This is a genomic window from Clostridium sp. UBA4548 (assembly GCF_002387895.1).
Taxonomy (GTDB): Bacteria; Bacillota; Clostridia; order Clostridiales; family Clostridiaceae; genus Clostridium_J.
In genome coordinates, this window is sequence record NZ_DGLI01000026.1 from 1 (window position 1) to 82491 (window position 82491).

The window sequence follows — 82491 nt, forward strand, 5'->3', positions numbered from 1 at the left end:
AGACTTATTTACACACTCTAAAAAAATGTGCTAACTTAACTTTTAAGTTAGCACATTTTATCTTTATCTAAATTTCTACTTATTCTATAAATTTCTTACTATATAAGACACCTACTCTATAAGTATTCCTACTTTAGGAAGGTCGGATAGCTTTTCTTCTATCCCACTATAACCTCTTAACTGTGGAGTTAAATCTTCTCCAGCAGCGAGTCCAAGGTCCATTGCTTTTCTCCATCTTGGATTATTGCTTACATCATATACAATGCCCTTAATGGCTACATAAGCAGGACTCCCCATAATACCGTCAAACTGAGCTAGCTCATTTAAGTTAAACTTTCTAGGTTGCCTAGTATAATTTTGCTCATACTCTTCATAATAGCGATGGTCGTGTTCTGCAGCATCTGCATCAGCTTTAGTTTTATGAACTGTACCACGTGGGTGTTGTGGTGGTGCATAAATAGAGTATAGTTTAATTGGTTTCTTTCCTGTATTAATCAAGTTGTGCCATGTACCAGCTGGTATAATGAAGGCAAAGTCATCACAAACCTTTGCTCTAAAATCTAGGCAATTTTTTCTTTCACCCATCATAACAAGACCTTCACCTTCTTCAATACGTATAAATTGATCAAGGTGAGGATGAATTTCTAAACCAATTTCCCCTCCAACAGGGATACTCATTAAAGTAAGTTGTAAATGCTTTCCTGTCCATAAAGCTGTACGGAAATTTTTATTTTCCTTAGTAGCCTCTTCAATGTTAATTACAAAAGGCTGTGGTCCATAATCTTTTAGCTTCATTTCCATGCAATCTGAGTTATTCATATGCTTTTTATTGTGGTGTTGGTAAGGCTTCATGTCGTACATATCATCCATTAAGTCTAAATCATACTTTGAATCTTCCTCACAATATGAGCAAGGATATTTTTTGTTAGAATTAGGCATATTGTTACTCCTTTTATAATGTTCTACCACCATAATATGATTAATGTTTACAAAAGGTGCTTTCATTCATAGAGCACAATAGCCCTTCTTTCCTATAACTAATTTAATGTATTCATTATTTAATATCTTTATTAGTTTCACTTAATTCAATCTTATTTAGAACAACCCTAGCTCTTTTAATGAGATTATAATCTGCTCTTTCCACTTCAAATTCACTATTAGAAGTATTCATTCTATTAATACACTCTCTGTATTCCATTTTACTTCCCACATTTACCTTCCCTGATAAATGAAAATTAGTGCAACCTGTTAATTTATATATTTCTTCTAAATTATTATCATTTACTCCACAGCCAGGCATTATAGTTATATAATATCCAAAGCTTTTTTGAAGCTGTCCAATATAACTTGCTCCTTCAAGAGCATTTTTTCTTTGACCTGAAGTTAAAATTCTGCATATTCCCATTTCAATAAGTTTTGGAATGTCCTCTATTGGGTCTTTCGCATCATCAAATGCTCTATGAAGTACTACTTTAAGAGGGTGAGCAATTTTTACAAGTTCCTTCATTCTCACTATATCTATCTTTCCATCACTTAATAATATACCAGTAACTATGCCCTGAAATCCCAATTCCTTTGCAAGGATAATGTCACTTTTCATAGTTTCAAATTCATTATCATCATATAGAAAGTCTCCAGAGCGAGGACGTATCATTACAAAAACTTCTATGTCCTTTAATTCTTTTGCCTTTTTCATTAATCCATAGCTTGGTGTCAGTCCTCCTATATTTAAAGCAGAACATAATTCTATTCGGTCTGCTCCTGCCTTCTTCGCTGTTATCATGGATGTATAGGAATCCACACACACTTCTAATATCATAACCTTATCCTTCCTTTGCTACGAGGTTATCTAAAGCATTATATTTAAAGTCATCATCTAATGGGAATATTGGTCTTTTCACCAATTTATAATCTAGAGTTTTTAAATCTTCATTTGTACTCCCCTTTGTAAGTGCCATTATGCTGCGCTTTGCAACCACCTCATGCTGATGAGTAAGATAACCAAGCTTACATACTACTATTTCTGCCTCCTTTGGATCTACGCCTAAGTCTGTAAACATCTCAGGTACTATATAGCCAACATGAGCTTCTGCAAGAACTATATCCACTCCCTGACTATTAAATAGTGCTAAGTCCCCTTTTATCATTCCTTCTCTAGACCAATCTTTAATATAAGCTTTTACTAATCCCTTTGCTGTTATAGGTGATGTAGTAATAGTATCAAACTTTGCACCAAAGGTAAGTGTTATTTCTTTTCCAACTTTTCCTTCACACTCTTTTGTAGCTATAGGATCATATATTCCACCATATATAACTGGTCTTCTTAAATTATTTGTTCTCTCATCCGCCATTATTAGCTTTAAAAAGTCTGTACAGTCTGAAGAGGAACCAGCCGTTGGGTTATCCCCAGAATCAGAAAGGTAAATAGGTAGCTTTCCTTCCTTAACAGCTTCAAAAGTTACATCTAAAGCTTCCTTTTCATTATAGGTCTCAGTATGGAAATGAAAATCGTATTTTTTTGCCCAAATTAGCTGTGCTAATCTAACTGCCTCTCTTTCTGCCAACTTAAGGTCATCATTTGCTACTACGTAAACAGCAATAGAGCTATCCTCATTATCTGCCCAAGGGAACCCCATCAAATAGGAAGCAGCCATTATACCTTCCTTTTCTTCACACTGTCTAAGTTCATTAATTAGTTCTACCATGGGTTCCACAGAAGTTTGTGATTGTTCCCCAGCAATTAAAATTGGCACCTTTACCCAAGCTGACTTAGGCTTTGCGTTGTTTTCAAGAATCTCTATGGTCATCTTTGCAGCATGCTCACCAGTTTCAAAGCAATCTGTATGTGGAGCACATTTATAACCAACAAAACCATCACAATTGTTGTGCATTCTTTCAGTCATAGTGGTGTGCATATCCAGGGAAGAAATAATAGGAATACTTGGAAACATTCTTCTTAAGTCTTCCAAAAGATATCCTTCTGCCTCACCTTGTTTATCAACTCTCATAGATCCATGTAATGCTAAGGTTATTGCATCTATTGGTGCTTTTTCCTGTGCAACTTTAGCTCTTTCTATTATTTCCTCCTTAACTTTCATATAAAAGTCATAATCAACTTCACCATTAGGAACAGCTCTGGCAAATACCGTAGGAATTACTTCATAACCAGCTTCTTGTAAAGTCTTTATAACTCCAGTTGTAGAATCATTATCCCATAGATTATTAAAAATATCCTCTCCATGTATAACTTTAAAATCTTTTTCACCTGCTATTATAGGATTAAAAGAATTAGATTCATGGTGCATTCCTGCAATTAAAACTCTTTTCATTAGATTTCCTCCTTATATTTTTATGTTAACACTGACAATTAACTGTAGTGAAAGATTATTTGCTATTGCAATTTTTTCTCTTTCAAAACCTAAGCCTTGTTTTGTATTATTTTATCTAAAATAAGTTTCAAATCCATTATTTATAATTTCTGAACCCCTTGGTACTTGAACTACTATTAAACACATATTGAGAAAGTCAACACTTGACCCCATGGCATTCATCAAACATAGAAATAATGTGAACCAGTTCAGCCATCCTAAAATACTAAGAATAAAAGGTAGTATAATTGATAATATAATAAATGGCATAATAGATATAATTAAATATCTTTCCTTTTTAATTTTTTCTGTAGTATAAACAAAACCTACAAAACCATTGATCCCCCAGTACACTTTATCTGAAGTAAAAGCCTTGGGAATAAAGCTAGCATGAAGGAATTCATGTATTGTCATAAATATAAAAAACATAACAACATATAGTAAAGTATCCAAATTTACTGTAAAAGTAATGTTTAAGTCATTCTTAATATTGAAAAACTCCTTTAAAGGAGGATATAAATAATAAGCAATAACTGCAAAAATAACTCCATTTATAATCATAAAAGGTACTGATAGCAAAATTGTTAAACCTAAATTAGAAGGTTCCTTTAGTTTAGTCCATCCATCTGCAACTAATTTAGCACTTACTTCTTTGTCAGCAGTAGGTATTTTTCTTATATATTTCATTATTGAAAATCCTTTCTTCAAATGTACATAATATCTACTAAGAATTTCTTATGAAATTCTTATATTCCATAAACTATAAAATTTAAGTAGCTTTATCTTATTCATACTTGTCCCATTACTCATTAGTCTGATTCATAAGAGTAATTCTTTTTTTAATTATTTATGTAATATATTTAAGTATATCTCTTAAATCATCCGTATCTACAGAATGCATTGCATTCTCACGAACCTTTGAAGAGCTATTTATAGCAATAGATTTTCCGCAGTAGTGAAACATTGGAATATCTGTTGAGCCATCCCCTACAGCAACACATTCCTCTGGACTTATGCTATTCTTCTCACAATAATCTTTTAAACACTGAATTTTTTCTTCAGCTCCTATGTAATTCACTATGTTTCCAGTGAATTCTCCATGAACCACTTGGTAGTCACTACCATAATAGTCATCGAATCCCCAAATATCGCATACAACTTTAGCCACTTGCTTTGGACCCACTGTAATAACAATGCATTTTATATTCTCTTCATGTAATTTGTTAACTACACTTTTTATATTTTTTAAAGGTTTTGCAATATCTAAAAAGCATTGGCCAATTTTATTCTCCTTAAGACCTAAAAGCAATTCTACTCTTAGGTAATCTGCTTCTTTGTAGTTAATTAATCCCTTTTCTTCTTTCTCTTGTATTAAAGAATGTTCTTTTTCTTTTCCATTTAAAATACATGGCAACATAACGGAATGAATCTCTCGAATTAAGGTATCATCCAAATCAAAACACACAAGCTTAGTATTTTTCATTCATATTCACCTACATTTATAATTTTATTTTATCAACTTTTGTTTTTAAGCCTACCTATTACAATTTATGACTCTTATAATACTGTGTAAGTTAGCTTTCTATAAATTGCATCTATCTTCTTACAGAATCATTGCTATAGTGAAATAAAGTCATGCCTTAATTTCTGCATGAAAGCTAACTTAGTTCCTTAAGACTTTTTCGTCACTAATAAAATATATTTTCATCTTGGAAGTCTAAATATTATAGCTATTTACTTCTTAGTAAATCCAAAAAACTTATAGCTTCCATCTTCACCTTCTACAAGTTCATAAGGCTTAGTTTGTGCAAACCATTTCTTGGCAAATTTATTTTTTCCTGCAGGATATAGTAAGTAATGTACCTCTCCATTAAAACGCACAAATTCCAGTCCTTCCTCCCCTAACTCTAAAGCTATTTTGTCTTTGTAATATACACCTTCGTATTTAGAAAGCTCTTCTCTATCTACTTTAACTTCTGTAATCCTTCTTGGTTCCTCAGTTTCTCCTGTAAAAATAATTTCAGCAATAGCATTACCAATGTGATAATTGTTTCCACATTCTGAATTAGACAATATCACAATACAGATATCCTCATCATAGAAGTCTTGTCTATATGTCATAACCCCTAAATGATCCCCTCCATGATAGAATCTTGTCCTCCCATACATCTTATCCTTGGTTAACCCATAGCAATAGCCTTCTTTATTTTCAGTTAAGAAGCGGTTATAGGTGTTATGGGATAAATATAATCTATCTTTAAGGCAGTAATACCACTTGCACAAATCTTCAAAATTAGATACTACAGCTCCTGCCCCAATGCTGAATTTTTCATTATAATACTGGCATCTTACTACTTCATTTCTATCCATCTGATATGGGAAGGCCTTATTTTTTATAATAACATGTCCATCATCAAGCACTGTGTTTTTCATTTCAAGAGGCTCAAAGATATATTTTTTTAAAGCATCACCAAAATTCATACCAACAAGGTTTTCTATTATCCATGCTAGCATGTTGTAATTAGCGTTATTATATTCAAATTTACTTCCTGGCTGAAAACTTAGGGGTCTCTTAATAAATTCATCGAAAAACTCTTGACGATTAAAAGTATTTCTATCATAGCATTGGAAAAAGTCATCTTCCCAATTATAAAATTGGTGAAGTCCTGAAGTATGTGATAATAAATGATGAGCTGTAATGTTGCTATCAATGTGTAATTCTTTAGGCAAGTGTAAGTTTATAGACTTATCTATATCTATTTTTTTCTGGTCATACAATAACATAATTAAAAACGCTGTAAACTGCTTAGATATTGATCCCAAGGTATAGCATGTATCTATACTATTTGGAATATTGTATTCATGACATGCCATTCCAGAAGATTTATTAAACATAACCTCCCCTTTATTCAAAACAGCTATAGTGCCTGAAAATGGCCAAATCTCTAAATATTTATTTATATAACTTTCTATAGTTCTTAGCTTCACAACTATTAACTCCTTTGTTAATACTCTTCATATAAGTACTGTATTTACCAACCTATTGGAAACTTCACATCTACCAACATACGTAAGTGTCAACTGCTCAGCCTAGGAAAATTACTTTGGCAGCAAACCTATATAAATCTACGTCTTATAAACTAAACCTAAATAGCCTGCTACAACTTTAAAAATATAAATGTTTCTAAGTTATCCCCCATATGTTAATAAAACTTTTTCAGTATCTATTTTCTTTTTGTTAATTTCATATAGGTTTTCTCACCTTTTTTCCAGATGTTTAAATTAGCTAATCTCTCCCCATTATCTCCATGGTCAGGATTATTAAAAGCATCTTGAAGGTTTTCACAAGGCAGTTTATTACAGTGTCCACAGTGGTTAAATCCCTTTTCAATAGAGCATTTTGCTATTTCACATTGTCCCCAAAACATTTTCCCCTGACTTTGCTGGCAACCTGGACAGTTTGTACCTTCTCTCCACTCACAATCCCCGCAATAAGCTCCACACATAGCAATCATATTTTTATCCATATATATCCCCACTTTCTTTTATATCTATTTTAACTCAATAAAATGTGAAATTTCAGAAACCTTTATATATGTATTCCACTAAGTATATTAATTTCCTCCAATCACATGAGAAAAACTCAATGAATAATATTAAATAAAATTGCACCCCTAACCTTTACAAAGATTAGGGGTGCAATTAATTATTCTAAGTTTATAAAAATTCATATCAAAAACTTATGGATCATATCTTTTTGAATATCGCTTCTGCATTTTCTTTTTTAAGCTATCAAGGACCTAAAAGAGCAATTATCTTTTATAATCATGCTTAACTCGTTTAATTGTTCCCCATTCCTTCTTTTTTTTCTTGTATCCAATAAATGAAGTTACTCGAACAAAAGAAATAACATATCGGAAAAATAAACTCTCTAATAAGCAAATAAACACTGCCTTCAAGGTATCAGAAAGTGTTATTTTTAAATTCTGTGTATATATTCTTTGGAAAAATGCTGTTATTGTTAAAATAGCTCCATATAATGAATAAAGTAAAAAGAACTTTATCATAAAAGGAATATTTAGTATTCCAAAATTCCATGCAATAACTATAGCTACTATACCAAATACCTCTATGGCAGGAGCTAAAAGCTCAAATAGTAAGTAATACATATAGGATACAAAACTCACTAATCCAAACCTTAAGTTAGCAAAAACTCTATAATACTTCGTCATGCTTTGAAATAATCCAAGATACCAACGTCGACGCTGCTTCATCAAATCTTTTAGTGAACCTGGAGTTTGGCTCCAACATATTGCATTAGGTTCGTAACGAAGTGAGTATTTAATATTGTTATTGCGGCAAAATACATGAAGCTTCACAGCTAGTTCCATATCTTCTCCTAAAGTGTTGCTATCATATCCACCAGCTGCCACGACAATATCTTTTTTAAATAATCCAAAGGCACCTGAAATGATTAAATTTCCATTAAACTGATCCATAAGAATTCTTGATGCTAAAAAGGATCTATCATATTCAACAACTTGCATACAAGTAATGAGATTTAGCGGAAGGTGATAACCTTTAACCTCACCACCTACCATTTCTACGCACTGTGCAACACGTATAAGTCCCCCTACAGCCACAATAGAATCATCTTCCAGTACCGGTTGTACAATTTTTTCCAGTGAGTCCTTTTGTAAAAGAGAATCTGCATCAATTCCAAGAAAATATGGAAAGCGAGAAGCATTTATGCCCATATTTAATGCATCGCCTTTTCCTCCATTTAACTTACTAATCAAAGTAAGCTTTATGTTCCCTACCATAGCTTCATAAACCGCCTTATGAGGTTCACATTCCAAACGTCTATGGATAGGTCTACTCACAGGCTTTAGCTGAAATGCTTCAATTAACTTCTTTGCAGTATTATCCTTTGAACCATCATCTACCACAATTATTTCATAAAGCCTATAGTTTAACTCTAATAAAGATTTTATACTATCCACAATAGTAACTTCCTCATTATATGCAGCTACAAGTATGGAAACAGGCACATAATAATTATGCCTTAACTCATTACGAAACTTAATCATCCTATCTCTTTGATAAAGCTGTAAGGCCCCAACAGTTACAGATAAGAAAAGGTATGAAGCATAGGTTAGAAGATAAACTAAATAGAACCATCCTACCCCTTCCATAAATTTATCGACAAAACTTATCATTGCGCCTCACCCACCTTTCGTTGCTCTATCATATAACTAAGAATTTCCTTGGCATAACGATCTTTGCCTTCTAGAATATCCTGCAACCTTTCAATATCAACCTTTAGATTTACCAATGAGAGAGCCGCATTATATCTAAGATACCAATTTCTATGATTCAAGGCTCTCTTTAAAGTCTCAATAGTTTCTTCACTAGGATATTTATCTAAAATAGCTGCTGCTACAATCTTTATATTTTCATCTACTTCTTTTTCATCATTCAAGTAGGCTATTAACAAAGGCTCAACAGGCTTATAAATGTATCTACGGTAGTACCTCATGATTGCTAGTTTGATATCAAGACTTACATCCTCTGATTGGAGAACTGAAAAGAATCTTGTTTTAAAATTACTTGAATAAGCTGTAATAAACTGTATCACTGATACCATAATATTATCATCCCATTTTTGAAAGTAATTCCATAACCGCTCTGCAAGGTCATATTTATCGCCAGCAAAAGTCAGCAATCCATCTGAAAGTAACTTCCTATGGTGAAACCATTGCCTATCATTCATAATTTGCAAACTGTTCTCTATGGCTTGAGAATTTCCTAAAGAATACAAAGCATTTAAAACATTTTCACGACAGTACACTGTGGAGTTATCCATATAAGATATAAGTATTTCCATAAGAGGGCTATATTCCTTGTCCTTCTGAGGAGGATTTTTGAAAATGAAGTATGCAAAGAAAGCTCGACTCATACTTTCTTTCCTTGCATATTTATAAGCTAATTCTTGGATAACCAAATAGTTTTCTTGTATATATTTCTCCAACTTAACTCCTGTATCTCTCAAACTATCTAGTGCACGAACATAAAAAATTAATTCATTCACATTATTTAATTTCTTATTCAGTAACTTCTTATGGCTTTCTTCTATAACTCTTCCTAAATTTAAATTATGAATCTGTCTCCTGATCTCCTTTTTCCATCCATTAACCTTTTTATTATATTTCTTTTTTCCCCTTTTAGAGTAGGCTATGTAGATAATATTATAAATCAACAAAACACAGCAGACAAAAAGGTAACTGTAGATAACCTTATCTATACTAAAATTCATATTTTGTCCTCCAGCTTTCCTTTAAAATAAAGTAGGACTTTTTTAACTGCTGGTAATAGGTTGCCTTGCTTCTCCATGGTTTTAGTTTCATCTCAGTCATAGATATTGGAGTTTCTTCTAATAGTTCTCTAACACCAATATACATACTTGAAACTTTTAAACCTTCAACACCAAAATTCTCGTAATAATCATCATGAACTTCCATGTCAGCAGGGTTATAAAAGTTTAAGAGTTGCCAAGGAATTCTAATCTCCACAAAACCTGTTCCATAGCAGAAATCTGCTAAAGAGTTATAATTACTACTGTTAGGATTTCCATTTCCATTAACCAGCCTTCCAGTTTCATAGGTTTCAAAGAGTCTTTGAGTCATAATTTCCTCATCAGTCATACCTTTTGACACTAACGTTTTATTCTTACAAATCATAGAAATAGGCACAAATTCACTGGAGTCTTTTGCTGGGAAATTTACAAAAGGATCTTCTCCTTTAATCTGAGTTAAATAATTTTCTCTTAAAGACTCATATCTTGACTGTACTAACAAGCGACTATCATTAACTCCATTAATACAAAGGAGAAAATCTGCTTCCCTTTCAAAGTTAAGCTTAGGATTTTCACTTCTTGTGCTACCACTTTTAGGTGTAGTATCAATAGGAAAATAAAGTGAAGTCTGTTCATTCATATCTTTTTTCTCAGCTAAAATATAAAGGAAACTCTCATCATGTCTAGCAGATAAAGTAACCTCTTCTCTACTTAATATCTTATCCTTATCCTCCCACTCAGAAGAATCCCCATCTATATAGGTGGTTTCTTCCGGTGTACCAGTATGAAAAGACATCAATCCATATCCTTGTCCATTAGTCTGAAGGTCATGCCATCGATAAGACTCTTTTACATTTACTGCATAGGAAGTATTCCAGGTACGTCTTTCCCATACATCCTGCCATGTACTAACTACTGCACCACTACAACCTGAATTTACAATATCACTGTAAGTTGAAACCAAAGCGTTTCCCTGTTCCTCTTCTGTAAGAGGTCCACTTATATCATCAGTTCCTCTAGAGGAAGAAAACCCATAACTAGCAATAACTACAGGCATAGAATGATAGCTAGCTAGCAGCTGAGTATAGCCCTCATAATAAAATTCCTTATTTAAAGTTGGAAGTATACCTGAGAGTTTAGCTTTCTGCTCTTCAGAAAAGTATTCTTGAAAACCTGGGCAGAATTCATATAATCTATAAGAAGCAAAAAAACCACTAATAACTTCATCACTTGAAAGTATATTTTCTGCATCTAAATAATTATATTTTCCAAGCTGCTTTCCATAAAACTCCTCATAAACAAATGGATCGTTCTGAGGGTCATTAATAAAGGATATTAGCCTTTGTTTTTTATACTTTTTACTCTCATAAGAAAGCATATCATCCATAATTTTTGCCAACATTGCCTCAAATACTGTGGCATCTTCATCTGTACGGAAATACTTTCCCTGATAAAAATTTTCTTGAGTTCCATTGTGATTTGTATAAGCCATGGTGCCTGGATTCCAGTAACTCCCAATGACATATCCTAGCACCCAAGGTGATATGTTCTTTCGATAGTTTCCGCTTCCCTTCATCTTATTTATAGAAATGCTTTTTCTCCCATGAATTATATCCACCACATCTTTAGAATCCTCCCTCAAGGTTTCATAAAAATCACTACTATAGGCATCCTTTCCAGAATTATTGGCATAATCTGATACCTGAATTCCTTGTAGCAAATAAAGTGGCACTTCTCTTTTGCTATTATATTCATAAAAAGCATTATAAAAAGTATCGTTATAAATTGTATTTATACGAATAACATTAGCTCCCATTTCTTGTATCTGCGTAAACCACTTCATCCAAGTATCTTTATCAACAGCATAATCCGTGGCATGGTAGCTAGGTATATTGCTTTCCAGATCCACACCCTTAACCAAAAACTCTTTATCTTCCCCATTTTGATTTTTAATGTAAATCTTTTTGTTTTCAGTTCTCCACTGAGTTGTTACTGGCCTATCTGGATGGAAATCAATATAAAAACCACCGTAATACACCGCATAGCGCAGTCCCAGCACAGAAAGAACAAGCATAACAGCGGTAATTATAAATTTTCTCATTTGGCCCTCTCCTTCATTATTTCACTAAATCATTTATATTTTTAGATTCATGAGAGTATTGATAAAGGGTATCTATATGCTCATCAAGCCAATTCCCTCTGGCTACAAGAAAGTTCTTTAGTTGTTTTACTGACTGCTCATAGCTAGTATAATTTCTCTCTACTGGTGTTAAATAATTCATATGATTATAATTAGATAAATCAAATACATATCCCCAAACCTTATAGTTCCTGTCAACAGAACTCCCTAGCCACTGATTAGTTTCATCAATATAATTAAGAAGATAAGCTTCACTAAGAACTTCCTTGCGTAATTCCTTGTATCTTTTAATAACTGCAGTAACAAACTTTTCATCCTTAATTAATGCATTAAACAAGGGTGAATTTATCATGGTAAATCCTGCTTCATTCCAGGCATTTTCCATGTAATTATCTCCTCCATTGTTAAAGTCCCACACACAAGGTTTTAGTTTTCCCCTTACATCCTTATAGTAAAAAGTAGAATAATGCCCAGCATCCACGTTTCGGAATAATTCATTAATCACAAAATACTCAGCAAAACTATTTAAGTCTATATATTTTGTATACCCCTTTTTTTCATCAGTTAAATCATAAGAGTATAACACCTTTTCCATTTTGCTAATATCTTTCTCTATATATTTCTTACGCTCCTCAGTAATCAAATTGATTCCTGGATACCTAACATCTAGTGCCGCAATGCCACTACGATAGGTGTAATAAGCATAATTATCTAGTTCCTTATTACCTTTTCCTTCTCTATCCCAAAGTACAATATAGCTTGTCAAAGTACTATTTTTATCCGGTTTTTTTATATTGATTCGTCCTTCACCTCTACTTACACTTTCCATGAGTAGATAAAGGCCCTGATATTTTCCATCTAAAAACATCTCACAGTATCTGACATTTGGAGCATAATCCATGATTTCTCCTGAAATATTCAAAGCAACATAATTACGCATAAGGGTTCTATCAAGAAATGGCCCATTTAGCACCCATTCATCATGTGGTTCCATTCCTGCAATCCCTTTCTTATTCTCCGTACCATCCTCCAAAACAAGGTGAATAGAATAAGATTTCTTATCAAAAAATCTAGATGAATTTCCCCGGTAACTTATTTCTGCTAAAGAAGATAATGTAGGTTTATCAGTAATATTATTAACACCCTTTTGCTGGTCTATAACAGAAAAGGAAGCTGTAATCCTTGGTAATTCATCTGCTGCAGTCTCATATCCCACAGTTTCACCATTTTCTACAATAGGTGTGCCAGGGACCTTTTGTCCCCCAGTGCTTATACTAACAATTGGAAGGTGTGTTTTAAATTCTTCACTTTCTTCATCATTAGCTGCTTGCCATTGCTTTTCACGATGCTGATGAACTCTAATGGATTTATTTTCAACATTTAATTGGTATAACCCAACGCAAATTCCTATAATAAATACTATAGTAATCGTATATATCAATTTGCTCTTCATTATTTTTACCCACTTATTTCATCATTTTGTGTAATTATATTTACATACTCCACACCGCCGAGGGCATATAGTTTTTGAGTTATTCCTTCGCTTTTTTTATAAGAAAGATTATAAGTGCTACGAGACATTTCAAATATAAATTCTACTGCTTGCTCAGTTGTATTCTTAACTCTTAACAAAGGTTTTTTGTTAAAATACTCAAAAACTATTCCTTCAATATCAGTTTCTTTGCTTCTACTTGCACGAACAATTAGTAAGATTCTATTTTCATTTTTTACTCTTCCCATTAAAAGTAATACCACAAAAACTACAACGGTACCTATTCCCGCAACTAGATAATCTCCAACCCCACAACATATACCAACGATGATAGCCCAAAAGATATAGGTGGCATCTCTAGAATCCTTAACTGCTGTTCTAAAACGAACAATAGATAATGCACCCACCATACCAAGGGAAAGGGCAACGTTATTTCCTATAACCGTCATAACTGTTGCAGTTAAAATAGTTAATGTCATTAGAGAAACATTGAACTTTCGACTATATGCAGTACCTACGTGGGTAAACCAGTAGGAAATATAAATAGCTATTGAAATTAAGGCTGATGAGATAATATGTAATAAAATCGACTGAGTACTTAAGGTACCACTTTGTTCTAAAACATTTAGTAATAATTCTTTCATAAAAACTTATCCCTTCCCATATTAAAATAGGTAATGCTTACTGACGGATCTTCCTAGAGAATATTTACTTACAGAAACTTCACTAGTATCACATTCATTAAGCATATCCTTGATATACGCAAATAAAAACCCATTAAATTTTACTTCTAATACACCTAGATAAGGATCTAAAATACTATTTTCCACAAGAGTATCTGAAAAAATATCAAAGGAACTTTCTGTGCCAATAATATGATGATCAAAGGTCACTCTTATATCATTAGCATTTGCAATAAAAGCTTTTCTTTTATAGGTTACAACGGTCTTAGGTCTATAACAAAACATATTCATTAGTGAAAAGCATTCCGCAGCAAAAGGTTCTTTATACTTTAAAAGTACAGAATAATTTCCTTGAATCATTCTTTGGGCATCTTCCTTGTTCAATCGTAAAGAACGTTTTTTTTGCAGTGCCCCCTGTTTCTGCTTCATTTCTAATAAAGCAAAATTAGCTTTAGGATCATATATTCTTAATCGAATCTTTCGTCGAAGCTCCACGCCCTCTTCCTTTTCATGATAATCTTTATCATCCAAGGTATCAAAATATAAGGATCTTATCATATAACCATCCTCCTGACTATGGCTGTCCACTTGAAGGATTTTGCTTAAATTATGGCTATATTGATAAAATTGAGAAAGCGAGATTAAAAACTTCTTTTCCTGCCTTAATACTTCATTCATTTCCTATAATCTCCTTTAATGCTGCATAATCATGAAAAGCTATAGAAATGTTTCTTCCATTAAATGACTTCTTCAGCTCAATGAAATTTTCTTCTACTGAATTTAAGCCTTCCTCATAGTATGTGTTTTTATCTATCAAACCATGTTTGCCTGGAGCTTGCATTTCATATATATTGATAAGCTCTTTACCATACTTATTAGTCAATACCGCTTCATTTTCAATATGCTTTTGCTCTTTCCCCTGATAATAATTCATAACCGCTAAGCTATCACAACTAGATTTTATTAACTCCTCAACTTGCTTCGAAAATCCTAAATCATCATAAAAATAAGGAATGCAAGCAATGACTTCTAGCCCATTTTCATGTGCCTTTTCATAGGTTTTCTTCATATTTGCTACAAGTCCATTCATAATTTTTTCCCGTGATTGCTTATCCCATTCATCTAACAGGTAAGGCTCTACATCAAATAACACACCCTTTATTCCTTTACTCTTCCCTAGTGACCTATTAATATTAACTACTTTTTCCACTTCACTAAGCATAGTTTCTCCACTTTCTTCTAATGCCCATTGTGGAGCCCCTGTAAGGAGATATACACTATTTTTTTTATCAGTAGCTTCCCTCACAAAATTCAAAATATCCTTCTCCTGTAAATCTTCTGAAAAACTTTGATAAATTGTGTTAAGCTTCAAATCTTTCATTGTTTCATAAAGCTGAGCACGGCCTTCTAATACTTCAGAATCCTTCCAAGAAAATAACCCTCTTGCTTCCTGTGAAGTTTTATTTAAACTGCATCCGCTAAAAAAAGATCCTACAGTGAAAAAAACTATTATAAATAATAAACTTTTTATTTTAAACTTCATTAAACCAATCCTACCTTTATGATACTTTTTAATACAATGTTTTATGGTAACTATAGGAAACTAGAGTTAAAACTTAACTTATCCATCAATCCTACCCTGGTTCCTATAGGGGTTTATGACGCTGAATAAGTTAAAACTCTATCATGAAACCCTATAGAAAAGTACATCTTAATCCTTATCATTGCACTTTGTAATACTACATGTTACTACATGATACGACTAATTAATACAAATTTCTATTGTAAATTATACTCCATATTTTTATAATACTCAACTACCTTTTCCTTATTTTCAAATTTTTATAAAATATGTATTATATTTACAAACTTCTATGATAACCATTGCCCTAGTAAGTATATTTAACATATCTACTAATCTACTTTTATAAAAAAATTATGCTGAAATTTACAGGTTTTTATACACAAAACCAATTTATGCATTACTCCTACTTTGTTTACCTTAAGACCTTTTGACGGTGAATAAAATAAATTTTCATCATGAAATTCTATAATTCATAAATGCCCTAAACAATAGGAAAACCATAGATATATAGAGAAATAGTTCTTCTACTATCCATGGCTTACTAATATTAAATTAATAAATATTATTTTTTTGGGTAACCCCTTATTATTTTACTTCATTAATCTGCATACTCTTCCCTTAATATAGAATAATATTTGCAATCCACTAAAGAACCATCCTTGATCTTGTGTATTTGCCTTAAAGTACCTTCGTATTTTAACCCACACTTTTCAATAACCCTGCCAGAAGCTGTATTATCCACATGATGACGACCAGTTATGCGATTAAAGCCTACTTCTTTAAAGGCAAATTTAATGAGAGCTGAAAAAGCTTCAGTGATTAACCCTTTATTCCAATAAGCTCTACCTATGCAATAACCTATTTCACAACTTTCAATATTATTATCTACATTCATAAGTGCAATAGAACCAACTACACTGTTATTTTCCTTTACTTCAATTGCCCAGTTATAATTTTCTTCACTACTATACTTATCAATCCACATTTCAAGAAGTTTTTTACTTACTCCAATATCACTGTGAGTTGGCCAAGATAGGTATTTTGTAACCTCATCATCTGATGCCCAGTTATTAAACATATCCTTAGCATCCTCTTCTTTAAACCTTCTTAATATAAGTCTTTCAGTTTCTATGGTTTTTGTTCCTATATGATGCAACATTGTGCCCCCCTAAAACTTCATTATATATTCCTCAATATGAATTTTTTATATTTACTATATTTTTATTAGTTTTTCATGTATTTATAGAAATTCCTAGTAACATTAAGTTGTGATAGGTATGCATTTTCTAAATATATAATATTTCCATAGTGAATCTTTATCTAATAGAATCTCTTTTTCAAAGTCAAATTTTTTAGAGGAATATAACTTTAATTCCTCTAGGGTATGAAAGTAAAAATCTCTATCATATTCCTCACCTTCAATAGTTGTGTAACTTGATTTTTCACTTTTTCCTATGCCATCTTTAACCGCTACAAATAAAAATCCATCATCATTTATAACCTTATAAACTTCCTCGAATGCCTTTGAAAGCTTATGATCTGGAAGGTGTATTAACCCAGCTATTACAGCACAGCCATGAAATTTACCAACATAGGAATAATCATTTAACATATCTTCAACAACAAATTTAATATGTGGATTTAGCTTTTTTGCAATTTTAATACTTTCTTCGCAAAAATCAAGTCCAATAACTTCAGCACCAAGGTTTTCTAATCTCATACTTTCATACCCTGCTCCACAGCACAAATCTAAAACCCTTGGATTTTGTGGCAAGTAGTTAATAAATTCCATTAGATATGGAACCATGGATTCATCTTTATACCATTTATTAGCCCATTCTGAAGCAGTTTTATTATAAAAATCTTTTGTACCCTTCATATAGAATCCCCCCAATACTATGTTAATTTTTACCTTAAAGCAAGAAAACTAATTAGAATTGCAGTGGAAATAATAATGCATATAGTTGCAATACACATTTGAATTATTTTATTTCGAACTAATGCTTTATCAGTAAAATTAATGATAATTCCATATAAAGATAAATACCACCACATAGAACCTAAACATATAGGTATTAAATAAATAAACACACCTACCCCCCCCCTTAATAATTATCCACCCATGTTTTGCAATTCTAAAATTTTCATTTTATTCTTTATAAAGCTTTGCATTTCCTAGCAACACTACCTCATCACCCTTTACAATTATGGCACTTTCAGGTTCTGTGGTGTATACTCTTTTTCCTTTTTCAGCCATATATCTTTCAATGCTTTTATTTTGAGAATCTGTATTTTTATAATGAACTTCCACAGCAAAATCCTTAGCATAACTCAAACCTTTTTCATAAACAAACTCTGGATAATCATCATCTGGTGAAATGTAGTAATCCTCACACTGCATCATAGTACCAGCACTCCACCCCATCTTAATTCCAGGATGATTTTCAAGGGTTTCAATTAAATTAAATTCTTCCAACCTTCTCATTGTTTTCTCTGGAAAGCCACCAGTAAAAAAGATTATATGGCTTTCATTGATTTTTTCCTTTGCACCATGGCTATCATCTGTAAAATAATTAATCAATGTTATATTGTCATCACTAATACCATAGGCATGGAAAGGAGTAGTCATTTTAAAGAATTCTTCCCCATTAATTTTGTTGTAAAGTGATTCCCATTGCTCTGCATCCTTTATCCAATCTTCATGAAAAGCAAAAGGAATTATGCAAATTTTGTGTTCTGATTTAATTATATTTTTAAAAGTTTCATAAGCCCAAGGCTGATGAAAATCTAGCTTATCTAATAAAATATTCATTGTATTCACCCCTTAATATAAGCACAAATTATTCTCTAGCCTTGGTTCCCTGATGGAAAAACAATTGCCATGTTCCATCAATAAGCTTCCATATAGAACTTCTCCTTGAAGTTACCCGAGTACTTGTATTAAAGGTTTCAAAGTTAAGTAAAACTACATCTTGCGCTAAACTCTTTACTATAAAGTTCTTTGGAATTATCTCAACTTCCTCCTTATCTGGTAAACTACCCAAGACTTCCTGCTTATTACAGACATGCCCTGAAGTACAATACTCAATAAATTCATCTGCTATCAGTTTATCTAGTTCTTCTACGGATTTTCTTACCCTAGGATCTAAAAGTCTTTTTTCAAGGTATATAATCTTCTCTGAGAGAGTTTGAAGCCCCATAAATAACACCCCTTTTTAAGCAAAAGCCACTAATAAATAGTGACTTTAAATTTTTCTATTTCTTACTCAATATGCTGTTCTTCTATTCTAATTACCTCTACCTGTGGATACCTTTCTTTAAGCAGTTTTCCTAGAGTTTCAAGTCCAAAGATTTCAGTAAAAGTATGACTTCCTACAACCAAGTTTATCTTTGCATATCTAGCATACTCCACAGTATACAATAATTTTTCTCCTGTAAAATAAACATCACAGCCTTCATCTACACAGGTCTTAATATCTATAGCTGAAAACCCAGCTCCTGTAACAACTCCAATTTTCTTAATCAACTTATCACTGTTTTTCCAACTACCTACAGGTTCTTCTAGTAACTCTTCTATTTGTTTTACTAATTCCTCAAAGGTAATAGGCTTGTCTAATATTCCTATTCTTCCACAATACATGCCCTCATCATTAGAAAACTTATCAGTAACTTTAAAGCCAAGTTTATTTAATATAGAGACATTATTACCAAACTCAGCATCATCTAGTGGTAAATGAATATAAAAATGAGTAATTTGATTATCTCTTAAAATCTTTAGGCAATCTTCCTTCATTCCCTCCATCCATGTCCAAGCATCATGGTGAGTTATAAGTAGATTTATACCATTTTTAACTGCTTCTTCTGCTGTTTCAATAGTTAAATTAGTGCAATAACCTACTTTAGTAATAGGTTCGCTTCCTATGTTGGTAAAGCCGTACTCATCTTTTCCCTCAACAATATCAAGCTTCTCTTTTGTAAAAGTATCTATTATAAACTTTTCAAATTCCTTAACTAACATACTCTCATCCCCCATTCTACTTTTAAAGCTCTATCCAATATCTTTGAGTTATTTTATCCCCTTCAACAACCTCATTCTCTAGCACTCCACCATTTTTCATTATGGTTCTCGCTGAACCTAAATTATCTTTATCGCAGGTAATTAAAGCCTTATTAATTCCTAGTTCTTTTGCCTTAGATAGTGCAAGTGACAACATCAACGATGCATAGCCTTTTTTTCTTTCACTAGGTCTTATGCCATAACCAATATGCCCTCCATAATTAAGTAAATAGTCATTTAAATAATGTCTAATATTTATAGCACCTAAAATTCTCTTATTATCTTCAACCAAGAATAAAGTATGAGCTGGAACGAAACCATCAGGACAGGTCTCTTCAAATTTATAGTTATTTTCTAGCCAAGTTTTATAATCCATATCTAGTAATCTAGCTGCATAGGGTACAATATTCTCCTTAGCTTCATCCCATTCTCTAATAAAATCATAATGCATTTCTTCCATTTCTAAAGTAGGTCTTAATAATTCTATCTTCATATAATTCATCCCCTTTATAAATATTTTTCCTCTCTTAGTCTCTTCCTTTTTTACTTCATAAATCAAGTTAAATAACTTTTGTTCCCATGTGATTACACAAAATAAACATTTTTTCTAAACACTTTACTTCTTATATCTTAAGCATGAAAAACCTATCTCTGTGATTTTCATAAGGACTATTAAATCTCAATCTTCATCCCATCATAAGCAAATTTAATATTCTCATACTGTTTTTCTAGCCCCAAATAGTCGTCATAGGACTTGCCCCAATCCTCTCCTAGGTGAGTCATAATAACTTTTTTAATGTTATACTTCTGCTTTAATTCTTCTATTTCCTCCATTGTAAATAATTCTTCTCTAAGCAAATTGTCCTTTTTAAGTATGAATCCATCCTTAAGCGTTTCTCCAATAACTGTGTCTCCAATTATCATCACATCTGCATTTTCAAAAATGCTGTGTTCTAGGAAGGGCTTCACATCACATGGGGCATAAATAACCTTATTTCCATTTTGTTCAAAGATAAATACTGTAGCTGAGGTAGCTTTAATAAAAGTAATTTTTATATCCTTTATAGTAATGCTTTCTTCCACCACCTGTCTTTTTATTAAGTTTCTAGCCTTTTCATAGTAATCTAAGAAAGATCCATACTTAAAACCAATGGTGTTTATATCCTCCATTACATGTTTCATAGCTAGTACCTTTATTGGATCTGTGCATTCTCTTCCCTCTGAAATCTCTAGCCAATTTATGCGAAGCTGTTCAAAAACTCTCATTCCTAGAGTGTGGTCGGGATCTATATGGCTAAATAGCACTGTATCTATTTGCTTCACGTCACTATAATTAAGAGCATGAACAATATCCTCTGGGGTATCCACAACCAGCTTTAAATCTTCTAGGTATAAACTGCACCCAAATCTTGAATAAGGCTGCCCTTTTTCCCTTGCTTCTTTACATATATCACATTGACAAAGTGGTTTAGGTAGTGCAACACAGCCACCACTTCCTAGTATTGTAAACTTCATCTTTCTGTCCTCCAAACTGTAATAAAAATTAGACCTATATCTTTCTTTTCTGTTTCAAAAGCCATTGATAAAGCTCTGGTTCTTCATATGCTAATGTGCAAACTTCATGTCCACTATTTTTATAAACTCAATATTAATTTAGGAATTAAATTCTCCCTACTTTCATGAAATTTTTTAGTATCTTCATCGCTTCTTCCTACTAAGTGATTTTCTGTTGCTGAGTTATCCGAAACACATAAGATAGCAATTCCATCTTTGTTTATTATCTCCATACAGCGGTAAAATGCTGCCGTTTCCATTTCTATTGCTTCACTACCAAGTTCACGTATTTTATTTAAGTGCAGATACTCACAGAATATAGAATCTGTGCAATATACTATTTTCTCCTTCAATTCAACACCTATATTCTTAGCAATGTTCATTGCATTTTCTTTCACTTGTTCTTTTGGATATACAAACCTTTGAAAGTTGTTTGAATCTATATTTTCTTGTAAATATAGTGATGCCCCATCTCCAGCAATTGATTTTGATGGAGTAATAATATCCCCTAACCTCATATCTTCTTTTAAAGCTCCAACAGCTCTTACAAAAATAATTTTATTACATTTTGCATTTCCCAGAGTTAAGCAGCAATCAACTATTGTAGGTGCACCTGCTGAAGTTTGTATATAACCATATTTCTTGTTATCTACTTCTAAAACATATCCATTGTAATATGGTCCTTCTTTAACCAATTCAATTTTCACATTGTTATTCTTGAATATCTTTTCTGGCTTCCAAGATGGTGCTAAAATAATAGCTTCATACTCTTCATTCTCATCCAATCCATATATGTTGTTTAAAAAATCAGTACAACCACTATACTTTTCCATATTTAACTTAAGCTTATTATATAAATCCATTTTTATCCCCCTTAGTCCAATGACTTTGTTTAGCACTTCTTTAATTCGTATATTAACATCTTGGAATTTTCATCAGCAATTACGCTAAAATCATATGCTCCGTATACATTTTTTATTTCCAATCCAACTGAAGTAAATAATTTCCTTGCTTGATCATTAAATAAATATCCAAGTTTAAAATCATCTTCAATTTTATTAATCAAGTCTTCATCATGAAAAATCTTATAAATATACTTCATTGATATAACTTGCTCCTTCGCATCATGATCTTTTTGAATAGAGTATTTCTTAATTGTATACCCTAATTCTTCATCAAAGTATTCAAAATCAAGCCTTTCACTACTTACATTTAACTTATCTGGGTTAGGATTAAACTGATCTATAATTACTATACAGTCCTCACTCATATGCTTTTTAACACATTCTAAACATGCAATTCTCTGTTCTTCAGATATTAGAGAAAGAATTGCAAGTCCTGGGAAAATGATTAGGTCAAATTTTTGATTCAAATTAAAATCAGTCATATCTCCCTTTATAAGCTGTACATTGTTTTTATAGTTTAAATCTGTAGCTTTTAATTTTTCTTGTAGAATATCTAGCATTGATTTAGATAAATCTAGTCCAACTATACTTTCACATTTTGATGCTAAAGGTATTGTTACTCTCCCTGTTCCACACCCAATTTCTAAAACCTTAGTAAGCTTATTAACATATTTTTCATAGAAGTTCAAATCTATATCATATTTTTTTATTTCATTTCCCTTATCATAAAATCTTGCAGTATTTGAATAAATATTTTCTTTACTCATGTTTATCCCCATCTTTCTCCTATTAATATATCTTTATGAACTCACTCAAAGGTTAAAAACTTCATTTAACCTTTGAGTATAGTAGATTATCAAAATAAATCCCATTAAACTCCGTAATTTTTCTTAACAAGCCTTCTTTTTGAAATCCAGATTTTATAGCAACCTTTTCACTTGCCTTGTTTCTTGGATCCATACGAATTTCAAGCCTAATTAAACCAAGCTCCTCGAAAGCTATTTTTTCTAGCTCTTTTACTGCTTTAGAAGCAATTCCTTTATTAAAAAGCTTTCTATCTATAAAATAACCTATCTCCCCGATATGCGAACTTTCTTGAAATATTCTTATATTACAGCCTCCAGCAACCTCATTGTTATATATAATTGAGTAATTATATTCTAAGTTATTTTCTCTCTTATACTCTCTCCTTTTAATCCATTCTCTCTCCAAGTCAACGCTTTCAGGAATGGTAGCATGATAGTATTCAAATTTACCTTCTGTTAAGATTCTAAAATATGATTCTGCATCTTCTGTTATTGGATAACGTAATTCAATCATAAACCTCTCCCCATATGTTAAGTTTATTTTAATCTCCATTGTTTAAAATTCACACCTATTGAAAATATCCTAAAGTAACTACTTAAATTCTCATAGTTATATTAATACCTATAACTATAGATTATTTCATCCTTAACTTCTGGCTCCTCAGCTCCTATACTCCTGTATAGTGCACAGGCTGCTTCGTTACTTATATTTGTTGGAATCCATATTTTTATTACTTCCTGTAGCTTTCCATCTTCAATAATTTTTTCAATTATCCTTTTAGCAATTCCCATTTTTCTATAACACTTCAAGGTTCCTATTTCATACAAACAAATCATGTTTTTTGTAGTATCAAGTCGTCTTTGAACATAAGCTATAGCATAAGCTACTGGCTTATCATCTACTGTTGCAACATAAAACCAATTATCACTACTACTTAAAAACTTTTCTATAGCAGCTTCACTAAAAGAACATAAGTCTTCTTCACCTTTTACATTGCTAATTGCATCTTTAATATAACTTATTTCATCTATTCCGCATTTAAAAATCTTTTCAATCATTTTTCCCTCCCCAAAGCCATAAATAATTATTTTTAAAAACCATCAGCTAGCTTTTCTTCTACAATAAATCTAGTCGGCCAAAACTCATATAAACTAATGCTTTCAATATATCCTGAGAAAGAAGAAAAGTTTTGTGCTACTATGGGTATCGCCTTTTGTATAACCTCTGGTTTATCAATAATTATGGTAGCGTGAGGTGCCCAGTTTAAATCATTTGCATAACTACTATTAAAGTTTTCTTGTAAATTCAATAGCTCATGAGAAACTGACGGCGCGGCAAATAGCACTTCCATTCCAAATAAACCAATATGGTTAAGAGATACCTGTATCTTTGATGTATTACTGGCGACTTTCTTTAATAGCTCCTTTAATACATTTTCCTTTTCTAACTCAAAAGTTCCTAGAGTGATATGATAAGGTAGGTTAGGAGTTTGATTCCCTACAAAACCTGCTTCCAAAAGCTCCTTATATATCCTGCCTAATTTTTCTTCAGTTTCTTTATCAAACTGTGCCATTACACATAAAAACTTGTCTCTCATTGTCTTTTCCCTCTTTTCTATATATCTATTAAATTGGCATTAGTTGTTTAACAAGAAACTTATATAATGGCTTTTTCATATCTGTATTCAACTAATTTTTTACCTATAGTTATTTCCTTAACTGTCCCATCATGTTTAAAGCCAACTTTTTCATAGAATTTTCTTGCATTTATGTTTTCTTCAAGAACCCATAAAATAACTTTGCTAAAATTCCTTTTGCTTAATTCATTTATTCCCCAGTTAATTAATTCAGAACCAATCCCCATATTCCAATATTCTGGAAGTAAATATATACCCCATATTTCCCCACAAGTATCAGTTTTATCTGCATCTCTGCATTTTCCTATACATATAAGTCCAACTGCATCATTATCCTTAAATATAATCGCATCTTCTTCCCAGTTCTCTGTTAGTGCCTTTTCAAAGTATGCTTGTCTCTTTTCGACGGTAATATTCTTTAATATTTCATCTGGTACTATACCTTTGTATGCTACTTTCCATGACTTTGAATGAATTTCTCCCAAGGTTCTAGCATCCTTTATATTAGCGTAGCGAATTCTAAGCATAATATCTTCCCCTAATAAACTTATATTATTTATTTTGATTTCTTATAATTTCCTCAAGAGTGTTTACTCTTTCCTTTAAATCTTCAATTTCTTTTGTTAGGTTGAGTATCCTTCTAAGAAATCTACATAGCTCTAAAAATATAATTAATATTATTACTAATTGAATTCCAATAACTATACCTTCCACAATTATCCTCCCATATAACTTAACTTTTAGTTAAGTACTAAAATGTTGTAACTAGGAAGAAAGATTATAATACTATTACCTTATCAAAACACATCATTATTATTTTAGATGCAAAATTTCATGTTTTTTAAGAATATACTATTATTGATGTGCTATGATATATCTTAGTTCCTTAACTTCTTTGCCTCCCATGTTTGTTATTCTGAAAGTGTTATCATATTTGAAGCCTATTTTGTCATAGAAATTTCTGGCTCTTATATTTTCTTCTAATACCCAAAGTTCTATAGTAGTTAATCCTTCTTTCAGTATTTCGTTGATTCCCCACTCTATTAGTTCTTTAGAAATGCCGCTTCCCCAAAACTTGGGAAGCAAATAAACTCTCCAAATCTCTATACATGATTTTTCACTATTATCATCTCTAGGTTTTCCAAAAGATATTAGCCCTGCTGGTTCACTTTCATCAAAAGCAATAATAGTCTTAGGAGAACCCTCTGATAATTCACTAATAAACCTTTCTGTTCTTCTTTCAACAGAAAAAACGTCACTTAAAATATGGTCAGGAATAATATCTTTAAATCCTGCTTGTGCTGATTCAGAAAGAATTCTGCCCAAAGTAGCCGAATCATCTAAATTTGTATATCGGATTAATGTGCTCATGAAAATCCCCTCCCTCTGAACTTAATATTTCCTACTGTAAGGTAACCTACAGTTATCCTTAGAAATTACTATTATATCTAGGTTAATATAGTAGTTCTTGTGATAATTCGGCATATAACAAAATTATGAAGTAAAACTACATCAGATTATGCTCTTTACAGGAGTTAGAGGACCTTATACATTGATGTATAGCTTGATGCCCGAAATCCAAGATTCTCATATAATGGTTTTCCTTTTTCAGTCGCATTTAAATCAACTGCTGCAACGCCTAATAGCTTTGCTTCTGATAAAAGTTCAGTCATAACTTTCGTCGCAATTCCCCTTCCCCTATGTTGTGGGTATGTAAAAACATTGTATACCGTACCAACAAGATATGATGAAAACGCTATTATCGGAGGTCTTTCCACGATTGACATAAATGCAGTTGCTAATACTTCATTTTCATTTTCGGCAATGATAGCAATAAATCCCTTGTTAAGGTGTTGAGTAAAATATTCTTCTAACTTCGTTCTAATATCTTGCACTTCTTCCGAAGAATACACACCTTTTTCTGCAAACAGGTATTCCATACGAATCTTTATGAGGAGGTCAATATCCTCTTTAACAATTTTTCTTACTTTCACGTTTTTCACCACCTTATATTTATAATCTTCAATTCGCCCTTTTTTACGATTGTAGCTTACTTTATACTCTTTAATTTAGCTAATTACTCTCTTAATCTTTTATTTTCGTCTCTAAATTCTTCCCTCTCCCCATGTTGTTCCTTCAGAAATTATGTGGTATATTTCTTTAGCACAAATAATAGCTACATGTACCTCTAAATTAGGACCACATAATCCTGTAGCAGCAGATGTAACTAAAATGAATGATAGTTTATCAGTAAAAGTTTTAAACTTAGAAAGCTCATTTAAATATTCTAAAGCTTTCCCTTTTACAAATTACTGAGGTTTTGATTTACCTTCATTCATTTTTATACCCTCATATCTATTTTCAATTAACTTTAAAATTGCTTTGTTAACAGCTTAAGAGTATTATAAGGTAATCTATACTATTTCAAATTGAAGTCCATTATCTTTTCAAATACCATATCTTGGTTTGGAACCATATAAGAAACTCTATGACAAATAAATGAACCATGTATTGGATTTTTATTTAATTCTTCAGTTAAAGCTAATGTATCATCTTTACTTATAAATTCAGCAATTGTCATATGTGCTTTAAAAGGCCACTTTCTACTGTAAAACTCAATACTTTTAACACTTTCAATAATTTTATATAATTCTTCAAACTTTTCTTGTTCCTTAATCTCTAAAACCACACCATTTGCAACTGGAAGAAAGTTTATAAAGGGTCCATACTGGACTTTAAACTTATTAAAGTCTGCTAATTTCATTTTAATTTCATTTATTCCTTCAATTGTTAAGGGATTTTTAAGCGGCATTGTTAAGCTTATGTGAGCACAACATCCCTCTGCTGAAAAGCTATCATACTTTTGCCTTAATTGATTTACCATAGATAGGAGTGGCTCTGGTGGAATAAATAAAATAACTCCATATTTATATTCCCTTTCCCATTCATGCTCCCATAATTCCTCGTTAGCATATTGAGTTATTGCTTTCATACACTATCCCCTCCCAATTCAATGTAATAATTCTTAATTCCCTGATATTTCTCTCAATCTTCACCTAAAGTATTAACTTACTTGTCAACACTATCTTTGACAAAAACAGAAAGGATGCCCAGCAGGATCAATCATAACTGTCCAGTCATCTGAAAACTGAACAGATGCTACAGTAGCGCCACAGTTGATAGCGTGTTGGATAGCTTTTTTTATGTCTGATACAACAAAATCGAAATGAATACTTTTCTGCTGCTCATCAGAATTATCCGGCCAAACAGGAGGTTTATAGTCAGCTTCTTCTTGGAATATCAAGAAAGGAGTTATTCCTGTTTTGCTTACAGATATCCATTCTGGATCATCGTTATGCTTTTGCCACCCCAATAGCTTTGCATAGAAGTCAGCTAATGCGTTTGCATTTTGACAGTCAATTACTACCGAGAATATCCTAATGCTTAACTCTTTATCACTTTTTATTTCACTCATAATTTATCTTTAGTGAGAGAGTGTATAATAAGTACCAAACCTCACTAAAACTCACCTCTTTTCTATATCTAGTGCACATTCCTAGACACAGATTGATTTTATTTTCATTATACATAGACTACATATAATCTATGTGGTCTATGATTTATTGCTTGTGTATAACCTATTATTAACTATGTGTGTAATTCGTCATATGAGAATATTAACTGGTAACTTTATCCTATTTATATCTTTCTTGCTAATATTCCTGCTGTATGATGATAATGAGGTTTACCATGTCCATCATCTATAATATTTTCTTCAAAGTATTTAATTGTCTCCCAATCTTTAAACAGCATTCCTAATTCATTGTCCTTAAAACCAGTTACCCAGGTATCTATACTATCTGAATAATACGTATCCTCATTTCTTATTTCTGCAAGTTCATGTTGACGATTAAATGCATTATCGTGAATTGTGAATACTGTAATATACATATATCCACCATCTTGTACGTTATTTTTTAGTCTTTGAATAACCTGAATTGATGCTGCTTTATCTAAAAAGTTAAGTGCACCACCTGTAGAAAGAACTAAATCATATTTATTACTATCATAATAGTCAAATACTGAAATAACCTCTGTCTCAATGTTCAATCCAATACTTTCAGCATTTTTATTCAAAAGTTTTAAACCTTCTCTTGATATATCTATAGCCTTCACTCTTATTCCTTCTCTAGCAAGAAATATTGAATGTCTTCCATTACCTGCCCCCGCATCAAGACTTGTTTCGATTGGATATTTATTTACTATATTTGCAATTATTTCATCTGGTTTCTCTAAATACCCGTCAGTGTCTGAATAAATTTTATTCCAAACATTCATTTTAATATCACTCATAAATATCCCCTTCCAATTCAATGTAATACCTCTTAATTCTCAGTAACCTGCTATTTTAAAAACCTATACCACATTCTCACCATTTTCATATTTAAAATAAGTCCCATAAATGTCCATGTTATCATCTACAATTTTAATAAATGAATTATCATATAATCCATATATAGTTGTATATTGTGATGCTTCATAAACTTCTTTCATATGCTCTTCACTGGCAGAATCTAAGTGGGGTTCAACATTAATGTCTACAATTCCAATACCCTCATAAATAGCTAGTTCTGGAATGTTATCATTTATATCTCTTGCTAGCACTACTCTTTTAGCCATATTTATTGAACCAGCACTCATTCCAATAGTAATCCCTTCCCTTTTCTGCAAAGTAGGAATTAGATTGTATTCTTTCATGTGTTCAATTTGCTTTAATGTATTTCCACCTGAAAGCCAAATCACCTCAGCATTTTCTACATATTCAAGAGCTTTTTCTTTAGAAGTTCTATAGTCTATGGTGTTAACTTCATTGAAAGTAATACCATTTTCTCTAAACATGTTCAAAAACACCTGCCTATACTTATCAGTTTTTAAGTGTTCACCAAAGTCTGATGCAATAAATAACATAGATCCATTGTTATGATAATGTTCTTTTATACAATTAATAAAATCCTCAGGAAATCCATTTGGAAATCCACTAGATAAAATCGATACTCTCACTTCTCATTCCCCCTCATACTCTATAAGCCCTTATGATTGGTTAGATAGCTTTCTAATAAGCCCTTCCGCTACTTCAATTGAGTTTAGTGCTGCTAATTCCACATTACTTTTAAAGGACTCCGAACCATTTTCATCAGCATTATCTGACATAGAGCGAATAACTATAAAGGGGATTTTATTAACATAGCAGCTGTGAGCTACACTAGCACTTTCCATATCCACACATAAAGGGTTAAATCTTTCTATTAAATCTTCTCTTTCATTATGTGTAATAAAGGCTTCTCCAGTAATTATCCTTCCAATGTAGCATTTATTTTGAGGTTCTAATTCTTTGCTAACTTCTTTACATAATCCTAATAAATTTGCATCAGGTCTAAAATATATATCCTCCATCCAAGGATGGTACTCTGTTAAAATTCCACCTTTTACATCATGGTAAGCTATTTCATTTGAAATGACGGTATCTCCAATCTTAAGATTTTTATTTAAGGCACCAGCAACTCCAGTTAAAATAACCTGAGTAGCTCTAAAGCTATCAATTAAAATCTGTGTTGCAATAGCAGCATTTACTTTACAAACTCCACATAATACTGCTACTACTTCAACACCTTCATAAGTTCCTGAGTAAAACTTTAACATAGCCTTTTCACAAAGCTTTTTATCTTTAATTTTATCTATAAAAGGCTGTATTTCTTTTTCTGTAGGTCCAATTATTCCTATTCTCATTTTTCTCCCCCATGTATTAACTCCTATGCAATATAAACTTTTGGTAAGGATAGTTTCTATCTATAAGTAACTCATCCTCCACAAATCCAAATTTCTTATATAGTGCTCTTGGAGCCATTCCCTTCACTTTTTTAAAGTTTATTTATAATTAAGTTTCCTGACTCATATTTTTTAAGTCCTTTATAAAAGGCGGTATAAGCAATGATTATCCACATAACTGCTACGGCTAACACAGATAATAGCATTGGTAAACTAAAGTTGTTTATAATTCTAGCTGGCATATATACCATGAAAGCTGCTGGTATTAAGGTGTATAAAACATACCTAAGTCCACCTTTGAATATGCCTTCTGGATATATGGTAAAGCTTATTAGAAATTCAGTGGTAAGCTGTGCAATGCCTTCGGTGTTACCACTATAAAAACTTAAGGCATGTATGGTTACTAAAACTGAAGCAAAGATTAATGCACCTGTAATTATAAAGAGTAAAAATAACCCAAAGGCTTTAATATCAAAGCCCTTAATAAAGAAAAACAAAATAACTCCGTATAAGGTGTCTCCCCAAGCTGAAACAATAGTCTTCGAACAAAGAATATTTATTAAAGGATCCTTAGGTTGTAATAAATAGGTGTCTAACTCCCCATTTAAAATCATTCTAGTTATTTGATTTACATTTCCAAAAGTTATGAAGCAAAGTCCAAAACTTGCTGAAGATATTGCCCATAGCATCATTGCATCTGTAAAGCCATAACCCCCTATAGTATTTACATTGTTAAATAGTATCCACCAGAAAAATATGAAAGCAGAATTATTTAATGCCATTCCAAAGCACTGCATTAAAAAGCTCACCCTATACTCCATCACTGCGGATAAATTGAATTTAAAATAAAAACCCATGAGCTTTAAGCTCTTTTTAACCTCCATTAACATTTAAGTTCTTTGCCCCCTTTCTGTATAAAATCATAGCTAGTAAGAAAAATCCTATTAAATAAATTATTTGTATACCAAAACCCTTGTAAAATGCACTAAAGGAAAAGTCTACTGCAAGTTTTCCTGGCACATAAGTTACATAGGCAAAAGGTAAATACTGTGATATATTCTTAAGCCAATTAGGAAAAAGCTCTATTGGCATTAACATTCCGCCTAAGGTAAAAATAAGCTTGGAATAAATCCAAAAGAAAGCACTATTTTCTTCAAACCAAAAGGATGTTAGTGCTAGGGATATATAAATAAAGAAATTTATAAAGCAACCTACCATTAAGGATAGAAATATAAAAGGTAAGTGTGCAAAGTTGAACCCTTGCAAAGTTCCTACATAAATTAATCCTACCAAAATTCCTATAATTCCATTGGTCAAAAGCTTTACTCCTACTTCTCCAAGAAAATAAGAAAAACAATATAATACATAGTTATAGGGTTTATTTAAAAGGTAAGCTATATTACCACTCTTAACATCCTCATTTACTTGAAGGTGTACTTCTGTTCTTGAAAGAGTTATAAGTTCTGTAACAACTAAATACCAAATCATTTGATTTAAGGTAAGTCCTCCAACTAAAGCTCCCTTTTCACTGTAAATGGCTTTCCAAAGCATTAGGTATATAAACATAATAAAGATGAAAAATATATTCTTACCTAAGAAGTTTCAAAAATATACTAGGCTGTTTGCCATGGTGATTTTTGAAATTTGACCATATTTACGAATTAATTGCATAGTTCTCACCGCCCTTTTTTTGTGTGTAAATTAGTGAGATTACCTCCTCTAAGGGTGCTTCTGATATGGTGATATCATTAACCTTTCCACATTTTATAAGTGTTGTTAATACCTCATCTATATCCTGTTTTGTGGTATCAACTTGTACCTTTACTGCATTCCCTTTATGCTTTATTATATTTAAATTTGAATCCTGTAAATTTACTGAATCACTGTACTTAATGTGGATTTCCTTTTTATTTAGATAATCATACTTAAGACTTTTTATAGTTTCGTTTAACACCACTTCTCCATGATTTATTATGATAGCTCTTTTACATAGCTGCTCAATATCTCCAGCATCATGGGAAGTTAAGAAAATTGTAGTTTTCTCCTCTTTATTTAACTGTAAAATAAGCTCTCTAATTTTTTGCTTAACCACAACGTCTAATCCAATGGTTGGCTCATCCAAGAAGATTATTTCTGGTTCATGTAAAATTGAAGCTGCAATTTCACAGCGAATTCTTTGTCCTAAGGATAGTTTTCTAACAGGTACATCCATTAAATCTCCTATTTCAAAAACTTCCTTAAGCATTTCAATTCTCTTTTTAAGCTTCTCCTTATCCATTTCATAAATATTTCCCAGTAAATTAAAACTGTCTAGTGGAGGTAAGTGAAACCAAAGTTGTGATTTCTGACCAAATACTGTACCTATTTTATAGGACAATTCTCTTCTATCTTTAGCTGGATTTAATCCTAGAACCTCAATATTTCCTGAGGATGGATATAAAATCCCAGTCATCATTTTAATTGTTGTTGACTTTCCTGCTCCATTTGGTCCAATAAAAGCTAATATTTCTCCCTTTTCTACTTGAAAGGAAATATCCTTTACAGCTTTCACTTCCTTATAGGAAGGTGCAAACATTGATTTTATGCTTCCACTTAGCCCTGGTTCTTTTGTTTTTACCTTAAAAGTTTTGCATAGATTATTTACCTTGATGATGCTCATAAAAGCGCCCCCCTTTTTTAATTTGAATATTAATAATTAAGACTTTGTTTGTACATGAAATCTTTTAATAATTAATATCTTATTGCAATAAATTGTGCACTGATTTAATTGCAACTTTCATGATTACTATTTAGTCTTAAAAATTTGTAAAAAAATAAAGCCTAAAGTACAAATCTCATAAGTTGAGACTCGTCCTTTAGGCTTTTTTCCTAAAAGTGTAGATAAAATCCTGCATCGCTCGGACCAGACATGTTTCCATCGGAACCCTAGATGCACTCTCGTAGTAAGTTAATTATAGTATATTTAGAAACATTTGTAAATATAGTTTTTATAAAATTCTAAATAGTTATATATATTAAACACTTTTCTCATAGTTTTTAATTATATAACTCTATCTCTTTCATTCCTAATGATTATTAAAACCTGAGATATATAAGTAAAATTGAAATATTATCTTAAAGTTCGATGTGCATCTTAGTAGGTCTAAATTGCAACTTACTCCCCAGATTATTTACATAGCTTATTTATAGGTTTATATTAGTATTAAGATATGAGATTGAAAAAAATGGATTATAAATAAGATAGATGTTAATTTTTGAAACTTATATTTTTTTAAGATCATAAAAAAACTATTTATGTCTAGGCTCATATCTTATGATAGTCTTATAAAGATAAAACTACTCATATTTAAGTTTTGTGATGAAATGCAAGCTATAAGGCTTACTTTAAAGAATTGCTTAGCTTAAAAATTGTATTTATAAGACTATTTGCTTTTTAAAAATTTGTAACAAATAATAAAAGAAACTTTTTAGGAGGTGGTACTTTGAAAATAATCATTGATAGTTCTCCAGAAAATAAAGAAATAGAAATAATGATTAAGTGCACAGAAGTTAATGAAGAGATACAAAAAATTATTTCACTACTTAAGCAAAATGATGAGAAAATCATTGGTATTTTTAATGGTACTTCCTACCTCATTGAACCAAATGATATATATTACTTTGAAACTGTAGATAAAAAGACTTTTATTTACACAGAAGCACAAGTTTTAGAGACTCATTTAAGACTTTATGAAATAGAGGAAAAACTATCAAAGTTAGATTTCTTTAGAGCCAGTAAATCTACCATAATAAACACTTCTAAAATTAAAAAGCTTGCACCTAGATTTAATGGTAGGCTAGAGGCTCTACTGGAAAATGATGAAAAGCTTATTATTTCAAGACAGTATGTGCCAGTAATTAAGGAAATCTTAGGGATGTAAAGGAGTGATTGTATGAAAAAATCCATGAAATTGCTAATGCAATTTAAGTTTGTATGGGGACTTTTCTATGCTGCAGCTATTATAATTTATACTATTGTAAATATGCTCCTAGGGAACTCCTCTATGGAATTCATAGTGGTATGGCAATTGATGATTTTAACTATTGTGCTAGTGCTGATTCAGTATTTAATTTTCGGTGAATTCACTTTAAATAATGTTTCTATGAAGGGAAAGTTCCTAATTCATTTTATACTCTGCTATGCAATAATACTATTGTTTTTAAATATGTTTCAGTGGATAAATGTACAAAACATCTCTTCCTTAGGACTTTACACTGGAGGCTACACACTTTTTTACCTTGGAATACTTAATTCACTTCACATATATTATAAACTAACAGGAGAAGAGCTGAATAGTAAGCTTGCAATGTATAAACAAAGTAAAAATTTAAAAAAATAAGATATTTTTAACTAAAGCTATACTTTAATGTACAGATTACCAAAGTGCAAATGCATTTTATCATAACCATAAAGCCATAAGGGAACCAAGGTAGGCTCTATGTAAAAGTTAAGTCTTGGCTTTAGTTCTCAAAAAATATAGTAATAATGAAAATAATCATAGTTCTCATAGTATGGAGGGATTATTATGAATGTTATAGAAATTAAAAATTTAACTAAAACCTACGGAAAAAGCCGTGGTATAGATGGAGTTACCCTATCTATAAAACAGGGTGAAATTTACGGATTTATTGGTCCTAATGGAGCTGGTAAGTCGACCACTATAAAGGTGCTTTTAAACCTAATCTTTCCTAATAGTGGAGAAGCTAAAATCTTTGGCTTAGACTGTGTTACGAATACAACTAAAATTAAAGAAGATTTAGGCTATGTACCAAGTGAGGTTAGATATTATGATGATGTAAAGGTTGGGGAAATAATTAACTATGCCAAAACCTTTAAGAAAAACATTGATGAAGAATATGTGGATCACTTAATTAAAACCTTTGATGTGGATTTAAATAAAAAGATTTTTGAATTATCCCTAGGAAATAAAAAGAAAGTAGCACTAATTCAAGCTTTTATCCATAAGCCTAAACTTTTAATTTTAGACGAGCCTACTAACGGACTTGATCCATTAATTCAACAAAAGCTATTCACTGAGCTGATAGACCTTAAAAATTCAGGTTCAACTATTTTCTTATCTAGTCACAACTTAACGGAAGTAGAAGAGTTTTGTGACAGGGTAGCCATAATAAAAGAGGGTAAAATCATTGAAGTTAAAAATATTGAAGAGTTTGCAAATAAAAAGGTTAAAAGAATCACCCTAAAGCTTTCTCAAAATCTTTCTGAAGAAGTTAAAACTCTAGGTGGAGAAATTCTTGAATTTAAAGATAATGTAATGGTCTTTAATTACAATGGGAACATTACTAAGCTTCTTTCCCTTTTAGTTAAATATCCTGTGGAAGATCTAATCATTGAGGAAAAGAAACTTTCAGAAGTATTTATGGCTTATTATGAAATGGAGGGGAAATAAATGAATATGTTTAAAATGGACCTAAAAAGAGGCTTAAAACCTTTAGCCATATGGAGCATTGTTTGTGTTCTACTAATTATCTTGTTTATGTCCATGTTCCCTTCAATGAAAGATAGTGGCATGCAAGAGCTTGTTAACACTAAAATGGATGCCATGCCTAAAGCCCTTCTTGAAGCTTTTAACTTAGAGAATATGCCTGATTTTTCAAAGCTTAACGAGTATTTTGCTTATGTATTTCAATATATAGTAATTGCTGGTTCTATCTATGGTGGTATTTTAGGCTCTAAAGCCTTAATCAAGGAAGAAAGCGAAGGAACAATTGAATTTCTTTACGCTCAACCCGTGAGTAGAACTAAAATTGTTACTATGAAAATCTTATCTTCTGTGGTTATATTCTATTTATTTGTAATGGTAATGGCTCTTGCTTCAATAGGAATTTCTCTACTTGTGAAACCAGAGGATTTAAAAGTAATAGATTTAGTAATGGATATGAAGCTTTTATTTGGTGGTTTCTTCTTAATAGGTTTAGTATTTATGTCTATAGGTTTTTTAATATCAGTGGTAATAAATAACTTAAGACTAGCAATGCCAATATCTACTGGAATATTTTTTACTACTTATCTACTTGGAACCTTCTCTGGTATGATAGGTAACTTAGAATTCTTAAAATACTTTTCTCCATTCCACTATGCAGTGCCATCGGAGTTGCTTAAAAACGGTTTTCAAACTTCAAATATAGCAATATCTATAGTTATTATAATAGTAACTATTGCTTCAACTTACTTTATTTATAGAAAAAAAGACTTTATAATTTAACACAACTTTTATAAACTCAAGTCTATGGACTTCAATATGTGACAATCTAAAACTGCATCCAAAGTTGTTAGCTATATGCAGTTTATTGCTATTTTGATATGGAATTTAAAGCCCTATAAGTTTTAGTTACTTATAGGGCCTTTTATATTATTATTTTTTTATTTTTTCATTACATTATAATTAGCTTGAAAACTTGTAGGAATTAGCTCCACATATCCTTTGTTAGTTCTTCGATTTCTTTTATTCTTTTTTCCGTTTCCTTTTGATTTATATTATATGTGTTGCCTTGCTTTTCAATTATATCCCCTTCATGAGGCTTTCCAACAATAAGGTTTCTTGCAATATTATGCATGTTTCCTTCTTGATCTTCGCAAACTGCAAAGTTACCTTCAAATCTATCTATTATAAACTTCATAATATCCTCCTTTTAACTTACACATTTGTCACAAGGATCTGATTTTGGGTTAGAAGAAAATGCTCCTTCATTTATGGTCTTACTCCTTGATAAAGTTGAACAGTTTTTATCATAGTGATAGGATTTGCCATTTGGTGTCCAATACACTATTCTATTTGAACTTGATGATACTGAAGCAGGAGTAGTTATACTGCTCTCCGCCTTTGAGCTTGGTGCTGTGTCTGAGGTACTTTGTTGCTGGCTGCTAGCCACTGCACTATCTTCCTTTTCTTCATAAGAGCTCTTATCACTTGAACCAGTTGAATTTCCAAAACCATTGTAAGTTCCTGGCTTAGTATTAAACGTTACTGCATTCCCATCACTAGTTGCAACTATAGTGCCACTCTCATCAGTTCTATATACTGGTATACCTTTGCCTTTTAACCTATCTAAAATATTTTGCTTTGGATGTCCGTAGGAGTTATCTTTTCCTACAGAAATCACAGCATACTTAGGATTTATTTTGTTTAAAAATTCTGAAGTTGTAGAACTATTACTTCCATGGTGCCCAATCTTTAAAACTGTAGAAGACACATCAAAGCCCTTAGCTATTATTTCCTTTTCAGGCACATCTTCTGCATCTCCTGTTAAAAGAAAAGAAGTATTTCCAAAGGCTATTTTAACCACTATTGAGTAATTATTTAAATCCTCATAGCTTGAGCCATTTGGGGATAAAATTGTTACAGTTGCGTCTCCTAATTTAAAGCTTTCTCCTGGCTTAGGAGCTGTAAAACTTAGCCCCTTGTTTTTTGCCGCATTAACAACATCTGTAAAGGTTTTAGTATTTGAAGTTACCTTTGGCATATATAACTTTCCAACCTTGAAGGAGTTTATAACGTAATCCAGTCCTCCAATATGATCCTCATGAGGATGAGTTCCAATTAAAAAATCAACATTTTTTATTCCTTGCTTTTGTAAATAATCCTTAACTAGGTTTCCATCGTCATTATTTCCTGCATCTACAACCAAAACCTTATCGCCTTGTTGAATTAATATGGAGTCCGCTTGCCCTACATCAATAAAGTGGACCTTTAGCTCACCCTTTACTGCTGTACTTCCATTTGCTGAAGCTGGGTTGGTTACACTATTACTATCACCTTCAGGTGCATTGTTTTCATTTTTACTATCTCCCTGAGTTTGTACGGCATCTCCTGTTTTATTCTTTGTTGTTCCACCATTAGCACACCCACTAAAGCCAAATAATGCGATAATTAAAAAGGCAATAAGAGTAATACTACTTATGTTTTCTCTTAACTTATTCATCTAAAATCCCTCCTACATTTATTATTTCTACAACCTATGGTTCTATCCTTTAGGTAATTTTTTGAAAATCTTGCTATATTAAAAATCATAATAATTATTCTAGGAGGTAAGGAACATAATATCTTACTTAGCCCATATCCCTCTCCACAATCATAAATACGTTACTACCTATTAAAGGTGCTAAAAGTATAACAAAAACCAGGTATGGTTGTCCACACCTGGCCCAAAAGAATCTATCTAACTATCATGCACCTTAAAAATTATAGGAAAGTGCATATATAACCGCCTATAATAACTACTATATTTTTATAAACACATGTCCTATAAATATACTAACTTTTTCTTTTCTAAACTTCTACCACCAACATCCGCAACCCAAGCCACCGAATAAGAAGAATAATAAGAAAAGTAAACCTAAGTCTTCAAATCCTGTGTTACAATTATTACCACATTGTGGGCTCACTCCTGAATATCCTGGATTGTAATTATTGAAACTAGCAGTATTAAATCCTTCATTACTACTGAATCTTCTTAGTAATTCTCTTCCTTCTGGAGAGCTTAGCAGATTTTTCAAAGCTTGTGCTTCTGTCATTCTAATCACCCCTAATAAATTTTAAGTAAAAGCGGTCATTAAAACAAAGCAACATTACTTTATTTCATAGTAACCAACCTTTACTTAAGTAAAGATAATACTGCCTAATATTATACTATGTAGCTTGTACACTTTTGTTAATAAAATATAAGAATGTTTCACAGGAAACATATGGAAATTATTCCATATAAATCAACCACATTTTATTTTTTCATTAGAAACCATTAGTAAAATTTTGGTATAATAATTATATATGTACTTAAAGTTTAACTTTAACTTATGTGCAAGTCTAACTTGCTTCTCTTTAAGATTCTAGTGATAAATACATAAACTAGCCCTTAATTAAGGGAATCATGCCTTTTCGTAATTACGAATTAATTTAGTACTATTTCAACTTGTACATTAAAATTTTATGTTAATATGCTGGAAATTTATATTTAGAAAGGAGTCTATAATGAAGTATAATTTCGATTCTTTTATAAACAGAAGGGGTACTAACTCTTTAAAGTGGGATTATATTAATTCTATATTTAATAAGGAAGATTTAATTCCCCTTTGGGTAGCAGATATGGATTTTAAGTGCGCTGAACCTATAACAAAAGCCATTGAAGAAAGGGTAAAGCATGGTATTTTTGGATACACTGGAAAACCAGAATCCTATTATAATTCAATAATTAGCTGGATGAAAAAAAGACATGGTTGGGAGATAAAAAAACCTTGGATTTCTCATAGTCCTGGTATTGTGCCTGCAATAAATATGTGTGTGCTTGCATATTCAAATCCTGGTGATAGAATTTTAGTTCAATGCCCAGTTTATTATCCTTTCTTTTCTGCCATTGAAAATCATGGAAGAGTATTGGTAAATAGCTCTCTAAAATTAGTTAACGAGAAGTATTACATGGACTTTAAAGATCTTGAAGACAAATTTAAAACTGGAATTAAACTTATGATTTTATGCAATCCTCATAACCCGGTTGGTAGAGTATGGTCTCTAGAAGAACTTAAACTTTTAGGAGATTTGTGTGTAAAATATGATGTCACTATTATTTCTGATGAAATACACTCAGACTTAATTTACCCTTTTTACAAGCACATTTCAATTGCATCAATTTCAGAAGAATTGGCGCTTAAAACTGTTACTTGTACAGCTCCTAGTAAAACCTTTAATATAGCTGGCCTTGCTACCGCTACTCTAATAATTCCAAATCAGGAGCTATTAAATAAATATAATACAGTGCTTAATAATCTCGGAATATCTATGTGTAATACTTTTGGAGTAACAGCCCTTGAGGCTGCTTATACCTATGGTGAAGATTGGCTTGAAGAGCTACTCATTTATCTACAAGGCAACATGAGCTTTTTAGACCACTTTCTTAAAACGCGCATTCCAAAAATCAAATTGATTCCTCCTGAGGGAACCTATCTTGCATGGCTAGATTGCAGAGATTTGAATCTTAATGATGAAGAACTTAAGAACTTTATGATTAGTAAGGCTGGGGTTGGATTAAATAATGGACTTGAATTTGGGTGTGGTGGCGAAGGCTTTCAAAGAATGAATGTGGCTTGTTCTAGAAGAATTTTAGAGAAAGCTTTAATTAAAATAGAACAAGCAGTAAATAATATGGATTAATACGTTTACATTTACGCCTTCTAGTGTCTTATAAAATGTTAGTCAATCTAAATTAACCATATTTAAATAGAGTATATTATAGATGCACAGGAGTATGTTTCTCCTTTGCATCTTATTTTTAATCTATTAAAAGCACACTCTTTAAAAACTTCCTCCTCTCTTTATTAATGTCTCAACCACTCTTTCTAGATTTAATAATCCATAGCCCAAATAGTCATCTCTACCTTTTTCACCTAAATCTGTAGATGTACTTTTAAGAATTTCTTCTATTTCTTCTGGCTGAAGTTTAGGATTAATCCCCTTCATTAACCCTACAGCAGCTGAAACCATAGGTGCAGAGTAGGATGTGCCACTATCTACAACCCTTTCACTATCTCCACTAAAAACTAAAAGTTTATCTCCTGGAGCAACCAGGTCAAGTTCCCTTCCAAAGGCTGAACCACCTTTTTCTCCCCAAAGTGCTCTATTATTGTTTATATCTGTTGAACCCACTGCTATAACATTTTTTAGCTTAGCACTATAATTAGTAATTTCCTTATTGTCATTGCCTGCTACAGTTACAAAGGTTATGCCATAAGAAGCTGCTCTATTAATAGCTGCCTCCAGTTCTCTTTTAAGCTTTTTTACTTCTTCATTATCTTCATGTTTAAAAGTTATAACACTGCTAAAATTAATTGCTGCTATGTTTAACTTTTCCTCTAAAACATAATGGTCAATTATATCATTAATGGCATAAGTTAGCCTTGTTACATCAGATTCTCCACTAGCCTCAGATATTTTGTATTGTATAGTCATTATGGGTTGAGACAAGCTATATGCTTCATTATTATTAATTCCCAAATCATAAATTATCTCATCACAAACAAACTGAACTTCTGTACCATGATTAATTCCTACCTGGTAGCTAGTCCACGGATTTTTATGATACTCTCCCCAAGCGGGTACACATCTAGTACCATACACATATTTTCCTTCATTTTGCCTTTTATATTTATAATCAATGCCTGAATCTAATATGACAATATAAGAGCTTTCAAGCTTCCTATTCTTTAATAACTTAGCAGCCTGAGCAGTCTTTATTTTATTCTTATAATACAAATTATCCCTTAAGGAACTTGTTTTATAGCCAGACATAGTAGCTGTAACCATCATAGCAATTATAAGCAACATTAGCTTTTTATTTATAACACCACCCAATTGCAAACCCCTTTCAAAATGAACTTTAATCAAATATACTTTACTTTTATTAAGTATCTTTGACATTTCTAAGAATTCCTAAACGAATTTGTCTTAGTCTTTTAGAGTAAGTTTTATGTTACCAAGTCTTCTGTAAGTGATGAAAGACATACTTCTGTAAAAGTCAAAATATCCATTTACTTACCAATACTAAGTATATTATTTCATATGGGGAAAAATTATAGATTAGCTTTTTTCTTTTATTTTTAAAGTTAAAATCCTCCCTAGAAATCTTCTTGGTTTTCCCATAAGTTCTTATAAACCTATAGAATTAACCTAAAAAACTTTCTAGATTTATACTGCATAACAGTTTCTTTGAAGCATTCATAAGCATAGTATATAAGTACAGTATGTTTTGGGAGGTTTTTATTGTTGGCAACAAGCAATAAGAATAATTTATCTAAATGCTCTAGTTTTTCAACATCTTCAAATACTGATATAAACTACAAGGAAAAATTCAATTGTAATTTAGATTGTAAGCGGATAGATGTTAGTGGTACATGGATTACTGGTTGGAAAGGAGCTCCAGTTAAAATGTACTTGTTACAAGAAGGTAATTTGGTTACTGGTACTTATGAGTTCAATAATGGAAAAGTATTAGGAGTTTTAAATGGCAATATTTTAGAAGGGGCTTGGGTTGAGCTGGATAGTGTAGGCAATTTTCGCTTTGCCTTCTTTGATAATGGTATTCGCTTTGAAGGCAATTGGGGTTATGGTAAAGATGCAACAGGAGGAGGAATTTGGTACGGTAGGAAAATTCAAGAGGAAGCCTTTGATATAACAGGAGTTTGGGATAGTAATTATAGCAGAATGTATCTTGAACAAAGAGATAATACAGTTGTAGGGAAATATGATAAAAATAATGGACGTATGGAAGGGGTTTTAGAAGGTAATATTTTAACTGGCAATTGGTTCGAAAGTAGGTTCAAAATTGGCTCCTTTGACACCGCTGGGAGATTTAGGCTTACTTTCAACACTCTCAATACCTTTACTGGAAGTCGAGGGTCTAAGGATAGCATAAATAATGAAGGTCCTTGGACAGGAAAAAAGATAGGTACTTTAAGTTCCTTTGCCAGTGAAGAAATCACTATAGATACTACTGGAACTTGGAATACAAACTTTAATACAATGTACCTGAGGCAAACAGGCTTCAACGTCAGTGGAGAGTTTGAATTTAATAATGGAAAACTACTAGGTGTTATTTACGGAGATACAATGACAGGAAACTGGTACCAAGATATTGACAATGATGGTATCTATAATATCATTGGCACTTTTATATTTGTTTTCTCTAGGGACAATACTTCCTTCAAAGGAACTTGGGGATATGGTGAAAGCCCTTCTGATGGTGGTCTATGGAATGGTGTTAGAGTAGCTTAAGTGTAGTAAATATTTAGTGTCTTTTAAAAGTTACCTATTTTATAAAAAGCTACCCAATTTCTATGATGAAAAAACATGTCAAGCTCTGAAACCCGCATAAATACTGTATATTCTTATCTTTATATAAATTCATAAAGATTTATTCCTGTATTCATAACCCTTTATAGTTTCTATTTTTCACTAAAAAGACCTTTAGCCAGAGGCTTAAGGTCTTTCTACTAATATATTAACTATTATCTAATTTAATTTTAATACATTTCTTGGCTTAAAAACTTCCTGTTCTATTGCCACTTACTTTTGTAAGTAAGCCTTTGCAGCCTCTATAAATTCTTCTTGTGTATCTTTTACAACAAAATCATCTCCGAAGAAACCATAAGCTTTATCTTTATATCTCCAGCATTCAGCTATACATGTAGTTTTTAATTCACTTGCTGGAATAACCTTTTTAAGTTCCTCTATATTTACATTAGAACATCTTTCGCATATGTAAATCATTGTTTTCTTCCCTTCCTTTTTAAAATTCAACCTTATTATATCACAAAAATAAAGTTGAATTTAATGGTCTAAAGATATATTTCACAAGCAATTCTCTTTCCTGTAGCTGTTTTAAAATTGTTCTCAATTGCTACCTTTAGCTTTTCTTTATCACTTCTTACAGGTCTTGTTTCTAAATTCACTAAAAGATCTGCTTCCCACTGAATTTGAAAATCAACACCATCTATTTTTGAAAATGTGTGATGGTTTCCAACTACATAAGAAATTCTATCTATTTTTTCTTTTGGGTATCCTATTGTCTCTAGAATTTCCTTTGAAACTCTAGCTCCTTCTTTTTCTTGATAAGGCGCCGCATCAGAGCCATGAATTTTAACTGCATCAATTGCTCCAATATCATGAAGTATAGCAATCATTGCTATTTGCTCTCTTTCTTCCTGTGGAACCTGTTCACCCTCCATGATTTCCTCTGCATATTTAAGCACATTTAAAGTGTGTTCAATCCACCAAGTATTTTCTTTAAATACTTCCTTCATTGCTTTAATTGCTCTTTCTATAAACATCTTACTTCTCCTTGATTTATTATTAATTTATTTTTTATTTAAATCTACATACCAATCAATTAAGGATCTAGCAATACTAATAGAATTGGGTACTTGAGGCATATTGTCAGCTGAAAACCAATAAGCTTCAGCAATTTCATTTTTATCTATATTTATTTCACCACCATCATATTCTGCAGTAAAGCCCACCATTAAAGAGTTCGGGAAAGGCCAAGGTTGACTTCCAAAATATTTTATATTTTTAACCTTAATACCAACTTCCTCCATAACTTCTCTAGCAACACATTGCTCTAAGGTTTCTCCTGGCTCAACAAAACCTGCAAGGACACTGTAAAATGGGAAATTAGATTTCGCATTTCTAGCGAGAAGAAGTTTATCACCCTTAGTCACAGCCATAATTACAGCAGGTGATAGCCTTGGGTAATTTATAAGTTTACACTTAGGGCAAGCTTTTCCAAATTCATTAGGAAGCTTATAGGTTTCCCCGCCACATTGTCCACAAAATTGATGTGTTTTATCCCAAGTCATAATTTGAATTGCACGACCTATAAACATGAAAAATTCCTCATCTACTAAATTAAATAGCTGCCTTAACCCTCTAAACTCCATACCTTCAGGAGCCAAAGCCTCACTTAATAGTTCTGCTGAGTAATACTGGTTATCATATCTTTCACCTAAGTCTTGTACTCTTACAGGAGTTAAATTTAATTCCTGTAAATCCTCAACTTGAGGAATAATAGCTTTATCATTTTCTATTTTTACTAATAAGTCGTTGCCACGAAAGGCAAACCAAAATATGGGCTTTTTATTTAATAATGAACCGTCCATCATTTTATTCCCTTCTTTCATTTATCCTAAGTAATTTATTACTTACATTATACTACTATCTAACATAATTAATAATATATCTAAATTCCTAAAATAAAAATTTACTTGTAAAAAAAACTTACCATTATATAATTAAATTAATATTTGTAATACTTTTCCTACGTAAGTTTCTTTTAATTTAAGAAATGCTAGAACATACTAATCCTTATGATTTTACACCAAATACGCTTTAAGTATAGTACTTTAATATCTTTGCATATAAATCTTACAGTATCACATATATATAATTATTAAATAAACAAGGGGGTCTTTTTATGGTTAGTACTATGTCTATAGCTAACATGGTAATTTCTTTAATTGCAACTTTAGCTGTTGTGGTTATAAGTTTTATCTACTTTTACAAGAAAGAAAAAATTACTATTAAACCCGTACTTATAGGAGCTGGAACTTTTATTTTATTTTCTCAGGTACTAGAGAAAATACTTCACTTTATTGTAATTAATAATAAAGTTTTTACTAACCCTTTAGCTTTTGCTATTTATGGAGCCTTGGCTGCTGGTGTTTTTGAGGAGTGTGGAAGATTTATTGCCTTTAAAACCTTGTTAAAAAATAAGCATCAATGGAAGGATGGAATTGCTTTTGGAATTGGCCAAGGTGGGATTGAAGCTATTCTTGTTGGAGTTTTATCTACTATTAATTATTTAGTAATATCTAGCCTTATAAATGCAGGAACCTTTGAACAAACTCTCGGTACTACCGTACCTGCAGGATCTCTAGCACAACTAAAAGGTGTTTTAACTGGCCCTTCTTCTATGTTTTTAGCTATCGGTATAGAAAGAATTTTTGCTTTTGCAATGCAAATTGGTCTTACCATGGTAGTGCTATACGGAGTTAGGCATAAAAAGAACCTCTACCTACTCCTTGCTATACTCCTTCATGCACTTATGGATGTTCCCGCTGCACTTTATCAAACTGGTTTCTTTAGAAATGTTTGGCTAGCAGAATTAACATTCTTTGGTTTTGCAATAATTGCAGTACTTTATATTAGAAAATCAAAAAAATCCTTTGGTGATTAAGGTAGGCTTCCATGATAGAAGTTTAGTTTAATTATTACCATAAAATTTTAAGATAACTAAGATAAGAGCAATGGATAAGTAAGTGGGAACTTTGGTTTCCTATATAAAATAAGTTCTTATGTTGACATTTATATGACAATCATTAAAAAAGCTAAAGCACTACTGTTATACCAATAATACTTTAGCTTTTTTTAATATTTTATAATATAGTATATTACATATAACCAACCGAAAATCCCATGGACAATTGCCCAAAATATAGATTTCCAAGTAGTAAAGGATATTACCATGGCAAGACATGTACCGAAGCTTATGCCATTCTTAACTATTTCTTTTTTCTTTCCCATATTAACCCCCATTTAAAATTGCTTTAATTTTATGTATGAAATTTTTAGTTACTCAGTTAATAAGGTTACTTCTACAATTTCTGGTTTATTGAATAACCTTTGAGGGAATAAACTGTTTCCAAGTCCCCTACTTACTATCATTGTAGTATCATCTAATACATATTTTCCATTAGTGTACTTAGGAAACATTCCTTGACCTGGAGCTATTACTCCTCCAATGAAAGGAAGTCTCATCTGTCCACCATGAGCATGGCCTGAGAATACAAGGTCTAATTTATAGCTGCTATATTCTGATATATATTCAGGTTTATGAGCTAATAGAATTTTAAACTTACTTTCCTCAAGATTTTCCATTGAAGCTTCAACTGCTTCCTTCAAAGGTTTTTGAAGGGGGTCATCTATACCAAGAATATAAATTTCCTCTCCATTTTTAGTAAGGCTATCACTTTCATTTCTAAGAACTTTAACCCCTATTTCTCTTAAACCCTTTTCCAAGGCTGAGAATTTCCTTGTTCTTATCTCATGGTTCCCATTAACATAATATACTGGTCCAATTTTAACTAACTCCTTCATAAAATCTAAGCTTATTTCCTCATTATATCTTCTGCTATCTATTAAATCTCCTGTAAACACAATTACATCTGGGCTTAAACCTTTAACTTTTTCTGCTACCTTATGACCAAAATTAAAAAAACTTTTATTGTGAAAATCAGATAAGTGAACAATTTTATAACCTTGAAAATTTTTAGGTAGCTTTTTCGATTGTACACTAATTTTACTTATGGAAATAAAATTGTTTTCACTATGCAAAAATATAATCAAAAGAACCAATAAAAGAACTATTTTCACTTTCTTTCTCCTCATAACTATGACCTCATACATTCTTATACTAAATATCTATCTGTATACCATTAAATTAAAGATGATTACTTGATTATACCATAAATTGCATTTAATTGAACAACTATCATCTATTACTTATCTAAACGTAATACAAGTACTCCTAATTTATTTTAAAGATGCTTAAATCACTTTGAAACTTTATATAGTTTGAAACTTGTTAGTGCAATAATATTTTTGTATTTATTTAAACTAATAAAATATAAGTTTTCCATATAAAAAAATAGCACTTTCCAGCGCTATTTTCTCATAACAGAAACCTTCCAACTAGGATCAATTTCTGCTAAGGCTACTTGATTTTTATAGTCATCAATTCCTTGCTTTTGCAATTCTCTCTCTAGCCATTGTTTATTTTTATTTATATGCTTAATATTACTATATAAAATATTACCATCCATGATTAAAGGTAAAGTTATCCCCTGCTCAGTGGGTTTAACATTTATATCTTTAAGCTTTACATTATTATTTTCTGCCCATGGAAATACAGATAGATTCCCTTGCGGTTCTATAATTGCAGTATGTACATCACTTGTTTTGTCATATCCTTGCTGACGTAGTAAACCTTCTAGCTGATTTAGACTTAATCCCATGAATTTTAAATTTTTCATAATTATTTCACCCCTACTTATAATTAAAGTAGGAGTGTGCTCAAAAACATGATTAAATTTATTAACTAGTGCTAACTTATTAATTAAAAACATCAATAAAATAAGCAATCCTCCACCGTATACTGACTTAATGACAACCTTATCAACCAACGGCTCAGCTGCAACATTTGCTAAAATCATTATTCCTGCAATTTCATAGGCTGTCATTTGTGCTATTGCTTTTTTTGTTAAGGATCTTGCACATAAAAAGGTAAAGAAGAAGACTATAATTACTCTTAAGGAATATATTATAAGATTGTCCATTGAAGTCCCCCCTAGTCTTAGTTTTAAGCTATCATCTATGGTGCAGAAAATCCATCTAAAACCCAGTCTAAAGATTCCTTTAATGCACCAATATACTCTAAAGCGGTCTCCTGTTCATAATCAACGGATATATATAGTTGACCTAAGGTATTTTGAAAGGTAGACATGGCTTCTGTAGCATTATTTGTTCTTATAATTACTTTATTATTTTCATAGATGTTCTTAAGTTCTTTAGTGCTTTTCTTTGCTTCAGCCCAATTTTTATTATTAATACTTTTCTCAATATTATTTAAACATGAATTAAATTCGTGTTTAGGTAGCATTTTTTCAAATAATATCCACATTATAAGAAAGCAAAAAACCCAAGTTAACATAATCTTATATCTCATCTCAATATTTTTAAACAATATTATACCACCTGCCTAGTTTCCCAATTGATCCCAATGTTCATAGGCCTCATAAAGTCCGTCTATTGCTAAAGCCTTATTGTTGGATTTGATTGCTCCCTTCAATCTCGCCAAACATACATTTAGTTGATTTATTTCATCTCTTTCAGAGCTAAACTGAGTCCTATTTATTAGTTTATCCCAAGTTTCTTGAAGCTCCTCACTATGGAGTTTAGCTTCTTCCCATCTATCATTATTAATATCCTCCTCTACAATGGCTACAAGCTCAGTGAAGTTTTTATTATGAACCTTTGTGGTTTTTAAATAATTTCCACTTAGCATAACTGCTAGGAAAAGGACTATAGTTACAATTGGTATACCTATAACTAAAAACTTTCTCATATTGTCCTCCTTAATAAGGGCCTTCATAATCACCTATATCTTTAATGTTCTTTAGTTCATCTTTATATTTGTCAATGTAAAAAACTCCATTATCATCTAGTGTAGCAAGAAACACTTCTGAGGGCTTCTTTACATTATATTTTTTAAGTTCTTTCATTAACCATCTTTCATCTTTTCCTAATTCTTTTAAGTTTTGATGAAAAATTACTCCATTATATATTAATTCTGTGCTTATAGCTGCTTGCTGAACCTTCTTTTTCATATCCTTTGGAGTAATTGGCTGATATTCTGACTTTTTAAGCACCGACAATTGACCATTAGGCTCAATAATTGCATACTCAACTTGATTCAAATCGAAAACATCTTTGTTTCGTAACATTTGTAGCAGATCAGCTGATCTGAACTTCATTTTGCTTAGCGCACCTTCCATTATCTTGCCATTCATAATAACAATTGTTGGTTCACCATCTATATATTTTCCTACATAAATCCACTTATTTGTTATTATTTCCATAAGATAGCCAAGAGCTGCCCAGGTAATTAATCCAACCCAATGTGGCCACGCTCTGCTGGATAGGTCTGTAGTTAAAGTAGCCGCAATAGAACCAATGGTTATACCTAATATATAATCAAAGAAATCCAATTGACTAATTTGTTGCTTTCCAAGTACTCTTGCAAAAATTAATAATGTAAAGAATCCTATAACTCCTCTTACTAGTACTACTAACCCCTCATTCACACCATTACCTCCTATGCTAATTATTGTGTTCTCAACTGTATTTCAATAAACTTCTATCTCTCATGTTATGATTTACTTATCTAGGATAATTATACTTATTTATTTAAAGCTATTGCTTAATGCTATTCCAGTATATTACAATTATTATGTATTATATTTCATCTATGATCTAATAAAAAAGGATGTGGAATTTTTAATGAGTGAATCTGAAAAGTTCTTTAAAAAGTGGAATAAGTATAGACAGCATGGAAAGGTAAAATACATCCTCTTATTTGGAGTTCTAATAGATACTTTATACTTTTTATTATTCGTTACCTTAATATTTCCTATGTTGAAGTATAACTTTAATTTTCACCGTTATTCTTGGTTTAGCTTTATAAAAAATGTTGGTATAGGAATTACTGTTGGCCCTATTATAGGTTTTATTACAGGATATACTCAGTGGAATGCAAATGAGCACAGGTATGCTACTATGATGGAGCATGAAGATAGGCTATAAGGTAGCTTAAACTCTATAATCCTAACTAAGAACTTTTACTAAGTCATGTTTTCACCTCAATAAATAAAAGTAAAGGAGCTAATACACAGCTTATATCTATGTACTAGCTCCTTATAATTTATTCTTTTTATTTCACTTATATCATATAAGTATAACTTCTAACTATTATTTAAAGAGGTGTTAAAATTCCTTCTAAGTTCTTTAAAATAAAGCAAAATTATTCGTTATATAATGATTATTATAGCTCATGTTTTTCTGGAACTATTTCAATCCAATAACCGTCTGGATCCATTATGAAGTATATTCCCATGGCCTTATTTTCAAAGCAAATGCAACCCATTTCTTTATGTTTTTCATAAGCTGACTCAAAGTCTTCTGTAACTACAGCCAAATGGAATTCAGCTTCCCCTAGGTTGTATGGTTCTTTTCTATCTTTAAGCCAAGTTAACTCTAGAGTAAAACCTGTAGTTTTATCTCCCATATAAACAAGAGTAAAACTGCCATCTGGTGCATTATATCTTCTTGCTTCCACAAAGCCTAGTGCTTCTTCATAGAATTTCATACTTTTTTCAAGGTTTAAAACATTAAAGTTAAAATGATTAAAGGTAAATTTCATTCCAATTTCCGCCCTTCTAAATAAATTTCTATGTATAGTATACACTATATAAGAATTAATAGTAAAATATAACAAGGAAAAGTTAATAAAGATTCTTCACTAAATCAAGGTTCCATGAAAATATAGAAATAAGCTAATTTTCACCTTGCTAAACTAAAGCCTGTAAATTTCTAAGTTAAGGAGGTAAAAAAATGAGTACTATTAAAGCTAAAATTCATTATATTTACCATAGTGGATTTGCCCTTGAAATCCAAAATAGTTTTTTAATCTTTGATTACTATAAACACCCAAACCTTGATGAAGGTTTAAAAACTGAGGATATTTTAACCCCTGAAAACCTTAAGTCTAAAAAGAAGGTGTTTGTTTTCTCATCTCACAGTCATGGAGATCATTTTAACCCAGAAATTTTGACCTGGGAACAGTATAATGATAACACAGAATATATCTTAAGTAGTGATATTGAAATAAGTAACTTGAAACCAAATTACACTATAATTTCAGAAGGTGAAGAAAAATTTATTAAGGATATTTGGGTAAAAGCTTATGGTTCAACGGATATAGGCATTTCCTTTCTTGTTAAGGTAGATGACTTAACTATTTTCCATTCAGGTGACCTTAATTGGTGGCACTGGAAGGAAGATTCCTTAGAGGAGAGAACTTTAGCTGAAAAATCTTTTAAAGAAAATATAGAAATATTAAAATCACAAGTAAGTAACATTGATATAGCCTTTTTCCCTGTGGATTCAAGACTTGAAGAATTTTATTACCTTGGTGGAGAATACTTTTTAAAGGAACTTCACCCTAAGCTATTTATTCCAATGCATTTTGGCGATGATTTTTCAGTGACTAAAACCTTTGCAGAGAAATTTAAAATCCCTAATACTACCTGTGTAGAAATAAATCATGTCTTCCAGGAAATCTTGTTTTAGTAATTATCGTGAAAAGGTTTATCAGTTCTATTTTAAAAATAGCCTAATCTAAGTTATTTTACTAAAGTAGCAGCAATCTACTTAGGTCTAACAACTTTGGAGGCGGATTTGCACTGCTCCTAAAAGAATTCCCGTAGACTGTTCAACTGCCACTTATAAAGGTTAGCAGACTTAAAGTTTCCAGAATGTCGTTAAGTTACTACCTTAAATAGGTTATTTAAAACACAAAAATTCCCAGGGAAAAATCCCCTGGGAATTTTAATTAATAACACTAATTTAAGAACCTTTAAACTCTATAGGTCTTTCCTTAGAATTTTATCTCTAATTTATAATTCTTTTAAATTAAGAGCAGAAGCAATTTTGTCCTTTTCAAAACCAACAAATTCTTCTTCATTTATAATTATTACAGGTACTGACATGTAACCTTTTTTCATTAGAGCTTTTCTAGCTTCCATATCCTTAGAAATATTGTGTTCAATATATTCTACATTCTGCTCCTTAAAAAATGCCTTAGCTTCATGGCAATATCCACAAGAATCACTGCTATAAATTTCAACCTTTTTCATAATTTTACCACCTTTCGTAATCCATCTTATATATAATTCTCTTAAATTTAGGGTTCTATATAGAAAAACCATTTTGACCATTAAAACATTACTTCCAAAAATGATTTCTCCAAGGAAATAGGTAAGCTCACTGTAATATAAATATCTAAGCTATCCTTATAGTGAACAAACTTTCATTCTATAACCCTATATATTCTCCAATGTATTTAACATTTCTTTAAGTTTATCCTTTAAAAGTATTGCTTCTTCAGCTGAAAGTCCTGTGGAACAAAATAATTTAGCGGGTATTTCCACTGCTTTATCTTTCATCTTAACTCCAGCTTCTGTTAGCCTTACGTAAACATTACGTTCATCCTGTTTATCCCTAACTCTTACAACTAACTCCATAGCCTCTAGCTTTTTTAACAGAGGGGTAAGGGTTCCAGAATCAAGATGAAGTTTTGTTCCTAGTTCTTTAACTGTAACATCATCCTTTTCCCACAACACTAATAAGGTTATATACTGAGTGTAAGTTAATCCTAATTCATCCAAGAATGGCTTATAACGCTTTGTAACCTCTTTTGAGCAAGCATATAAGGCAAAACAGAGTTGATTATCTAACTTTAATAGTTCGTAGTTCATAATTATAATAATGCTTCAATATGTGGTTTTATATCCATTGGTTCTGTTGTTGGTTCAAATCTTTCCACTATATTGCCTTCCTGATCTATTAAAAATTTAGTAAAGTTCCATTTTATGGAGTTTCCTATTAAATAATCTGGAAAACTCTCTTGAAGGAAGCTGTTAAGAATTTTTCCTGATGGATGAGATAAGTCAAAGCCTTTAAAAGTTGTGTTTTCAGTTAAATATTTAAACAGTGGATGAGCACTTTTTCCTCTTACATCAACTTTCTCAAATAGTGGAAAAGATACCCCATAGTTAAGTTGGCAGAAACTTTGAACTTCACTATTATTTCCTGGTTCTTGCTCAGCAAATTGGTTACATGGGAAACCTAATATTTCAACGCCTTTATCTTTATATTCTAAATAAAGTTTTTGTAAATCACCGTATTGAGGAGTAAAGCCACACTTGCTTGCTGTATTTACAATAAGTAATACCTTTCCTTTATACTCTTCTAGAGATACCTCTTCTCCATAGATATTGTTTAATTTAAAATCATAAATATTCATTGTTAATCCTCCTTAAAATTCTCAGCATTTTATCTTATTCATTTAAAAATCAATTTATTCATTTTGTTAGTATGAAATTCAATTTTTGTAAATTCTAATATATAAAATTAAATTGTATGCAACTAATCTTTATATTATTATAATACTCCTCCTAATCTATTTAGTCAATAGCTTAAAAGTAATTTTTTCTAATAATTTGTTAATTTAATTAAATTGATGAATATATATAATTTTGAGCTTGTTTACTTACTTTAAAGAGAATGTAAAATAGAATTCCATGTATTTATGCAGTATCTTTATTACATTCTATATAGATAAAAGAAAAAGAAGGGTATTTTCCCCTTCTCTAAATATTGTCTTACTACCTATTTCTTTTATAGCTACATAATGTAATCTAAGTCTTCATCACTTAAACTAACTATTAAAACTACTTATAAAATAAATTATTTTACAAAACTAGTATTTTTGACACCACTAACTTCTTTTTAAGTAGTATTCTAGTATATTCTTAACCTTAGGAACTACTAAATGGCTTCCCCCTCTTGACTTCACATCTTCAATCACCATAGAAACAACTATCTTAGGGTCATCTAAATTTAAAGCCACAAACAATCCATTTTCTTTTCCTTCTTTATCTTCAGCACTCTTTTTAAATTCTGCAGTACCAGTTTTCCCTCCAATTGTAATTCCCTCAATATATCCCTCATGTCCTGTTCCTTCAGGGTCTGCTACTACAGCTTTTATTCCTTCAACTAGTGGACTTATGTTTTCAGTGGAAATTGCATTAGCTTTCCAAACCTTAGCCGTATGTCCTTGGGTAATATCCAAGGCAGGAGCCAAAAGGTTTCCCTCATTTACTAAAGAAGAATAAGCAAGTGCTAAGTGTAGTGGAGTCATGAGGACTTCTCCTTGACCATAACCTGTATCCCCTAAAAGTATATCCTTTGAAATCTTATTTTCATTAGCAACTTGTGTATTTTCCATTGGATATTCAAAAGGTAGCTCCTCACCTATACCAAAGGACATTGCTCCCTTTGCAAAATCTTCTTTTCCTATATTTAATGCTGCCATTCCAAAATATATATTATCTGAATACTTAAAAGCATCTTTTAAATTGACTGGTTTTCCTGGATCCTTAACCCTGGTGATCTTATAATTTCCCCACGAATTACTAGGCTGCCACTGATTCCCCTGAATGTTTACTCCCTCTTCTGGTTTTATAACCCCCTTATTAAGACCTATAGCCCCAGTTATTAATTTAAAGGTAGAGCCTGGAGAGTAAGAATTATTAAATTTATTATCAAATTCATCTACAGGAGTTGCTTCCCAAGCTGCCTTCTGAGTATCAGTGGTATAAGTTGAAAATACATTAGAATCATAGGAAGGTGAACTCACCATAGCAAGGACTTCTCCTGTTTTAGGATGAGCTGCAACAGCTGCTCCTGATTCTTTGTTCATTTCTTCATAAATCTTCTTTTGCAATTGTAGGTCTATAGACACCTTAATATTTTCTCCATCCTTAGGATCTTTTTTTCCTACTTCAATAACTTCTTTCTTTTCGGAGGTTCCTCTTTCTATATAAATTCGACCTCCTGCTTCTCCCTTAAGTCGTTTTTCATATACTTGCTCTAATCCCTTTTTACCAATTAGACTATACTCATTATAGCCTTGATCCTTTACTTTTTCTAATTCCTCTGCAGTAATGGCTCCAACATATCCAATCAATGCTCCACAGGCTTCCTCACCTGGGTAAACTCTTCCCATTTCTTCATTTACTTTCACTCCATTAATTTGTAAAAGGTAATCTACCTTTTCCTTTTCTTTTGAAGCTACCTTTACTATGGGTACAAAGTAGTCTGGATTAGTATTGCCCTTTAGTTTTCCTTCAATTACTTCAGGTTTTATATCAAGCAGCTTAGCCATTTGAATAATTTTATTTTCTTTATCTTCCTCGAAAAGTCTTGGATGAATCCCTACTGAATTAATCTTTGAATTTACAGCAAGTCCAGTTCCACTTCTATCATAAATTTCCCCTCTGTTAGGATGAAAAACTTCAGCTCTTACCTTGTCTCCTGGCTCCATATAAGGAAATATAAGTCTTTCGTTCCATACTACCTTCCAAGTATTTTTCTTTTCTACTTTTTCCTTTGCAAGTGTTACTTCATATCCTGGTATTTCCACCGTCCCTGCTAAAGTGTTCATTTTAATAGAAAAAGGTATCTTTACACTTTCTTCTTTAGTTTGCTTTAAATCTTCCATCTTAGTTGCAGTAATGTTAATGTCCTTAGCTTCTATTCCTTCATAGATATTAGTATATCTTTTTATAAAATCCTCTTCAGTAATTGCAGCTCTTGAACTTTGTGAAACCATGGTATACATAGCTTTAAAATCCTTATTCTGCCAACTTGCTTTATAGGCCTCAAAAGCATCCTGAGGATTCTCTTTTTTACCGCAGGCAGTTAATAGCACTACAAAACTTAAAATTATTGTAGTAGTAGCAAAGGATTTAAATCCTTTAAAAGGGAAAAAACTTCTCTCTTCTTTATTGTTTTTGTTTTCATATATTTTTGATAGAGCTTTCCCCTTTAAAGGAACCTCATTCTTACGTCTATTAGCTTTTATAAAATTTTCAAGATAGTCCTTCTCTAATAATTTCCCTAAAGGCTTATCCATAAATTGCACACCTCTCTTTAATTCTTTAATTCTTTAATTGTTTAATTGATATATTTATGATTATATCATATTTGTAATTATATTCAAAATATTCTCAACATAAACAAAGCTGCTAACAATACGCTGTTAGCAGCTTCTAAAGGTTTGAGGAGGTAGTTACTCTTAAGTTATATCACTTATAAAATCTTGATTATAATCCAGATTCTTAAGTGGTTCTTCTTGCTATCTTAACTGTTTTTCGTAAGTCGTAGTTATGCTTCTCTCTTGAAAGTTATATGATTTTAAATAACACACTGTTTTCTAAATAGATGTGAATAAATAAATCTTTCTCTAAATTATGAAGCTTGTCATATACAAGTTTGAAAGTGGTGCATGCTCCTTCTGGAGCTTTGAAATCTCTTGTGATTTGCTCCATTTCCTTAAGGATATCCCCTGCGGCATCATGCTCCTCTTCTGTTTCCTTTATGAACTTTTCAATACCTTCCTTATACTTTTCATCTTTTGTGCTTTCATAAGCTTTGATAAGTGGGAATAAATTTTCTTCCTCTTTCACTAAATGCTCTTCAAGCTCAGTTTTAAGAGCACCAAATAATCTATGAACTTTTAGTAACTCTTCAGCATGGTGGCTAAAGTGAACCTTTAAAACTTTAAATAATAGAGCATCAATTTCTCTTAACTCTTTTTTAGTGAAATCATGATGTGTTTGCTCAATGTGTCTCATGAGCACTGTTGGCTTTTCCTTTCTCCAATCTCTATACTCAGCATTAGATTTTATAAATTTGTCATATTCCTCATTTAACTTTTCCACAATCACATCGGAATTTAAACCTTTTTCTTTTAGTGCTGCTCCTAAAGTGTCATGTCCTCCACAGCAGTAATCTATTTTTAACTCGTTGAATATTTCACTTGAACCTGGAAAAATTGAAACTACTTCACCTAATTTTTGATTTATATTAATTATTCTTTCCATTATTATTCCTCCTATTTTTTACTGTAATTTTTTTATTTTTATTTTTACAACTAATAGTTTCTTGCTTTTTAGTATTTGTGTTTTCCTATGACTTTATTTTATATTTTTTTAGAAATATAAAATATGATTTGAATCACATTTTAAAAATAAGTAGGAAAATAAAAACTGCATGTCTTCACATAACTTTTAAAAAACTACAATTACTTATAATTCTTCACTTATATTTTAGAACCTGCTATCTACAAGAGTTTATTTAAACCTCTATAAATTAAGATAAGTTAAATTTCCTATAATAAAAAAGCCACTAAAAAAACTTCCTTAGCACAATTTGTACTAGTGTTATTTTTCTTAGTAGCTAACTATACTTTTTAACTTATGTTTTTCACTAACTTATAGCCTTAAGCTTTAGATTATAATTTTATAATGTCATGGCTACATCAAAGAAACCATGTAGGAGTATACACGGAGATAATGATTTAGTCTTAAAATACAATTTTCCAAACATATATCCTACCATAGCCTGTGCAGCTGTAGCTATTAAAAAAGTCCAAGTTACTGTGCCAGAGCTTATTATAGGGCTCACTACATGACTTATCCCAAATATTATAGCTTGTATAACATTACACTTTTCATCAGTTAATCGTAACCCCTTTAGCCCAGATATTAAGAAACCTCTATAAAGAATTTCCTCATAAAAACCTGGGTAACATGAATTAACAATTGTATTTATAATAAAACCTATAACAAACTTTCCATTAGCCATATTTTCAAAATGAATAGTTCTATTTGTAATTCCTACAATGTTAGTTACTATTTTAAAGGTTACATATAAAATAATAACAAATATAATGGATTTAAGTGTTAACTTCCAATTATAATCACTAATTCTTATTTTAAAGAAGTAGCAAATGAAAATTGATAAGGTCAACACTAATGCTGCAATGAAAAAATGCAAAATATTAACTTCATTTCCAGAGTAATTGTTAATTCTAAATATGTTAGTCATTATGACAACGCAAATCAGAAAAATAAATTCTAAAATACCAAATAGAATCAGAGCCCTTTTGTTCACATATATAGTTCTTCTTTCATCACCCCTAATAGGAAATAAATATACTATCCCAATTGTAACGGCTATAGCACCAGTCATAAGTAATGGATAAATTAATGGGCTTTTATAATAAGAATTGATATTATACCTACTATAAAAATATAGGCATAAAAATCCCACTGTTAGAACTCCTAAATCCCACACTAGGGTACTTAAATTCTTTTTATTTAAATATCTCATAAAATCCTCCCAAATTCTTATCAACTACATATACACTAACTCTTTTATAGCTTTAATTACCTCATCTGGTCTAGTTTCATTTATACAGTGATTACTGTCTTTAACTATTCTAAAGTCACATTTATCGGATAATTCCCTTAATCCATGAGACAAATTTTGTGAAAGTCTCTCAATTTTTACTGCTTCTACTTTTGGTATTCCTTCAGCTACCATTTCACTGACAGAGTATTGCGGATCTTCAACTAACACTATTAACGGACATTTTGGAAAAGCTCCAGCCATCTTTATATTTGCTACATTATATTTTAAGTCAAGTATTTCCGAAAGTTGTGCTTCATATATTTCAGGTCTTACATAAAATTCTAAAATTTCCTTTTGAATCTCTATAGGAAGACTAAGCTGACTCGAAGATAGTTCCGGCTTTATCTCTTTCATCAATTGTTCTCTAGTATACTTAGAGTACTTTTTCCATAAATCAATATACACTTCATCTGAGGTAGTTTCATTGGATATGGGAGTATCCAATTCATCAAACTGATTCCCTCTATTCATTGATGCAGATTCTACTAGCAATATACTTTCTACATAATCTGGATACAACCTTGCAAAATGCTGAACACACAAACCACCATAAGAATGACCTACTAATATAACCTTTTCTTTGATTCCATGTGTGAGTAGTAAGTTATATAAATCTTTAGAGGCTATAAGCGTACTACTTCCTTCATCGCCAATTTGGCTATTTCCAACTCCGGATCTGTGAATTGCAATAATTTTTGCATGTTGTGATATTTCTTCTATAATACTTAACCAGTGATAAATGCTTCCTCCCATTCCTGGCATAATAACAACATTCCTTTTTCCACTACCAGCGATTAAACATTCTAATTTTTTCTCTCCCACATCTATTAATTTAAACATCTTTTATACCCCTTAATAAAATTTAAAATCTTGTCCACTTTCAACTCTAAATACACTAGCTATTACACCCTATCCCCTTGCTAATAGGATGCAAAAGGGACATCTAGTTCTTTAAATGTTTTCATTATCTTCAAGATAATTTATGAAACTTTATAATCTCCAAATACACTATCTAAAGTAAAAAGTTCTTCTGAATAAATCTTGCTACTCCATCTTCTTCGTTACTATATGTAATATGGGTAGCTACCTGTCGCACTTCCTCAATGGCATTTGAAACAGCTACTCCATAGCCACAAGTTTTTATCATTCCTATGTCGTTATGATCGTCACCAAAAGCTGCAATCTGACTTAAATCAATATTTAGATGTTCTGCTAGCTTAATTATGGCATAGTCTTTAGTAGCATCTTTATGAGCAAACCTACACAAGTTTTCACCAGTATAAGTAAGAAAGCTACACTCTGAGTACTTAGCTGCTAACTCTAGCGCAGATTTCTTATTATAAGCTTCTACTGTAATTTTAAAGGTTGAATTATTTAGTGGTTTTTCAAAGTTGTTATATGCAACATTATTATAGCTTCCACCACTTTCTAATAACTCTCTACTGTTGGAGTAATTACCCGTTTCTGTTACCACAGATACATATTCAAAGTCTGCATGCTGTACACATTCTTTTATTAGCTCATCAGAGGTTGAAGGTGACAACATAGATTTGTAAATTATATCTTCATTATGCCTTGCTAGTGCTCCTCCATTTGTTATAACTATGTCTGGTTTAATTATATCTATGTATCTTTTAGCTGCCCTATCTGAACGTGCAGTTGCAATTGCAATACTAATTCCTTGTTCTTTACACTTTTTTAGGGTTTCTAAAGTAAAATCAGATATACTTTTATCCCCTTTTAGCAAGGTTTGATCTAAGTCTGTTATAATTAATTTCACTTTTTTATCCATATTCTCCTCCTAAGTAAAATTGAAGAAATTCCATCCTTGGTTGTTGCACTTTTTTCTAATTATTACTTTTTCTTCAATATATAATCTATATAACCAGATGTGTATTCCATATCATCAATAGTTCTTTTTACTAATCTCTTTTCCTTATAGATAATATTAAATCCTTTAAGGTATTTCTCTACCTCAGCTTCTTTATAATGACTATATAAAACCTCTTCCCCTTCTTCATTGTGCATAAATTCCCCCTGTCTGATTTCAACTCCCTTACCAAAAGAGTCACATTCCTCACTTAAAAAGTTCACATAGCACAACCCACCAGGTTTTAGCACTCTTAAAAACTCTTCTAAAGCAATACTAAATTCGTCTTTACTCATGTGAACAGAAGTATTATAGGAGAATAAAAAGCTAAAAAACTCAGCTTCGAAAGGAATTTTTGTCATATCTCCCTTTATAATATTTAAATCTATTTTATTAGTCTTACAAAAAACTTCAGCCTTTTTCAGCTGTGAATGGGACGCTTCAATACCATAAGTTTTATAATTAAACTCATAAAAAAGTGATAAGGGCGGATTACTTCCACCAGCACCACAATCAAGAACTATTTTTTCATGAGGACTTGAGTTACAGTACTTTAAAAAATTATATAGTGGAAAGGCGTTTATAAGCTTATGCATAATTACATTCTCCTTACACAATATCCTTTTGAAGTATAGCCATTATAATTCCATCTTCAAGCTTACCTTTAATTAAATCTCTTTCTCTTACAACACCTTCTTTTGTGAAATTTAATTTCTCAAGTACCTTTACTGAGGCATCATTTCCTGGTGTAATAAAAGCTTCAATTCGATTTAAATTCATTTCACTTAGTCCGAATTTAACTACTGCCCCAACAGCTTCTGTGGCATATCCTTTATTCCATTGATCTTGAGCTAAGTCATATCCAATTTCAGCCCTACGAGCTCCATCATCAAAATCACCTAAACAACATATGCCTACTAGCTCCTTTGTATCTTTTAACTCTATTCCCCAAGTTATCTCTTCTTCAGCTTCAAATTCTTCTTTATATCTTTTTATAAATTTCACTGCATCCTCTTCAGATTCTATAGGGCTAAACCAATCATATTTTGCAACCTCTGGGTCACTAAATACTTTGTAGATTCCTTCTACATCATTTTCATTGACTTCTCTTAAAATTAGTCTATTAGTCTTAATTTCATTTATTGTTTCAATCATTTTTACTTCTCCCTTTTAAACCATACAATACTTTGTAATACTCTTTTAAAATTATTGCTACTAACTTTTTTGCTAATTAGCTTTTACATAAAACCTGGGCTACTATTAGCGATAATTAAGGCATCTTCAAGAAATAAATAATTCAGTATTCTCGCCTATTTTGAGTTATACTACGTCAATAGGTTCCTTATCTAACTCAAAATATCCTTCACATCTTTGACTTGTTATTTACTTTTAGATGCCTAAAGCAAAAAGTTCTCCTGTATAAACCTTGCCACTCCATCTTCTTCATTGCTATAAGTAATGTGGGTAGCAACCTGTCTTACTTCTTCAATTGCATTTGAAACTGCTACTCCATAGCCACAAGTTTTCAGCATATCTATGTCGTTATAATCATCTCCAAAAGCTGCAATCTGGCTTAAATCAATATTTAAATGTTCTGCTAGCTTGCTTATGGCGTAATCTTTGGTTGCATTTTTGTGAGCAAATCTACACCATGGTTCCCCACTATAAGCAAGAAAACTGCACTCAGAATACTTAGTTGCTAATTCAAGGGCTGCCTTATTATTAAAAGCTTCAACTGTTATTTTAAAGGTTTCACAATCTAATGATTCTTCATAAGTATTATATATAGCATGATCGTAATCCACACCATTTTTTAATAAGTTTGGGCTATTGGAGAAATAGCCCATTTCCGTTTCTACAGTTACTTCCCCAATGTCTGTATGCAGTACACATTCTTTTATTAATGCCTCCGATACTAAAGGTGATAGCATAGACCTATAAATTACTTCCCCATTATGCTTTGCTAGTGCTCCTCCATTTGAAATCACAATATCAGGTTTAATTAAATCTATATATTTTTCAGCTGCTCTTTCTGAACGTGCTGTTGCAATTGCAATGTTAATCCCTTGCTCTTTGCATCTTTTAATTATATCTAAAGTATACTGAGATATACTTTTATCTCCTTTTAATAAGGTTTGATCTAAATCTGTTATAATTAGCTTCACTTTCTTCTCCACATTTGTATCCCCCAATAAAATTATTTAATGTTTACCTTCTCTCACTAAACATTAAACAAGTTCATTTCCGGCATTACTTTCAATGGACATTTAACTTAAATGAAGTCATATGTGAGTATCATTCTCCTAAATGTTATTAGTCTGTATTTAAGCTTATAAGTCCTGTTGCCAAGGTTTCTCCCCAACATAAATAGTCGTGTCCTGATTGAAAATTCTCATATTTCACATCATAACCCTTGGATAATAAAACATCTCTCATATTATTTATTACTTCCATCATCACAGGTTCATCATCATAAGGCGCATCTTCAAGTAATCCTGCATTTAAATAAAATCTTATAGGCAGCTTCTGCTCTTTTTCAAATTCCTTTGTTAACCATTGAGATTCATACCAATAAGATCCTGATTGAGAGAGAACTTTCCCAAAAATGTCCCATCTTTTAAGAGCTATAAAGCTTGCTGTTAAACCACCAAGACTAAGTCCTCCAATAATTGTCCTCTCTGGTTCCTTGGTTATGTTATAGTTTCCATAGCTCCAAGGCATTACTTCCTCTGTAATAAATTTCATAAAGGACTCATTACAGGTTAATTCTTCATATCTGTTTTTAGTACTATCAACTAATATACATACTGTAGGTGGAATTCTTTTTTCATGAATTAAATTATCAAGCACCACATTTGCTGATAAATAACTTAAATAATCAAACCCATCCGTAAGTACTAGAACGTTATAAAGAGAAGTTTTCTCATCATATTCACTTGGAGTATAAACCCACATCCTTCGAGTGTTACCTAGAATCTTGCTTTCAAATCTGCTTAGCTTTATATTTCCCTTCTTCACCTGTTTATTTGGGATTGTCCAAGCCCCTGGTTTAACCTTAGGAAGTTCTACTAAAGAGTATACGCTTTCCACACTTTCTGGATTTTCCTCATCTTTCACATTTACTACTCTTTTAGGATTTAATGAATCGATAATAGAATTTTTCTTAATCTTTTTATAATCATTGTGAAACTCATAGTTTAATGAAAAATTATATTTAAACTTAACATCATTTCTAACTATATAAGACTTAAACCAAATATCTGTGTCTTCCAGTCTCTCCATGATATTTTCTGAATAACGATAGCCAGGAACTCCTCCATATATAAGAACATTATTTACTCCTTCATTTCCCCTATAAAGAAAAGTAATTATCACTTTTTCTTCCCCTTGAACTTCTTCAATTAAAGGTGTTCCTTCCCTTTCAACTTCCTTCCAAAACTCACCTAAGACCAAAGTACCGCAACTAAGTTTGTTGTATAGCTCCTCAATCCTAGGGCTTAATAATTTCACCATATTATATCCCCCGTTAATATACAGTGCTCTTATTTAACTAAGAATACCTTTAATTATTGCATTTAAGGTTTATTCTTCGAAACACTTATATTTACTATTATTTTTAGTTGTGCCTAGTATTACCCTATCCTCGTATTCATTAGTTCTCGTATTATAAGCTGCTTCCTTTTTCATTCCTTCTTGTTTAAAGCCTAACTTCTCACACAATTTTATTGAAGCAATATTCTCTGGATGTACTGATGCTTCAATTCTATTTAAATCCATAAGTTGAAAGGCAAATTTAAGAACTTCTTCTCCTACTTCCCCCATAATGTTTTGGCTCCAGTATGCTTTGTTAAGCATAAAGCCTATTTCTCCTTGAGAATTACACTCATTAAAACTATGTAACGTAATTAGGCCTACAACATTATCCTGGTCCCTTGTAGCAATGCACCATCTAATAAATTTCTTATTTTCAAATCCTCTCAAAAAGGCTTGTACAGATTTTTGAGCTTGCTCCATTGTTTGCATAACTCCCATTTGTTGATATTTTACTGTGCCATCATCTGAATATATTTCATATATTGCTAAATAGTCTTTTTCTTGCACTTCCCTTAAAATAAATCTTTTACTCTTTAGGTTTGGAAATGCATTAAAACCAAATTTAATTTGACCCATATATTTCACCTCTTCCATAAAACATGTAGTTAAATTATATCATAATTTACATTTTATTCTATGTAACTTATTATTTTTTGCAACATTCATTGTTTTTTGTCATTATCGCTATATATGAAAAAACATTACCGATGATTTAATCCAATATTTATATATATTTCAAAACAAAAACACCATAAAATTCATTGCTGAACATTACAGTGTTTCAACTAATTCTTACTTTAATTTTAGCTAATTTTCTTTCTCATTCTTAAAAAGGTTAATTTCTCACCTGCTATTTCACCTTCACAGGTATAAAATATTTCAAAATTACATTTCTCATAGACTTTAATAGCTCTTTTATTGAAAGCTGCAACTCCACATCTAACATATTGTCCTTTGTAGTTATACTCTCTTACAGCAAAATCAATGCATTGTGAAACAAAACTCACTCCAAGTCCCTTTCCACATAATTCTGGTTTTAAACCCCAACCTACCCACATTTCATAACAATTTTGCGGACTATTTTTAACCACTTCATGACTAACGTAACCCTCATCTTCTAGCTCTTCACCATCTTCTTGAAAGAATTCAACAGTAAATTCTCCAGCAAGATAATTTTCTTCATCTAATACTGCAAATTTTCCCACTCCCCAACTTTCCTCATTAAGTAAAAGTTCCTTTTCATTTACATAATCGTATATATGATATTCATCTCCATACTTCCAATTATCAATGATTTCATTTGCATATCCTAAATTCATTGGAACAAATTTAAAATTCATAATATAGCCCCGCTTCCTTTTCCATGCCAGTCTAGATATTTTAATTTTAAAAACTGAATCTTATATTAAAAATGAACAAAATTACTTGTATTATAAATTTCTAATTAGATTTCCTCATAATTATACATCTTTCTTTGAACCCAAGACTCTTCCAGAACTCTTGTCCCCTTTGATTCCAGCAGAAAACATCTAAATCTATAGAATCAGTTTCTAATTCTTTCATAAGTTGATTAAAGGCAATTGTACCCAGATGTTTTCTTCTTGCATTTCTACAAATAAAAAAATGTGATAAATAATAAGGAGTGGCTTGAGTTCTTACTAGAGCGTAACCAACAACCTCTTTATCCTCTAGAAATAAAAATGCCACTGCACCTTGTTCCATAGCATACTTTAATCTTTCTTGTAAAACTTCAATTTCTGGTATATTATCATTTTTTTCATCCTCATATAATTCCTTATTTAACTTTGCAAGGACTAATAAATTATCCATAGTACATTTTATAAGTTCCATATCACTTACCTCCATTATAATACTTAAAGCATAAACTTTATTTTTGAAATATGCTCCTTACATCTTCTAATCCTTGATAAACCTCTTCTCTTGTAAAATTTCCTTCTTGCAGTTCCTTATCACTCTTTTCTAGCAAGGAATTATAAAACTCCACTGCAATTTTATAAATTACTTCTGAATCTTTTTTATTTATTTCTTCGAAAAGTATGTTCTCTGCCTTATTATAGTTTCCTTCATGAACAAGTCGATTTAACATAATTTGTAGAATATCCGTTGAGCCTAACTGGTTCAAGTTTATTTTTTCGCTACTTTTTTCTTTTTTATTGAGCACAGTTTTTGCTAAGTTTCTCGCAAGATTTTCAATCATTCTTTCAATGTTCAAAATTTCACCCTCTTAAAGTATATTACATGTTAGTAGCTTTACTTATCCTTAGTTAAATTGTAGCATAAATTGAATATTATTACATATGCCCAATTGAATAATATATCTCTTGTCAAAATTATTGCTTTGTAATACAATAATTTTCCTTATTCCCATAAAGTTCTAAACTATAATATTGAAAAAACTATTAAGAAATTGAAAAATTTGTCGAAATAAGTAGTATGGATTTAAGCTAGTTATAAACTTGAAGAAATTTAAAAACTTGAGTTCTTTAATAAACTATAATTTCAAATTATAAAAGTTAATCTTACTAGAAAGGAATTAAAATATGAGGAATAATAAATATGTTCAATATGCACCTTTAATCTTTGCAACTTTTGGATTGTTTTTTGCTATAGCAGGCTATTTTATCACCTTTTATACTCCAAGGAATATAGCTAAATTTACTTGGTTAGCACTTATGTTTGTTTTTATAGTTGTTGGCTTGAAGTTTGGTCGTTTAGTTAGAAGTTTTTATGCAGACTTCTACAAGGATTCTCTAACTGGGCTTAAAAACAGATTTTTTTTCTACTTAAAACTTGACTGCATAATGGATAAAATATCAACTGTGCCGGAACCATTAACTCTTCTAATGATTGATATAGATAACTTTAAACATATTAATGACACTTTTGGACATGTTAATGGAGATAAGATATTAAAGACTACAGCGGAGATTCTTAACTCTAGCGTTAGAGGAAATGATGTAGTTGCCCGTTGGGGTGGTGAGGAATTTACAATTTTATTGCCAAGCACAGATATTAATAAGGCTACAATAATTGGTGAAAGAATTAGAGAAACCATCTCAACACACCCATTTAAAATTGATGATGTTTCACTAACTATAACAGTAAGTGTAGGAATATGTTCCACAACTAAGAAAATAGATGCAGAAGAATTCGTTAATCTGGCAGACTGTGCCTTATATAAAGCTAAGGAAAAGAAGAATAAAGTTGTAAACTGTGAACAGTTAGTTGCTGTTTAGGCTATATAAAAGCTCAACTTCAATTGTATAGGGAACAAGGCTAAAGCTTAACTTATACGTAAGTCCTGCTCTGCTTACCTTAAAGGTATTTGAAGATGAATAAGTTAAAAATTCATCATGAAACCCTATATAAAGTTTAAAGGTAAAATTTTGATTTTATAACCTGATAAAATCAAAATCCACTTAAGTTTAATTAGGTAGTTTAACCTAATTAAATCTAAGTGGATAACTTATTTCTATTATAAAGTTTTTATGTTTATTAGTTATATTGCATAGTACTAATATCCTTTTATTACAAGGTCTTACTGTCTTCATTGATGCTTAGTGAAACATATGAAGTAGTCTATAGGACCTTATTTACTTCACTTTGTTCTTTCTTCCCGCTACAACAATCCCCATTTTTCATACCTCTAAACATCATAGGAATCATAAAAAGCATCATTATTGGACAAATAAATGGAGTAATGGTTGCTAATAAGGTTTTAGCCCCTCCCCCAATATTTAATAGTGGAAGTATAGCCACAATGAGAATAGGAAGTCCTCAGCATAATGCCATCATAAGCATATGTTTAATTGGACTATGTTTCTTACCATTTCCTCCATTGTTATCTCCATGACATTTCATATTTCATTCTCCTTTCATATCTTCTTTTTTCTTTATTATACCTTTGTCATATGTAGATAAAATGAAGATTTTCTTTCTTGGAAAATGATTAAATTCTTTTTTACAGCACTATTATATATTTAGTTATATTGTGTAATATATCTTTTAAGCAGCTATATTTGCACTATGTTTCTTTTCTTCTCTTAAATATAAAATATAAATCAACATTGCTGATAACATAGTTATAGAAAATACTAAAGGCCACACATATACCACTCCAACTCTTTCAATATATCCACCCATTATTACTGGTCCTATAGCGGATCCTCCACCTGTAATTATATTTAATACTGAGTTAAATCTTCCTCTATGAGAGCTTGGCGCATGGTCCGCTATATATACCCCTGAATTTGTTGCATTTAAGATTTCTCCAATAGTCCAAATTATAGTTGCAATTATGTATAATGGATAAGCTTTAATAAAAAAGTTCATTCCAAAGCCAACAGCAAAAAATACTCCAGATACTGCTATGTTAAATAAGGGTTTATTCTTTTTAGTTAAATGCACTATTAATGTGGTCATAGTTACCACTATTATGCCATTAGTGAAATATATTCCTCCCATAAGTTCGGGAGCTCTATCACCAAAAATCTCTGTAAACTGAAGTGGTGTGCCAAAGTTTCCTTGGGAATAAGCAAAAGAATACACAGAGGATAATAATGCAAAAGCTAACACCACAGGCTTTTTCATAAGTACTGAAAAAACACTACCTTCTTCAGCCTTTTCTTCCTCAGTTACTTCCAGTTGCTCCTCAGTAGAAGGTTTAGTTTCCTCAACAAATATAGTTACTAAAATTATATTTATACAAATTGCTACTGCATTCCCTATAAAAGTTAAGGCAAAATAGTTTTTATACAAAAAACCTGCTAAAATCGGTCCAATAGAAAATCCAATATTTATACCAAGGTATAAAAGTGAAAAGGCAGTTTTTCTATTACTTGAATTCGTCAGATCCGCTACCATTGCACTATTAGCTGGCTGAACTGCTCCAGTTGATACTCCTGCTAGAATTAAAAGCCAAGGAATCATCATTGATTTTCCAAGGAAGGCACAAGGAAGAAATAGAAGTGCGGCTAAACTTTGAAAAATAATCATAACTTTTTTTCTTCCAATTATATCTGAAAGCTTTCCCCCTAGTAATCCCCCCGGAATATAAGAAAGAGCGGAGAGCGAAACAAACCACCCTGCTTCTTTAGCACTCAGTCCTAGCTTATCCGTTAAAAACAAAGTTAAAAGTGGAAAAACAAAACTTCCCATACTATTTATTACTCTCACAAAAAATAAAACATAAATTCCTCTAGGAAGCCCTGAGTAAGATTTAAAGAGCCTTTTTAAATTCATATTATCGCCGTCCTTCCAATTTTAAGCAGTGTTTACCAAATCATTGTCTATATTTGTATAATAAATTTAAGTTCTTATTAATACTCTCTACTTTAATAGATAACTGTAGTGTATCTAACTATTTTTTTTACTTATATACATTTCTTTTCAATGATATTAAGTATATACATAGATATGTAATTTAACACTTAAAACCTCATAAATACTCAAGTAAAATTATATCACCTAATTCCACACAACTAAAGAAATTTTCAAAAATATTTGTATATACTGAATTTTCTTCACCAGCAAAGCTATTTCACTGCCATTATTTAACTTATATTAAATAATATTTTGAGCTTATCTTTTAATATTAAAAGATAAAGTCATCCCCCTACATTAATAGATGGTGATGACTTAAATAACTTTATAAATTTATACAATATTTTTTTTCAAGTTTTACAGGATAGTAGGACCTTTTAGCTTTTCTTAATCCTTCTATGCCTAAATCTTGTTCTCTATTTATATATCCTACTTCGTTCAAATATTTTTCAACAAAGGTCTTATTTGTAAAAGCATATATTCCATTGATATCTTTTCTTCCTTTTTCAAAGTGGACTATTGCCATATCCTTATTAACAATTTCTCCCACAGTAAAGGTTGAAATTATATCATCAACATAAACCGCCATACCCCTTAAATTTAATTTATCAGCATTGTATAAAACTTCTACAATGCCTTTTAACTCATAGGTTAAAAACTTATCTCCAGTAAAGTTTTCCTTATGCCATTGATGAGCTAACTCAATACAATCCTCCATTACTCCTGGCTCCGAAAAGTCCTTTACTTCATAGTTATAGTTTTTTACAAAGTAATTATAGTGATTTTTCTTCCCGTGAAGCTTTTTTCCTGACAGTGTTGCTAGCTTTTCCTTTAGATATATATAATCAAAATTATCTACATCTTCTTCAATGTGAGCATCTTCCCCATATATGTCCTTAAGATCCTCAAGGAAGGAATCCTCCACATCTTTAAATAGATATTTCATATTATTTTCTTTTTTATATTCTTTTAGTTCATGAATTAATTCTTTTAAATTCTTCTTACTATATCCAATTGGCTGCATAAAGTAATAATTATCCTTAAAGTCTTTTTTCTTTATAATTAGAACACCTTTGTGTATGGCATATTGCACATCACAGGCTTCTCTCCAAACCAGCAAAGTGGTAAAGGAATACTCGCTAGTGATAAAGTTATAATTTTGCAAATATCTATCCAATATTGGCTTATCTTTAATGGTAAGTTTCTTAAATATCATCATAAAATTCTCCTTGTAAACATTAGTCTATTCTTATTTTTATCCTCTTATGACTTTATCTTTACCATCCATTATAATGTATTCTTGTCCTATCAAATCTATCTTCTGGTGTTTTCTCCTCATCTGGATACCCAATTGGCACTATTGATAAAGGAACCACACTAGTAGGTAATCCTAGAATCTCTTGTATTTTCTTTACTCTATCAACTATTGGATAAACTCCTAGCCAAACAGCACCAAGTCCCATATCCTGTGCTGCTAGTAATATGTTTTCAGTGGCAGCAGAACAATCTTGTACCCAATATCCTTTGAATACTTCTTTTTTCTCATCTCCACAAACTACAATTGCAACATCTGAGTTTAATAACATTTTAGAGTAAGGATGTACTTCAGTTATATTCTTCATTATTTCCTTGTCTCTTAATACCACAAACTCCCAAGGCTGCTCATTTCCTGCTGATGGTGCAGCCATAGCTGCTTTTAATAGGTCTTCTACAATTTCATCACTTACTTTTAAGTCTTTATATTTTCTTATACTTCTTCTTTTTAATATTGAATCCATAAAAATACCTCCTAATTTGGTATATTACATTATATTATTATAGAAAAATAGTTTCAATGCCACAAGTACGCACTATTTTGTATCATAGTATCCAAAAGGATACTGTAATAGATAAATTTATAGAACTTTATGTAATTCCTCACTTCCTATAATATGCAGCACTAAAAAAAAATCTACACTGCCTCCTAGTTACTTTGTAACTAACATATTAAGGATTAAAACATTGTATTTTTGACACCGTTACCATGTTTACGATTAACTTGAAGAAGATTTTAGCAGAGAACACTGCATAATAGTGAATCTTTATTATTTTTGACCATCCTTTTTGCATATTTGATTAATTAAATCAATAAGTCTATAATAAACATGTATACAATATTTAGTAAGGGGGATGCGTAATGGATAATAGTAATAAGAATCAAACCCATACCGCATTATCACATTGGCATAACTTTAGACTTAAGCTTTTATTACAAGGAATTGTTGTAGGTATTTTTTCTGGGTTTCTAATAGTACTCTATAGGATTGTTCTAGAAAGAGCCGAAGAACTAAGACATTTCATCTTAAACCTTGATATTTCAAAGTATAAACTTATGCCTCTATGGTTTCTATTTTTAATAATCTCAGCATATATTGTTGGTTTGTTAATAAAAACGGAGCCTTTAATCAGTGGAAGTGGAATTCCTCAGGTGGAAGGGGTACTTCTTAGAAAAATTAACATGAATTGGTTATCTGTAATTATAAAAAAATTTATTGGTGGAGTCATTTCTATAGGAGCTGGTTTATCCTTAGGTAGAGAAGGTCCTTCTATACAGCTTGGAGCTGCAATGGGACAAGGTGTTAGTAGAATTTTTAAAAGAATACAAATTGAAGAAAAATACTTAATTACTAGTGGGGCTTCCGCTGGACTGGCTGCTGCCTTTAATGCACCTTTAGCAGGAGTAATGTTTGCTCTTGAAGAGGTCCACAAACATTTTTCTCCTCTCATCTTATTATCAGCAATGTCTGCCTCCTTAACAGCAGATTTTATTTCAAAACATTTTTTTGGTCTTAAACCTGTTTTTAATTTTGAGAATGTAGTAGCTCTGCCTCTTGAAAGTTATGGCTACATTATAATATTAGGAATTATTGTGGGTATCTTCGGTGCCCTATATAATAAGTGCCTTTTAAAAACTCAAGATATTTATGGTAAGCAAAAGTGGCTTTCAGTTAGGTTTAGACCTATGATTCCATTTTTAATTGCTGGAGTGTTAAGCCTAATTCTTCCTCAAGTCCTAGGAGGAGGCCATTCATTGATAGAATTGATGATTGAAGGTAGTTTTACTCTCAAAGTCCTTTTTGTAATTCTTATAGTTAAGTTTATTTTTTCTATGATAAGTTATGGTTCGGGAGCACCTGGAGGAATATTTTTCCCTTTATTAGTGTTAGGAGCATTAACTGGTGCAATTTATGGAAATATATTAGTGGACTTTTTCAATTTTAATCCTCAATATATTAACAACTTTATAATTCTAGCTATGGCAGGATATTTTACAGCTATTGTCAGAGCTCCTATTACAGGTAGTATTTTAATTACAGAAATGACTGGTTCATTTTCTCACTTGCTTTCTTTAAGTCTTATATCTCTAGTAGCCTATGCCACTGCTGATTTACTAAAGTCTGAGCCTATATATGAATCTTTACTAGAAAGACTTTTAAAAAACAATGGTACTTACGAGTTCACTGAGCATAGTAATAATAAAGTTATATTAGAAGTCCCAGTTTGCTTAGATTCTGAAATAGATGGAAAAGAAATTAAGGAAATTAAATTACCAAATAGTTGTTTACTCGTTTGTGTTCAACGGGGTGCTAAAGAGCTCATTCCAAAAGGTAATACCACCCTTCACTCTGGAGACTATCTTAACGTGTTAGTAGATGAAAATAATGCTGCGGCAACCAAGGAAGAACTTCTAAAAATAGGTGGTAAACCAAGGTTGTAGTTATAAATAATCACCCCCTGTTTCTATACTTTCCTAGAAGCAGGGGGTGAAATCTATGATTTAGTACATTTATATTTATGTTAATACTCCTAAACTTTTCTTATATGTTATATAGAAGCAATTACAGTAAAGCCTAATTTTTAATGGCTCACTACACAGTTTCTCCCCTTATTTTTACCTTCATAAAGAGCCTTATCTGCATCGTTAATTGTGGAATCTACACCTAGGTTCTCATTATACTCTGAAACTCCAAAGGTAACGGTAAGTTTAATTCTTTTTTTTTCATAATTAAAGTTACTACCCTCTATTTTCTCTCTAATAAATTCACAAATTAAAACTGCTTCCTCCTCATTTGTGTCAGGTAAGAGCATAAGAAACTCCTCCCCTCCCCATCTAGATAAAACATCTTGCTTTCTTATATTAGCCTTTAATATTTTTGATAGCTTTACAAGAATATGATCCCCACAATTGTGTCCATACTTATCGTTGATGCTTTTAAAATAGTCAATATCTATGATAACAATAGAAAAGGTTCTTTTAACATCTTTATACGCAACAGCTTCCTCTTCAATTTTACTCATAATATAGCGCCTATTATAAATTCCAGTCAATACATCAGTTTTAGAAATGGCCTCTAATTCATTGGTTTTAACCCTAAGCTCCTCAGATTTTTGCGAGTTATTTAAGGCTATAGCAATATAGGAAGCTAAAGCTTTGATCATTCCAATAGACCTATCTGAATATGCATTATTTTTGTAACTTTGCACCGTCATGGCACCAACTATTTTGTCCTCAGTAATCAGTGGATAATAGATTATAGACTTACATTTGAACTTATTCTCAGTAGCTCCAACCCTAAGCTGTTGTTTATTATCCAGAATCATGTCATTAATACAGATTTCTTTCTTTTCTCGTATGCATTTTGCCGCGTAACTTTTTTCGTTGTCAATCATAACTTGGTGCAAAGGTAATCTCTTCCCTTGTTCTATGAGGATTTTAAAATCTATACTTCCCTGCTCTTTATTATATAAACAAATGCCGAAAACATCTGCAGCCATGAGCTTATTTATATTTTTATAAACCATGTTAAGAACTTTTTTAATATCTAATGTAGCAGTTATTTTTTGACCAATTTCCCCAATAATTTTAATATCTTCATAGGATGCAGCAAGAGCATTAGCCTTTAATGTAGTTTCCTCAGCTTTTCTTTTTAATTCTTCTGTTTTTAATCTTTGAATTTCAGCATCCTTTTGAGCCTTTTCAACCTTAAACTCAGTCATATGTTGAACAAGTTTATCATTTAATTCTGTAGTTTTTATTTTCTCATTCAATTCATTAAAAAGCTTAAGATAATTAAAGGCTAACTTATAGTCCCTTTTCTTTTCATAAGTTTCTGCTAAAGTCATATAGATATCTTTTAAAAGCCCATTGGCATTTATTTTTTTCGCTTCTTTCATAGCACTTTTTAAATACTTAATACTTTCTTCATTATTATTTTGCTTTAAATAAGTAACTCCTATTTCATTAAGCATATCTATTTCAGCATATTTCTTATTGCTTTCTTGATATAATGAAAGTGCAATTTGGTAATTTTCCAATGCCTTTGAAAGCTGATTCATTTCTTTATATATAACCCCAAGAATACTATAATATTGAGCAAAATCATGCTTTTCCGCATGATTTGTCTCGAGAATAGAAAAGGCTTGTTCACAGTATTTTTGAGCTGTTTCAGTATCTTTTTTTCTTAAATACATATTGGCTATATTGAAAAGAAGTAAACTTTGGAAGCTATATTCTGTTTTCTTAACTATTTTTATGGCCTCTTGGAAAAATTCTAGAGCTTCATCAGCTTGACCTGAGTTATCATATACCACACCTATATTATTTAAAATAAATGGATCTATCTCTTGATTGTTTTCCTTCATCAGTTCAAGTGCTCTTAAATAAGATTTTAATCCTACCTCAAGGTTTCCTGAATCTGTATATAAATATCCCAACACATAGCTAGCATTTATTTGACCTTGTACAAAACCTAAGCTTATTGCTAGCTCATTTCCTTCACTAGCTAACTGCAGTGCTTCAGCATACTTACCCTGCATACTATTATATCTAGCCAGCAAAATCGTGCTTAAAGCAATGCCCTCTTCATATTTAAGCTTTCTTGATAACTTTTCTGCTTTTTTAACAATATTTAAGGCTTCTTTTACATCGGTCCGAATTAAGTCCCAAGCTCTACTAAGTAATAAGTCAATTTCTTTTTCTACTTTCTCATTGTAATTGTTTCTCACCACAATTACCTCCACTAGACATTCAACAATGTTTATTAATATTTAATAATACCACAAAGTTCCCAATTTGTCTAAATAAACTAGTTTATAAAGTCAGAAAATTGTATCTAATCAACCTGTGTGTATTTTTCTAAAAAGTATCTAAAATTTCATTATTCCTCTAAACAAACTGCACATGCCAAACACTGCTATAGAGGCTCCAATAATTTTATTTATTATACAAAATATCTCTATCTTAAAATTTCTTTTTGAACTATCAATTAATTTTGACACTGATATCCATAGGATTGTAGAACCAATGAATATAGATAATACAAATAACATATTTTTTCCTACTTCTAAAGTGTTTATTTTTAACCCAATTTTCGTAAAAATTGTAAGGAAAACTAGAAATGTCATTGGATTTGAAAGTCCCAGTAAAAAGTTAGAAATCCCTGGATGTATAATGAATTTTCTTTTCTCATCTACTATAGCCTTGTCCTTAAGTGCATTCATAAAAATATTTAATCCAAGGACTAAAAATAATGCTCCTATTGCATTATTAATTAAGTATTTGTGTTTATGTATAATATCATCGATAAAGCTAATACCAAATACTGCACATAAGGAATACACTACATCAGATGCCGCTGCTCCAACTCCAGAAAAAAAACCGCTTTTCCAGCCATTATTTATAGTTCTTTGAATGGCTATAATTCCAAGTGGTCCTATAGGAAAGGAAACAATCATTCCTATTATCAAACCCTTAAATATCATGTTCAATTTATTCCCCCCTAAAGATTCCCTTATAATACTAAATATTATAAAGATACCACTAATAACTTTAATCGCTATTAACATATATATCATATGTTTAATCTATATAACAGTACTTTCTTAAATTTATTTATATCCTATTTAGTTTCGATTATAAAATATATGATATTAGTAGAATAATTATAATCACTAAACTATTCTCTACCTAAAGTAATAACCTTACACCAGACTCTAGACCTTGACATATTATACTATTAGATTTATTATTTTATATATAATTAAATAATCTCGGTAGGTGAGGTTACTACAAGGATACGGATTGCTGCCGTAAAAGAATGGAAACATTCTTAACTGGTTAGCAGGTTTTGCCGAACAAAGAAGGCTTAATCTAATGCAATTACATTGCCTTGCAGAGCTAAAACTTGAACGAGAAAGTATTGATCAAATACCTTCGTTATCTTCAAGTTTACGGAGGTTTTTTATTTTGATTTTCGGAGGTGAAAAAGAATGGACTCAGCCGGTAGTAGTTTGGATGGAACGGACAATTTTATATGGTTAAATAGTACTTTTCATTTGAAGGCAAGCTCTGTTCTTTTTTACATCTTGAAGCCACCTAACTAAATTGTTTCTATTAATCATATAATTGCTGTCCTCATTTATTCTTAACTATGAGATTCCCCTTATACTGGCCGTAAAATAAAGGCTTCCATTGCAATGAAGTTTTTATTTTAACTCTTAAATTCTCCTTTTTCCTAAACCACAAGGTGAAGGTGTTAGGGAATTTATTACAGTACAGAATTCTTATATTTAGATTATCTAAATGTATATTTAAGAGGCGGTGATTAAAAATGAATAAAGTAGAAACTTTAATCCATGTTTTATCAAAGGATAACTATGAGCTTCTATCAGAGTTTCTCTATGACGCTCATCCTATCGATGTTGCTTTTCTTTTAGAGGAATTAGATGATGAAAACTTAGTGAAGTTTAATTCTTTAGTAAACAGCCAGCTTATGGCTAAGTTTTTTGAGCAATCAACTATAGAACTTCAAGTAAGGTTAATTAAACTTATTGATTTTCAATCAATAGTAAATATTTTCTCATTTATGTCAAAGGATGATGTTGCCGATATTCTTGGGGGTCTACCAATAAAAATGAGAAAAGCTTTGCTTAAAATCATGAAAAAAAGTGATACTATAAAGCTAGAGGAATTACTAGGTTATGCTGAAGATAGTGCTGGTGGTATTATGACAACAGAATATATATCCCTTCGAAGAGATTTAACCACCTCAGAGGCTTTAAGTAAAATTAAAAATATAGGTCCTAAAACAGAAATAATCGAAACAATTTTTATAACAAATCAAAAAAAAGAGCTAGTTGGAACTGTTGATTTAAGAGATATATTAATTTCTCCTGAAAATAAACTACTTGAAGAGATAATGAGAGAAAATATTATTTATGTATATCCTGACATAGATCAAGAACACGTTGCTTTGCTAGTTTCAAAATATGATCTAAAGGCAATTCCTGTTGTAAATCACAGAAAAAGTCTCTTAGGAATTATTACTGTAGATGACATTATTGATGTTATCGTTGAAGAACAGACAGAAGACATGCTTCATTTAAGTGGTGTTAGTAAAGAGGAAAGAGTAGATAGCACTCTTTTAACCTCTGTAAGAAAAAGACTTCCTTGGTTATTTATAAACTTAATTACAGCATTTTTAGCTTCTTTTACAGTAGGCTTATTTGAAGATGTTATAGCTCAGGTGGTAGCACTAGCCGCTGCTATGCCTATTGTTGCAGGAATGGGCGGAAACGCAGGCACTCAATCCTTATCTGTAGTTATTAGAAGTATTGCCCTAGGTGAAGTTGATTTAAAAAGTAATTGGAAGCTCATCTTTAAAGAGGTTTTTCTCGGTATGATAAATGGAGCAGCTACAGGTTTAGTGACTGGATTTATATTATATTTAAAGTATGGAAATCCATATCTTGCCCTTATTATTTTTATTGCTATGATTGGAAATTTAGTTATAGCGGGTTTCTTTGGTTTTTTAATTCCTCTTGTTTTAAAAATGTTAGGTATAGACCCTGCACTAGCATCCTCCATATTCCTAACAACTGCAACAGATGTATGCGGATTCTTTCTTTTTCTTGGGTTAGCTAAAAACTTTTTGAAATTTTTAATATAGATAACAAAACTCCTAGGTATCTCATTATTAACCTAGGAGTTTTGTTCTTCTCTAAATAGCTTTATTATAACCTTAACAACTTTCTTATCATATGTCCTTTACTTGCTAGGATAAGACGGCCATGAATTCTTCTCCTGTAATAGTCTCTTTTTCTAGGAGATATTTTGCCAATTCATGAAGCTTTTCTTTGTTTTCTTCTAATATATCAAGAGCCCTTTTATGGCAAGTTTTAATAATTTGAAGGACTTCCTCATCAATCTTAGCTGCGGTTTCAGCCGATACTATTAATGAAGCATCTCCACCTAAATATTGATTGTTTACAGTTTCTAGAGCCATCATATCAAACTTTTCACTCATACCAAATCTAGTAACCATAGCTCTACCAATCTTTGTGGCTTGCTCAATGTCATTAGAAGCTCCGGAAGTTATGCTATTAAACACAATTTCCTCCGCAGCACGCCCGCCCATATAGGTAGCTATCTTATCTAATGCTTGCTCCTTTGTCATTAGAACCTTCTCACCTTCTTCCACCTGCATGGTGTAACCTAAGGCGCCAGAAGTTCTTGGTATTATAGTTATTTTGTGTACTGGTGCAGAGTGGTTTTGCTTTGCTGCAACAAGCGCATGACCGATTTCATGATAAGCAATAGTTAATTTATCCTTCATGGAAATCACTGCATTTTTTCTTTGGTATCCAGCAATTACAACTTCTACTGCTTCTTCTAAATCACTTTGAATTATATATTTACGTCCAAACTTTACTGCACGAAGTGCTCCTTCATTGATGATGTTAGCTAAATCTGCTCCTGAAGCTCCTGAAGTAGCTCTTGCAATGCCATTGAAATCTATATCATCGCCTAATTTAACATTTTTTCCATGTACTTTTAATATGTCTTCACGGCCTCTTAAATCAGGTAACTCTACAGGAACTCTTCTATCAAATCTCCCTGGTCTTAATAATGCTTTATCAAGGGTTTCAGGTCTATTTGTAGCTGCTAAAATTACTACCCCTTTATCTGCATCGAAGCCATCCATCTCAGTTAAAAGTTGGTTTAATGTTTGTTCTCTTTCATCATTACCACCTGGACCTGCTGAATTTCTACTTTTACCTATAGTATCTATTTCATCGATGAACACAATACAAGGTGACTTTTCCTGTGCTTGTTTAAATAAATCTCTCACTCTAGCAGCACCCATCCCAACAAACATCTCTACAAATTCTGAACCTGAAATTGAAAAGAAGGGTACTTTTGATTCTCCTGCTACTGCCTTTGCAAGAAGGGTCTTACCTGTTCCTGGAGGACCTACTAATAGTGCTCCCTTTGGAACCTTTGCTCCAATTTCCTTATATTTTTGAGGATTGTGTAGGAAATCTACAATTTCTTGTAAAGCTTCCTTAGCTTCATCTTGTCCTGCTACATCGGCAAAAGTCTTCCCAGTTTGTGCTTCCACATATACTTTCACATTACTCTTCCCAAAGGTCATTGCATTTCCCATGCCACCCATCTTACCTTGTATTTTTCCTACAAGCCTCTGTCCAAGGATTGTGAAGATCACCATTGGAAGAATCCATGATAATAGGAAACTAACAAGTGGCGAAGTTTCCTTTGGTATAACTCTTTCAAAGCTTACATTAGCACTATAAAGACGTTTAACTAAATCAGGGTCTTCTAAACGACCTGTTATATAAAGACCTTCTTTTCCCTCTTCATTAACAGCGCTAAAGCCTATTTGGTTTTCTTGTATTTCAACTTTTCTAACCTGCCCACTCTCAATTTGCTTTAAAAACGTACCATAATCAACTTTGCTAATTTCTTTTTGCAAAATCATAGGTAGTAATAAAGTGTTTGCAAGCATCATAATGACTATGACCACAATATAATAATAAATCAAAGGTTTTTTAGAATTTTTTTGTATCTTCATTAATTTTCTCCTTTTAAATAGTATTTCCTTACTACAGATTTACAACCTATCCCTAGTAAGTTTTTATTTCTGTGATTGTACTAATTATTTTAACTCCGCAAACCTCTTCCACATTTTTACAGCTTATATTTTTTAAGTCCTTCATCCATATTATTAGCTAAAGTATTTAATTCTTCCGCTGAATTTGACATTTCTTTGAAAATTTCTAACTGAGAATCTGCACTTGCAGCTAATTCCTCACTAGCTGCTGCTGTTTGCTCTGAAACTCTTGTACTGTTTTCAATAGCAGAAATAGCATCCTCTTTTAGATTTTCCATGTGGTTTATTGCTTCGTTTGTGTCATTGATTTTTTCTATAATTGATTCAATAGACTTAGCTATTTTATTAAAGGAACTCTCAGTCTGATCAACGGCTTCGAGTTGCTCACTAGAAACATTCTTCATAGACCTCATAGCATTAATTGCCTGTTGAGAATCCTCTTGGATATCTTTCATTGTATTTTTAATTTCTTCAGTTGATTTTTTACTTTCCTCAGCTAGCTTTCTAACTTCTTCTGCAACTACTGCAAAGCCTCTACCTGACTCTCCAGCTCTAGCAGCTTCAATGGCAGCGTTAAGAGCTAGAAGATTTGTTTGGTCTGCAATACTTTGTATAGAATCTACGAACAAACCTATATTATTTAACGTAACAGTAAGATTTTCTATAGCCTCAAATATCTTCTCTGAAGATATATTGTAATTATCAGATTCAATTCTTAGACTTTTAACAGTTTCAAGTCCTTCTTTATTTAAGCTACTTACACTGCTAGCCTCAGTCATCATATCGTGATAACTGTTACTAACAGCATCTATATGTTGAGACAATGCCTCAATCTTATCTACACTTTTTTGTGTTTCCGCCACTTGATTAGTTACACCTTTAGCAATTTCATCAATTGTGTTAGTTATTTCAGATATTGTTGCTGTGGCTTGTCTTACTTTTTCAGACATATTTAAAGAGGAGCTAACCATGGCTTTTGTAAGCACAAAGCTTCCTTGTATTATTTTTCTCATTTCTGAAGTTAATGAGTTCATGTGATCTGCAATCTTGCCTAAAGCTTTGAAATCCTTCTTTTCAATATCCATAGATAAATCTCCAGAGTTTATAGCATGGGCAACATTAGTAAAATTGCTAGAAGCTTTTTTAATTACTGCCATAAATATAACTAATAAAAGTAATGCTAAAACTATATTTGATACAATGCAAATTGTTGCTATCATTAAAAAGTTTTTTGAACCTGTAATGGCTTTTAATAAAAGCGCTAATATTGAACCCTCAACAGCTGTAACTATCACTGATAAAAAAATAGTGGCAGTAAAAGTTGCCTTTAATAGCTTTCCTACACTGCTTCCTTTACTTATACCTTTTTGAATTAACTCACTCATGGATATTTCCCCCTACACTTTTTTGTTCCTTTTAATACATCTTCATTTTTACGCTTCATACAGTCAGCAAAAATAAAGACTTTCTTATTCCTGCTTCTCATCTTGGTTCCCTTAAAGCTTTCTGGTGTTTCATAAAATACATTTTCACCTTCATAGCCTATATTTTGTCTACTCCGCCTATCAATCTATATTTTTCCTTATGTTTCTCACCAATCCTTTGCGATAATTACCAGGAAATAGCGCTGGTTTTATGAGACCAAGCTTCCTTGACACCATTTTTTTAATTTGATACCATTATCATACCGACTAGCCGGTAAATAAGTATTATATTAATATATCATAATAAACAGCTTTATTAAAGAGTAAAATCATTAAATATTAGAGGTGTAAAATAAATGTCCTGGATTCTTGGAGTTATATACATACTAAACTTTATTACCATACTTACAATTTTATTTATTGAAAGAAAAAAGCAATCAATTGCCTTTACCTGGATTCTTATAATGACTTTTCTTCCTGTAGTTGGTTTTATCCTTTATCCTTTTTTAGGAAGGAATTTAAGGCCAAATCAGAAAAAGCTATTTAAGTTAAAAAGGGAGTTTGATATTCTCTATAGTGAAAGACTTCAAAAGAAAAATTTACTTTCCAATGAGGCTACTTCTTATAGGGTTCCTTGGTCATAA

The 82491-nt window shown here is 31.5% G+C and carries 89 protein-coding genes, 1 pseudogene and 1 riboswitch; of the genes and pseudogenes, 13 read left to right on the forward strand and 77 right to left on the reverse strand.

Annotation, left to right across the window (positions count from 1 at the left end):
- Nucleotides 1-381: 381 nt before the first annotated feature.
- From B3040_RS10730 to B3040_RS10920, 39 genes and pseudogenes are all read right to left on the reverse strand, one after another.
- Nucleotides 382-939, reverse strand: a pseudogene (locus B3040_RS10730) (cupin domain-containing protein); the annotation flags it as partial.
- Between the two features lie 115 nt (nucleotides 940-1054).
- Nucleotides 1055-1819, reverse strand: a complete 765-nt coding sequence (locus B3040_RS10735; protein ID WP_291573115.1) for a copper homeostasis protein CutC — start codon at nucleotides 1817-1819, stop codon at nucleotides 1055-1057.
- Nucleotides 1820-1823: 4 nt separating this feature from the next.
- Nucleotides 1824-3329 carry a M81 family metallopeptidase gene (locus tag B3040_RS10740; protein WP_291573117.1) on the reverse strand — a complete coding sequence of 502 codons (1506 nt, stop codon included), beginning with the start codon at nucleotides 3327-3329 and terminating at the stop codon, nucleotides 1824-1826.
- A gap of 111 nt (nucleotides 3330-3440) precedes the next feature.
- The gene (locus tag B3040_RS10745) at nucleotides 3441-4055 is read right to left on the reverse strand and encodes a DUF3267 domain-containing protein (RefSeq protein WP_291573119.1); all 615 of its coding nucleotides are present in this window, start codon (nucleotides 4053-4055) and stop codon (nucleotides 3441-3443) included.
- Nucleotides 4056-4215: 160 nt separating this feature from the next.
- On the reverse strand, nucleotides 4216-4851 hold the full coding sequence (locus B3040_RS10750) for an HAD family hydrolase (RefSeq protein ID WP_291573121.1): 636 nt from the start codon (nucleotides 4849-4851) through the stop codon (nucleotides 4216-4218).
- A gap of 251 nt (nucleotides 4852-5102) precedes the next feature.
- Nucleotides 5103-6356, reverse strand: a complete 1254-nt coding sequence (locus B3040_RS10755) for a serine hydrolase domain-containing protein (protein WP_291573123.1) — start codon at nucleotides 6354-6356, stop codon at nucleotides 5103-5105.
- Nucleotides 6357-6592: 236 nt separating this feature from the next.
- Nucleotides 6593-6895 carry a DUF3795 domain-containing protein gene (locus tag B3040_RS10760; RefSeq protein ID WP_291573126.1) on the reverse strand — a complete coding sequence of 101 codons (303 nt, stop codon included), beginning with the start codon at nucleotides 6893-6895 and terminating at the stop codon, nucleotides 6593-6595.
- Between the two features lie 285 nt (nucleotides 6896-7180).
- Nucleotides 7181-8587 (reverse strand): glycosyltransferase family 2 protein, encoded by a 1407-nt coding sequence (locus B3040_RS10765; protein WP_291573128.1) that lies wholly within the window; start codon nucleotides 8585-8587, stop codon nucleotides 7181-7183.
- On the reverse strand, nucleotides 8584-9684 hold the full coding sequence (locus B3040_RS10770) for a HEAT repeat domain-containing protein (protein ID WP_291573131.1): 1101 nt from the start codon (nucleotides 9682-9684) through the stop codon (nucleotides 8584-8586). Before B3040_RS10770 ends, B3040_RS10765 begins: the two co-directional genes overlap by 4 nt.
- On the reverse strand, nucleotides 9674-11824 hold the full coding sequence (locus B3040_RS10775; protein WP_291573133.1) for a hypothetical protein: 2151 nt from the start codon (nucleotides 11822-11824) through the stop codon (nucleotides 9674-9676). The genes B3040_RS10770 and B3040_RS10775 overlap by 11 nt, the downstream gene beginning before the upstream one ends.
- A 16-nt stretch (nucleotides 11825-11840) precedes the next feature.
- Entirely contained in the window at nucleotides 11841-13316 is a 1476-nt protein-coding gene (locus B3040_RS10780; protein WP_291573135.1) for a CotH kinase family protein, read from the reverse strand.
- A gap of 5 nt (nucleotides 13317-13321) precedes the next feature.
- On the reverse strand, nucleotides 13322-13999 hold the full coding sequence (locus tag B3040_RS10785) for a DUF4956 domain-containing protein (protein ID WP_291573137.1): 678 nt from the start codon (nucleotides 13997-13999) through the stop codon (nucleotides 13322-13324).
- A gap of 21 nt (nucleotides 14000-14020) precedes the next feature.
- A complete protein-coding gene (locus tag B3040_RS10790) occupies nucleotides 14021-14716 on the reverse strand; it encodes a polyphosphate polymerase domain-containing protein (RefSeq protein WP_291573139.1) in 696 nt (231 codons plus the stop codon).
- Nucleotides 14709-15581 carry a hypothetical protein gene (locus B3040_RS10795; protein WP_291573141.1) on the reverse strand — a complete coding sequence of 291 codons (873 nt, stop codon included), beginning with the start codon at nucleotides 15579-15581 and terminating at the stop codon, nucleotides 14709-14711. Before B3040_RS10795 ends, B3040_RS10790 begins: the two co-directional genes overlap by 8 nt.
- Nucleotides 15582-16221: 640 nt before the next feature.
- A complete protein-coding gene (locus B3040_RS10800; protein ID WP_291573143.1) occupies nucleotides 16222-16782 on the reverse strand; it encodes a GNAT family N-acetyltransferase in 561 nt (186 codons plus the stop codon).
- A gap of 102 nt (nucleotides 16783-16884) precedes the next feature.
- The gene (locus B3040_RS10805) at nucleotides 16885-17502 is read right to left on the reverse strand and encodes a class I SAM-dependent methyltransferase (protein WP_291573145.1); all 618 of its coding nucleotides are present in this window, start codon (nucleotides 17500-17502) and stop codon (nucleotides 16885-16887) included.
- Nucleotides 17503-17531: 29 nt separating this feature from the next.
- Complete coding sequence (locus B3040_RS10810) at nucleotides 17532-17714, reverse strand: hypothetical protein (protein WP_291573147.1); 183 nt, start codon at nucleotides 17712-17714, stop codon at nucleotides 17532-17534.
- A gap of 58 nt (nucleotides 17715-17772) precedes the next feature.
- Nucleotides 17773-18435, reverse strand: a complete 663-nt coding sequence (locus B3040_RS10815; protein ID WP_291573149.1) for a Type 1 glutamine amidotransferase-like domain-containing protein — start codon at nucleotides 18433-18435, stop codon at nucleotides 17773-17775.
- A gap of 28 nt (nucleotides 18436-18463) precedes the next feature.
- Complete coding sequence (locus tag B3040_RS10820; protein ID WP_291573150.1) at nucleotides 18464-18823, reverse strand: DUF4440 domain-containing protein; 360 nt, start codon at nucleotides 18821-18823, stop codon at nucleotides 18464-18466.
- Between the two features lie 62 nt (nucleotides 18824-18885).
- Nucleotides 18886-19641, reverse strand: a complete 756-nt coding sequence (locus tag B3040_RS10825) for a Nif3-like dinuclear metal center hexameric protein (RefSeq protein ID WP_291573151.1) — start codon at nucleotides 19639-19641, stop codon at nucleotides 18886-18888.
- Between the two features lie 22 nt (nucleotides 19642-19663).
- Nucleotides 19664-20173 carry a GNAT family N-acetyltransferase gene (locus B3040_RS10830; protein ID WP_291573153.1) on the reverse strand — a complete coding sequence of 170 codons (510 nt, stop codon included), beginning with the start codon at nucleotides 20171-20173 and terminating at the stop codon, nucleotides 19664-19666.
- 179 nt (nucleotides 20174-20352) lie between these two features.
- A complete protein-coding gene (locus B3040_RS10835; RefSeq protein WP_291573155.1) occupies nucleotides 20353-21195 on the reverse strand; it encodes an MBL fold metallo-hydrolase in 843 nt (280 codons plus the stop codon).
- A gap of 119 nt (nucleotides 21196-21314) precedes the next feature.
- Nucleotides 21315-22097, reverse strand: coding sequence for a phosphorylase (locus B3040_RS10840; RefSeq protein ID WP_291573157.1), 783 nt, complete (start codon nucleotides 22095-22097; stop codon nucleotides 21315-21317).
- Nucleotides 22098-22126: 29 nt separating this feature from the next.
- Nucleotides 22127-22906, reverse strand: a complete 780-nt coding sequence (locus tag B3040_RS10845; RefSeq protein WP_291573159.1) for a class I SAM-dependent methyltransferase — start codon at nucleotides 22904-22906, stop codon at nucleotides 22127-22129.
- Nucleotides 22907-22967: 61 nt separating this feature from the next.
- Nucleotides 22968-23459, reverse strand: a complete 492-nt coding sequence (locus B3040_RS10850) for a GNAT family N-acetyltransferase (RefSeq protein ID WP_291573161.1) — start codon at nucleotides 23457-23459, stop codon at nucleotides 22968-22970.
- 101 nt (nucleotides 23460-23560) lie between these two features.
- Nucleotides 23561-24004 carry a GNAT family N-acetyltransferase gene (locus tag B3040_RS10855; protein ID WP_291573163.1) on the reverse strand — a complete coding sequence of 148 codons (444 nt, stop codon included), beginning with the start codon at nucleotides 24002-24004 and terminating at the stop codon, nucleotides 23561-23563.
- A 32-nt stretch (nucleotides 24005-24036) separates the two neighbouring features.
- Entirely contained in the window at nucleotides 24037-24543 is a 507-nt protein-coding gene (locus B3040_RS10860; protein ID WP_291573165.1) for a 2'-5' RNA ligase family protein, read from the reverse strand.
- Between the two features lie 59 nt (nucleotides 24544-24602).
- Nucleotides 24603-25109 carry a GNAT family N-acetyltransferase gene (locus B3040_RS10865; RefSeq protein ID WP_291573168.1) on the reverse strand — a complete coding sequence of 169 codons (507 nt, stop codon included), beginning with the start codon at nucleotides 25107-25109 and terminating at the stop codon, nucleotides 24603-24605.
- Nucleotides 25110-25134: 25 nt separating this feature from the next.
- Entirely contained in the window at nucleotides 25135-25296 is a 162-nt protein-coding gene (locus tag B3040_RS10870; protein ID WP_291573170.1) for a hypothetical protein, read from the reverse strand.
- A 141-nt stretch (nucleotides 25297-25437) separates the two neighbouring features.
- Nucleotides 25438-25953, reverse strand: a complete 516-nt coding sequence (locus B3040_RS10875; RefSeq protein ID WP_291573172.1) for a GNAT family N-acetyltransferase — start codon at nucleotides 25951-25953, stop codon at nucleotides 25438-25440.
- A gap of 164 nt (nucleotides 25954-26117) precedes the next feature.
- On the reverse strand, nucleotides 26118-26576 hold the full coding sequence (locus tag B3040_RS10880; RefSeq protein ID WP_291573174.1) for a GNAT family N-acetyltransferase: 459 nt from the start codon (nucleotides 26574-26576) through the stop codon (nucleotides 26118-26120).
- 425 nt (nucleotides 26577-27001) lie between these two features.
- Nucleotides 27002-27574, reverse strand: coding sequence for a 2'-5' RNA ligase family protein (locus B3040_RS10885; protein ID WP_291573176.1), 573 nt, complete (start codon nucleotides 27572-27574; stop codon nucleotides 27002-27004).
- Between the two features lie 90 nt (nucleotides 27575-27664).
- Nucleotides 27665-28057: a VOC family protein gene (locus tag B3040_RS10890; protein WP_291573178.1), complete on the reverse strand. Its 393-nt coding sequence runs from the start codon at nucleotides 28055-28057 to the stop codon at nucleotides 27665-27667.
- Between the two features lie 224 nt (nucleotides 28058-28281).
- Entirely contained in the window at nucleotides 28282-28935 is a 654-nt protein-coding gene (locus B3040_RS10895; RefSeq protein WP_291573180.1) for a class I SAM-dependent methyltransferase, read from the reverse strand.
- A 63-nt stretch (nucleotides 28936-28998) separates the two neighbouring features.
- Nucleotides 28999-29643, reverse strand: a complete 645-nt coding sequence (locus B3040_RS10900) for a Type 1 glutamine amidotransferase-like domain-containing protein (protein WP_291573182.1) — start codon at nucleotides 29641-29643, stop codon at nucleotides 28999-29001.
- A gap of 30 nt (nucleotides 29644-29673) precedes the next feature.
- Complete coding sequence (locus B3040_RS10905) at nucleotides 29674-30369, reverse strand: 5'-methylthioadenosine/adenosylhomocysteine nucleosidase (protein ID WP_291573184.1); 696 nt, start codon at nucleotides 30367-30369, stop codon at nucleotides 29674-29676.
- A gap of 131 nt (nucleotides 30370-30500) precedes the next feature.
- The gene (locus B3040_RS10910) at nucleotides 30501-31292 is read right to left on the reverse strand and encodes an ABC transporter permease (protein WP_291573186.1); all 792 of its coding nucleotides are present in this window, start codon (nucleotides 31290-31292) and stop codon (nucleotides 30501-30503) included.
- Nucleotides 31282-31974 carry an ABC transporter permease gene (locus B3040_RS10915; protein WP_291573188.1) on the reverse strand — a complete coding sequence of 231 codons (693 nt, stop codon included), beginning with the start codon at nucleotides 31972-31974 and terminating at the stop codon, nucleotides 31282-31284. Before B3040_RS10915 ends, B3040_RS10910 begins: the two co-directional genes overlap by 11 nt.
- Before the next feature lie 88 nt (nucleotides 31975-32062).
- Nucleotides 32063-33067, reverse strand: a complete 1005-nt coding sequence (locus B3040_RS10920) for an ABC transporter ATP-binding protein (protein WP_291573191.1) — start codon at nucleotides 33065-33067, stop codon at nucleotides 32063-32065.
- Nucleotides 33068-33890: 823 nt separating this feature from the next.
- Between B3040_RS10920 and B3040_RS10925 the strand changes: the two genes are divergently transcribed.
- From B3040_RS10925 to B3040_RS10940, 4 genes are all read left to right on the forward strand, one after another.
- On the forward strand, nucleotides 33891-34328 hold the full coding sequence (locus B3040_RS10925; protein ID WP_291573193.1) for a LytTR family DNA-binding domain-containing protein: 438 nt from the start codon (nucleotides 33891-33893) through the stop codon (nucleotides 34326-34328).
- Between the two features lie 12 nt (nucleotides 34329-34340).
- Nucleotides 34341-34787, forward strand: coding sequence for a DUF3021 family protein (locus B3040_RS10930; protein ID WP_291573195.1), 447 nt, complete (start codon nucleotides 34341-34343; stop codon nucleotides 34785-34787).
- Nucleotides 34788-34973: 186 nt separating this feature from the next.
- On the forward strand, nucleotides 34974-35858 hold the full coding sequence (locus B3040_RS10935) for an ABC transporter ATP-binding protein (protein ID WP_291573198.1): 885 nt from the start codon (nucleotides 34974-34976) through the stop codon (nucleotides 35856-35858).
- Entirely contained in the window at nucleotides 35859-36674 is an 816-nt protein-coding gene (locus B3040_RS10940) for an ABC transporter permease subunit (RefSeq protein ID WP_291573200.1), read from the forward strand.
- Between the two features lie 202 nt (nucleotides 36675-36876).
- Here the strand turns inward: B3040_RS10940 and B3040_RS10945 are convergent, their stop codons facing one another.
- The 3 genes from B3040_RS10945 to B3040_RS10955 all read right to left on the reverse strand — a co-directional run bounded on the left by B3040_RS10945 (nucleotide 36877) and on the right by B3040_RS10955 (nucleotide 38983).
- Nucleotides 36877-37089 (reverse strand): DUF3006 domain-containing protein, encoded by a 213-nt coding sequence (locus B3040_RS10945; protein ID WP_291573201.1) that lies wholly within the window; start codon nucleotides 37087-37089, stop codon nucleotides 36877-36879.
- Between the two features lie 12 nt (nucleotides 37090-37101).
- On the reverse strand, nucleotides 37102-38391 hold the full coding sequence (locus B3040_RS10950; protein ID WP_291573204.1) for a ComEC/Rec2 family competence protein: 1290 nt from the start codon (nucleotides 38389-38391) through the stop codon (nucleotides 37102-37104).
- Nucleotides 38392-38746: 355 nt separating this feature from the next.
- Complete coding sequence (locus B3040_RS10955) at nucleotides 38747-38983, reverse strand: hypothetical protein (RefSeq protein ID WP_291573206.1); 237 nt, start codon at nucleotides 38981-38983, stop codon at nucleotides 38747-38749.
- Nucleotides 38984-39437: 454 nt separating this feature from the next.
- On the opposite strand from B3040_RS10955, the gene B3040_RS10960 reads away from it, so the two are divergent.
- Nucleotides 39438-40613, forward strand: coding sequence for a MalY/PatB family protein (locus B3040_RS10960; protein WP_291573207.1), 1176 nt, complete (start codon nucleotides 39438-39440; stop codon nucleotides 40611-40613).
- 141 nt (nucleotides 40614-40754) lie between these two features.
- Here the strand turns inward: B3040_RS10960 and B3040_RS10965 are convergent, their stop codons facing one another.
- Nucleotides 40755-41810, reverse strand: coding sequence for a S8 family peptidase (locus B3040_RS10965; protein WP_291573208.1), 1056 nt, complete (start codon nucleotides 41808-41810; stop codon nucleotides 40755-40757).
- A 411-nt stretch (nucleotides 41811-42221) separates the two neighbouring features.
- On the opposite strand from B3040_RS10965, the gene B3040_RS10970 reads away from it, so the two are divergent.
- Entirely contained in the window at nucleotides 42222-43229 is a 1008-nt protein-coding gene (locus B3040_RS10970) for a hypothetical protein (protein ID WP_291573209.1), read from the forward strand.
- 291 nt (nucleotides 43230-43520) lie between these two features.
- Here B3040_RS10970 and B3040_RS10975 read toward each other — a convergent pair whose 3' ends face one another.
- The 3 genes from B3040_RS10975 to nudC all read right to left on the reverse strand — a co-directional run bounded on the left by B3040_RS10975 (nucleotide 43521) and on the right by nudC (nucleotide 45115).
- Entirely contained in the window at nucleotides 43521-43724 is a 204-nt protein-coding gene (locus B3040_RS10975; RefSeq protein ID WP_291573210.1) for a hypothetical protein, read from the reverse strand.
- 68 nt (nucleotides 43725-43792) lie between these two features.
- A complete protein-coding gene (locus B3040_RS10980; protein ID WP_291573215.1) occupies nucleotides 43793-44284 on the reverse strand; it encodes an HD domain-containing protein in 492 nt (163 codons plus the stop codon).
- Nucleotides 44285-44311: 27 nt separating this feature from the next.
- On the reverse strand, nucleotides 44312-45115 hold the full coding sequence (nudC, locus tag B3040_RS10985) for an NAD(+) diphosphatase (protein ID WP_291573217.1): 804 nt from the start codon (nucleotides 45113-45115) through the stop codon (nucleotides 44312-44314).
- Nucleotides 45116-45426: 311 nt separating this feature from the next.
- Between nudC and B3040_RS10990 the strand changes: the two genes are divergently transcribed.
- Complete coding sequence (locus B3040_RS10990; protein ID WP_291573220.1) at nucleotides 45427-46188, forward strand: YhfC family intramembrane metalloprotease; 762 nt, start codon at nucleotides 45427-45429, stop codon at nucleotides 46186-46188.
- Nucleotides 46189-46379: 191 nt separating this feature from the next.
- Here the strand turns inward: B3040_RS10990 and B3040_RS10995 are convergent, their stop codons facing one another.
- From B3040_RS10995 to B3040_RS11020, 6 genes are all read right to left on the reverse strand, one after another.
- Nucleotides 46380-46535 (reverse strand): hypothetical protein, encoded by a 156-nt coding sequence (locus B3040_RS10995; protein WP_291573222.1) that lies wholly within the window; start codon nucleotides 46533-46535, stop codon nucleotides 46380-46382.
- A gap of 48 nt (nucleotides 46536-46583) precedes the next feature.
- Nucleotides 46584-47399, reverse strand: coding sequence for a metallophosphoesterase (locus B3040_RS11000; RefSeq protein WP_291573223.1), 816 nt, complete (start codon nucleotides 47397-47399; stop codon nucleotides 46584-46586).
- Between the two features lie 275 nt (nucleotides 47400-47674).
- Entirely contained in the window at nucleotides 47675-48346 is a 672-nt protein-coding gene (locus B3040_RS11005) for a DUF421 domain-containing protein (protein ID WP_291573225.1), read from the reverse strand.
- 35 nt (nucleotides 48347-48381) lie between these two features.
- Nucleotides 48382-48735 carry a hypothetical protein gene (locus B3040_RS11010; protein ID WP_291573227.1) on the reverse strand — a complete coding sequence of 118 codons (354 nt, stop codon included), beginning with the start codon at nucleotides 48733-48735 and terminating at the stop codon, nucleotides 48382-48384.
- Between the two features lie 33 nt (nucleotides 48736-48768).
- Nucleotides 48769-49134, reverse strand: a complete 366-nt coding sequence (locus B3040_RS11015; RefSeq protein ID WP_291573229.1) for a DUF4363 family protein — start codon at nucleotides 49132-49134, stop codon at nucleotides 48769-48771.
- Nucleotides 49135-49144: 10 nt separating this feature from the next.
- The gene (locus B3040_RS11020) at nucleotides 49145-49873 is read right to left on the reverse strand and encodes a DUF421 domain-containing protein (RefSeq protein ID WP_291573231.1); all 729 of its coding nucleotides are present in this window, start codon (nucleotides 49871-49873) and stop codon (nucleotides 49145-49147) included.
- A gap of 196 nt (nucleotides 49874-50069) precedes the next feature.
- Here B3040_RS11020 and B3040_RS11025 point away from each other — a divergent pair, with 196 nt between their 5' ends.
- Nucleotides 50070-50372 carry a hypothetical protein gene (locus tag B3040_RS11025; RefSeq protein WP_291573234.1) on the forward strand — a complete coding sequence of 101 codons (303 nt, stop codon included), beginning with the start codon at nucleotides 50070-50072 and terminating at the stop codon, nucleotides 50370-50372.
- A gap of 238 nt (nucleotides 50373-50610) precedes the next feature.
- Here B3040_RS11025 and B3040_RS11030 read toward each other — a convergent pair whose 3' ends face one another.
- Entirely contained in the window at nucleotides 50611-50988 is a 378-nt protein-coding gene (locus tag B3040_RS11030) for a VOC family protein (RefSeq protein ID WP_291573235.1), read from the reverse strand.
- Between the two features lie 191 nt (nucleotides 50989-51179).
- Here B3040_RS11030 and B3040_RS11035 point away from each other — a divergent pair, with 191 nt between their 5' ends.
- Nucleotides 51180-51917 (forward strand): MBL fold metallo-hydrolase, encoded by a 738-nt coding sequence (locus tag B3040_RS11035; RefSeq protein ID WP_291573237.1) that lies wholly within the window; start codon nucleotides 51180-51182, stop codon nucleotides 51915-51917.
- A gap of 326 nt (nucleotides 51918-52243) precedes the next feature.
- On the opposite strand, the gene B3040_RS11040 is transcribed toward B3040_RS11035, so the two are convergent.
- From B3040_RS11040 to B3040_RS11115, 16 genes are all read right to left on the reverse strand, one after another.
- Complete coding sequence (locus B3040_RS11040; RefSeq protein WP_349679176.1) at nucleotides 52244-52483, reverse strand: glutaredoxin family protein; 240 nt, start codon at nucleotides 52481-52483, stop codon at nucleotides 52244-52246.
- Between the two features lie 186 nt (nucleotides 52484-52669).
- A complete protein-coding gene (locus tag B3040_RS11045; protein WP_017415423.1) occupies nucleotides 52670-53104 on the reverse strand; it encodes a MarR family winged helix-turn-helix transcriptional regulator in 435 nt (144 codons plus the stop codon).
- 2 nt (nucleotides 53105-53106) lie between these two features.
- On the reverse strand, nucleotides 53107-53652 hold the full coding sequence (locus B3040_RS11050; RefSeq protein WP_291573240.1) for a glutathione peroxidase: 546 nt from the start codon (nucleotides 53650-53652) through the stop codon (nucleotides 53107-53109).
- A gap of 474 nt (nucleotides 53653-54126) precedes the next feature.
- Complete coding sequence (locus tag B3040_RS11055) at nucleotides 54127-56325, reverse strand: penicillin-binding transpeptidase domain-containing protein (protein ID WP_291573242.1); 2199 nt, start codon at nucleotides 56323-56325, stop codon at nucleotides 54127-54129.
- A 271-nt stretch (nucleotides 56326-56596) separates the two neighbouring features.
- Complete coding sequence (gene ric / locus B3040_RS11060) at nucleotides 56597-57295, reverse strand: iron-sulfur cluster repair di-iron protein (RefSeq protein ID WP_291573244.1); 699 nt, start codon at nucleotides 57293-57295, stop codon at nucleotides 56597-56599.
- Nucleotides 57296-57713: 418 nt separating this feature from the next.
- A complete protein-coding gene (locus B3040_RS11065) occupies nucleotides 57714-58586 on the reverse strand; it encodes a CPBP family intramembrane glutamic endopeptidase (RefSeq protein WP_291573246.1) in 873 nt (290 codons plus the stop codon).
- 24 nt (nucleotides 58587-58610) lie between these two features.
- Nucleotides 58611-59507, reverse strand: coding sequence for an alpha/beta fold hydrolase (locus tag B3040_RS11070; protein WP_291573248.1), 897 nt, complete (start codon nucleotides 59505-59507; stop codon nucleotides 58611-58613).
- A gap of 172 nt (nucleotides 59508-59679) precedes the next feature.
- Nucleotides 59680-60459 (reverse strand): HAD family hydrolase, encoded by a 780-nt coding sequence (locus tag B3040_RS11075; RefSeq protein WP_291573250.1) that lies wholly within the window; start codon nucleotides 60457-60459, stop codon nucleotides 59680-59682.
- Between the two features lie 62 nt (nucleotides 60460-60521).
- Entirely contained in the window at nucleotides 60522-61133 is a 612-nt protein-coding gene (locus tag B3040_RS11080) for a class I SAM-dependent methyltransferase (protein ID WP_291573252.1), read from the reverse strand.
- 13 nt (nucleotides 61134-61146) lie between these two features.
- Nucleotides 61147-61692, reverse strand: coding sequence for a GNAT family N-acetyltransferase (locus B3040_RS11085; protein ID WP_291573254.1), 546 nt, complete (start codon nucleotides 61690-61692; stop codon nucleotides 61147-61149).
- A 242-nt stretch (nucleotides 61693-61934) separates the two neighbouring features.
- The gene (locus B3040_RS11090) at nucleotides 61935-62714 is read right to left on the reverse strand and encodes an HAD family hydrolase (protein ID WP_291573256.1); all 780 of its coding nucleotides are present in this window, start codon (nucleotides 62712-62714) and stop codon (nucleotides 61935-61937) included.
- Between the two features lie 136 nt (nucleotides 62715-62850).
- Nucleotides 62851-64050 (reverse strand): alpha/beta hydrolase-fold protein, encoded by a 1200-nt coding sequence (locus tag B3040_RS11095; protein WP_291573257.1) that lies wholly within the window; start codon nucleotides 64048-64050, stop codon nucleotides 62851-62853.
- Nucleotides 64051-64119: 69 nt separating this feature from the next.
- Nucleotides 64120-64707: a GNAT family N-acetyltransferase gene (locus tag B3040_RS11100; RefSeq protein ID WP_291573260.1), complete on the reverse strand. Its 588-nt coding sequence runs from the start codon at nucleotides 64705-64707 to the stop codon at nucleotides 64120-64122.
- A gap of 227 nt (nucleotides 64708-64934) precedes the next feature.
- Nucleotides 64935-65471 carry a GNAT family N-acetyltransferase gene (locus B3040_RS11105; RefSeq protein WP_291573262.1) on the reverse strand — a complete coding sequence of 179 codons (537 nt, stop codon included), beginning with the start codon at nucleotides 65469-65471 and terminating at the stop codon, nucleotides 64935-64937.
- 100 nt (nucleotides 65472-65571) lie between these two features.
- On the reverse strand, nucleotides 65572-65982 hold the full coding sequence (locus B3040_RS11110; protein ID WP_291573264.1) for a GNAT family N-acetyltransferase: 411 nt from the start codon (nucleotides 65980-65982) through the stop codon (nucleotides 65572-65574).
- Between the two features lie 37 nt (nucleotides 65983-66019).
- Nucleotides 66020-66364 (reverse strand): DUF6483 family protein, encoded by a 345-nt coding sequence (locus tag B3040_RS11115; RefSeq protein ID WP_291573266.1) that lies wholly within the window; start codon nucleotides 66362-66364, stop codon nucleotides 66020-66022.
- Nucleotides 66365-66692: 328 nt separating this feature from the next.
- On the opposite strand from B3040_RS11115, the gene B3040_RS11120 reads away from it, so the two are divergent.
- Nucleotides 66693-67388: a GGDEF domain-containing protein gene (locus B3040_RS11120; protein ID WP_291573268.1), complete on the forward strand. Its 696-nt coding sequence runs from the start codon at nucleotides 66693-66695 to the stop codon at nucleotides 67386-67388.
- Nucleotides 67389-67731: 343 nt separating this feature from the next.
- Here B3040_RS11120 and B3040_RS19540 read toward each other — a convergent pair whose 3' ends face one another.
- The 4 genes from B3040_RS19540 to B3040_RS11140 all read right to left on the reverse strand — a co-directional run bounded on the left by B3040_RS19540 (nucleotide 67732) and on the right by B3040_RS11140 (nucleotide 71252).
- Nucleotides 67732-67911, reverse strand: a complete 180-nt coding sequence (locus tag B3040_RS19540) for a hypothetical protein (RefSeq protein WP_414632534.1) — start codon at nucleotides 67909-67911, stop codon at nucleotides 67732-67734.
- Nucleotides 67912-68157: 246 nt separating this feature from the next.
- Entirely contained in the window at nucleotides 68158-69393 is a 1236-nt protein-coding gene (locus B3040_RS11130; protein ID WP_291573270.1) for an MDR family MFS transporter, read from the reverse strand.
- Nucleotides 69394-69799: 406 nt separating this feature from the next.
- A complete protein-coding gene (locus B3040_RS11135; protein WP_291573271.1) occupies nucleotides 69800-70693 on the reverse strand; it encodes a DUF2156 domain-containing protein in 894 nt (297 codons plus the stop codon).
- A gap of 58 nt (nucleotides 70694-70751) precedes the next feature.
- Nucleotides 70752-71252, reverse strand: coding sequence for a nitroreductase family protein (locus B3040_RS11140; protein WP_291573273.1), 501 nt, complete (start codon nucleotides 71250-71252; stop codon nucleotides 70752-70754).
- Nucleotides 71253-71650: 398 nt separating this feature from the next.
- Here B3040_RS11140 and B3040_RS11145 point away from each other — a divergent pair, with 398 nt between their 5' ends.
- Nucleotides 71651-73231, forward strand: a complete 1581-nt coding sequence (locus B3040_RS11145) for a ClC family H(+)/Cl(-) exchange transporter (protein ID WP_291573275.1) — start codon at nucleotides 71651-71653, stop codon at nucleotides 73229-73231.
- Between the two features lie 140 nt (nucleotides 73232-73371).
- Here B3040_RS11145 and B3040_RS11150 read toward each other — a convergent pair whose 3' ends face one another.
- Nucleotides 73372-75519, reverse strand: a complete 2148-nt coding sequence (locus tag B3040_RS11150) for a sensor domain-containing diguanylate cyclase (RefSeq protein WP_291573277.1) — start codon at nucleotides 75517-75519, stop codon at nucleotides 73372-73374.
- Nucleotides 75520-75660: 141 nt separating this feature from the next.
- Nucleotides 75661-76275: a LysE family translocator gene (locus B3040_RS11155; RefSeq protein ID WP_291573289.1), complete on the reverse strand. Its 615-nt coding sequence runs from the start codon at nucleotides 76273-76275 to the stop codon at nucleotides 75661-75663.
- Between the two features lie 280 nt (nucleotides 76276-76555).
- A riboswitch (M-box (ykoK) riboswitch) is annotated at nucleotides 76556-76717 on the forward strand.
- A gap of 406 nt (nucleotides 76718-77123) precedes the next feature.
- Here B3040_RS11155 and mgtE point away from each other — a divergent pair.
- Nucleotides 77124-78461, forward strand: a complete 1338-nt coding sequence (mgtE, locus tag B3040_RS11160; protein ID WP_291573279.1) for a magnesium transporter — start codon at nucleotides 77124-77126, stop codon at nucleotides 78459-78461.
- A gap of 105 nt (nucleotides 78462-78566) precedes the next feature.
- Here mgtE and ftsH read toward each other — a convergent pair whose 3' ends face one another.
- Nucleotides 78567-80384, reverse strand: a complete 1818-nt coding sequence (gene ftsH, locus B3040_RS11165) for an ATP-dependent zinc metalloprotease FtsH (protein ID WP_291573281.1) — start codon at nucleotides 80382-80384, stop codon at nucleotides 78567-78569.
- A 116-nt stretch (nucleotides 80385-80500) separates the two neighbouring features.
- On the reverse strand, nucleotides 80501-81808 hold the full coding sequence (locus tag B3040_RS11170) for a methyl-accepting chemotaxis protein (protein WP_291573283.1): 1308 nt from the start codon (nucleotides 81806-81808) through the stop codon (nucleotides 80501-80503).
- A 395-nt stretch (nucleotides 81809-82203) separates the two neighbouring features.
- Here B3040_RS11170 and B3040_RS11175 point away from each other — a divergent pair, with 395 nt between their 5' ends.
- Nucleotides 82204-82491 (forward strand): PLDc N-terminal domain-containing protein, encoded by a 288-nt coding sequence (locus B3040_RS11175; protein ID WP_291573284.1) that lies wholly within the window; start codon nucleotides 82204-82206, stop codon nucleotides 82489-82491.

What these genes read in the sequence shown, in the direction of transcription:
- B3040_RS11055 (WP_291573242.1), bottom strand. Translation starts at nt 56,325, where the DNA reads ATGGATAAGCCTTTAGGGAAATTATTAGAGAAGGACTATCTTGAAAAT.
- B3040_RS11095 (WP_291573257.1), bottom strand. Translation starts at nt 64,050, where the DNA reads ATGGTGAAATTATTAAGCCCTAGGATTGAGGAGCTATACAACAAACTT.
- B3040_RS10980 (WP_291573215.1), bottom strand. Translation starts at nt 44,284, where the DNA reads ATGTTTATAGAAAGAGCAATTAAAGCAATGAAGGAAGTATTTAAAGAA.
- B3040_RS10955 (WP_291573206.1), bottom strand. Translation starts at nt 38,983, where the DNA reads ATGACAGAAGCACAAGCTTTGAAAAATCTGCTAAGCTCTCCAGAAGGA.
- B3040_RS10785 (WP_291573137.1), bottom strand. Translation starts at nt 13,999, where the DNA reads ATGAAAGAATTATTACTAAATGTTTTAGAACAAAGTGGTACCTTAAGT.
- B3040_RS10775 (WP_291573133.1), bottom strand. Translation starts at nt 11,824, where the DNA reads ATGAGAAAATTTATAATTACCGCTGTTATGCTTGTTCTTTCTGTGCTG.
- B3040_RS11105 (WP_291573262.1), bottom strand. Translation starts at nt 65,471, where the DNA reads ATGAATTTTAAATTTGTTCCAATGAATTTAGGATATGCAAATGAAATC.
- B3040_RS11070 (WP_291573248.1), bottom strand. Translation starts at nt 59,507, where the DNA reads ATGTTTAAATTAATAGATGTGGGAGAGAAAAAATTAGAATGTTTAATC.
- B3040_RS10760 (WP_291573126.1), bottom strand. Translation starts at nt 6,895, where the DNA reads ATGGATAAAAATATGATTGCTATGTGTGGAGCTTATTGCGGGGATTGT.
- B3040_RS10920 (WP_291573191.1), bottom strand. Translation starts at nt 33,067, where the DNA reads ATGAGCATCATCAAGGTAAATAATCTATGCAAAACTTTTAAGGTAAAA.
- B3040_RS10860 (WP_291573165.1), bottom strand. Translation starts at nt 24,543, where the DNA reads ATGAGAGACAAGTTTTTATGTGTAATGGCACAGTTTGATAAAGAAACT.
- B3040_RS11005 (WP_291573225.1), bottom strand. Translation starts at nt 48,346, where the DNA reads ATGGACAATCTTATAATATATTCCTTAAGAGTAATTATAGTCTTCTTC.
- B3040_RS10905 (WP_291573184.1), bottom strand. Translation starts at nt 30,369, where the DNA reads ATGAGAATAGGAATAATTGGACCTACAGAAAAAGAAATACAGCCTTTT.
- B3040_RS10845 (WP_291573159.1), bottom strand. Translation starts at nt 22,906, where the DNA reads ATGAGTAAAGAAAATATTTATTCAAATACTGCAAGATTTTATGATAAG.
- B3040_RS11130 (WP_291573270.1), bottom strand. Translation starts at nt 69,393, where the DNA reads ATGAATTTAAAAAGGCTCTTTAAATCTTACTCAGGGCTTCCTAGAGGA.
- B3040_RS10740 (WP_291573117.1), bottom strand. Translation starts at nt 3,329, where the DNA reads ATGAAAAGAGTTTTAATTGCAGGAATGCACCATGAATCTAATTCTTTT.
- B3040_RS10820 (WP_291573150.1), bottom strand. Translation starts at nt 18,823, where the DNA reads ATGGGGCTTCAAACTCTCTCAGAGAAGATTATATACCTTGAAAAAAGA.
- B3040_RS10735 (WP_291573115.1), bottom strand. Translation starts at nt 1,819, where the DNA reads ATGATATTAGAAGTGTGTGTGGATTCCTATACATCCATGATAACAGCG.
- B3040_RS11075 (WP_291573250.1), bottom strand. Translation starts at nt 60,459, where the DNA reads ATGGATAAAAAAGTGAAATTAATTATAACAGACTTAGATCAAACCTTG.
- B3040_RS10995 (WP_291573222.1), bottom strand. Translation starts at nt 46,535, where the DNA reads ATGGGAAAGAAAAAAGAAATAGTTAAGAATGGCATAAGCTTCGGTACA.
- B3040_RS10815 (WP_291573149.1), bottom strand. Translation starts at nt 18,435, where the DNA reads ATGAATATTTTATTAGATAAGCTAGATTTTCATCAGCCTTGGGCTTAT.
- B3040_RS10940 (WP_291573200.1), top strand. Translation starts at nt 35,859, where the DNA reads ATGAATATGTTTAAAATGGACCTAAAAAGAGGCTTAAAACCTTTAGCC.
- B3040_RS10770 (WP_291573131.1), bottom strand. Translation starts at nt 9,684, where the DNA reads ATGAATTTTAGTATAGATAAGGTTATCTACAGTTACCTTTTTGTCTGC.
- B3040_RS11040 (WP_349679176.1), bottom strand. Translation starts at nt 52,483, where the DNA reads ATGAAAAAGGTTGAAATTTATAGCAGTGATTCTTGTGGATATTGCCAT.
- B3040_RS10935 (WP_291573198.1), top strand. Translation starts at nt 34,974, where the DNA reads ATGAATGTTATAGAAATTAAAAATTTAACTAAAACCTACGGAAAAAGC.
- B3040_RS11045 (WP_017415423.1), bottom strand. Translation starts at nt 53,104, where the DNA reads ATGAACTACGAACTATTAAAGTTAGATAATCAACTCTGTTTTGCCTTA.
- B3040_RS10840 (WP_291573157.1), bottom strand. Translation starts at nt 22,097, where the DNA reads ATGGATTTATATAATAAGCTTAAGTTAAATATGGAAAAGTATAGTGGT.
- B3040_RS11085 (WP_291573254.1), bottom strand. Translation starts at nt 61,692, where the DNA reads ATGATTGAAACAATAAATGAAATTAAGACTAATAGACTAATTTTAAGA.
- B3040_RS11120 (WP_291573268.1), top strand. Translation starts at nt 66,693, where the DNA reads ATGAGGAATAATAAATATGTTCAATATGCACCTTTAATCTTTGCAACT.
- B3040_RS10910 (WP_291573186.1), bottom strand. Translation starts at nt 31,292, where the DNA reads ATGGAGGTTAAAAAGAGCTTAAAGCTCATGGGTTTTTATTTTAAATTC.
- B3040_RS10975 (WP_291573210.1), bottom strand. Translation starts at nt 43,724, where the DNA reads ATGATTTACATATGCGAAAGATGTTCTAATGTAAATATAGAGGAACTT.
- B3040_RS10875 (WP_291573172.1), bottom strand. Translation starts at nt 25,953, where the DNA reads ATGAGCACATTAATCCGATATACAAATTTAGATGATTCGGCTACTTTG.
- B3040_RS10830 (WP_291573153.1), bottom strand. Translation starts at nt 20,173, where the DNA reads ATGAAGATAGAATTATTAAGACCTACTTTAGAAATGGAAGAAATGCAT.
- B3040_RS10865 (WP_291573168.1), bottom strand. Translation starts at nt 25,109, where the DNA reads ATGCTTAGAATTCGCTACGCTAATATAAAGGATGCTAGAACCTTGGGA.
- B3040_RS11080 (WP_291573252.1), bottom strand. Translation starts at nt 61,133, where the DNA reads ATGCATAAGCTTATAAACGCCTTTCCACTATATAATTTTTTAAAGTAC.
- B3040_RS10800 (WP_291573143.1), bottom strand. Translation starts at nt 16,782, where the DNA reads ATGTTGCATCATATAGGAACAAAAACCATAGAAACTGAAAGACTTATA.
- B3040_RS11135 (WP_291573271.1), bottom strand. Translation starts at nt 70,693, where the DNA reads ATGATGATATTTAAGAAACTTACCATTAAAGATAAGCCAATATTGGAT.
- B3040_RS10890 (WP_291573178.1), bottom strand. Translation starts at nt 28,057, where the DNA reads ATGAGTGAAATAAAAAGTGATAAAGAGTTAAGCATTAGGATATTCTCG.
- B3040_RS11050 (WP_291573240.1), bottom strand. Translation starts at nt 53,652, where the DNA reads ATGAATATTTATGATTTTAAATTAAACAATATCTATGGAGAAGAGGTA.
- B3040_RS10835 (WP_291573155.1), bottom strand. Translation starts at nt 21,195, where the DNA reads ATGAAGTTTACAATACTAGGAAGTGGTGGCTGTGTTGCACTACCTAAA.
- B3040_RS11030 (WP_291573235.1), bottom strand. Translation starts at nt 50,988, where the DNA reads ATGAAATTTACCTTTAATCATTTTAACTTTAATGTTTTAAACCTTGAA.
- B3040_RS10930 (WP_291573195.1), top strand. Translation starts at nt 34,341, where the DNA reads ATGAAAAAATCCATGAAATTGCTAATGCAATTTAAGTTTGTATGGGGA.
- B3040_RS10990 (WP_291573220.1), top strand. Translation starts at nt 45,427, where the DNA reads ATGGTTAGTACTATGTCTATAGCTAACATGGTAATTTCTTTAATTGCA.
- B3040_RS10945 (WP_291573201.1), bottom strand. Translation starts at nt 37,089, where the DNA reads ATGAAGTTTATAATAGATAGATTTGAAGGTAACTTTGCAGTTTGCGAA.
- mgtE (WP_291573279.1), top strand. Translation starts at nt 77,124, where the DNA reads ATGAATAAAGTAGAAACTTTAATCCATGTTTTATCAAAGGATAACTAT.
- ric (WP_291573244.1), bottom strand. Translation starts at nt 57,295, where the DNA reads ATGGAAAGAATAATTAATATAAATCAAAAATTAGGTGAAGTAGTTTCA.
- B3040_RS11155 (WP_291573289.1), bottom strand. Translation starts at nt 76,275, where the DNA reads ATGATATTTAAGGGTTTGATAATAGGAATGATTGTTTCCTTTCCTATA.
- B3040_RS10960 (WP_291573207.1), top strand. Translation starts at nt 39,438, where the DNA reads ATGAAGTATAATTTCGATTCTTTTATAAACAGAAGGGGTACTAACTCT.
- B3040_RS11000 (WP_291573223.1), bottom strand. Translation starts at nt 47,399, where the DNA reads ATGAGGAGAAAGAAAGTGAAAATAGTTCTTTTATTGGTTCTTTTGATT.
- B3040_RS10855 (WP_291573163.1), bottom strand. Translation starts at nt 24,004, where the DNA reads ATGATTGAAAAGATTTTTAAATGCGGAATAGATGAAATAAGTTATATT.
- B3040_RS10790 (WP_291573139.1), bottom strand. Translation starts at nt 14,716, where the DNA reads ATGAATGAAGTATTAAGGCAGGAAAAGAAGTTTTTAATCTCGCTTTCT.
- B3040_RS11100 (WP_291573260.1), bottom strand. Translation starts at nt 64,707, where the DNA reads ATGGGTCAAATTAAATTTGGTTTTAATGCATTTCCAAACCTAAAGAGT.
- B3040_RS10825 (WP_291573151.1), bottom strand. Translation starts at nt 19,641, where the DNA reads ATGTTAGTTAAGGAATTTGAAAAGTTTATAATAGATACTTTTACAAAA.
- B3040_RS11140 (WP_291573273.1), bottom strand. Translation starts at nt 71,252, where the DNA reads ATGGATTCAATATTAAAAAGAAGAAGTATAAGAAAATATAAAGACTTA.
- B3040_RS10795 (WP_291573141.1), bottom strand. Translation starts at nt 15,581, where the DNA reads ATGAAGTTTAAAATAAAAAGTTTATTATTTATAATAGTTTTTTTCACT.
- B3040_RS10765 (WP_291573128.1), bottom strand. Translation starts at nt 8,587, where the DNA reads ATGATAAGTTTTGTCGATAAATTTATGGAAGGGGTAGGATGGTTCTAT.
- B3040_RS11015 (WP_291573229.1), bottom strand. Translation starts at nt 49,134, where the DNA reads ATGAGAAAGTTTTTAGTTATAGGTATACCAATTGTAACTATAGTCCTT.
- B3040_RS11170 (WP_291573283.1), bottom strand. Translation starts at nt 81,808, where the DNA reads ATGAGTGAGTTAATTCAAAAAGGTATAAGTAAAGGAAGCAGTGTAGGA.
- nudC (WP_291573217.1), bottom strand. Translation starts at nt 45,115, where the DNA reads ATGATGGACGGTTCATTATTAAATAAAAAGCCCATATTTTGGTTTGCC.
- B3040_RS10895 (WP_291573180.1), bottom strand. Translation starts at nt 28,935, where the DNA reads ATGAGTGATATTAAAATGAATGTTTGGAATAAAATTTATTCAGACACT.
- B3040_RS11025 (WP_291573234.1), top strand. Translation starts at nt 50,070, where the DNA reads ATGAGTGAATCTGAAAAGTTCTTTAAAAAGTGGAATAAGTATAGACAG.
- B3040_RS11175 (WP_291573284.1), top strand. Translation starts at nt 82,204, where the DNA reads ATGTCCTGGATTCTTGGAGTTATATACATACTAAACTTTATTACCATA.
- B3040_RS11010 (WP_291573227.1), bottom strand. Translation starts at nt 48,735, where the DNA reads ATGAGATATAAGATTATGTTAACTTGGGTTTTTTGCTTTCTTATAATG.
- ftsH (WP_291573281.1), bottom strand. Translation starts at nt 80,384, where the DNA reads ATGAAGATACAAAAAAATTCTAAAAAACCTTTGATTTATTATTATATT.
- B3040_RS11065 (WP_291573246.1), bottom strand. Translation starts at nt 58,586, where the DNA reads ATGAGATATTTAAATAAAAAGAATTTAAGTACCCTAGTGTGGGATTTA.
- B3040_RS11035 (WP_291573237.1), top strand. Translation starts at nt 51,180, where the DNA reads ATGAGTACTATTAAAGCTAAAATTCATTATATTTACCATAGTGGATTT.
- B3040_RS10950 (WP_291573204.1), bottom strand. Translation starts at nt 38,391, where the DNA reads ATGAATAAGTTAAGAGAAAACATAAGTAGTATTACTCTTATTGCCTTT.
- B3040_RS10745 (WP_291573119.1), bottom strand. Translation starts at nt 4,055, where the DNA reads ATGAAATATATAAGAAAAATACCTACTGCTGACAAAGAAGTAAGTGCT.
- B3040_RS10805 (WP_291573145.1), bottom strand. Translation starts at nt 17,502, where the DNA reads ATGAAGGGTACAAAAGATTTTTATAATAAAACTGCTTCAGAATGGGCT.
- B3040_RS11145 (WP_291573275.1), top strand. Translation starts at nt 71,651, where the DNA reads ATGGATAATAGTAATAAGAATCAAACCCATACCGCATTATCACATTGG.
- B3040_RS10885 (WP_291573176.1), bottom strand. Translation starts at nt 27,574, where the DNA reads ATGAAAGCAATAACTCAATATGCTAACGAGGAATTATGGGAGCATGAA.
- B3040_RS10915 (WP_291573188.1), bottom strand. Translation starts at nt 31,974, where the DNA reads ATGTTTATATACCTAATGCTTTGGAAAGCCATTTACAGTGAAAAGGGA.
- B3040_RS10850 (WP_291573161.1), bottom strand. Translation starts at nt 23,459, where the DNA reads ATGATTGAATTACGTTATCCAATAACAGAAGATGCAGAATCATATTTT.
- B3040_RS10750 (WP_291573121.1), bottom strand. Translation starts at nt 4,851, where the DNA reads ATGAAAAATACTAAGCTTGTGTGTTTTGATTTGGATGATACCTTAATT.
- B3040_RS11110 (WP_291573264.1), bottom strand. Translation starts at nt 65,982, where the DNA reads ATGGAACTTATAAAATGTACTATGGATAATTTATTAGTCCTTGCAAAG.
- B3040_RS10780 (WP_291573135.1), bottom strand. Translation starts at nt 13,316, where the DNA reads ATGAAGAGCAAATTGATATATACGATTACTATAGTATTTATTATAGGA.